This is a genomic window from Nocardia sp. NPDC059764 (genome assembly GCF_042732555.1).
GTDB lineage: Bacteria > Actinomycetota > Actinomycetes > Mycobacteriales > Mycobacteriaceae > Nocardia.
The window spans coordinates 1-91928 of the sequence record NZ_JBHWHH010000005.1 but is presented as its reverse complement, the minus strand read 5'-3'; the positions used below and the strand labels follow the sequence as shown (position 1 = coordinate 91928).

Here is a 91928-nt window from a genome sequence, read left to right as displayed (position 1 = left end):
GCTTGAGCTCACCCGGACGCCGAAACGGCCGGTTGTCCGTAATCCCGATCGGATTCCGGACAACCGGCCGTTTTCTCGTTCTCAGGCCGCCCGCTGCTTGAAAGTGGTTGCGTAGCAATCGACGTACGGGCGACCCGAGCGGCTGACGATGTCGGCCATGAGCTCGTCGGTGGCACGGCGCACCGCCTGCTGGTCCGCGGGCAGGAAATAGCGCGGGTGGCCGAAGGAGATGCTGACCTTGGCCGGGCGCAGGAAGCGACCCTCGCGCGGATTGACCCGATCGGTGCCCGACAGCACCACCGGGATCACCGGGGCGCCGGTCTGCATGGCCACCCGGATCACGCCGGTGCGGCCCCGGTAGACCCGGCCGTCGGGCGAACGCGTGCCCTCCGGGTGAATGCCCCAGATGCCGCCCGACTCCAGCACCCGCACCGCGGCGGCGAGCGAATCCGATCCCGCGCTGCCGCCGGTGCGGTCGACCGGGACCTGACCGGTGGCGTTCATGACGAATCGATTGAGGCGACCGCGGAACCCGCCCTCGGTGAAGTACTCCTGCTTGGCGATGAAGGTGACCCGGCGGCGCAGCACCAGGCACAGGTAGAGCGAATCCACCACGGCCAGATGGTTGGCCGCGATGATCAGCGGCCCGTTCTTCGGAACATGGTGCAGCCCTTCGATCTTCGGGCGCCCTAGCAGGCGCAGCACCGGCCCCACCAGGATGTGCTTGAGGAGCCAGTACCACATGGTGTCCACCCAACTCTCGCTGTTTCGACGACTGCGTAGACAGTGTCTACTCGTACCTTTGTACCGGACGGGCGTAGACACTGTCTACGAATGCTGGAGAATGTCACATATGACTGACGCCGAGCCCCTGCGCGAACGACTCGTCACCGCCGGCGTCGCCATGCTCGAAGAAGTAGGCGCGGCCGAGCTCGGACTCCGGGCGATCGCGCGCGAGGCCGGGGTGTCGCACGGCGCGCCCCGGCGGCACTTCCCCACCCACAACGCGCTGCTGGCGGCGGTCGCCGCCCGCGGCTACGCGGACCTGCGCACGGAAATCGATGCGGTGGGCGGGGATACGCCCGAGGAACGGGTGCGCCGGACCTGCCTGGCCTACATCCGCTTCGCCACCGCGCGGCCGGAGATGTTCACCCTGATGTTCCGCCACGATCTGCTCGAGGGCGCGGGCGGGAACCTGCGGGTCACCTGGTCACTGCCCCTGTTCGCGCACTGGCGGCAGCTGGTCGCCGACTGCGCGGGCCCCGGCGCGGACGAGCGGACCGGCGAACAGGCCCTCGGCCTGTGGACCCAGCTGCACGGCATCGCGGTGGTGGTCGCCAACCGCAGTATCGAGGCGATCGCGCCGGGCACCGATATCGAGGCGCTGGTCGGACGGGCCGTGGCCCGGCATCTCGCCCCGGACCCGGACTGACCTCCGGTTCGAGGGCCACATCGGGCCGGACCGGCCGGTCGGGGCGGGGGGCCGGTCGCGTACCCTGGTTCGGTTGCCTCGTCCGCACATAAGGAGTCCCCCCGTGAGTTCCCCGACTGCCAGCGCGACCTCAGCTACCGCCGGTCGGCTGGCCGGTGAGGCGGCGCGGCGGCGCACCTTCGCGGTGATCTCCCATCCGGACGCGGGTAAGTCCACGCTGACCGAGGCGCTGGCCCTGCACGCCAAGGTGATCTCCGAGGCGGGCGCCATCCACGGCAAGGCGGGCCGCAAGTCCACCGTCTCCGACTGGATGGAGATGGAGAAGGCGCGCGGTATCTCCGTCAGCTCCACGGCCCTGCAGTTCGAGTACGGCGAGTGCGTCATCAATCTGGTGGACACCCCCGGCCACTCCGACTTCTCGGAGGACACCTACCGCGTGCTCACCGCGGTCGACGCCGCGGTCATGCTCATCGACGCCGCCAAGGGCCTGGAACCGCAGACGCTCAAGCTCTTCCAGGTGGCGCGCGACCGCGGCATCCCGGTCATCACCGTCATCAACAAGTGGGACCGCCCGGGCCAGGCGCCGCTGGAGCTGCTCGACGAGATCGTCGACCGCATCGGCCTGACCCCCACCCCGCTGTTCCTCCCGGTCGGCATCGCCGGCGACTTCCGCGGCCTGCTGCGCCGCGGCGAGGAGGGCGCGGCCACCGAGTACATCCACTTCACCCGCACCGCCGGTGGCGCGACCATCGCCCCGGAGGAGAGCTACACCCCCGAGCAGGCCGCCGAGCGCGAGGGCGAGGCCTGGACCACCGCCGCAGAGGAGAGCGAACTGCTTTCGGCGGCCGGGCAGGATCACGATCAGGAACTGTTCCTGGCCGGGCACACCTCGCCGGTCATCTACGCCTCCGCCATGCTGAATTTCGGTGTGCGCCAAATCCTCGAGACCCTCGTCGAGCTCGCGCCGCCGCCGCGCGGACGCACCGACATCAAGGGCGAGCCGCGCGAGACCACCGCGCCGTTCAGCGCCGTCATCTTCAAGGTGCAGGCGGGCATGGACACCGCGCACCGCGACCGGCTGGCGTTCATGCGCATCGTCTCCGGTGAGTTCGAGCGCGGCATGGTGGTGACCCACGCCCAGACCGGGCGGCCCTTCGCCACCAAGTACGCGCTGACCGTGTTCGGCCGCGAGCGCACCACCGTCGACACCGCCTACCCGGGCGACGTGGTCGGTCTGGTGAACGCGACCGCACTGGCCCCGGGGCACACGCTCTTCGTGGACAAGAAGGTCGAGTTCCCGCCGATCCCGTCCTTCGCGCCCGAGCATTTCGCCTCGCTGCGCGCCAAGACCGCGGACAAGTACAAGCAGTTCCGCAAGGCGATGGATCAGCTCGACTCCGAGGGCGTGGTGCAGGTACTGCGCAACGACGCCCGCGGTGAGCAGTCGCCGGTGCTGGCCGCGGTCGGTCCCATGCAGTTCGAAGTCGTCACGGCGCGAATGCAATCCGAGTTCAATGTCGAGACCCAGCTCGACCATCTGCCGTTCCAGCTGGCGCGGCGCACCGATGCCGAATCGGCCGCGGAGCTCAGCCGGCAGCGCGGCGTCGAGGTCTTCACCCGGACAGACGGCGCGATCCTGGCCCTCTTCAGCGACAAGTGGCGGTTGCAGTACATCGCCAAGGAGATGCCGAAGCTGACCCTCGAACTGCTGGTCGCCGGAACGGAATAGGACTCCGGTCGGCTTCGGGCGGAGCGGGCGGTCAGCCCAGCGTGCCGGAGCCGTCCGAGCTGGGTTCGACGCGGGGCGTGTCGGCGGGATCGCGGGCGATCAGGCCCCAGCGGCTGGAGGTCAGGCGCAGGCTCGGCAGGTCCGAGAGCGAGAGCACGACCTCGTAGGTGCGTTCGTAGCCGGTGTGCGCGATGCGCCACTGCCCGTCCTCGCAGCGCACGTATCTGTCGGTGTAGAACGCCGCGCCGCGTAGGAGCATGTTGTGGCCGGGGATGAGCACGGTGTCGGCCAGGTACCAGGTTCCGGTCGCCTCGTCGCCGTCGACATCGATTTCCGGGTGGTCGCAGCGGTGTTCGGTGATGACGTGCGGGCCCAGCGTATTGCGCATGAAGGCGAGGAAGGCGTCGCGCGATTCGAACTGGAGGTACTCGCTGTAGGTGGCGGTGGCCTCCGGAATCATGGTGTCGGCGAACTCCTCCCACGCCTTCGTGTCGAGCGCGCGCAGGTAACGGAACTTCAGCCTGCTGATCGCCGCGACGGCATCGGAATCCATACCTTCCACAATCCCATCAGGTGCGGGAAACCTGAGGAAATCGGCACGGATTTGTACCGGATCGCTATCAGCCGGATACCGAGTCAGTTGTTGATGGTGAAGCAGGTGCTGCAGAAGTCCTCGCCGAATTCGGTCAGGCGCAGGCTCTTTCGAACGATCTTGGGGACTCGACCGGCCTTTTTCAGCGCCTGCTCGACGACGGGCTGCACTTCCAGCACCATGTATCGCGACAAAACGACCGGATCATCCGAGGTCATAGTGAGACCAAGGCGGCTCAGATTGATCAGGTAGTGCCGCGCGCGGTCCGGGTAGCGGACGCCGGACTGCTCCGGAACCGAGGTCAGATCCCCCACGACCAGCTCCGACCCGATGCCCAGCGGCCGGTTGGTGCGCACGTCCACCGACGGCTGCGGGCCCTGCAACGCCATGAAGCGCAGGATCCGGGCCTCGTCGGGGGCGAGCTGATCGAGGATTCGGTCGTAGGCCGGGTGCACGTCCTCGGTGAAGTAGACGTCGGCCGAGCGGGCCAGCAGCGCGTCGCCGCGGCGGCGCAGATCCTCGGCGGTGCCCGACCGGACCAGACCGCCGCCATTGGTGATGGCCTGCTGTGGCGCGCCCATGGGAGTCGGTACGTAGCTGACGATCTCGCGGACCGAACCCTCGGTGACACCGAGCGCGCTGCGCGCGATCGACCGCAGCGCCGCCCCCGTGCGCTCGGCGATGTCGGCCGAGGACTCGCCGTCCAGCGCGGCCTGGGTCAACTGCCTGGTGATCTCGAAGCTGGTGCCGACCGCCCACTCGGTCCCCCGCACCGCGGTGCCGGCGGCCAGCCCGGCGGCCCGGAAGACCCCGCGGATCAGGCGGGCCTCATTGCTGATCTGCCGCTGCTCCACATCGGAACTGCGTTCCACGGCACGAGGTCCCGGACGGGTCACGTCCTGCCCCGGGATCCTGTCTTCCGCCACGTCCATCTCCGAATACGCCAGGTGAACCGAATCGTCCACAGATTATTGCCCCCGACGGACCTGCGGGCACGTCGAACCCGCGAGCCTGACGAGGTTACCCCAGTCCATGTCCGCCGAGTAACGACGCACATGACCCCCAACACGAACGATCTGAGAACGATATGGATGTGGTCTCCGCCATTCTCGTGGTCCCATCAAGAGAGAGGAACATCGAGCCCGCGCAGTGTGACCGAGATCTCCGACCCAGACACTCTGCGGCTGGACTCACTTCCTGAATAGCCAGTAAGGTCCGAACCGCCGATGGGGTAGTCAACGCCGACGGCGGTGCGTTGCGGGTCGGCAGGAGGGTGTCGCGTGCTAGAGAGTGTCTTCGGGGTGCGTCCGACCCTCCTATTGGAATTGATCACGATTCCACTGTTCACGGGCGTGATCGGCTATATCACCAACTGGACCGGCGTGCTCATGCTGTTCAAGCCGATCCGGTTCCACGGATTCCGGCTGCCCGGATTGGCCACGGTGTTTCCTTTGCTGCCCAAGCGGATTCAGGTGCTGCCGCTGCTGCAGTACGACGGGCGGATCGGCTGGCAGGGGATCGTGCCGTCGCGCGCCGACAAGATGGCCAGCATCGCCGTCGACAAAGGCTTGGCGAAACTCGGGAGTGTCGCGGATTTCTATCGCGAACTGGAACCGGACAAGCTCGCTGAACATTTTGTTGAAATTGCCGATCTTCAGATCCGCAGCATTGTCGAGGACATCCTCAAACGCGAACATCCACAGCTCTGGTACAACCTGCCGACAGGTGTGCGGGAGGTGGTCCACAACCGCGTGCGGGAACAGTTGCCGGATATTCTCCGGGAACTCACCGATGAACTCGGCAAGAACATCGATCAGCTGCTGGACGTCAAGTCCATGACCATCCGCTACTTCCAGGCGCGGCCGCAGATGCTGAATTCCGTGTTCCAGGTGCTCGGCGCCAAGGAACTGCGATTCATGCAGAACTTCGGCTTCTACTTCGGCGCGCCCATGGGTCTGGTGCTGGTCGGCGTCCTGCACTGGACGCACTGGTCGTCGCTGGTCGTGCTGCCGGTCGGCGGGGTGATCATCGGCTGGGTGGTCAACTGGATCGGCATCAACCTGATCTTCGAGCCCGCCTATCCCAAGTGGTGGTGCCCGTGGCGGCAAGGCCTGCTGATCAAGCGGCAGGACGAGATCACCGAGGGCTACGCGGCGCTGGTGGCCAGCGAGATCATGACCGTCGCCAATATCGGCGACGAGCTGCTCAACGGCCCGCGCGCCGACCGCACCATGCAGATGCTCACCGACACCCTGCGCCCGGCCGCCGACCGGGCGCTCGGCCCGGCCCGCTCGGTGGTCAAGTTCGCCCTGGGCAGCCGGGAGTACGACACCCTGCAGGACACCCTCACCAACGAGGCGATGACCATCGCGCCCATCGCCTTCGCCGACCCCGCGTTCAACGCGCGGCAGGGCGTGCAGGTGCAGGAGTACATCGCCAAACAAATGTCGGCGCTGCCCCCGCCGGAGTTCGTGGACATGCTGCGTTCGGCCATCAAACAGGACGAATGGCTTTTGTTCGTCCATGGCGGCGCGCTGGGGCTCTTCGCCGGTTACGCTCACCTCCTGATCTTCGGAACAGGAGTCGCCACCACATGGATATGACCGAATCCTCCTCTGGTGAGGACGATCCCGCCGATCCCTCCACCGTCATCGCTGTTCGCGAGTCCGCGCCGCTGCCGGTGCCGGTGTCGGTGGATTCGAGCGAGCGGCGGGGTTCGGCCGGACCGGTGCGCGCCGCCACGGGAGTCGTTCGGGTGGCCGTGTCGGCGGCGGTCGAGGCCAGTTTCTGGAGTCTGCACACCGCGCTCGGAGTGACCTCGGTGGTGCTGCGCGGCAGCATGGCCGGGCAGCCGCCGCGCGAGATCCTCTCCGACGCCGGCGCGCAGGTGCGGCAATCGGTCCGGCAGGCGCTCGGCGTGCCCGTGCCCGAGGACCTCGACGCCGCACCCGATTCCGGGCACACCGCGCTGCTGCGCGCCCGCGGCGCGGAACTGCTGCGCCGCTCAGCGGACTTCCACGCCGAGGACGACACCCACCACCACACCGCCTACTCGCGCATCCTGGGCGAACTCGCGCCCGACGAGGCGCGCATCGTGCGGCACCTGTACCTGGACGGGCCACAGCCCGCGGTCGAGGTGAAGACCGGACGCAGCTCCTACCGCGGCGTGTTCAACCTGCTGGGCGAGGACGCGGCCCTGCGCTACCCCAACCGGATCGACGAGTACCTGGCCAATCTGGATCGGCTCGGACTGCTGGACGTGACCCGCGAAGCGCTGGGCAACCCCAACCGGTACCAGCTGCTCGAGGCCATGCCGGAAGTGCGGCGGCTGCTCAAGCGGGCGAGCTTCGGCACCAAGGTGCTCTACCGCACCGTCGAATTGACCTCGTTCGGCGCGGGTTTCGTCCGCATCTGCTTGCCGGTCCCCTCGCTCGACTCCCCCGCCTCCCCGGGACTTCAGCGGGCGGCCGGGGAGCCGTAATACGCCTCGTATCCGTACCTGCGTCGGGTGACGAACCAATGGTGGACGTACCCGGCGAGTTACCCCGACCGTTGCGAAACCAGTTGTCGCCCTGGCATACGCCACCACCGCGAGAGACGATGAGGACGGTCGCAGCTCAGGCGTCTTCGGCCAGTTCCAGCCAGCGCTCCTCGGTGGTTTCCTTCTCGGCCTGCACCTGCTTCAGCTCGGCGCCCAGCTTGACCAGCTTGTCGGGCTCGGTGGCCGCTTCGGCGAGCGCCGCGTGCAGCTTCTCCTCGCGATCGGTGAGCTTCTCCAGCGCGCGTTCCAGCTTGGCGAGTTCCTTGCGGGCGGCGCGGTAGGCGGCCGAATCCGTGGGCGGGGCAGCGGAATTCGCGGCGGCGGCCGGGGCGGCGGAGCGGGCCGGGGTGGCCGGGCCGCCGCTCAGCGCGGCGCGTTTGCGCAGGTATTCCTCGATGCCGCCGGGCAGGTTGGTGAGTTTGCCGTCGCCGAACAGCGCCCAGGTGGTGTCGCAGATGCGCTCGATCAGGTAGCGGTCGTGGGAGATGACCACCATGGTTCCGGCCCAGCCGTCGAGCATGTCCTCGAGCTGTTGCAGGGTGTCGATGTCGAGGTCGTTGGTGGGCTCGTCGAGCAGCAGCACGTTCGGTTCGGCCATCAGGATGCGGGTGAGCTGCAGGCGGCGGCGCTCGCCACCGGACAGGTCGCGGACCGGGGTGCGCTGCTTGGCCGGGGTGAAGCCGAGCCGTTCGGCCAGCTGACCGGCGCTGATCTCCTTGTCGCCCAGCATCATTCGCTGCGCAACATCCTGCACGGCCTCCAGGACGCGCATATCCAGCGGCAGGTCGTCGAGTTCCTGGCGCAGCCAGCCGATCTTGACGGTCTGGCCCTGGATCCGCTTGCCGGACTGCAGGTCCCGCTCCCCCGCGAGCGCGCGCAGCAGGCTGGTCTTGCCGGAGCCGTTCACGCCGACCAGGCCGACGCGTTCGCCGGGCGCGAGCCGCCAGGTCAGGTCCTTCACCAGTTCCCGGCCGTCCGGGAGGGCGAGGGTGGCGTGCTCGAGCTCGATCACCACGCGGCCCAGGCGCTTTCGCGCGAAGGAGGCCAGTTCCACGGTGTCGCGCGGGGCGGGGACGTTGGCGATCAGGGCCTCGGCGGCCTCGATCCGGTAGCGCGGCTTGGAGGTGCGGGCGGGCGCGCCGCGCCGCAGCCAGGCCAGTTCCTTGCGGGCCAGGTTCTGGCGGCGGGCCTCGCTGGCGTCGGCTTGGCGGACGCGTTCGGCGCGGGCGAAGATCCAGTCGTTGTAGCCGCCGTCGTAGGTCTCCACCTTGCCGCCCTGCACCTCCCAGGTGCGGGTGGCGACGGTGTCGAGGAACCAGCGGTCGTGGGTGACGACCACCAGCGCGCTGCGGCGGGCGAGCAGATGCTCGGCCAGCCACTGCACGCCCTCGACGTCGAGGTGGTTGGTGGGCTCGTCGAGCACCAGGAGGTCCAGATCGCGGACCAGGGCGGCGGCCAGCGCGGTGCGGCGGCGCTCACCGCCGGAGAGGTTGGCGACAGGGGTGTCCATGCCGAGGTCGGCGATGCCGATGCCCTCGACCACGGACCGGATGCGGGGGTTGGACGCCCATTCGTGCTCGGCGACGCCATCGGTGCGCTGATCCTCGGCCAGGCCCGCGAGCACGACATCGCCGACCGTCGCGTCCTCGGGGAGGACGCCGCGCTGGGTGACGACCGCCATGCGCAGGAATCCGGCCCGGCTCACCCGGCCCGAATCCGGCTCCTCGAGTCCGGTCAGCACCTCGAGCAGCGTGGTCTTACCGCCACCGTTCAGACCGACGACACCGATCCGCTCCCCCTCCTGAACCCCGAGGGACACCTTGTCGAGCAGCGGCTTGACGCCGAAGCTCTTGGAGACGGTTTCCAGGTTGATCAGGTTGGCCACGGGACTGTGCCGCCTCTCCGGGTCTCTATACGAACCGCAAGAGCCTACTCACCCGCCGTTGCGGACCGGCGGTCGCATACGGGGAAACCCGCCCGTACCCGGCGAGTTACCCCGAAGCTCACGAAATCAGTTGTCGCCCATGATGCGGCGCGCGCCCGGGACCGGGCCGTGGGCGGTGCGGACGCTGCGGGCGACGCCGGCGCCCGCGAGCTCGGCGGCGACGGCGACCGCGGCCTCCTCGCTCTCGCACAGGAAGGCGCAGGTCGGGCCGGAACCCGAGACGATGCCCGCCAGGGCTCCCGAGGTGACGCCGGCCCGCAGGGTGCGGCGCAGGTCGGGCTCGAGCGAGAGCGCGGCAGCCTGGAGATCGTTGCCGAGCAGCGGGGCGAGCTGAGTCGCGTCGCCGGAGGCCAGGGCCTGGAGCAGGTCCTCGGGGCTGCCGAGACGCGGCGGATCGCCGGCCTCGCGCAGGCGGTCGAGTTCCCTGAAGACGGCCGGAGTGGACAGGCCACCCTTGGCGAGGGCCAGCACCCAGTGAAAGGTGTTGCGGGACAAGACCGGGAGCAGCTTCTCGCCGCGCCCCCGGCCGAGTGCGGTGCCGCCGTGCAGGGAGAACGGGACGTCGCTGCCGAGTTCGGCTGCGATATCGGACAATTCGGCCCGGCTGAGGCCGAGCTCCCACAGGTCGTTCAACCCGACCAGGGCCGCGGCGCAGTCCGCGCTGCCGCCCGCCATCCCGCCGGCCACCGGAATCCCCTTGGTGATCCCGATTTCCACCAGCGGGGCCCGGCCCGCCTGATCGGCGAGCCGGACCGCCGCCTGCCAGACCAGGTTGGTGCGGTCGGTGGGGACCTCGTCGGCGCCCTCGCCGACCACCTTGACCCGCATGGCGGCGGCCGGCGCGATCTTCAGATCGTCACTGAGTGAAAGGGCTTGGAAGACGGTGGTGAGGTCGTGGTACCCGTCTTCACGCAGGTCACCCACCCCGAGGTGCAGATTCACCTTCGACGGGGCACGCACGATCACCGGGCTCGGCACAACTGACAGCACGCGCCAAGCCTAATGGTGCTCAGAGCAGCGCACCGCCCGTGGCGTCGATCCACTGGCCGGTGACCCAGCGGCTGTCGTCGGAGGCCAGGAACGCGACGATATCCGCGATCTCGGCGGGCTCGGCCACGCGATTCAGTGGCGACTTCGCCGAGATCGCCGCCATGGTCGCGTCATTGCGCAGCCAGTCGGCGTTCATGTCGGTGTCCACCACGCCCGGCGCCACCGCGTTGACGGTGATGCCGCGCGCGCCGACCTCCTTGGCCAGCACCGAGGTGAAGGCGTCGATCGCGCCCTTGGTCATGGTGTAGGCGAGCAGTTCCGGCATGCCCGCGCCGCGGGTGAGCCCGGTGGAGACGTTGACGATGCGCCCACCGTCGCGCAGCCGGTCCAGGCCCAGCTTGGTGACGAAGAACGGGGATTTCGTATTGACGGCGAAGACCCGGTCGAAGGCCTCCTCCGAGGTACCCCCGATGGGTTCCCGGACGCCGTCGATGCCCGCGTTGTTGACCAGGATGTCGAGGCCGTCGGCGTGGGCGTCGAAGGCGGTCCACAGCGCGTCGGCATCGCCGGGCACGCCGAGGGTGGCGGCGAACGCGAAGGCCTGGCCGCCCGCGGCCTCGATGCTCGCGACGGTCTCCTTGGCGGCGGCCGCGTTGCCGTTGTAGTGGACGCCGACCCGCGCGCCGTCGCGGCCGAGGCGCTGCGCGATGGCGCGCCCGATTCCGCGTCCGCTGCCGGTGACCAGTGCCGTCTTACCGGAAAATGCGCCCATGACCTCGCCCTTCGTTCGTCGGCCATATTCTCTAATGACCGTTACAGAAAGCGACGATAGCACATGTGTAGCGGTCGTTATAAAATCGCTGACATGGCCACAACCACCCGGGGTCGCCCCCGCTCGTTCGACCGCGACGCCGCCCTCGACCAGGCGCTGCGGCTGTTCTGGGAACGCGGCTACGAGGCCACCTCGGTCAGCGACCTGACCAAGGCGCTCGGCATCGGAGCCCCCAGCCTGTACGCGGCGTTCGGCGACAAGCGAAAACTGTTCGACGAGGCCCTCACCGCCTACGGCACGAGCTACGGCGGCTTCGCGGCGCGCGCCTTCGCGGAAGAACCGACCGCCCGCACCGCCGCGGAGCGCACCCTGCGGGAGGCCGCGGCCGAATACGCCCGCCCCGGACAGCCACCCGGCTGCCTGGTCATCCACGCGGGCACCAACACCACCAATCATGAAGTGCTGCAACTACTTCAGAAGCTACGCAACGGCAATATCGACGTCTTCGAGCGGCGGATCCGCGAGGACATGGCCGCCGGACGCCTGCCCGCCGACACCGACGCCCGAGCCCTGGCCCGCTACACCGGGGCCGTCATGCAGGGCATGTCGCAGGCCGCGCGGGACGGCGCGGACGAGGACGAGCTGCGGCGAGTGGCCGCGCTGGCCATGCTGGCCTGGCCCGAATGAATTTCTCGGACCAACCGCTTGCGCCAGGTACCCATGGGGGGTATGTTTCTCGATGTTGGGGATACCCCCTCACCGTATGAGAAGCGAGCGAAGGAGACCACCATGGCCACCAGCACCTACACCGTCACCGGGATGACCTGCGGCCACTGCGTCGGTTCGGTACAGAAGGAGATCGGCAAGATCGACGGTGTCACCAGCGTGGATGTGGATCTCGCCAGCGGTCTGGTCAAGATCGAGTCGGCCACCGAGCTCGCCGACGCCGATGTGATCGCCGCCGTCGACGAAGCGGGTTACGAGGTGGCCAGGTGAACGATCGACTGAAGTTCGCCGCCTTCGGTGGCGGACTGGTCGTCTTGTTCGGAGCCGCGCTCGGCATCGGCGCCCTGGTGGGCGACCGGTCCGGCGCGGCCCCGGCCGAGGCCGCCGACCACTCCCAGCACGAGACCGCCGCGCCGACCGGCCTGCAGGACAGCCTCTCCGGCTACACCCTCGGTGAGATCAGCGCCCCGGCCACCCCCGATCAGCCAGGCGCACTGCGCTTCCGGATCACCGGACCGCAGGGCACCGTCACGCAATACAACAACCTCCATGACAAGGACCTGCACCTGATCGTGGTCCGATCGGACGCGAGCCAGTTCCGGCACGTGCATCCCACCCGGGCCGCCGACGGCACCTGGTCGCTGGACTGGAAGTGGGCCGCGCCCGGCAGCTACCGGGTGTTCGCAGACTTCTCCCCCGCCGGCGGGCCCGGCGAACTGGTCCTGAGCCGCACCATCGCGGTCGCGGGCAATGTGACCGACAAGCCGCTGCCGCCGGTCTCCAGGACCGCCGACGTGGACGGGTACCGGGTCACCCTCACCGGCGATCTGACCACCGCGGGCAGCGAACTGACCTTCGGCGTCACCCGCGACGGCAAGCCGGTGACCGACTTGCAGCCCTACCTCGGCGCCTACGCGCACCTGGTAGCCCTGCGGGCCACGGACCTGGCCTACCTGCACGTCCACCCCGAGGGCGAGGTCGGCAAGACCGCGCCCGGCCCCGACGTCGCCTTCCACGCGGAAGCGCCCAGCGACGGCAAATACCGCCTGTACCTGGACTTCCAGCACGGCGGCGCGGTCCACACCGCGGAATTCACCGGCGAAGCATCCACCGCCGCACCCGCTTCGGGTGCGCCCGCATCACACGGAGGAGGTCACTCATGAGCGCCCCGGCTCCCGAGCGTTCGATCGAACTCGATATCGGTGGAATGACCTGCGCCTCCTGCGCTTCCCGGATCGAGAAGAAGCTCAACCGGATGGACGGCGTCACGGCGTCGGTCAACTACGCGACCGAGAAGGCGAAGGTCAGCTTCCCCGACTCGGTGACCGCCGACGACCTGATCGCCAAGGTCGTCGACACCGGCTACACCGCGGCCGTGCACCACACCGAACCGGTGAAAACCGAGGCGGCCGAGACCGATTCGGCCCCGTCGGCGGCGGATCTGTTGCGGCACAAGCTGCTGGTGACGCTCGCGCTGGCGGTGCCCGTGGTCGCCATGGGCATGTTCCCGGTGTTCCAGTTCACCAACTGGCAGTGGCTCTCGCTCACCCTGACCGCGCCCATCGTGGTGTGGAGCGCGTCCCAGTTCCACCGGGCCGCGTGGGTGAACGCCAAGCACGGCGCGGCCACCATGGACACGCTGATCTCGCTGGGCACGCTGGCGGCGTTCAGCTGGTCGGTGTACGCCCTGTTCTGGGGCAATGCCGGAATGCCCGGTATGAAGCACCCGTTCAGTTTCGTCATCGAGCGCGGTGATTCGTCCTCGGCGCTGTACTTCGAGGTGGCGGCCACCCTGGTCACGGCCATTCTCGCGGGCCGCTATTTCGAGGTGCGGTCCAAGGAGAAGGCCGGGTCCGCGCTGCGGGCGCTGCTGGAGCTGGGCGCGAAGGACGTGTCGGTGCTGCGCGGCGGCGTCGAGACCCGGATTCCCATCGGCGATCTGCGGGTCGGCGAGGAGTTCCTGGTCCGTCCCGGCGAGAAGGTCGCCACCGACGGTGTTGTGGTGAGCGGCAATTCGGCGCTCGACATGAGCATGCTGACCGGTGAATCGGTGCCGGTCGAGGCGGGTCCTGGTGATCAGGTGGTGGGCGCGACCGTGAACGCGGGCGGTCTGCTGACAGTGCGCGCCACCCGGGTCGGCGCGGATACCCAACTGGCGCAGATGGCTTCGCTGGTCGAGGAGGCGCAGAACGGCAAGGCGCCGGTGCAGCGGCTGGCCGATCGAGTGGCCGGTGTGTTCGTTCCGGTCGTCATCGCGATCGCGGTGGCGGCGCTGGGCTTCTGGCTCGGCACCGGCGCGGCGGTGGCCACCGCGTTCGGCGCGGCCGTGGCGGTGCTGATCATCGCCTGCCCGTGCGCCCTCGGCCTGGCCACGCCCACCGCGCTGCTGGTGGGCACCGGGCGCGGCGCGCAGCTGGGCATCCTGATCAAGGGCCCGCAGGTGCTGGAGTCGACCCGTCGGATCGACACCGTGGTGCTGGACAAGACCGGCACCGTCACCACCGGCAAGATGACGCTGGCGGAAGCGATTCCGGGATCCGGTGTCGACGCCGACGAGCTGCTGTCGGTGGCCGCGGCCGTCGAGCACGGCTCCGAGCACCCGGTCGCCAAGGCCGTAGTCGCCGGTGCGGCCGAGCGCGGACTCGACACCGAGACGGTGGAACAGTTCGTCAGCCACGGCGGCAAGGGCGTGCAGGGGCTGGTCGGTGAGCGGGCCGTAGTCATCGGTCGCAACGAGCTGATGGCGGATTGGTCGGTCACGGTGCCGGAAGTCCTGGCGGACGCCAAGACTCGCGCCGAGCAGGCCGGGCAGACCGCCATCGTGGTGGCCTGGGACGGGCAGGCGCGCGGCGTGCTGGTCATCGCCGACGCCGTGAAACCGACCAGTGCGCAGGCGATCTCGGAGATGAAGGCGCTCGGCCTCACCCCCGTGCTGCTGACCGGCGATAATGCCGCCACCGCCCGCACCGTGGCGGATCAGGTCGGCATCTCCGAGGTCATCGCCGAGGTGCTGCCCAGCGACAAGCTGGACGTGGTGAAGAAGCTGCAGGACGAGGGCAAGGTGGTCGCCATGGTCGGCGACGGCGTCAATGACGCGGCCGCCCTGGCCCAGGCCGATCTGGGTCTGGCCATGGGCACCGGCACCGACGTCGCCATCCAGGCCGCCGACCTCACCCTGGTCCGCGACGACCTGCGGGCGGTGCCGACCTCGATCAAGTTGTCCCGCGCCACCTTGCGCACCATCAAGGGCAACCTGTTCTGGGCGTTCGGCTACAACGTTGCGGCCATCCCGCTGGCCGCCGCCGGCCTGCTGAACCCGATGCTCGCGGGCGCCGCCATGGCGTTGTCCAGCGTGTTCGTGGTCAGCAACAGCCTGCGGCTGCGCCGCTTCCAAGGGTGAGGCCGGGCCGCAACCGCGAACGCGTCACGGCGAAGGGCCGCTCGGATCACCCGATCCGGGCGGCCCTTCGCGGTCGTCGTCCTGCCCCGCACCGTCATCGTGTTGAATGTCGGGTGTCCACCGCCGCCCCCTCTCGAGGAGCTTCGTTGACCACCATCGCCGAATACCTGGCCTCCGCCCAGATCCAGGCCGCCCCGGTCGACCCCGCGGCCCCCGGCGCGCCGAAGGTCACCGTCGGCGTTCCCGAAGGCTGGCAGCAGGTCCCGCCGCAGATGTTCCCCGGCTCCTTCGGCGTCTGGACCCAGCCGCCGGTGGACGGCTGGGCCGACAACGCGGTCCTCCTAGTGGCGACCTTCACCCCCGCCGTCGACGCCGCCGAACTCCTCAGCCACGCCTTCGCCGATGCCCGCCAGCTCCCCGCCTGGAAGGACATCGACACCGACACCGCGGACTACGACGGCCTCCCCTCCGCCGCCATCACCGGCACCTACGAGGTCCAGAACCTCACCCTGTGGGCCTACAACCGCTACATCATCGCCGACTCCGACAAGGGCCAGTACCTGGTCCAGCTCACCATCACCACCCGCAACGACAGCGACGGCAGCGCCCCCACCGCCATCCTCGAGGGCCTGTCCATCTCGGCGTAGCTACCGCTCCCACACCCCACCGGCGAGAAAGCGATCCCACTGCTCGCCGGTGAACACCAATGCGGGCCCACCGGGGTCCTTGGAATCACGGACCCCGACCCCGCCCCGGCGCAGGAATGCGACCTCGACGCAGTCCTGACCGCCGCCGGATCGACTGGACTTGAACCATTCCGCCTGGGACAGTTCATCGTTCACTTTCGAATCTCCTCGCCATTTCCCGCAGCAGCGACCGGCTGATATCGGCCTCGAGCGCGGCATCCGTCAACGTCCGGTGTGCCGCACGGCACCTGTCGATGTCGCCCCGCTCTTCGAAATACATTCCGCCGGTGTAATTCTCGGCGAAGACGACGGTAGGTTCCAACCCTGGCCACCGCGAGACACATCCAGGCCGTGATATCGGGCTCGTATCCGGATGACGAAGTCCTGAAGCGCCGCCCGACACAACCGGATCGGGGATCTAGTCGAAGACGCGGGCCAACAAGGCGGCGAGCTGATCTCGCTCGGTGGCCGACAGGGTGGCGAGCAGGTCATCTTGAACGGCGGTCAGGGCGGAGTCCAGTTTCTGGAGTCGGCGACGACCCGAGGGAGTCAAGGTGATGAGGTTGCGGCGGCGGTCGCCGGGGTCCGGGGTCCGGGCGACATAGCCGTGTTCGGCGAGTTCTCTGAGCATGGTGTGCATATCGCTCTGGTCGATGCCGCACCGTTGGCCGATGCGCACCTGACTGTCCGGACCGAACTCGTCGACCGCGGCGAGGATCGCGAAATGATAGGCACGCCCGTCGACTTCGGCCATTGCCTCACTGATGAGCCGCTGCGCCCGAGCGGCGGCCTTACTGATCAACCAGGTTGACTTTCCGCGCAAGCGGGCGGGTGTGTCCTCCAGTCCCATGGCGGGAATTCTACGCAAACCCTTGGTTCGACCCAGTAATTCGATTACCCTTGGGTCAACCAAGCTTGGTTGACCCAAGAGATTTTGAGGTGGAACGATGGCACTCACTTCGACAGCAGCCCGGATCATCAGCGCTCGGGCGCGCGAGCACGCCGCGGGCCTCGGCGCCCGAGTCACCGTCGCGATCGTCGACGCCGGAGGGCATGTCCTGGTAGTCGATCGGATGGACGATGCGCCACCACTCTCGGCGCGCATCGCACCGGCCAAAGCGTCCAGCGTGGCGCTGTTTCAGCGCGACGGCAGCGAGCTGATGCGTATGCAGCAGGCCTGGCCCACCCTCTTCGCCCAGATCGACCAGGTAGCGGGCACTCCCATCATGGCCGGCGCCGGCTCACGCCTGATCCGCCGCGACGACACCGTCATCGGCGCGATCGCGGTCAGCGGAGGCCTGCCCGAACACGACGACGCCTGCGCGGAAGCAGGACTTCTTTCCCTCTCGGCCGCGGCACCCGGCCAGTAGATTTCCAGGCACGCCCTTCGGATACCTCGGCGTCGACCTCACCGTGCACCAAAAGGGGTCACGCAGATCGACGTCGAGAGCATGATGTACGTCCGGCTCGCAGAGCGAGCCGGACGGCCGGAATTACTGGACGCGATCGCGCACAACACGAGAAGTCGCTGGCATGGTGAGAACCCACCACCATCCTCGAAGGCCTGACCATCTCGGCGTAGCTACCGCTCCCACACCCCACCGGCGAGAAAGCGATCCCACTGCTCGCCGGTGAACACCAACGCCGGACCACCGGGGTCCTTCGAATCACGGACCCCGACCCCACCCCGGCGCAGGAGGCGACCTCGACGCAGTCCTTCCCACCGGCACTGCGGGTGCTCTTGAACCACTTGGCCTGGGACAGATCATTTTTCACGGTGCATACTTCTTGGCGAGTCGTCGCAGCATGTTCTTGGTGTTGGCCGTGTCGAGCGCGGCGGCACGAATAGTCGTGTGCGCCTTCCGATACAGCTCCACGCTTGCCGTTCCTTCAAGGTACAAGTCACCGGCGTAGCTCTCGACGTAAATTACGGTCGGCTCCGCTGGCTCTCCGTCCGCATCCGTCTCGAAGTCCAGAACCGTGAACGGCCCCGGCGAGATGCCCAGAGGAAAGCCCGCTGCGGCAGGCAAGATCTGGACGCTGACATTCGGGGGCAAGGCCGCCAGATGTCGCATCTGTCCAGCCATGGTCTTGGGCCCGCCTACGATGCGCCGCAGCGCTGCCTCATCGAGGACCAACCGCGCTGTCGCGGGCTTCCGCTTTCGCATGATCAAGGATTGACGCCGAATACGCAGCTGCACGCGGCGATCCACCTCCGCAGGCGACTCGTGGGTGAAATAGGTGTGGTCCAACGCTCGCGCGGACTCCGGAGTCTGGAACAGACCGGACACCATGTCGGGCCGGTAGATCGTGAGCCGTTCGGCTGCCGACTCCAACCCGACGTACACGTTGAACCCGGCCGGAATCAGGTCGCCGTATTCGTGCCACCACGATTTCACATTTGCTTGCTGCGCAAGACCTTTCAACGGCTCCACATACTCGGGCGCATCGTAGATCCGGCACAGCTCTTCGACGTCGCTCAGGTGGATCCGTTCGGTCGCTCCGGTTTCCAGCCTTTGCAGGCTGCCGGTACCTCGCTCGGCCAGGTTGGCCGCCTGCACGATCGACAGACCGCACTGCTGCCGCAGTTCTCTCGAGTACCTCCCAAGTTGGCGGCGAGGCAGATTGCTGGAGCGCTTCGACATGACCATCTCTTGGCGTCGGCTCCGAAACCCGGATCAAGTGTGCGCCGAAATCGGATGGCGTGCTGGGGAAACGCGCAGAAATCCTGCGCACGCAGAAATCCCGGTCCTTCGATCACGGTTTCTGCTGTCCGATGTACGCATCCCCGGTTCCCAACCACTCCGAAACCCCACCGGGAACCCGGGAGCGACCGAGATCCGCGCTCGAGAGGAGACCGTAATGCAGTGGGACACCTGGGCACTTCTGACGATCGCAGTCCTCTGCGGCAGCGTGATCCTCTGGTCCTGGTGGGGATTCCACAACGACGCCCCCGCACCGGACCCCACCGTCCTACGACTCTCCATCATCGGCGGCGGCCACCTCGACGTCCCCCGCTCCGAAACAGATCCCGGTCGCCATCGCCGAGCACCGCGTGCAATGCGCACCCACCCAAAGCATCTCCACCGGTCGCCTCGAAGGTCCGCGGCATACCCCCGCCGAGGTGGCCGTTCTCATCGCACTCAGCCCCGACCGCACGCTCTCCGCTGCCCAAGTTCAGGTCGCCGCAACGCTTACCGCCTGGCGTACGCGCAACGCCTTGGCTCACCTGGAATCCCGTGGCCTGATCGTTCCCAGTCACCCGCGCGGGCGCTGGCGGATCACCCCGCGCGGCCGCGCGGCTCTCACCTCGAAAGCGAGCCGCTTCGGTTGATCAGCCACGGCTCGGCGGCGGCGGTGCGGACGGCGGGATGGAGATGCGGCCGTTGGTATTCATCGAAATCCGGGACGGCTCAGCGCATTACCGCCCGCTCCCGGCGCGGTGGACCGGCGTGGCCGTGCCGCTGGCCGGGATCGCCGCCGGTCTCCTCGCACCGTCCGTCTTACGCGCCGGACTGCGCCTCTACCGGGCGCGGCGCGGCTGAACCGGCCACCTCACCCGCGACGAGCGCGCGGTGGCGCTGCTGCTCGAGTTCGATGAATCCGTCGATCAGGGTGTTGTAGACCCGCTCGACCAATGTCGGCTCGACGCCGTGGCGCACCGCCAGCTCACGCAAGCGGACCATCATCCGCACGCGGCGGTCGGGGGCGCGGACCTCGTGTTCGTTGCGTTTGAACGTGGCAGCCCGCATCACCAATTGCTGCCGGGCGCCGAGCAATTCGATGATCCGCGCATCGATCGCGTCGATCTCGCCGCGCACTTCTTCCAGGGACATGAATCCGGACCTCTCATTTCGAGGCCACCGACGCGCCAGCCGAGTGACGCGAGACGCGTCGACCACCGCACCGGCAGCCGACACACACGCAAGTCAGAGCCGCCGAAACCTCGGCTGCCACCACGACCGCGTCATCAACATCACTCGGCCATCAAACCACAGGTCCGCGGCGGCCGCCGATCAGTCGAGGTCGTCGAAGGTTTCGATATCGGTGCGGAACGATCCCCCGTCGGCGGGTGCGATCAGGACCACGAAGTCGGGGAGGGCGGTGGGGGTGGCGTCGCCCTTGTCGTCCGTCGCGCCGGGTTCCGCTTCCCAGTCGAGGAGGTGGACGGTCACAGCGTACGAGCCTGCCGGAAGGTCGATTTCGGTCGGCGTCATGTCGGCCACCGTGGACTCTTCCTCATCGAACGAGCCGACCTCCTCGATGCCGCTGATCTTGGCGACGCCGGTGGACACGAACAGATACGGCTCCGAGGAGTTCTGCGCGTACTGCCGCTCGCGCTCGGTGAGCTCGCCCGCCGCACCCTGCCGCACCAGCACCCCGAATCGCCCGTCGGACAGGATGTTCAGCGGCACCAGCCGACCGGCGCGAATGTGCTCGACGACCGGTTCGTCATCCAGCAACTCCACTTCCCAGCTGTCGTAATCGACGACATGGGTGAACGCGGCCGGATCCCACAGCGCGAGCATCCCCGAACCGGTGACCGCGGTGAACACGCGCTCGCTCGACACATCGACCGACAATCTCGAACTCATGCCCGCCAGCATGGCAGGCCCCACCGACAGAACGCGATATCACCTACTACCGCAAGGGAATTGGCCAACGACGACCTCCGCCGACCGCCCCTTCGATGGCATAGTATCGACCCGCTACCGACGCCGAGGATCGATTGCGCAGATCGCGTGGAGAACATCGCGTAGATTCCGACCATGCCCCTGGGACACCTCGGCGTCAATGTCACCGATCTCGTTGCGGCACGACAGTATTATGACCAGCTGATGCCGCTGATCGACTACGACAAGCTGCTGGCCGACGATACGCAGTTCGCCTACTGGCCCGCGGGCGGCAAGGTCGGCACCTATCTGTTCTTCTACCCGGCCCCGGAGCCGGGCTACTCCCCCGAGCGGGCGGGTCTGCAACATCTCGCGTTCATCGTCCCCACCCGAGCCGATGTCGATCGGGTGCACGACTGGGCCTCGGGGCGCGGCGACGAGATCATCCACACGCCACAGTCCTTCCCGCAGTATCCGCCGCCGTACTACGCCACGTTCTGGCGCGGGTACGACGGCGTCATGCTGGAAGCGGTGTGCCACAAGGACCGGTGAGCCGGGCTTTCACCGGGCCGTATCGGCTGCCGACTCGTAGTCGGGGAGCCGGTCGGCAGCCTTCGGGGACATGATGCGCTCCATGCCGGACATCGACTCGAGCAGCGGCAGGCGAGTGACGGTGTTGCGCACGGCCATCCCCAGCCGGGTCTTCGGCACCATCAGCCGGAGGTTGGGTCCGACCTGTTGGGTATCTCGCCACGCCCGCGGGCGACGGCCCCGAGACGGCATCGTGAGACATTTTTGAGACACACTCGCGGTTGCGGGTGGCGAGATCGCTCCGGCCGCCGGCGCACCCGAATGGCACATGTGCGACTTGTCGCATTTGAGACAAATCCACACGAGATGAGCGCGGTCACTTTCACGCGATCAGTGGGTGCGCATCGGTGGCGAGAATCCGCGAGAGCCCCGGATCGGCAATGGCGTTTACGGTGTTCAGCGGCCGTTCACAGGGGTAGCTGGAGGGGTGCTGAGGACTGTCCGGCAGGGCGGTCCGAGACCCCGCGATGAGGGGGCGAATCCTGGCGCCGGGAGGCGGGTTGCTGCGGAGGGGGCGGCAAGCCCCTGAAAGTTCGGGGCGACTGCACGGGGGGTTTGCGGATATTCTGCTGCGTGATCGACGCCCGGCCTTGCCGACTTTCGGTTTCGCCGGGCGTTTTTGTGTTCCCTGGGAGGGCATAGTGTCAACCACCGATGTGGCGCCGGAGCTGGTCGCCGTCGAGCCGGTCGCCGATCGGCGGGTGCATCCGTTCGCGTGGAAGGGCGTCCTGGCGGTCTCGCTGGGGTTCGCCGCCGTGCTCGGCCTCCCCGCGGCTCGGATCAATTACTTCGGCGACGAGCTGTACTTCGTGGCGGCCGGGCGACGGCTCGCCTGGGCCTACCCGGATCAGGGTCCGCTGGCGCCGTTCGTGGCGCACGTGATGGATCTGATCGCCCCGGGTTCGGTGCTGGCGCTGCGCATTCCGGCGCTGCTGCTGATGGCCGCCGCGGCGGTCGTCGCGGCCGCCACCGCCCGGGAGCTGGGTGCGAGCGCGCGGTATCAGGTGCTGGCCGCGACGGCGTACGCGGTGTCACCGCTGGCCTTCAACCAGATGCAGCTGATCACGCTGACCTTCGACATTCCCTTGCAGGCGGCCATCATCTGGCTGCTCATCCGCTGGGTGCGCACGCGGCAGGACTACCTGCTGATCGTCGCGGGCGTGGCGGCGGCGCTGGCGTTCCAGGCGAAGTGGATGATGCCCGGCGTGTGGGCGCTGCTCGGCCTGGGCGTGCTGATCGCGGGCCCGCGCGAATTGCTGCGCCGCCCGGCGCTGTACGCCGGCACCGCGATCCTGACGCTGTCGATGGTTCCCGGCATCGTGTGGCAGGTGCAGCACGGCTGGGTGGAATCGCAGATGACCGAGATCATCGCCCAGGAGCAGTACGCCGCCAATACCGGTCCGCTGATCTGCGCGATCGAGATCGCCGTCCAGTGCGGTCTGCTCGGCGGCCTGCTGAGCATCTTCGGCCTGTCGGGCCTCACCCGGCTGGAGGCATTGCGCCCCTACCGTTTCGCGCTGATCGCGGGCCTGGGCCTGCTGATCATCGTCCTGGTCGAGAACGGTCGCTCCTACTACGTGGCGGGCTTCTGGCCCGCTCTGGTCGGCGCGGGCGCGTTCGCATTGAGCACGGTCGAGGCGCGCAAGCAGATCGGCAAGTGGGTCAATGCCGTGGCGGTGCTGTCGGCGGTCATGTTCACGGCGTGGATGGCTTCGATCCCGGTCCCCTACAGCTGGGAGTGGGCGCGCGACTTCACCGGCATCGACAAGCCGATCACCGACCAGGCCCAGTACTGGCAGCGTGAATCGCTCACCGGCCCGGCCGGATACGAGACCTTCACCAAGGCGGTCGCCGACGCGGTGGCCGGACTGCCGGAGGCCGAGCGCAGCAACACCGCCGTGGTCGCCGCCGCCTACGTGCAGGCCAGCGCGCTGGAGGAATTCGGCCGCGACTACAACATGCCGCCGGTGTTCAGCCCGAACCGCGGCTTCGGCTACTTCGGCCCGCCGTCGGACTCCTACCGCACCATCGTCTACCTGTCGGTGGACGGCGTGGGCGACAAGGACTTCCTGGCCCAGTTCAACTCCACCACCGAGGTCACCAAGATCAACGACCCGAACGGGCTGCCCGGCCTGGAGCGCCTGATGACCGTCTACGTGTGCCGCGAACCCAAGCATCCGTGGGCCGACGTGTGGCCGGGCCTGCAGACCCTCACCTTCCCCAGCGGAATCTGAGAGTCCCCGGACTCGGCCGGCTGCGGGGAGTCAGCCTTGTTGAGCCAGACGAACGAAAGCGGCGGTATCGAGCGTCTCACCGCGCGCGGTGGGCGCGATACCGGCCGCGGTGAGACGGTTCTCGGCCTCCGCGGCCGAGCCCGCCCAGCCCGCGAGGGCCGCGCGCAGGGTCTTGCGGCGCTGCGCGAAGGCCGCGTCGACCACGGCGAACACCTTCGCCCGGAAGGCGTCGTCCTGCGGCCAGGGCGCGTCGCCGAACCGGTCGATGCGGACCAGCCCGGATTCCACCTGCGGCACCGGCCAGAAGATCTGGCGGCCAACGGTTCCGGCACGCCGCACGGTGCCGTAGAAGCCCGCCTTCACGCTGGGCACGCCGTAGATGCGCCCGCCCGGCGTGGCCGCCAGCCGATCCGCGACCTCGAGCTGCACCATGACCAGCGTGGTCCGGATGCTCGGGAATTCGGCCAGCAGGTGCAGCAGCACCGGCACCGCGACGTTGTAGGGCAGGTTGGCGACCAGCGCGGTCGGCTCGGCGGGCAGGTCGGCGTGAGTCACCTTCATGGCGTCCATGGGCACGACGGTGAGCCGGTCCGCGAGTTCGGGAGCGCGCGCCCCGACGGTCTGCGGCAGATGCGTGGCCAGAGTCGGATCGATCTCGACGGCGATGACGCGATCCACCACGTCGAGCAGGGCAAGGGTCAGCGATCCGAGACCGGGCCCGACTTCGAGCACGGTGTCCCCGCGTGTCACTCCCGCGGTGGCGACGATGCGGCGCATCGTATTGGCATCGTGGACGAAATTCTGCCCCAACTGCTTGGTCGGGCGGACCCCGAATCGCTCGGCGAGCTCACGCACTTCGGCGGGGCCCAGCAGGGCGGCTTTTCCACGACCGGCGACTTCGGGTTCGGACATTCTGGAAAACCTATCAAGCTGGGCCGATCACTCGCGCCGACACCCCGGTCAGGGCGGGGGACGGCGAGCCGGCTCGCCGCGGTCCCGCCATCGGGCGCATCGAAGACCGACCGCTGCGCCCGTCCGGCGTGGCGGACACGCGAGTCGGATGAAAAACACCATCTCTCAGGGCTTTTCACCCTGCCGCCGGGTAGCGTCGCCACCCGGCCACCACGACCTTGGAGGAGAGTGCATGCCCGCTCGGCGGATTCGACGGTTCGTTCTGGGCGCGACGCTGGTGACGGCGGCCGCCACCCTGCCCGCGGGCCCGGTGCACGCGGAAGCGCCCGTCGCGCCGGATCGCTTCACGCATCAGACGCTGAACTGGCAGGCCTGCAATGACAAGATCCTGGACAAGGCGGGCGCGCAGTGCGCGGGTGTGGTCGTCCCGCTCGACTACGCCGACCCCGGCGGCCGCACCCTGACCCTGGGCATCTCCCGGGTCCAGGCCACCGATCCGGAGCGCCGCCGCGGCATCCTGCTGACCAATCCGGGTGGTCCGGGCGGCCAGGGCCTGCGCATGCCCGCCAACTATCTGACGAACCTGTCCGACGACGTGCGCGCCCAGTACGACATCATCGGCATGGACCCGCGCGGCGTCGGCCGTTCCGACAAGGTCAACTGCACGATTCCGATTCCCACCATCCTGTTCTCGGCGGGCTTCGACGTCCTCGGCTTCGCCCGCGACGCCACGGTGGCCGCGGGCATGGCGAGCGCCTGCGTGGCCACCGACCCGGGCAAGATCCGCCACATCACCACCCGCAACACCGCCCGCGACATGGATGTCATCCGGAGCGTGCTGGGCGAGCAGAAGATCAACTTCTTCGGCGCCTCCTACGGCACCTACCTGGGCGCGGTCTACACCCAACTGTTCGGCGACCGCGTCGACCGCATGGTCCTCGACTCCCCCATCGACCCGGACCGCTACTACATCGGCCTCTACCAGGACATGGGCGCGATCAACGAGTGGGCGCTCGACGACTGGGCCACCTGGGCGGCCCGCCACGACGACCTCTACCACTTCGGCACCACCCCCGAGGCGGTGCGCGGCTGGGTCGAGGACCTGATCCGCCGGTCCGCGGGCCACGAGATCTACGGCAGCGGCTTCCTCGTCGACGAGCACACCATCCCGATGATTCTGGTTGCGCTGCTGCCCAATCCGCAGTTCAACCCGAATCTCGCCGAAATCCTCACCATGGTGGCCAGCGGTGTCGCGGGCGGCCCGATCGACATGGACGCCCTGCAGGCCAAGATCTTCTCGGTGGTGCCGCTGGACGCCGCCGCCATGGCCGCCATCATGTGCGGCGACAAGGCCGCGCCCCGCGATCCCGCCTGGTACTACAACAATGTCGAGGCCGCCCGGGCGTCGCAGCCGGTGTTCGGCGCGTTCGCCAACAACATCACCGCGTGCGCCTTCTGGCCGGACCCGGTGGAGCAGCCCACCGAGATCGGCAACGACACCCCGGTGCTGATGCTGGCCAATATCCACGACACCCGCACCGCGTACGCCGAGGGCCTCGCGCTGCACGCGAAGCTCCCGAAGTCACGGCTGATCACCTTGGCGGACACCAGAATTCACGCGTCGTTCCGCGACGATCTGAGCCCGTGCGTGAACGACGCCGTGAACACCTACCTGGCCACCGGCGTCCGCCCGGACGCCGACATCACCTGCGCGCCCGACTACAACTGGTTCCCGAAGTAGCCGGTCCGAGCCGGGCCTCCCGGCTCAGGGCAGGGTGGGCGTGGACAGGATGCGATCGGTGAAGGCGCCGATCGCATCCCACATGGCCGGGTTCAGCTGGGTGTGGGTGCCGGTGCCGACCACGGTGGAGAAGTCGACGCCGTTGGCGGCGAACTGGGCGGCCAGTGCGGCGTGCAGCGGGGAGGGCACGGTGGTGTCGGTCGCGTTGACCAGCAACAGGATCGGCGCGTCGTAGCCGTTGACCGGCACGGTCAGGTACTGGTTCATGGCGGTCTGGAACGCGGGATCGTTGAGCGGCCGCGACAGCATGTCGCCGATGCCCATGCCCTCGACCTTCTTCATGATGTCGAGGAAGCACAGGCTCTGCGACTCGTCGAGCGCCTGACGGCCGCGCTCGGTGAGGAAGCTGTCGACGTTCGCCTCCGGGTGCGTGGCGCGCAGACCGGCCAGCATGCTGACCACGAAACCGTTGACCGCGGTTCCGGCCTGCCCCGGGATCTCCGGCACCCACGGGCCGACGAACGGGGTGATCTTCTCCAGATCCGATTCCGGGTCGACGGTGATGGTGCCGCGGAAGTCGAGATCCGGTGCGGTGGCGGCCTGCAGGTGCGCGGTGCCCAGCGCCGCCTGTCCGCCCTGCGAGAAGCCGGTGACAGCCCAGCTGCGCGACAGCGAGGGGTTCAGTGCGCGAGCGGCTTTCAGCAGGTCGATGGTCGAGCCGGCCTCGGTGCCGATCTCGAGGTACGGGTGCGGGCCGGTGTCGAAGCGGCCCAGGCCGAGGTAGTCGGGGGCGACCACGGCGAAGCCCTTGTTCACCAGGTACTGCAGGAACTTTTCCTCGGCGGGCCGGGTGATGTGAGTGGTGTCGGTCTGACCGCCGCAGCCCGGTCCCATGCCGGAGGTGCCGTGGTCGTAGGCCATGATCGGCCAGCCGCCCTCGGGCGCGGGGCCGGGCGGAACGAACAGCGCGCCACTGGCTTTCACCGGTTCACCGTTGGAGCGGGTGGTCCAGTAGTCGATGAAGGTGCCGTCGGACAGGCCGCGGAAGTTGTCCGGCGCGGGCGTGGTGGCGAAGGCGGTGCCGGGATCGGCCTGTGCCGGAGCACCCGGGATCACCAGCAGGGCGCCGGCCGCCGCGAGAGCCGCCGTGCACGCACGAGTACGCCAACCAACCGAACGCATGAATCCTCCATCAGGTCCCGACCCCAATTGCCCAACACATACGGCGAAGGAGTTTATCTACTGGACTGTCGTTCAAATATGTGAACACTCTGGCAAATAGCGGGAGAGTATCCGATGCACACCCCATTGACGCGCTTTGAAACTTGTTCTAATTTCTCGCCATGTCGAGCAGATACGAAGGTCGTCGAGTCATTGTCACCGGAGCGGGATCGGGCATCGGTCAGGGCGTGGCCCTGCGCCTGCTCGCCGAGGGAGCCCAGCTGGTCGCCGCGGATGTGAACGAGGCCGGACTGGCCGCCACCGTCGACGCCGCCCCCGCCGCGCAGCGCGAACGCCTGCGCACCCTCACCATCGACATCGCGGACCAGGAGTCGGTCCGCGCGGTCACCGCCGAGGCCCTCGAATTCCTCGGCGGCCTGGACGTTCTGGTCAATGCCGCGGGCATCCTGCGCGCCGCGCACACCCACGAGATGCCGCTCGAGGACTGGAACAAGGTCATCTCGGTCAACCTGACCGGCACCTTCCTGATGATCCGGTCCGCGCTGCCCGCGCTCATCGAATCCGGCCGCGGCGTGATCGTGAACTTCTCCTCCACCTCGGCGTTCGGATCCAACCCGTACATGGCGGCGTACTCCGCGTCGAAGGCGGGCGTGAACGCGCTGACCCACTCCATCGCGCTCGAATACGTGAAGAAGGGCCTGCGCGCGGTCAATATCGTGCCCGGCGGCATCAGCACCGGCATCACCTCCGGTCTGGCGCTGCCCGCCGACGCGGACTGGTCGCTCATGGCGCGGCTGCCCGGCTGGATCGAGGGCGGCGCGCTGGGCAAGCCGGAGGACATCGCGGGCGTGGTCGCCATGGCGGCCTCCGACGACGGCCGCTACATGACCGGCACCGAGCTGCGGGTCGACGGCGGCGCGCTGATGTAGCGGACCCGATTTCAATCGGGACCAGTCGGTACGGAGTTAGGCTGGCAGGCACTTCCTAGCCACGAACATCGGACCCGGACGGAGCGTCATGGGAAACCGGCGGAGTTTCGGAGTGCTTGTCGCCACCATCGGGTTGACCGCGGCGGTGGGATGCGAGTCCTCGAAGGACTCGGGTGGATCGAAGGAATCCACCACCGCGTCCCCGGACTCGAACGGATCCAAGGAACCGGCGTACGCCGCGACGCTGCGCCCCCTCATCACGAAATTGATGAAGGACAACGCCATTCCGGGCGCGGTCGTCATGATCACCTCGCCCAAGGAAGGGAACTGGAAGGCCGCCTTCGGGACCGGGACCATCGGCGAGGACGACCCCATCCGGGTGGACGACCATTTCCGGATCGGCAGCAATACCAAGACCATGACCGTCACGGTCCTCATGCAGCTCGCCCAGGAGGGCAAGCTCTCCCTCGACGATCCGGTCGACAAGCACTGGCCGGGCGTGCCCAACGGCGACAAGATCACCCTCGCTCAGCTCGCCGAAATGCGCAGCGGCCTCTACAACTACACCTTCGACCGCGACCTGAGCGTCGAGGTCGACAAGGACCCGCAGAAGGTGTGGGCCCCCGAGGAGCTGCTGGCCATCGCCTTCGCGCACCCGGTCCGATTCCCGCCGGGCGAGAAGTTCGAATACTCCAACACCAACACCATCCTGCTCGGGCTGATCATCGAGAAGGTCGCGAAGACGCCGCTGGCGGATGCCCTGCGCCAGCGCATCTTCGAGCCGCTCGGGCTGAAGAACACCTCGTTCCCGGCGGTGAGCGACTCCTCGATCCCGGATCCGCACCCGCAGGGCTACACCTTCGGCACCATGGTCTCCACCATCGACACCTACGCCCTGCCCCCGGACCAGCGGGCGGCGGCGCTGGCGGGCACCCTGCAACCGAACGATTCGACCACCTCGAGCCCCTCCTGGGCCTGGGCCGCCGGGGCCGCGATCTCGACGGTGGAGGACATGACCACCTTCACCAAGGCCCTCGTCGAGGGCAAGCTGCTCGACGCCAAGTTCCAGAAGATGCGGATGGACAGCATCCGGCCGATCAACCCGGACATTCCCACACTGGCGGGATACGGCCTGGGCCTGGTGCGATTCGGTGAACACCAGTTCGGGCACGACGGCCAGCTGCCGGGCTTCATGAGTTACATGGCGTCGGACCCGGAGTCCGGGCTCACCATCGTGGTCGCCACCAACCTGGCGGCGGTGCCCGGTGGCGATGGATCCGCCCTGGTGCTGGTGAAGGCCATGCTGCCGACCTTCTACGGCCCCAACGCCCTGTCCGGACCCGATCCGGCACAACGCGACAGCGCTACGAACACCACCGCACCCGCCTCGCCGACCGAGTCGACGCCGTGGACGACGACACCGCGGTAATCATCGCCGGCGCCGGACCCGTCGGCCTGACCGCGGCCATCGAACTGCGCCGCCGGGGCGTACCGTGCCGGATCGTCGACCCGCTGCTCGAACCACCGCAGTACGCGAAGGCCGTCGGCATCCAGCCGCGCGCACTGGAGGTGTTCGAACAGATGGGCGTGGTGCGGGAAATCCTCGACGCCGCAATACCGTTGCGCGGGCAACTCGCCTACGTCAACGGCGAACCGGACGGGCGGATGGAGCTGACGCTGCCGCCGGACGTGCCGTACGGCTTCGTCGGGCTGCCGCAGTACGAGACCGAACGGATCCTGCGGGACCGGCTGACCGGACTCGGCGGCGTCATCGAACGCGGCACGCGGGTAACGGCTTTCGAGCAGGACGCCGACGGGGTCACGGTCACGATGGAGAACGGGACCGGCGCCACGACCACGCGGGCGGGGTATCTCGTCGGCTGCGACGGCGCGCACAGCACGGTCCGCAAGGCGCTGGGGTTGTCGTTCGAAGGGGCCGCGTTCGCCGAGCAGTACATGCTCGGCGATGTGGAACTCGACTGGAACATGCCGCGCGGCTACAACATTCGCGCCGGCCACCGCACCGACGGCGTCATCGACGACGTGCTGGTCTGCATCCCGCTGCCCGGCCTGCACCGGTACCGCATCTCCATGCTGCTGCCCGACGGCCACTCGGGCGAGCAGACCGGCGACGGCGTCGAGCACGGCTTCACCACCGGGTGGACGCCCGAGATCGACGACCTGCAAGCGGTCGTCGACCGACTCGCCCCCGAACCGGCGCGCGTCTCGCATCTGCGCTGGTCCTCGGTCTTCCGGATCAGTCACCGGATCGTCGACTCCTACGGCCACGGCCGGGTTCTCGTGGCCGGCGACGCCGCCCACATCCACCCGCCCACCGGGGCGCAGGGCATGAACACCGGCATCCAGGACGCCCACAACCTGGCCTGGAAACTGGCGCTGGCGGTCCACGGCGTCGCCTCCCCCGCGCTGCTCGGGTCCTACGACGCCGAACGCCGACCGGTCGGTGAGGAGGTAGTCGGCCGCACGGTCCGCAGCGCCCGCGAAGGCATCGGCGCGGACTCCACCGACCCCGACTACGTGCTGCGCCGCGAAGCCCAGCTGCTCATCGACTACGCGGGCAGCCCGATCGTGGCGGCCTCCCCCGCCGACGAGCCAGCCCCGCGCGCCGGGGCCCGCGCCCCCGACGCCCGCGGCCTCACCCGCGCCGCCGTCGCCTGCGACCTGCGGCTGCTCCCCCTGCTCGACGGCACCCGGCACACCCTGCTGCTGTACGCGGACGACACCACCACCGAATCCGACCTGCGCGCACTGGAAGAGCTGGCCACCGCCGCGATCGCGGCCGCCCGCTGCCACGTGAACGTGTACCTGATCGCCACCCCCGACGCCGTGGCGGACGCGACCACCCTCCCGCTGATCCGCGACACCGCAGGCGAATTCGCGCGCGCCTACCGGGCGGCGCGGCGCTCGGCCTTCGTCATCCGGCCCGACGGGTACCTCTGCTACGCCCGGCGCCCGGCCGACACCGCGGACCTGATGAGCTGTCTCGAATCCACTTTCCGCTGACCACACGGAAGAAATCTTCGGTAACACCCTGATTCGCGGGACCGACATCCCCGGTGAGAGTCCACTGTCCGCACGCGCGGGACAGCTGTTCGACCCGATCGATGTGGCTGTCCGGACCGATGAGGGGTCCGGACTAGCTGATTCCCAGCCGCGAGGTACACGCGGGCCACGCACCCCAGCCCTGACGGGCGCGGGTCACCTCGGCGATGGCGATCTGCTCCTCACGCGTCGCCATATCGGCGCGGGGCGCGTAGCGGGTGCCACCCTGCCGTTCCCAGGTGCTCTGGTCGAACTGGATGCCGCCGAAATAACCATTGCCCGTATTGATCGCCCAGTTGCCGCCGGACTCACAGCTGGCCAGGGCATCCCAGGTGCGGCCGTCCTTGACCTCCGGGACCTCGGTGCCGGGCTTGGCGCCGCGGCGCACGGTCTTGGGCTGCGCGGGGACGATCACGGTGGACTTGATCGGATCCTTGCCCGCCTCTTGGCCGTTCACGATGGAGACCGCGAAAGTCACGTCCTGCGTGCCCGGTACGCCCGCGTTCTCGACGATCGTGCGGCTCATATTGAGCGACTGATCCTCGATGGTGTTCTCCGGCGGATCCAGCGGCACCCGCTCGGTGCGGTTCTGCACGATCTTGCGGGTGACGGTGATCTTCATGCCGTCGGTCAGCTTGGTGTCGGCGGCCGGGACCACGAAATCCTGGTTCACCAGCGGGCGACCCTGCACCTGGAGCAGTTCCCCGACTGTCGGCGCGGCCAGCCGGACCAGGGCGGGGGCGAAACCGTTGTCGCTCAACTCGACCGTGCGCGGATTGGTGATCAGCAGCTGCGCGCCCACCAGCGGCAGCGGCGTCGGGCGCGCGGGCGAGGTGAAGACGTCGCCGGGCAGATTCAGCTTCACCACGGCCTCGGCCACGGTGAGCGCGGTGGTCCACGCCTTGGACGGGGTGCCGTCCACGATCAGCGAGACCTCGCGGGCGCGGTTGAGCGTGATGGTGGAACCGTCACTGATGCGCGCACCCGCCGACGGGGACACGTCGTCGCGGCCGGAGATGCCGTAGCCGGCGTCCGCCAGCGCGCCGCGCACATCGCCGCGCATGGTGGACACGACGAAATCCTTGCCGTCGACGACGAAGGTCACCTGCTTCTTGCTCATGATGGCGACACCCGCGCCGACGATGAGCGTGACGAGCATCGCCGCGATCGCCCCGTACAACATTGGGGAACGCGACGAGTTGATCTTCGCCAAAGCGTGCATCGGAAATCCCGGCATGGTCACAATACGATAACGAGGGGGTCGGTGAATCACAACCACTCGCGGTGGTACTGCGGGAACGCGGGTCACGACCCGATATCGAACCGCAGGTGAATCACGATCGCGGCAGATCATAGTGAGCCGAGCCACACCGATTCAACTCGTACCGATGGCAACGCGGGAGCCGTGCGAAGACGAAAAAAGGTGCGGGGGCCGCGTTTCCGCGGCCCCCTCAGATCCCGTAGACGCGGCGCGCGTTCGCCGTGGTGATCTTGGCCAGCCGCACCGGATCCTGTTCCCGCAGCTCCGCCAGCGCGCGCAGCGTGTACGGCAGCATGTAGGACTCGTTCGGCGCGCCCCGGAACGGGTGCGGCGTCAGGAACGGCGCGTCGGTTTCCACCAGAATCAGTTCGTCCGGAACCAGTTTCGCGGCCTCACGCAATTCGTGCGCGTTCTTGAAACTGACCGTGCCCGAGAAACTCAGCACGAAGCCCTCTTCCACGCACGCCATCGCCATGTTCGCGTCCGAGGAGAAGCAGTGGAAGATCACCTCGTCGGGCGCGCCCTCGTCGATCAGCACGGCCAGCAGGTCGTGATCGGCCTCGCGGTTGTGGATCATGAGCGGCTTGCCCAGCCGTTTGGCCAGGTCGATGTGCCAGCGGAAGCCCTCGACCTGCTCCTCGATATCGGCGCAGCCCTCCAGCTTGCCCGGCCAGTAGTAGTCCAGGCCGGTCTCGCCGACCGCGACCACGCGCGGATCGGCGGCCAGCTGCTCCAGCTCGGCCTTGGCGGCGTCATCGAGGTGGTTGGCCCGGGTCGGGTGCAGCGCGACGGCGGCGTACACGCGGTCGTCCCAGTTGGCGGCGCGCACCGCGAAGCGAGCGGCCTCCAGATCGTCGGCGACCGTCACCAGCTCTCGCACGCCCACCGCACGGGCCCGGTCCACCAGCGCCGCAACCGATTCCGGATCGGTGGCCCCGCAGGCGTCGATGTGGGTGTGCGCGTCGATCAGCGGCGACAGCGGCTCCGGCGGCTCGGGCGCAGGTCGGCGGCTACTCATGGACGGGGATATTCACGCGAGCGACGTAGGACACGCAGATAGAGTAGACACACCATGAGCGCATCCGATCGCCCCGCCTTTTACGTCACCACGGCCATCGCGTACCCGAACGGCGCCCCGCACATCGGGCACGCCTACGAGTACATCTCCTCCGATGCCCTGGCCCGCTTCAAACGGCTGGACGGCTTCGATGTGTTCTACATGACCGGCACCGACGAGCACGGCCAGAAGGTGCAGCAGGCCGCCAAGGCCGCGGGCCTCTCGGAGCAGGAGTACGCCTCGCGCAACTCCGACGTCTTCGAGAACATGGACAAGGCGCTCGACATCTCCTTCGACCGCTTCATCCGCACCACCGACGAGGACCACCTCGCCGCGTCGGTCGCGATCTGGGAGCAGATGGTCGCCGCGGGCGACATCTACCTCGACACCTACGCCGGCTGGTACTCGGTGCGCGACGAGGCGTTCTACACCGAGGAGGAGACCACCGTCCTCGAGGACGGCACCCGCATCTCCACCGACACCAAGACCCCGGTGGAGTGGACCGAGGAGTCGAACTACTTCTTCCGCCTGTCCAAGTACCAGGACAAGCTGCTCGAACTGTACGAGACGCGGCCGGAGTTCATCGCGCCCGCGACGCGGCGCAACGAGATCGTCTCGTATGTGAAGGCCGGTCTGAAGGATCTGTCGATCTCGCGGACCACCTTCGACTGGGGCGTTCCGGTGCCCGGGCATCCCGATCACGTCATGTACGTGTGGGTGGACGCGCTCACCAACTACCTCACCGGCGCGGGCTACCCCGACACCTCCTCGGCCTCGTTCCAGAAGTACTGGCCCGCGGATCTGCACATCATCGGCAAGGACATCTCGCGGTTCCACACCGTGTACTGGCCCGCGTTCCTGATGAGCGCCGGAATCGCGCTGCCGAAGCGGGTTTTCGTGCACGGCTTCGTCAACTACAAGGGCGAGAAGATGTCCAAGTCGGTCGGCAATGTGGTCGACCCGATGGAGCTGGTCGACACCTTCGGCCTGGACGCCGTCCGTTTCTTCCTGCTGCGGGAGATCTCCTACGGCCAGGACGGCTCCTACAGCGAAGAGGCGATCATCGGCCGGATCAACTCCGACCTGGCCAACGAGTACGGCAACCTGGCCCAACGCTGCCTGAAGATGGTCGGCCGCGACTTCGCCGGTGTGGTCCCCACCCCCGGTGAGTTCACCGAGGACGACAAGGCCCTGCTGGACCGCGCCAACGGCCTGCTCGAGAAGGTCCGCGCCGAATTCGACCAGCAGCAGATCCATCTCGGCCTGGAACAGCTGTGGCTCACCCTCGGCGAGACCAACCGCTATTTCTCCGCCCAGGCCCCCTGGACCCTGGCCAAGGCCGGCACCCCCGAGGACACCGCCCGCGAAGGCACCATCCTCTACGTGACCATGGAAGTCCTGCGCATCGTCTCGATCCTGGTCCAGCCGGTGATCCCCGCGTCCGCGGGCAAGATCCTCGACCTGCTGGCCGCACCCGAGCGCACCTTCGCCGACGTCTCCACCCCGCTGGTCCCGGGCACGGCTCTCCCCGAGCCGGAAGTCGTCTTCCCGAAGTACGTGACCCCCAAGTAATACGAGATCCGGTGCCGCCCGCCCCCCTTCGGCGGGCGGTCACCGAGTCGTCAGACCCGTATCCACCACGGGTGGAGATTCCCCTCCGAACTCCACCAGCACCGGAACGGGAATGCCGCGCGCAAACGCGAAACTGCCCGATCCGGAGCACGGGCTCGGACCGGGCAGCAGCAGTTTGATCTCGCCGAACAAGCATCCAACCCGTGGCTTGCAGGGTCAACCCGGGGAGGTCGCACGAATTGGGGCACTCACGCTCGGCGTCGGGTCGGCCCGCGGCGTGAGCACGAACAACTGATACGGGCAGTTGTCGGGATGCCAGGCGTTGTAGGAGCGCATGGTCAGCGCCATCTGCCCGCCGGTCTCCGGGTCCCGGACCAGAACCAGTGAATCGTTGAACTGCTCCTCACTGAGGTCGGTGGTCCAGAATCGCTCGAATTCCGGATTCACCCGGCAGGTTTCCAGAATCTGCGCCAGCCGCTCCGGAGCGACGGTCCCCGGCGCGTTCACCCGCAGGATGAACAGCAGCCGATGCACGATCAGCTCCCAGTTGATCAGCACCTCCCGCGCGATCGGCTCGGTCATCATCTGCTCAATGACGTTCGCGGGTCGCTCCGCATCCGCGTGTGTGGGAAGCAGCCACGGAAACGCCTCCCGCGCGGCCTGATTCGCCGCCAGGATCTCGTACTCGGGCGTCCGGTGATAGAACGCCGGAAACGGCAGCGCCTCCAAATGCTCGATGTCCTCGTCCCGCAACACCGGCGGCCACACCCCCGCCTCCACCGCGGACGCCATCGGCAGCGCCAGCGACGCCATCTTGCGCAACAGCCACGCGGGCGCGTTCATCGCCTTCGACCAGTCCCCCAACCGCTCCGGAGACATGGGGCGTTCGCCGTTCTCCAGCTTGCGATAGAGGGACAGGCTCACGAACATACGTCGCGCCACCTCGTCCTGGGTCAATCCCAGATGCTCACGCCGATACCGCATGAACATCCCGAGCATGGGCTGCTCCGGCGCGGTCCGACTCCCACCGATCACGGTTGGCCCATCGCAGTCAGGACGAAGGGGTCGACTGTGGGGGTGCCGGGGAGACGGGGGGTGAGCATGAAGAGCTGGTAGGAGCAGCCTTGAGGGTGGTAGGCGTTGTAGACGCGCATGGTCAGGGACATGAGGTCGCCGGATTCGGGGTTGCGGACCAGGATGGCCGAGTCGTTGTAGAGCTCCTCGGAGACCGGGGTAGCCCACATGCGGGCGAATTCGGGATTTGTGCTGCAGGTTTCGATGATCTGGGACATGCGTTCGGGGGCTACGACGCCGGGGCCGAGGATGCGCAGGCTGAAAAGGAGGCGGTGGACGATGGTGTCCCAGTTGACCAGCACCTCGGGGGCCTCGGGGACGGTCATCATCTGTTCGATGACGTTCACGGGGCGCTCTGCGTTCAGGGGCGCCGGGGCCAGCCAGGGCAGGGCGCCGAGAGCCGCCGGATTGGCCGCGAGCACTTCGTATTCGGGGAAGCGGTGGAAGAACGCTGGGTAGGGCAGGGCGTTCAGGTGGTCGAGGTCCTCCTGGCGCAGCTGCGGCGGCCAGACGCCGCGCGCGAGGGTGGAGATCTTCGGCATCGCGAGGGAGACCATCTTCTCGAGCATCCACACCGGGGCGTCGATGGCCTTGCACCAGTCCTCGAGCCGATCGCCCGACAGCGCGCGCTCCCCGTTCTCGAGTTTGCGGTAGAGCGAGAGGCTGACGTACATGCGCCGGGCGGCCTCTTCCTGGGTGATGCCCAACGTCTCCCGGCGGTACCGCATGTACATCCCGAGGATGGGCTGTTCGGGGGTCGGGTTGAAGACTTCGAGCACGTCGCAAGCCTACGGTCCGGCGCAGGTCACAGTGGCACCGGACCCCGTTGAGAGGTCAACCGAACAAAACTGATGGCATGCGATGTCAATACCGGGGTGGGGCGGGTTCCGCGGGGGCTCGATAATGGGGATCTGAAGTGTCGACGGTTCAGTCAGGGAGGTTCGGATGCCGGGTTGGGGTGGGTCGGCCGCGGGGTTGCAACGTACGCAATTCGATCAGCGGCATCGGGCCGCCCGGGAGGCGGTGCTCACCTCGCAGCGGGGGCGGTTGCTGGAGGCGATGGTGGAATGCGTTGAGGGGAAAGGGTATTACGCGGTCACCTTGAGCGATATCGTGGCGCGGGCCCGGGTGTCGCGGAGTACGTTCTACGAGCATTTCAGCAATAAGGAAGAGTGCTTCATAGAGGCGGTGCGGACCGCTTCGGACATCATCGCCACCCGGATCGTGGACGAACTGGGGCAGTTGCCGACCGATGCGGGGGCGCACGATCGGATCGAGTCCATCGTGGTGACGTTCTGCGAAACCGTGGCGTCCGAACCGGATTTCGCGCGACTGATGCTGGTCGAGGCGTTCAAGGTGGATCAGCAATCGGTGGCGCTGCGGGATCTGTCGGTGGATCGGTTCGCGGATCTGTATCGCGCGTTCTACGCCGAGGCGCGGGTGACCGATCCGAGCCTGCCGGTGATCGCGGACGAACTGTTCGCCCTGATCCCGGACGCGATCGGGGAGCGCACGCGGCGGGTCATCGTCGCCGAGGGGGCGCATCGGGTGCCCGAATTGGCGCCGCTGTTCGTGGAATTCGTGAACGCGGTGCTGGGGCTGCCCGCACGCGCCTGACGCGTGAACTCACTCACAACGGGGGCTTCGTCCCGCCATATCCGGACCATGCCGAAGGCACATGACCGAGGATAGCCGCGTGTTCACTTGCATTGCCGGAGAAGGCCAAACCCCCATTTCAGCGCGACCTCGGCGAGGCTGGCTGCGCGAAGGACTTTTCTGTCACCGTTAGTAACAGTAAGCGACTGTTCGCCTTTCGTCTCAGACGGTTACACGGAACGCGACAGTTCCCCATGCTGGTTACCCTCGGGTAGCCTCAGCGCATCCGAGCTTGACGATCACAGTCGATCACCTTTCCCCCCAATGCTTTTCAGCCTTCCCAGCTTCAGGAGTCCCCTGTGCCGCAATCTCGATTCGAATCGATCGGCGCCTATCTGCCCGAGAACCGGGTCACCACAGCAGAACTCGTCGCGCGATTGAAGGAGGCTCCCGAATTCGATCTCGAACGAATTACGGGAGTCAAGGAACGCCGCTTCCGCGACACCCGCCCGGAGAGCCGCGAGGATTCCTTCGCGCTCGCCATGAAGGCGGTCGAGGACTGCCTGGCCAGGTCGTCGTACGCCGCGGGCGATCTCGACATCATCATCTCCACCTCCATCACCCGCAGCAAGCACGGCACCAAGATGTACATGGAGCCGTCCTTCGCCGGGACCATCGCCCGCGCCATCGGCGCCCGCGAGGATGTCATCGCATTCGATCTCTCGAATGCCTGCGCCGGCATGATGAGTGGCGTCTACATTCTCGACCGCATGATTCGCAGCGGCGCCGTGAAACGCGGCATCGTGGTCAGCGGTGAGGCCATCACGCCGATCGCGGAAACCGCGGTCGACGAAATCTCCAGCAAATACGATCTGCAGTTCGCCTCGCTCACCGTCGGCGATTCCGGCGCGTGCGTGGTGCTGGACGAGGCCGTCGACGACAACGACGTGATCCACTACATCGAACTCACCACCGCGTCGGAGTTCTCCCACCTCTGTCTGGGAATGCCGAGCGACAAGTCCAACGGCGTCGCGCTGTACACCGACAACCGGAAGATGCACAACGAGGCCCGGTTCCTGCTGTGGACCGACACCCAGCGCAATTTCATGGAGACCGAGGGCATCACGTTCGCCGACGAGGGCTTCGACTACATCATCCACCACCAGTTCGGCGCGGCCGCCATCCCGTTCATGAACGCCATCGCCGAACGCGAATTCGGCCATCCCATGCCGCCGGACCTGAATGTCATCGAGAAGTACGGAAACACTTCCAGCACTTCTCATTTCATCGTGCTGCACGATCAGCTGAGCCAGCAGAACCTGGCCGCCGGATCGAAGATCCTGATGATCCCCGCGGCGTCGGGCGTCGTCGGCGGATTCCTGTCCACCACCATCTCGTCGCTGAAGGTCTGAGGTACCGCCATGGGTGTGCGCATCAAATCCACCGGAATCGCCCGGGACACTGACACTTTCAGCATCGTGGAGCTCAGCGGCCGGGCCGCGCGCCGGGCCATGGAGAGCGCCGGGGTGGAGCCCGGACAGGTCGGAGTCATGATCAACGCGGGCATCTTCCGCGACAGCAATACCGTCGAACCCGCCGTCTCGGCGCTGATCCAGAAGGCCGCGGGCATCGGCCTGGACTACGTGAAGGAGGACCCGCGCTCGTTTTCCTTCGACCTGATGAACGCGGGCACCAGCGTCCTCAATGCCGTGCAGGTGGCGCAGGCGGTGCTGGCGACCGGCAGCGCCGAGCACGTGCTGATCGTCTCCGGTGACACCCACCCGTCGATGACCCGCGCGGCCGCCGACGACGAATTCCCCTACGCCACCGCCGGCGCCGCGCTCCTGCTGGAGCAGAGCGACCAGCCTGAGGGCTTCGGGCGGGTGCACACCCGGGCCGCCGCCGGCGCCCCCGGCCTGGAGTCGTACGTGGACACCGAGACCATGGGCGACCGCGGCCGCGGCCTGATGACCGTGGAGCGTGAGCCGGACTACCTGGACCGGCTGCTCATGGTCGCCGCCGACGCCGCCCGCGCCGCCCTCGCGGGCGGCGACGCGGAGGAGACCACCACCGCCCTGATCGCCGCCACCCCGAGCGACGACTTCCCGGCCCGCCTGGCCGAGGAGCTGGGCATCGCCCCGGACGCGGTGCTCCTCCCGGACCTGTCCCAGGGCGACCCGCACACCGCGTCGCTGTCGCTGGCGTATCACGCTGCCGCCCAGGCGGAATCGCTGACCGGGTACCGCGATGTGCTGTTCGTGGCGGCGGGCGCGGGCCCGTCGGCGGCCGCCGTCGTCTACCGTCTGCCCGCCGTGGTCGGGGCCGCGGCGTGACGACCGCGACCTATTGGCAGGCCATCGACCGCTTCCGCGCGGTGGTGGCCGCCGATCCGGACCGTGAGGCGGTGATCTACCCCGCGGGGAAGACCGCCTCCGGCCTGCCGGACTACCGCCATCTCACCTACCGCGAGCTCGACGAGTGGTCCGACACCATCGGCCTGCACCTGGCCGCCGCCGGGGTGGGCCGCGGCACCCGCACCATCGTGCTGGTGCTGCCCAGCCCGGAGCTGTACGCGATCATGCTGGGGCTGTTGAAGATCGGCGCCATCCCGGTCGTGATCGATCCGGGCATGGGTGTGCGCAAGATGCTCAACTGCCTGCGCGCGGCGAACGCGGAGGCGTTCATCGGCATACCACAGGCGCACGCGGCGCGGGTGCTGTTCGCCAAGTACTTCCGCAAGGTGCGGGTGACGCTGACCGTGGGCCCGCGCTGGTTCTGGGGCGGCCCGACCCTGCGCAGCTGGGACGCCCCGGCGACGGCGAGCCGCTTCGGCACTCGGTTCCGCACCGACGCCGCCGGTCCGGTCGGCGCGAAAATGGCGGCGCGACTGGAGGAACTGCTCGCCTCCGTCGCCGACTCCCGGCGGCCGTCCGGCGAGCACCGGGCCCCGTTCGACGCCTTCACCCTGCGCGAGCGGGTCCCCGCACCCGCCGACGAGGTGCTGCTCATCGCCTACACGACCGGCTCGACCGGCCCCGCCAAGGCCGTGGAGATGACGCACGGCAATCTCAGCGCCATGGTCGAGCAGGTGCACGCCGCCCGTGGCCGGGTGGAGCCGGGCACCTCACTGATCACGCTGCCGCTGGTCGGCATTCTCGACATGCTCCTCGGATCCCGCTGTGTCCTGCCGCCCTTGGTGCCCAGCAAGGTCGGTTCCACCGATCCCGCGCACGTGGTGGACGCGATCAACCGGTTCGGGGTGAAGACCATGTTCGCCTCCCCCGCCGTGCTGATCCCGCTGCTGCGGCATCTGGAGACGCACCGCACGCCGGTGCCGACGCTGCACAGCATCTTCTCCGGCGGCGCGCCCGTCCCGGACACCTGCATCGCCGGGTTGCGCCGGGTGCTGGCCCCGGACGCGGAGGTGTACGCCGGGTACGGCTCCACCGAGGCGCTGCCCATGTCCACCATCGAATCCCGGGAGCTGCTGGCCGGTCTGGCCGATCGCGCCCGTCTCGGCGAGGGCACCTGTGTGGGCCGTCCCGCCGAAGGGGTGCGCGCGCGGCTGGTCGCCATCACCGACGACCCGATCCCGACCTGGGCGCACGCGCAGGCCCGCGAGACCGAGCTGGCCGCCACCCGCGGCATCGGCGAACTGGTGGTGGCCGGGCCGAACGTGAGCACCCGCTACTACTGGCCGAAGTCGGCGAACGCGGCGGGCAAGATCCAGGACGGCGAGACGGTGTGGCATCGCACCGGCGACCTGGCCCGCATCGACGGCGAGGGCCGGATCTGGTTCTGCGGACGCAAGAGCCAGCGGCTGCGGACCGCCGCCGGACCCATGTTCTCGGTGCAGGTGGAGCAGGTCTTCAACGCCGTCCCCGGCGTGGCCCGGACCGCGCTGGTCGGCGTGGGCGAGCGGGGCGCGCAGCGGCCGGTGCTGTGCGTCGAGACCGCACCGGGCGCGGATCCCGCGGCCGTCATGGCCGGGCTGCAGGCTCGGGCGGCCGAATTCACGGTCACCGCAGCCGTTTCCACGTTCCTGTTCCACCCGAAGTTCCCGGTCGACATCCGACACAATGCCAAGATCGGCCGCGAGCAGCTCGCGGTCTGGGCGGCGGAGCGGCTCGGAAAGGACGAACGACGATGAAGGTGCTGGTACTACGCGCGATTCCGGTGCTCGGCTGGCTGTATCTCGCGGTGGGCGTGCTGCTCGCGGTGGGAGATCGCGCCCCGGAGAACCGGCTGCTGCGCGCGGTGTTCTGGATCGACGCGTTCCTGAGCGTCGTGGTGCACGCGGCCCAGATCCCGGCCGCCCTGCGCGCCACCGCGGACAGCGGGCACTCGCCGGTCAAGACGGCGGCCATGACCCAGATCTTCGGGATCACCTGGTGGAAGACGCAGGAGGCCGCATGACCGGGTCAGGCGCGGCGGAGCCGCTCCACCACCCTGCGCTTGCTTGCGTAACCACGCAGCGCTCCCGGGCATGCGGAAAGGACGGAGCGTGAAGGCACTGGTGACAGGCGCTTCCGGATTCCTGGGCGGGGCGCTGGTGCGCCGCCTGGTCCGCGACGGCGACTACGAGGTGGCCATTCTGGCCCGGCCGACCAGCAACCTGCGCGATCTGTCGGAGGTGCTGGATCGGGTGGAGGTCGTCACCGGCGACCTGACCGATCAGGGCTCCCTGGATCGTGCCACCAAGGGCGTGGACGTGGTCTTCCACAGCGCCGCGCGGGTAGACGATCGCGGCACCCGCGACCAGTTCGTCGCCGAGAACGTCACGGCCACCGAGAATCTGCTGCGGGCGGCGAAGCGCAATGGCGCTTCCCGGTTCGTGTTCGTGTCCAGCCCGAGCGCGCTCATGGACCGCGACGGCGGCGATCAGGTCGACATCGACGAATCGGTGCCGTACCCGAGCCGCTACCTGAACCACTACTCCGAGACCAAGGCCGCGGCCGAACGCCTGGTCCTGGCGTCGAATACGGACGGGTTCAGCACGTGCGCGCTGCGGCCGCGCGCCATCTGGGGCGCGGGCGACCGGTCCGGGCCGATCGTGCGGCTGCTGGGCCGGGCGGGCGAAGGCTCGCTGCCGGACCTGTCCTACGGCAGGCAGGTGTACGCCTCGCTGTGCCACGTGGACAATATCGCCGAAGCCTGCGTGCTGGCCGCGCGCAGCGAGAACGCTGGCGGCAAGGCGTATTTCATCGCCGACGCCGAACGCACCGACGTGTGGGGCTTCCTCGGTGAGGTGGCCACCGGTCTCGGCTACCCGAAGCCGACCCGGCAGCCGAATCCGAAGGTCCTCGCCGCGATCGTGGCCGCCATCGAAACCGTCTGGCGCATCCCGTTCGTCGCCACCCGGTGGTCGCCGCCGCTGTCCCGGTACGTGGTCGCGCTGATGACCCGCACCGCGACCTACGACACCTCCGCCGCCGCCCGCGATCTCGGTTACCGGCCGATCGTGGACCGCGAGACCGGCCTGGCCGGTTTCCTGACCTGGCTCGAAAGCCAGGGCGGCGCGGTGGCATTGAACGCGCAGATCTAACGCATCGAGACGATCCAGGCAGGTAGGCCCATGTTCCGCCGTCCCATCTCTCCCACCGAACTCATCTACTTCCCGATGCGGGATCTGGCTCCGCCGTTCCTGATGCAGCTGGTGGTGGAGGGCACGGGCAGTATCGACCCGGAGACGCTGCGGCGCGCGGTCGCCACCGCGGCGGCCGCGAACCCGGGCGCGCGCCTGGTGCGCGACGGACGCCACTGGGTGGACAGCGGACGCGCGCCCGGCGTGCGCGTCGTCGAGCACGAGCTGCAATACCCGGCGCTGGAAGCGGATCCGGTGCTGACCAGCCCGATCGGGCCCACCCCGGACGCCACCGTGGAGGTGCTGCTGCTCACCGGCACCACCACCGCCCTGGTCTTCCGGGTGTTCCACGGCGTCATGGACGGCATGGGCATGGTCATGTGGACCACCGACGTGCTGCGGGCGCTGCGCGGCGAGGAGCCGGTGGGCGCGGCCGACCCGATCGCCGACGCCGAACTGGTGAAGCGGATCGGCGCGCCGGGGCGGCCCACCCTCATGCTGCCCCGCTTCCGGTCGGCGACCGGGCACGGCCGCCAGGAGCGGGGCGAGCACCGGCATCTGTTGCGCACCAGGACTATTCACGCGACCGGGCCGGGCACGCTGATGCGGGTGGCGGCCATGCTGGCCGATGCGGGCGGGCCTGTCTCGCGCATCATGATCCCCGTCGACATCCGACGCCACGACCCGGAGCTGCGGTCCACCGCGAATCTCGCGCTGCCGCTGTTCCTGGACGTGCGGCCGGGCATGGACTGGCGGCAGCTCAACGACATCAAGCGGGCGGGGCTCGCGGAGAACCGCGAACTGAACCAGATGGACAACGGCGGACTGAAGTACCTGCCGCAGGCCGCCGGACGCGGACTGCTGCGCGCCCTCAACGCCCTGGGCTCGCGGACGGGCCTGAACCTGGCCTCCGCCACCGTCTCCCACATGGGCCGCTACGACCTGGACGCGCTCGCCGTCCCCGGTTTCGCGCCCACCGCCATCAAGGTGATGCCGCAGCACAGCGTCGCCATGCCGCTGCTCGTCGGCATGACCGAATGCGGCGGCCGCACCGAGCTCACCGTCTCCGCGCGCAACGGCCGCGGCGTGCCCGAGCGCCTGGACGCGCTGCTGGACCGCATCGTCCGGACGCTGGAAACCGAACTCGCCCAGCAACCTTCGACCGCTCACAACTAGGGACCGAGCCCACCGGGGGGTAGCGGCGGTGCCGCCGCCGAGCGCGTCCGGCCAGGCCACGGTGCCCCGCCCGCCGCGCTCACCCGCTCGCGCACAACAGGATCGGAGTGCCCATGACCACCGCTGGCAATTCCACCGAGGCCACCGGAGCCGGGGTCGAGGGCGACTCGCCCGGCACCACCGGCGATCCCGCCGAGGCGACCGACCACTCGGCCGCAGCCGAATCCCGGGCGGTCAGCGGACAATCGCACGGTGGCGCGGCATCCGGTGATCACGCGGCGGTCGGCGGTCTCGTGGCCGCGTGGGCGCGGATGGTGGTCGCCCGGCCGAAGACCGTGCTGGTGGTGGCGGTGTTGTTCGCGCTGGCCTGCGGGGTGTTCGCGACCGGACTGCAGCAGCGGGTGAGTTCGGCGGGATTCGTGGTGCCGCACAGTGAATCCACGGAGGTGGACGCCTGGGTGACCGAGCGGCTGGGGCCGCAGAATCCGGATGTCATCGCCGTGTACACCGCGCCCGACGGGCAGTCGCTGGCGGATATCGGGCCGCGGGTGACAGCGGCCATCGCGTCCATCGACCCGGCTCTGTTGCGGCGGCCCGTCGAAAGCTATTGGAGCAGTTCGCGATCGCAGTATCTGCGGTCCGCGGACGGGCGGCAGGCGGTCGCCGTGGTGTTCTCGGCGGGCGACGACAACCAGCGGGTGGCGGAGTATCCGAAAGTCGCCGCCGCGCTGCGGGTCGACGGGCTCGACACGAAGCTGACCGGGTACAGCGCGCTCGCCGACACGATCAGCACGCAATCACGGGACGATCTGGTGCTGGCCGAATCCATTTCGATCCCCTTGACCGCCGTGGTGCTGGTCCTGGTGTTCGGCGGCGTGGTGGCCGCTTCGCTGCCGGTGGCGATCGGCACCCTGGCGGTGATCGGCGCGCTGGGCGCGGTCGGGCTGATCGCACGGCTCACCGAGGTCAGCGTGTTCGCCATGAACGTGGTGTCGCTGCTGGGGCTCGGATTGGCCATCGACTACGGGCTTTTCATCGTCGGACGGTTCCGGGAGGAACTCGCGCGCGGAGCCACCGTGGAGGCGGCGGTGACGCGCACCCTGGGCACGGCCGGGCGCACGGTGCTGTTCTCGGCGCTGCTGCTCATGTGCGCGTTCGCGGGGACGTTCGTCTTCCCGCTGGCGGTGCTGCGTTCGCTCGGGATCGGGGCCATCGCGGCGGTGGGGCTGGCCGCCGCGCTGTCGGTGACCGCACTGCCCGCCATGCTGGCGCTGCTGGGCCCGCGGATCGGCAAGTGGAGCTGGCGCGCGGACGCCTTCGATCGCTCCGAGGCTCGGGCGCAACGGTTCTGGGGTGGCGTCGTCACGGCGGTCATGAAGCGGCCGGGCGTGATCGCCCTCGCGGTCGGCGCGATCCTGCTGGTGCTGGCCGCGCCGCTGACCGCTGTCCGGCTGGGCGACATCGACCACACCGCCCTGCCCGCGGGCAATGAAACCCGGGTCGCCGTCGAGGAATTGACGGCGCACTTCCCCGCCGCCAACAGCGGGGCCACCATCCTGGTCCGCGAAACCGGCGGCGGCACACCGACACAGGGCGCGGTCAGCCGGGCGCTGCGGGAGATCGGCGGCGTGCCCGGGGTCCGGCAGGCGCTGGCCCTCGACACCCGCGACGACACCGTCATCGTGCACGCCGCGCTCGCCGCCCCGGACCGCTCACCGCGCGCCCAGGACATCGTGCGCGACCTGCGGGCCCTGCATCCGGACGGACTCGAGCTGCGCGTCGGCGGGGAGAGCGCCACCACGGTCGACAGCATCGCGGCGGTGCTCGACCGGCTGCCGCTCATGATCGCGGTCATGGTGGCGGTCACGCTGCTCATGCTGGCGCTGGCATTCCGCTCGATCGTCTTGCCGCTCAAGGCCGTCCTCATGGCCTTCCTCAGCCTGGCGGCGACCTTCGGCGTGCTCACCTGGATCTTCGATCAGGGGCATCTGGCGAGTGCGCTGCACGTCAGCGTCGGCCCGCTCTCGGCGGGGATGATGGTCCTCATCATCGCGGTCGTGTTCGGGCTCTCCACCGACTACGAGGTGTTCCTGCTGTCGCGCATGGTGGAAGCGCACGACGCGGGCGCGGACACCGACACCTCGGTGCGCGTCGGGACCGTGCGGACCGCGCGTGTGATCACCGCCGCCGCGACGCTGCTCGTGCTCATCACCGGCGCGTTCACGCTGTCGCCGCTCACGCCCATGCGGTTCCTCGGCCTCGGCATGGTGATCGCGCTGATCATCGACGCCACCCTGGTCCGCATGCTGCTGGTCCCGGCGCTGGTGAAACTGATGGGTCCCGCCAACTGGTGGACCCCGGGTCAGGGGCGGAGGCGGACCGGCAGCGCGGTGAGTCCCCGCACGATCAGCGACTTGCGCCAGGACAATTCGGCGTCGGTGGCGAGCACCAAGTCCGGATAGGCGGCGAGCAGGCGGGTCAGCGCGACCCCGCCCTCCATACGCGCCAGCGGAGCGCCGACGCACCGGTGGATGCCGTAACCGAAGGCGAGATGGCTTTTGTCGGCGCGGTCCAGGTCCACCCGGTGCGGGTCGTCGAAGCGCGACGGGTCGCGGTCGGCGGCGGCCATCGACACCAGAACCCGTCGGCCCGCAGGGATTTCGACGCCGCCGACGGCGACCGGGGCGGTCGTATAGCGGAAGGTGCCCTCACTGGCCGGGGACTCGAAGCGCAGGACTTCCTCCACGAAGTCCGCCATCCGGCCCGGGTCCGCGGCGAGGGCGGCGCGGACTCCGTTGTCGGTCAACAGGATCGCGACGGCGTTGGAGATCAGGTTCACGGTGGTCTCGAAACCCGCGATCAGCAGCAGGAACACCATGCTGATCAGCTCGCGATGGGAGAGCCGGTCGCCGTCCTCACTGGCCGAGATCAGTTCGGAGAGCAGGTCATCGGCTGGCGCTTCCTGCTTGGCGCGGATCAATCCGTCGATGTAGCCCAGGAACTGGCCGACGGCGGCGCCACGGGCCTCGGGAGTCTCGTCGTTGGACACGAGGGTGGTGGACCAGCCGCGGAAGCTGTCGCGGTCCTCATTGGGCACGCCCAGCAGCTCGCAGATCACCAGCATGGGCAACGGGAACGCGTAGCGGTCCAGGAGATCCTGCTCGGACGCGGCGTCCTCGGCCAGTCCGGCCAGCAGGCCGTCGGCCAATTCGGTGATACGCGGGGCCAGTTCGCGCACCGCGCGGCCACTGAACGCGCGATTCACCAGCGCCCGCAGCCGGGTGTGCTCCGGCGGGTCGTAGAACAGCATCATGTCGCCGAATATGGCCGCGCCCCCGGCATCACCGCCCAGCGCGGCCTGCGCGCCCGGCGATTTGAGGGCCTTGCTGACGGCGGGATCCAGGAACACGGCCTTCGCCGCCTCGTAATCGGTGACCAGCCAACCGGTTCCACCGTCCGGAAAGCGCACGAAATGCGCCGCGCCGCGCGCCCGCAACAGGTCGTACGCGTCGTGCGGCCGCTGATAGAAATCGTCGCTCAGCTCGAACGGTTCCAGCACCAATTCACTTGCCGGAGCGGCCGTCTCATGCACCATGATCGGGGACTGTAACAGCGGCCGCGAGACCGGGTGCGGCATCGGCGCACCCCTTCCAGTGGGCACACTGGCCAGACAACCCGGCCCGGACACCACCCGGGCTACTCGGCCGAACGCGCCGCCAGCACCGCGTCGTACAACTCGCGGCGGGACGCCCCGGTGGCGGCCGACACCTCCGCGCACGCGTCCTTCAACCGCAGCCCCGACTCGATCAAGGCTTCGACCTGGCCGACCAGATCGGCGGGCTCGGCCGAAACCGGCTGCGCGCCTTCGAGAACCACGGTGATCTCACCGCGCGCGCCCTCGACGGCCCAGGCGGCCAGCTCCGCCAGCGTGCCGCGCACGACCTCCTCGTAGGTCTTGGTGAGCTCCCGGCAGACCGCGGCGCGCCGCGTCGGGCCGAGCACCTCGACCGCGTCGGCCAGGCAGTCGGCGAGCCGGTGCGGGGCCTCGAAGAACACCACCGCACGGGCTTCCGAGGTCAAGGTGCGCAGCCACTCCTTGCGCTGCCCGGACTTGCGGGGCGGGAACCCGTCGAAACAGAAGCGTTCGACGGGCAGGCCGGACAGGGCCAGCGCGGTCGTCACCGCCGACGGGCCCGGCAGACAGGTGATCGGCAGACCGTGCTCCACGCACGCCGCCACCATCCGATACCCGGGATCGCTCACCGACGGCATGCCCGCGTCGGTGACCAGCAGCACCGTCTTCCCGGACTCGATCTCCTCGAGCAGCATCGGGATGCGCGCGGTCTCCACATGGTCGTAGAAGCTCACCACCCGGCCGGAGATCTCCAGCTCGAGCGCCTTCGCCAGCGACCGCGTCCGCCGCGTGTCCTCGGCCGCCACGATGTCGGCGGTGGCGAGCGCGTCCCGCAATCGCTGCGAGGCATCACCGATATCGCCCATCGGCGTCGCCGCCAGGACCAGCCGGCCCGGCGCACCGGACCCGGCGCTCATCTGTTCCGCTGTTCCACTCCGAGACACCCGCCGAACCTACCGGCGCGGGCGCGCGAACCCCGGCCGGGGGCCGTCACCGGAGTGGTGGCGGCTCACCGGAAGGCGACTCGAGGGGCGCGACCGCTTACGATCGACGGCGTGACCCAGGTAACCGACGTGCGACCGTCAGCGGTTCAGGCGGAGACGGCGGCGCTGTCGAGTCCCGCCCCGCTGGTGCCCTCACCCGACTTCGGGCCCACGGACTGGGCGCGAGGCTGGGTGGTCACGCTGTTCCTCACCGCGATCGCCGGCATCACCCGGTTCCTGCTGCTGAACTATCCGACCGACCTGCACACGCCGGTCTTCGACGAGAAGCACTACGCGCCGCAGGGCTGGCAGGTGCTCACCAACGGCGGCGTCGAGGACAACCCCGGCTACGGGCTGGTGGTGCACCCGCCGGTCGGCAAGCAGATGATCGCGCTCGGCGAGGCCATCTTCGGATACGGGCCGTGGGGCTGGCGGTTCATGGCCGCCGTCTCCGGAACCCTGCTGGTCCTGCTGGTGATCCGCATCGTGCGGCGGATGACGCGATCCACCCTGATCGGCGCGTTCGCCGGCATCCTGCTGATCTGCGACGGACTCACCTTCGTGTCCTCCCGCATCGGCATGCTCGACATCTTCCAGGCGCTGTTCGTCACCGCGGCCTTCGGCTGCCTGGTGGTGGACCGCGACGACATCCGCACCCGCATCGCCCTGGTCTCCGCCCAAGGCCGCATCGACGACACCGAATTCGGGCCGCGCTTCGGCGTGCGCTGGTGGCGGTTCGGCGCGGGCCTCATGCTCGGACTGGCCTGCGGCACCAAATGGTCCGGCGCGTACTGGATCGTCGGATTCGCGGCGCTGTCACTGGCGTTCGACCTGTCCGCGCGGCGTGGGTATCGCGTGAAGAAGCCGTGGGAAGGCGTCGCCCGGCGCGACCTCGGGCCCACGATCTACGCGCTGATGGTCGTGCCGGTGTTCGTCTACCTCATGTCCTTCTGGGGCTGGTTCGCCAGCGAGACCAGCTACGACCGGTACGCGGTCGGCTCGAAGGTCGGTCGCGGCGGGGACTTCTCGTGGGTGCCGAGCGCGCTGCGCGGACTCTGGTACTACGGCGGCGAGGTCCTGAACTTCCACAAGGAGCTCACCAACTCCGCGGGCAATCACCATCCCTGGGAATCCAAGCCGTGGACCTGGCCCATGGGCCTGCGGCCGATGCTCTACTACTACGCCGACACCAATGTGAGCGGCTGCGGACAGGCCGCCTGCGTCAAGGCCGTCATGGCGATCGGCACGCCCGCGCTGTGGTGGCTGGCCTTCCCCATGCTGGGGTGGGCCTTGTGGCGCAGCATCGTGCGGCGCGACTGGCGCTACGCCGCCGTCCTGGTCGGGTACGGGGCCGGAATCCTGCCCTGGTTCCTGGACCTGGACCGGCAGATGTACTTCTTCTACGCGGTGCCGCTGGCCCCGTTCCTGGCTATGGGCGTGGCGCTGGCGCTCGGCGACATCCTCGGGCACGCGCCGCCCATCGGACGGCGGCTCTCGGGCGCGCCGGGCTGGCAGCTGTTCACCCCGCCCAGCGAACGGCAAGGGCTGGGGCTGCTGCTGGTGTGCCTGTATCTGGCGCTGGTCATCGCCAACTTCATCTGGCTGTGGCCGATCCTGACCGGTATGCCGATCACACCCGGCAACTGGCACGACCACCTGTGGCTGCCCAGCTGGAGGTAGGACCGACGTCAGGGCGGTTCACCGGGCCGGAGATCAAGGCGTGGTGTCGGTTTCGCCCAGAGCCGCGTGCAGATAGCGTTCGGCGGCTTCGTCGTCAAGGCCCAGTCGCCGGATCACCGCCACGTACTCGGTGGCCGCGCGGCCGGCCAGGTCGCGGGTCGGGTCGCCCGAGGACGCGATGAAAGAGCCCAGCCGCCCGCGGGTTTCGAGCATGCCGTCCTGCTCCAGCTCGCGGTAGGCGCGCGCCACCGTATTGGGGGCCAGCCTCAGCGTCGCCGCCAGCGCCCGGACCGTGGGGATCTTGGTGCCCGCGGCGAGCTCACCGGAGCGCACCCGGGCGATGATGCCCTGGCGCAGTTGCTCATACGGCGGGACCGTCGAGTGGTGGTCGACCGGGATGTCCAGCATGGCTTCATCACACCTCGTCACGCGACAACGGGCAGGACAGGCAGCGCGGACCGCCACGGCCGGAACCCAGCTCGGAGCCGGGGATGCGCAGCACCTCGATTCCGGCGTCTTCGAGCCGCGCATTGGTGTTCTCGTTGCGTTCGTAGGCCACCACCACGCCGGGGGCCAGGGCGAGGGTGTTGTTGCCGTCGTCCCACTGCTCCCGTTCGGCGGTGACGCCGTCCAGGCCGGTGTCGACCACCCGCAGCTTGCCGATGCCCATGGCCTCGGCCGCCACCCGCAGGAAAGGGTCGGGGCCGGAGATGCTCACGCCACCCTCCTCCTTACGAATGGTGAAGGCGCACAACTCGTCCTGGACCGCCGGATACATGACCACCGCGTCGACGTCGACCATGGTGCAGACCGTGTCGAGATGCATGGTCGCGCGGGTCTGGGCGATCGGCACGACGAGCACGGTGTGGGCCAGATCATCCTCGAAGAGACTGCGCGCCAACGCTTCCGCACCCGCGGCGGAGGTCCGTTCCCCCACCCCGACCGCCACCACGCCCGGGGACAGCAGCAGCACGTCGCCGCCCTCGATGGGGGCGGTATGCGATTCGTAGGCCCGGCGCACACCCAGGAAACGAGGGTGGAAGGCGTAAATCAGGTCGGTGAGCGAGGTTTCGCGGGCCCGGGCGGGCAGCGCCAGCGAGGTGATCGCCACACGCGGGCCGATCCAGAACGACGAGTCCCGGGTGAACAGCAGGTTCGGCAGCGGATCGATGACGAAATCGTGGCCGTGATGCATGCGGCGCACCAGCGAGGTGGCGTCCTGACCGAACGGCAGCTCGTCGAATGTCATGCCGGACATGAGAATCTGCGCCAGCTCCGGGGCGGGCACCCGGCGCAGGTGGGCGGCCAGCTCGTCGGCCAGCACATGACCGAGCCGGCGGGCGTCCACGGCCCCGGAAATACCCTGGATCCGGGCGGCGCCGCTGCCCTGGATGGTCTCGGTGAGCACATCGGCCAGCAGCAGCACCTCGACCCCGCGGCCGCGCAGCACGTCGGCGAAGATGTCGTGCTCCTGCTGGGCGCGCTCCACCCAGGGGATGGCGTCGAACAACAGCTGATCGTTGTTGCGCGGGGTGAGCCTGCGCAGCTCGTCGCCCGGGCGGTGCAACAGCACCGTGCGCAGTGCGCCGACCTCCGAGGTCACGGAAAACGGTCGCGCCGTGGGTGCGGCCTTTGTTCCCATGACACGACGGTAGTTGCCCGCGGCACGGATGGCATGCAATTCGCACCCGGGAAAACCTCGAGTCGCCCTGGTGAATCCTCCGGTCGCCGGGTCGCCACGGCCGGAAACCTGGAGTAATGTTCAGGAATGCAGACCGCGTCGTGGCAGGCGAAGGAGCTGACCCCCGGTCAGCTCGCCCAGCGAGCCGGAGTTTCGGTGTCCGCCTTGCACTTCTACGAACGAGAAGGGCTGATCAGCGCCCGCCGGACCAGCGGCAACCAGCGCCGCTACTCCCGCGAAACCCTGCGCCGGGTCGCCTTCATCCGCATCTCCCAGCGGGTCGGCATTCCGCTCGCCGAGATCCGCCGCGCCCTCGACAACCTCCCCGACGGGCGCAACCCCAGCCGCCGCGACTGGGAGACCCTGTCCACCGCCTGGCGCGCCGACCTCGACGACCGGATCGAACAGCTGGTGCGGCTGCGCGACAATCTCACCGGATGCATCGGCTGCGGATGCCTGTCGCTGGGCGTGTGCAAGATCTTCAACGCCCACGACCGCCTGGGCGACGAGGGGCCGGGCGCGCGGGTGCTGGACACGCACGCGGCCGAGAACTGTGTCTAATTTGCCCTCCGCTTCGCTACGGGCGGGTTCGCGGCCCCTGGTCCCGATTCTTCCCTCCTCCGCTCCTCCGCTTCGCTCCCCCGCTCCAAGGCGGAGGTCTATCAAGCCGCAGTCCAGAATCGGGACGGCCGCGAACCTGACAGCGGGGGCACGGCGACCAAGTGTGCCCCTACCCCTTGGGCAAGAAGGTCGTGAACAGGTCGTTGGCGCGGCGCATGGCGAACTCGTACGGCCAGGCGAACTTGCGGGCCCACCAGTAGCCGAAGCGAATGTCGAACTGGGTGTGGATCAGGTAGGTGCCCTTCTCCACGCCGCGCAGGATCGTCTGAGCCACCTCGTCCGGGGACTTGGCGTGGCGGCGGAAGCGCTTGATCCAGGCCTGGATTCGCGGGTCGTCACGGTCGACCCCGACGATGTCCACGGTCTGCACCAGCGGGGTGTCGACCGCGCCCGGCACCACCAGGTGGACATTGATGTCATGGCGGGCCAGATCGAAGCGCAGCACCTCCGAGACGCCGCGCAGACCGAACTTGCTGGCGCTGTACGCCGCGTGCCACGGCAGCGCGAGCAGACCGGCCGCGGAGGACACATTGACCAGCGCCCCGCCCCGCCCGGCCTCGACCATGGGCGGCACGAAGTTCTCGATCACGTGGATGGGACCCATGAGGTTCACATCCACCATGCGCTTCCAGTGCTTGTGCTCCAGGTTCTCGACGGTGCCCCAGGTCGAGACGCCCGCGATGTTCATCACCACGTCGAGCGAGCCGAGCTGCTCGTGCACGTTCTCCGCGAAGGCGGTCACGGCCTCGTAGTCGCTGATGTCGAGGGCGGCGGCCACCTCCACGGTGCCGCCGCCGGAACGGATCGATTCGACGGTGGCGTCCAGCCCCTCGGCGTTCACGTCGGTGAGCACCAACCGGGCGCCCTTGCGGGCCGCCGCCAGTGCCGTGGCCCGGCCGATGCCGCTCGCCGCGCCGGTAATCAAAGTCTTCTTGCCGCTCAGGCCACGATCACGCACGCCGATCCATCCCTTACTTCGACAGCCCTGTCAGAACCGCACGCTACATCACGAACAATAGTGTTCGCGAGTCGGACGAGTACCGTTTTCGCCCCGATTTTCCGGAGGGTTCGGATTATTTCCGGGCAGGTCAGGACGGTCCGGGCAGGACCGACCGGCTGGTACCGGGCAGATCCAGATCCAGCGCGATCCGGCCCGACGCCAGATGCTCCTCGACCTCCTCGGCCGGCATCGGCCGCGCGATCAGGAAGCCCTGCGCCCGGTAACAGCCCAGCGCCACCAGCGTGCGCGCCGCCACCGTGGTCTCCACACCCTCGCCGACCACGCCGAGACCGAACGAACCCGCCAGCCCCACAATCGATTTCACGATCGCCAGATCATCCGCGCTGGCGCCCAGCCGCTGCACGAACCCGCGGTCGATCTTCACCGCGTCCACCGGCAGCGCCTTCAGATGCGACAGCGACGAATACCCCGTCCCGAAGTCGTCGATCGCGATCTGCACGCCCATCCGCTTGAGCCCGCGCAACGTCACCTGCGTGCGCGCGAGATCCTGCACCACAACATGTTCGGTGATCTCCAGGCACACCGACGACCCGTCGATACCGTACCGCCGCAGAATCCCCTCCATGGTCTCCACGAAGTCCAGCGAAACCAGCTGCACCGGAGACACATTGATCCGGATCACCACATTCGACGCCAGCCCCCGCCGCCGCCACAACGCGAACTGCTCACTGGCCGTGCGGATCACCCACCGGCCCAGCTCGCCCGCCAGATTCGTGGCCTCCGCCACCCCCACGAACGCCCCCGGCGGCAACAACCCCCGCGTCGGATGCTGCCACCGCACCAACGCCTCCAAGGCGACGACCCGCCCCGTCCGCAAATCCACCTCGGGCTGATAGTGCAACACCAGTGACCCGTCCGACACCGCACTGCGCAGATTCAGCTCGACATCGTCCTGCAACTCGAACTGCGCCCGCATGGCATCGGTGAAGACAGCCACCCCATTGCCACCACTGGACTTCGCCGACAACAGGGCATGATCGGCCCGCCGCAGCACGTCGGAGACCGTCGTCTCCCCGGGAATGCCCAGCGCGACACCGACACTGGCCCCACGACTGACGGTCTCCTCCCCGACCGTCACCCGCCGCCCGATCAACTGCTGAATCCGGGTGGCCTCCATCCCGGCCGACTCCGCGTCCATCGGCTTCGCGGGCACGATCACGAACTCGTCGCCACCCAGACGGGCGATCATGTCCGCAGGGTCGAGGTTCTCGCGCAATCGGGTCGACAGCGAGCGGATGAAATTATCGCCCGCGGTGTGTCCCAGGAAGTCGTTGAGCGCCTTCAGCCGATCCAGATCGAGGAAGAAGGTCGCCACCGGGCCGGCATTACCGGCCCGTAGCCGCTCCTCCATGTGCTCGAGCAGCGCGCGCCGGTTCACCAGACCGGTCAGGTCGTCGTGCATGGCGATATATCTGAGTCGTTCCTCGGCCACCACGCGCGCTTGTAGCTGGGCGAACAGGGCGGCGATCGCCTTCAGCACATTGAGTTCCCGCGTGCTCCATTCGCGGTCGCCCTCCTTGACGAAGCCCAGAACACCGGTCGGCTCGCCGCGTGAGACCAGCGGCACCGCCGCCACCGACACCGCGGCCACACCGGTCGACTGGCGAATCGTCTGCTGATAGTCGTCGTATTGCGGGCCCGGCCGCACCACCATCGGCTCGATGGCGTGCTCCAACGCCGAGAAGACGGAATCCGAGCTGTCGAAGTAGGTGACCTGGAGTGGATCAGGGTCCGGCACCACGGGGCGCGGCGGCCACTCCGCGATCAGGATCGAGGCCCGCCGATCCCGGTCGGTATGCCGCAGAAAGCTGGTGTCGACATCGAAATGCTCGATCAGCCAGGACAGCACGCGCTCGCTGGCCGCCACCATGGTGGTGGCATCGACCCCCATCAACTCCGAGGCGACCTGGGTCACCAGTGAGTCGAGTGTCCGCCGAGGCACCTTGTCTCCGATCGCGTTCAGCTGTGGGCGTGCGCGCCCGGTATCGGCAGCCGCCTGCTACGAACCGAAGCCTTCGGCGCGTGACTCAGGCGAAGCACCAATGCCACCGTTTCTTGTTCAGGCACTCCCAACAGGTCCAGGAAGCTGCCCTGGAGTGAGGTCAGTGTATCGGCGAACCCCGGGGAAACCGCGTACAGTTCTGCGGACTGTCGGGCGAACAGGAACACCGGAGACACCGGCTGCACAGCCAGCCCTCTCCGTTCCGCCTCGATCCACACCCGTTGCAGCACCTCACCGGCGCGGGCGTAGGCGATCAGATCGGAGGTGTCGGCAGCCGGAGTCGGGAAGGTCACCGCCGCGATCGCGACGCTCGCGAGCACGCGGTCCGAGGTGTACGCCCCCAGCCCGGCCCCCGCCGACCAGTCACGCAGCAGCCCGACCACGTCCGGCCGCCCGCCGACCTCGAACGCGATGTTCTCGTCGGGTCCCAGCTCCATGCTCCGCACGTCCAGACCGGTCCGCAGGTCGTCCGCTGGTCCGCGCAGCTCCGCCAGCATCTCCTCGTGGATCCGCGGCGTCAGGAATCTTGCCCGGTCCGAACTCCCGAGGAGGCCGGCGGCCGACTCGATACCAGCCCGGGTCGCGAGGTAACGCAGCCCACCACCGGCGGCGACCGCCACCTCGGCCAGCGCGGCCATCATCGCGGGATCGGCGGACCCCACCACTCCGACATTCCTATTCGTATGCCGGGCGGCCAGGGCAGCGTAGTCGCGGGCCAGGACCGAATCGGTCGAATCCCCCAGACGCAGCGTCGCGGTCAGGACGCCGGGCCCATCCGCGCGGAGTTCGCTATCACCGAGCACACCATGGTGTGCCGCGGCCACGCGCGCGTTGTACAACGCCGCACCGACCGCCAGCGCGCTACCGCGGAATCCGATGTCGATGGCCGAACTCCGGCTCGGGTCCAGGGCGATCGTCACGGTCCCGGCATCGGTGCCGAGCGTCCAGGGCTGGGCATTGCCGCCCGAAGGGGCGAGTTGCGCGTAATGGAGCACCGCTGCGGTCGCGTCGGCCGGCACGGAATCGGGAGCCGGATCCGGTGGCCACACCAAGTCTCCGGTCGGAGCGGGTTCGGCGATCGCGTCGAGCTGCCGGTCCACATCGACCCGGGTGCGGCCCGAGGGCAGCTTCACGCCGAGTCCGATACGCCGGACCGCCGCCGCGACGGTGGCACCGCCCAGCTGCACGTCACCCGCCAACTGCGGCCAGCTGGCCAGGGTTTCGCCGATCTCCACCATGCTGGCGGCGGTACGGTCGGACAGCCTCGCGGCGTCCAGGATTCGAATGACGAACGGCGCCTTCTCCTTCGGTGTGAGGCCGCGAAGTTGCGCCGCACCGAAGTCGCCGAGCACCCCGTGGAAGGGGCGGCGGTCCGGTTCCAGGTCGAAGCGCTCCACGTCGAGCAAGCCGCGGTCGCTGGTCTCCATCAGCAGCGGCAGCCGGTGCCGACGCGCGGCCTCACGGACCGCGAGTTTCACGTCCAGGGAATCGCACTCCTCGACGACGATGGACAAGCCGTCGAGGAACGCGTCCATATTGTCGTCGTGGACCCCGTCCGCGAATACCTCGACAGGAAGGTAGGGGTCGAGTTCGGCGATACGCCGGGCCGCGACCACCGCCTTGTTGACGCCGAGGTCGAACAGGCCGCCCGGCAGGCGATTCAGGTTGGTGAGTTCGACGGTGTCGAAGTCCGCGAGTCGCAGCCGCCCGCAGATCCCCTCCATGGCCAGGGTGAAGGCGATGGTGTGCCCGACGCTCTGCCCGACAATTCCAATTGTCTGTTGCGCCAGAATTTCCTGTTCGGCGCGAGTGATCTTGTTTCGATTGCGGTCCAATCGAACCGCGCGCATGATTTCCGCGCCCGGCAGCGCAATCACTGCGCTACGCCACGGATAATAGACCCACCGATCGGCTTCCGTGCCTTCCGGCAATTCCGGCGCGGACGGCAAATCGGCTAATTCACCACGCAGCAAGTCACGCAAATCAGTGAATTCGATACGACTATCGGCTCGGAGTTCTGAAATCCGCACGGCATCAGCCGGATCGGATTCATCCAACAGCAGCGGCCGGTACGTCCCGGTCGCGGATTCCTCGATGCGCATTTGTCAGGCCGACCCCTCGGCCGGGCCCCGCTGGGCCTGGAAGATCGGCCGGAACCGGGCCAATTCCTCGTGCTCGACGTCCATCAGGTGACGCTGATTCACGTCGGCGAGCGAGCGATACCCCTTCATGTCCCACCAGAGCGACACCGTCCGGTACCGCTCGTCGGGGTACGGCGCCGAGGGTATCCACCAGGCCGGTTTACCACCGCTGACCGCCCATTGCGGCGCCACATCTCGGTCCGCGGTCAAGAATCCGTAGCGCACGCCCATGAGGTTCGTAGCGTGCACGATGCAGCGGGCGACGGCTTCGCGCACCGCTCTCCGATGCTCGGCATCGTGGGCCACCCAACCGGCCTTCAGCTCCACCACACCGCCGCCGGATCGGTCGGCGATCATCCGCCGCAGTGCGTGCTCACCGCGATGACCTCGCCATTCGGTAGCCACAGCGTGCGCCTCGTCGGCGTGGGAGTACGGACCTTGGACCCGTAGACCACCGACCACACGCCCGGCCTGGTCGACCCCGGCGATGAACATGGCGGTCGACCTGCCATTGATCACCCGGTCGTACTCGAGGGCCACTTCCACGTCGTAACGGCGGTAGGCCGCCAGTGCGCCGTCCATGAATCCCTGCCACAGAGCACCGTGAGTCTGAGGGGTGCCCACGACGAAGACGTGGCCGGACCGCGAGTCCCGAAAACGCATCTGGCCCGCATCGGAGCCTTCCGCCGGGACGGCCGCGAGTGCTTCGACAGCCATACTGTTCCTACTCCGTTGCTTACTCCCGAGTGCCATCGGACACGGTTGTGTTTCCACCGCGCTCGGCGTTGGCACCTAGGGGAGTATCCGCCAGGGCGCTGAAATTGTCCAGGCGTCCGGCAAATCCTCCGAAACCCCAATGGGTGTTAAGAAATCCAGCCAGGTCAAACCATTGCTGTCAGTCATGAAAACTGCCAACAAGACCGGTTGGTTCTCAATCAGTTAACGGTTGGCTATCAGACCAGGATGGAGATGAAGAGCTCCAGTTCGGCCGGGCCGTGCCAGATCTCGATCTCCTCGCGGTAGGCGCGGGTGATCTCCGCGGAGGCGGTGGCGTCGTCCACCTGTGCCCAGACATCCTCGACAGGGTCGTGGTAGTCGCCGTTGGGGCTGAACCGGGCGTAGACGCCCTTGGGGACGCGGATGAGGATGTCGCCGATGGGGGCTTCGTCGGGGCCGGGGTATTCGTAGGAGACCAGGACGTTGTAGTTGCCGGCGGGGTCGGGGACGTAGACCGTGGCCAGGGGGCGCTGGGTGGCGTCGCGATCGCGGAGGCGGTCGCGCAGGAACTCGATGAGCTCGCTGTTGGAGACCTTGAAGCTGGGGCGCACCCGGGGAACCACCAGGCCGCTGTAGACGCCGCCGGGGCGAACCACGATCGAATAGGTCATGACGGCTCGACCGCCAGATACAGATCGATCTTGTAGGCGTGCGGGTAGGTCTCGAAATCACCGGTGTGAATGCGCTTGATCTGGTTGTGCTCCTCGGCGTAGGCGATCTGCGTCCACAGGTCGGTCATCACCTGCGGGAAATTGCCGATCGAGGAGAAGCGGGCGTAGGTGCCGCGCGGCAGGCGGGCCACCAGATGGCCGCGGGTCACCTCGTCGAGCGAGGAGCACTGGTAGCCGACGATCTGGGTGTTGTAGGTGCCCAGTTCGGCCCCGTAATCGGTGTAGGCGGAGGCCAGCGGGCCGCCGAGATCCTGGTGCAGGACCGCGGCCCAGGCCACCTCGAGGTCGTGATCGCGCAGTTCACCGAGGGCGCGTTTGGGACTGCGCACCGGCAAACCGGCCACCCAGGTCTCGTCCCGCTCGACGATCTCGAACTGCATTGGAAGGAACTCTCTCGAGGTGTGATTCACAGCCGGTCGGCCAGGCCTTCGCCATGCTATCAATCGCCGGGGACCGTGCCGGGCGACACGACAGAGGCGCTCGTCTCACCGAGCGGCGGGGTCGTCCTCACGACGGCGGTGCGGGCGGGCCATGGGTGCGTGCCAGTGCCGGTACAGCGCGAGCAGGCGCAGGGAGACCGCGCCCGCGCCGGCCAAAGCGCCTGTCCAGTAGGTGTATTGGCCGTAGTGCAGCAGGGTCGCCGTCACCGCGGATCCGAGCAGCGCGGGGACCGCGTAGAGCTCTCCGTCACTCAGCACGCTCGGTGTGACACCGGCCAGCACGTCACGGATCACACCGCCGCCGACCGCGGTCACCAAACCGAGCGCGGCGGCCGAGGTCGCCGACATGCCGTGCTGGAACGCGGTGACCGTGCCGGTCACACAGAAGATGCCGAGGCCGATCGCGTCGGCCACGTTCAGCGGGGTGCGGACCAGGCGGACCGGCGGGTGCCAGAAGAAGATGAGCGCCGCCGCCAGCAGCGCGGTCCCGGCGTAGGAGACCTGCACGAAGGCGAGCGGCGGGGTGCGGCCGATCACCAGATCGCGGATGACGCCGCCACCGGTCGCGGTGGCCACCGCCAGCACCGCGATGCCGACCACGTCGAAGCGGCGGCGCACCGCGAGCAGCGCGCCCGACACTCCGAATGCGAACACTCCCATCAGGTTTCCCGCGCTCTGCGCCGCGTCGGCGGCGGTGCCGAGTTCGACGAGATCACTCATTGCACGCCCGGTTCCCTTCCTAGGATCGCTAACTCTCGGCTAACGGCGCTCAGTATGCCCGGTCCGCCATGCCGACACGCAGCCGCACGGTACGGGCCGGAATGTGATTGAGTCGGCTGGTGTGCCGCACAATTGCCCAGCTCGATGCGGAACTGACCGCCTGCCGCGCGTGCCCACGACTGGTGGCGTGGCGCGAACAGGTCGCACGCGAGAAGAAGGCCGCTTACAGTGACGAGAATTACTGGGGCAAGCCGGTTCCCGGGTTCGGTCCAGCCGACGCCCGACTACTGGTGGTGGGGCTGGCGCCCGCCGCGCACGGCGGCAATCGCACCGGCCGCATGTTCACCGGCGACCGCAGCGGCGACGTACTCATCGCCGCCATGCACGCGGCCGGCCTGACCAATCAGCCGACCAGTGTCTCCGCCGACGACGGCCTGCGTTTGCTGGGAACTCGCGTCACCGCGCCGGTGCACTGCGCGCCGCCCGGCAACAAGCCCACGCCGCTCGAACGCGACACCTGCCGCCACTGGCTCACCACCGAATTGACGCTGCTCGCGCCGACCTTGCGCTCGATCGTGGTGCTCGGCGGCTGGGGCTGGCAGGCGCTGCTGCCCGCGCTGTCCGAATCCGGCTGGGCGGTGCCCAAACCCAAGCCGCGGTTCGGGCACGGCGCGCACGTCGAACTGGGCGGCGCGGCACCCGGCCGGTCCCCGATCCACCTGTTCGGCACCTATCACCCGTCCCAGCAGAACACCTTCACCGGCCGGCTCACCCCCGCGATGCTGGAGCAGGTGCTGCGGGACGCCGCCCGCGCCGCGGGTCTGCGCTGAGCCGCCGACGGCGTCACGGTCGCCGGTCCAGTACGGCGCACCGGCTAGGATACGGTCGTGAGCAGGGCCGATGACGAATCCGGGCAGAGCGGCGCGACCGTCCGGGGTGGCGGGAACGGCGTCCGGCCGCGGCGGGCCGAGACCCGGCAGCGACTGCTGGACGCGGCGTTCGAGGCGTTCGCCGAGGAGGGGTTCGGCCGGTGCTCGGTCGAGCAGGTGTGCGAGCGGGCCGGGTTCACCCGAGGCGCGTTCTACTCGAACTTCACCTCACTGGAGGAGCTGTTCCTCGCCATGTGGGAACAGCGGTCGGCGCTGATGCTGGCCGAGGCCGCGGCGGTGCTGGACGCGCCCGGCTCGGTGGCGAACGATCCCCGGCGCGCGGTGGAACAGGTCCTCACCGCGGTTCCGGTGGACGACAAGTGGTTTCGGATCACCTCGGAGTTCACCGCGCACGCGCTCCGCAATCCCGATCTGCGGCAGGTGATGGTGGCGCGCGAGGAGGCGATCGCGTCGGCACTCACCCCGGTGGTGGTGGCGCTCATGCGACGCAATGGCCGGCGAGTACCCGATCCGGCCGCGCTGGGCCGCGCGTTGGTGGCCGTCCACGACGGCACCCTGACCCAATGCCTGCTGGAGCCGGACAACCCCGCGGTCCGCGAGTACCGGATCGACCTGTTCCTGCGAGTCCTCGACTCCTACAGCGAACCGGCCTGACCCTTCAGCCCGGGCCGGTGCGGCCCGCAGCGGGTGCCCGCTTCTCGTCCCGAAATTCCGGCAATCCAGTGCGATGGCACGCACTATGTCGAACGCCCGATCGGACTTCTCCCGGAACCGAAGTTCGGCGCCAACCCGATCATCGAGCACCCGCCCGCGGTATTCCGTTACGCGTCGAACGAATTCCGCTCCGACACCCACCCCGAGCACAAGATCAATGCTCATATCAACATGAATCAACACCGACCCATCCCCGAAATTCCGTTCACCGGACAGGAACTCATCCCACAATTCCAGCAACCACCACCCGCCCACCCCCCAACAACAACGAAATCACCTGCGCCCGAACCACCCCCACCCCCGCCGCGAATTCCCCCAAAAATCCACTCCCTCCCCCAGCCCTCGAGCACTTCCACCTCGACCGCGAGCGCGCTCGCATCGGTGGTGACCTCCCGCCCCCGCGACGAACCCGACCACCGCCCGACCGGCCCCACCCGCCCTGCCAACCCCTCCACTCGCCCGGCCCAGCCTCCCCGCACAGCCCTTCCCACCCCTCCCCCAGCCCGGACTCCCCTCCCATCCCCACACCACCACCCCAAGAAACCCCTCCCAACCAGCCGATTCGCCGACTCCCCACTCCACCTGCTAATGTTCTCCGAGCGCGGATCGGAAGATCCGACGCGGGGCTATAGCGCAGTTGGTAGCGCGTCTCGTTCGCATCGAGAAGGTCAGGGGTTCGATTCCCCTTAGCTCCACCAATCGTGTCATTGCACGAACCGACTCCATTGGGGCTGGTATCGCAGAAGCGGTACCAGCCCCAATGTCGTTTCCGGGTTGGGGGATGCGGAAGGTGGGGACGAGGCGGTCGGGTCCGGTGATGGCGACCTGGGCGACGAGGGTCTCGATGAGCGCCTTGGCCTGGGTGCGGGTGCCATTGGTGATGATGTCGGCGATATGGTCGGCGATGCCGTCGAGCGTTGCGGGTTTCGGCGCGGTGGGTTCGTTCGCCAGCGTGGCGGTGAGTTCGTCGCGGCGGGTGATGAGTTGGCCTGTCTTGGCGCGCAATTCGCTGAGCCTTCCGGCGAGGAGCTCGGGGTCGAGGGTGCCGTTTTCGAAGGCGTTCAGGTACCGGTCGATCGCCTGTTGAGCTTCGGTGAGCTCGGCGGTGACGGCGTCCAGTTCGATGCGGGTGTCACTACTGGAATCGTGGTGGCGTCGCTGTTGGGCGGTGATGGCTTGGCTGATCAGATCGTGGCGGGTGCGGTAGAACTTGCCCAGGGCTTCCAGAACGGCCGCGTCGACTGAGTCGGCGTCGAGGCGGGTGAAGTCGCATTTGTCGCTGTCGTAGCGGGCACGGTTGAAGCAGGTGTAGTAGCGGTAGGTGCGGGAGCGGCCGGTGGCGCGGGTGCCGATCATGGCGCGCCCGCAGCGTGGGCAGCGCAGGCGTCCGGTGAGCAGGTAGTCCGAGGAGTTAGCGGCGCGGTGGGCGTGGGATTCTCCGCGTGCTTCGAGGAACGCCTGGGCGCGGTCGAAGGTGGCTGTGTCGATGAGGGCGGGGTGAGTGTCGGTGACGGTGGTGTCGCGGAAGGTCAACTCACCGAGATAGATCCGGCTGTTGAGGATCCGCAGTACATGGTGGCCGGACCATTCACGGCCGGTGCTGGCGCGATGCCCACGCGTGTTCAACTCGGCGGCGACGGCGCGGGCACCGAGGGGGCGGCAGGCGTAGAGGTCGAAGATCATGCGTACGACCACGGCTTCGGCTTCGTCCACGAGGAGGGTTTGGGTGGTCTTGTCGACTCGGTATCCGTAGGGCCGTTTGCCGCCCTTCCATTTGCCTTTGGCGGCTTTGCGTTCCATGCCTGCGATGACGCGGTCGATGATGGTGTCGCGTTCGAATTGGGCGAACATGCCCAGCATCTGCACCAGCATGCGACCCATGGGGGTGGAGGTGTCGAATGGTTCTGTGGCGGATCGGAACACGACCTTGGCCTGGTCGAGTTCGTCGAGCAGGGTGACCAGGTCGCGCAGGTTGCGGGAGAACCGGTCGACTCGGTAGACCACGAGCACGTCGATGACTCCAGCTCGCGCGGCTTGCAGCGCGCGTTGCAGACCTGGCCGCTCGGTGCTGGCACCGGAGGCGTCGTCGGTGAAGGACGTCGTGTGTCGCCAGCCGGGTTGGGAATTGATGTAGGAGCCCAGGCGGGCGTCTTGGGCTTCGATGGAGTAGGGCTGGTTGTCTTCGGTGGTGGAGCGGCGGGTGTAGGTGCCTACTCGCACGTCCTGTTCCCATGCGGCCGTGTCGTTAGAGATACGCGGAGTTGAGGATTTCTTGCTGCCTGCCATGCTGCCGGTCCTTCCCATCGATATACGCTTCTCGCAACCTCTGATGTCCGAAACAACCTGTGGCGAAACGGAATTCGGGCCCGGGGTTCTGTCGGGGATATCGCCGGTTCTATTGTCCCTCGATCGTTTTTCGAATGTATTGGTGTGGCTGGTATTTCGGTCGGGGTGTTTCACGCGGCGTTCCGTTCGCCGTTATCGGTGTGGTGGCGGTGGGTCCATGCGGTGATGAGGTCGGCGAGGAGGGTGACGGCGTGGTCGTGTTGGGTGGTGGTGAGGGGTTCGGTGTCGATTCGGTCGATGTGCCAGCGTTGGTGGGCGCGGTCGCGGGCATGCCGCTTGGCGGCCTCGATGCCGGTCGGGGCATGGTTTCCGGGTTCGGGGTGTTCCATCGGGGCTCCTGTGGGGTGTTCGGCGTTTGGAGTGGCGTCACCCTGTACTGGCAGGAGAACCCGCGTTTATCCGTGTATGAGACCGGAATTGATGCAATTCCGTGTTCCGCGGTCAAAGTTCGGCATCAATCACGGGGTCCGCTGGGTTCCGGCATATGGCGGTGTCGCGCCTGTTAACTGCCAAGAAGGGGCCCGATTTCGACATTTGCGTGCGAAAAGGTTCGATAACGATCGGTGTCGCCACAGCCGAGCGCCCCAGGGGCGATTGCCTTACCTGGGGCGCTCAGAACGGGTTCGTGGGAGCAGTGACGCCTACCGCCGGTTGATCAGGCCGGTCTGGTCTTGACCGTCGTCATCGGCGTTTACGGGCACATTCCACATGTCGTGGCTGTTGCCGTTCGGGCCGGGTTCCAAGGACTTCATCGGTTCACCTCCCCCCAGCCGCTGCGGGTTTCGGGGGGCTTTGGGGAGCGTCGTTTGTTGGGATGGTGTACCTGGTTCCGGTGTCCGCGCAGATCACGTCGGCAATCTTGACCAGGGCAGGGAGGTCGTCGGGTTCGAAATGGTCGGCGCTTGGGGCGATCACCTCGTTGACACATTCGGCGTAGGCGAGATTCATCAGGCGATTGATCACCGCACCGGGGCGCTTCGGGTCGCCGAAGTAGACCAGGACCACCGACCATCCGCGCTTCTCCGCGAGCGTGTGAATGCGTGCCTCGTCCTGCTGCCACTGTTCGCCAGAGACGTCGGGGCGGAGGAATCCGATCACGTAGTTGGTCATGGTCAGGTCCCGGCGTATTCGCGATATACGGGGCGGGTGATCGCGAGGCGACCCCGATTGGTGCAGCGCCAGCGCGCTGGTCCTTGTAGGGTGCCCATTGCGAGCCCGGTGCGGGACAGTCGCAGCAGTGCCCGGTGGATCGACGTTTCGGGCAGCCTGGTCGCGCGGCAGAGTTGTCGCACGGTCAGCGCTTCGGTCGGCTCCAGGTTCGACAGTGCGCCAAGCACTTTCGCCTCGGGTTCCGTGAACGCCATCGTTCACCGCCCTCGACTGATCGGGACGTAACTGCGTGGCGGTTCGGCGGCCAGTCGTGCCTGGATGTCAGCGACGGTCAGCCGCGGCGCGGGACCGTCACTGCCAGCAAGAAGGCGGCCGGTTGCGGCGGCGACGAAGACCACTAGCGAGACGAGCGTGATGGCAAGAAGGATGTCCATGTCCGGCAGCTCCCGGTACTCGGCGGTCGTTGCAACGCACCCGATGCCGGGGGTATCGCGTGTTAACAGGCCACCCGGCATTGGTGGGGCTGACTGCCAGTCCACTGCACAGGGGGCGGTCATCGGTAGGCGCGCGGGATGGGCGGGTGTGTGCACAGGGGGTGTGCGCAATCGCCGATTGATAGCGGTTCGGTGTTACCGGTGCCACACTGCGATTCATGGGACGCCGTGCGAAACAACCGAATCGGCAGTTCGAGGAGCTGGTCGAAGAGGCCGGCGGGGTACGCAAGGCCCTCGCCCGCCGCGTCGTCGACCGGGGCCGCGGTCTCGGACTCAAGCTCAGCTATGACCACACTTCGATCGGGCGCTGGCTCTCGGGGGAGCAGCCACAGCCGCCGGTGCCGCAGCTGATCGCAGACACGCTGACCGAATTACTCGGGCGCACAATCACACCGGCCATGTGCGGCATGTCCAATCCCCGGGATGCGGCTGCGGATCTCGGCCTGGAGTTCTCACTCAGTCTCTCCGGCGCTGTCGACGCCTCGACCGCGTTGTGGCGCAGCGACATCGAGCACCGACGATTTCTGCAGGACACCTCTTACGCGGTTGCCGTGTACCCGGCCGCCTCTATGCGGTGGCTGACGCTGCCCGGCCCTGAACACCCCGTATCGATCGGCTCGTCGCGACGTGTCGGGCAGATCGACGTCGACGCGGTCCAATCCATGGCGGCGGCGTTCCGGGATCTCGACAACAAGGTCGGCGGCGGCAAGGTCCGCTCGACGATCGTGCAGTACCTGCACAGCTCGGTCGCGCCGCTGCTGCGCGGCAGCTTCAACGGACACATCGGCCGCCAATTGTTCGGCTCCACAGCCGAACTCGTCCGCCTGGCCGGATGGGCTGCCTACGACCAGGAAGACCACGGCCTCGCTCAGCGGTACCTGATCCAGGCCCTGCGACTCGCCCGCGCCGCCAGCGACGGCGCACTCAGCGCCGAAATCATGGCCGCCATGAGCCACCAGGCCACCTACGTCGGCCGCCCCGGCGATGCCATCGACCTGGCCCGCGCCGCCCAGATCGCCGCGCGCACCGCTGGTCTGGCCGCCCTCGAATCCGAATGCCACATGGTCGAAGCCCACGGCCACGCCGCCCGCCAAGACGAAACATCCTGCACCACAGCGCTCAACGCCGCCGAACGCGCCTTCGACCGCGCCCGACCCGGTGAACAACCGGTGTGGCTGGCTTACTTCGACCAGTCCTACATGTCCGCGAAAACCGCTCATTGCTTCCGTGAGCTCGGCGACAACACGCGTACAGTGCAATTCGCGCAGCGATCCTTGACGATGTCGGCAGGCTACCAACGCGGACGCGCATTCAACCTGAGCCTGCTCGCCTCCGCCCTGACGGTCACAGACCCGCGTGAGGCCGTGCGTGTGGGACTCGGCGCGCTCGATATCGCCGTCGAACTGGCATCTCGCCGAAGCCTGTCCTACCTGCGGGACCTGCGCTATCGGTTACGGCCCTTCAACGACTTGACCGAGGTCGCCGAATTCCGCCAGCAAATCCTCGAGCTCACTCGGCGAGGCTGAGCGCCCGATAGATCGCCACCACCGTCGCCGCACCCACGATCTCGCCACGGTCGATCATGGCCGCCGACTCGGCCAGCGGGATCCATCGCACATCCTCGGCCTCATTGATGTCGGGCGCGGTATCGGTCAGATCAGCGCCCCGGGCGAGGTAGATCTCCTGCGGCTGATCCAGGGTGCCGATCGAGGGCTGATAGGTCACCAGATGCTCCATCGTGCGCGGCCGCCACCCGGTTTCCTCTTCCACCTCCCGCGCCGCCGCTACCGCGACATCTTCGGCGTGGTCGACGTAGCCGCCCGGCAATTCCCACACCCATTGATCGATGATGAACCGATGCCGGTACATCAACAACACTTCGCGATTCTCGTTGAGTACCAACGTCATCGCGCACCGCGGCATCCTCGCCACGTACTGAGTGAACCGGACACCGTCCGGTAGTTCGACGTCCACGGTCGAGAGCCGAATGTGCCGATTCTCATCGACCAGCCGCTCCCCGAGGATGTTCCACTGCGTCGCACGCTTCACGCCCCAGACCCTACGCGGTCAACGGTTTGGCTGGGCTCTGCCCTCGACCGCTTTCGCGCCTTGCTGCCCCGTCCGACGACTCACGATCGCACCCTCTGCGAAGTGTCGCGACATGGGGGACGCTATCGATCGTTCATCGTCGACGATTTCGATCACCGACTTGACCGGTCGGCGATTCGACTTAGGCTCGGCGAGCAGATCGGTACACGGATGCGCGGGCCTTCGCTTGCGAGGCGCTCTCGGACGCCAGCGGCGGTCAGCTATTTCACCCCCCTTGGCTGCACCTACGAAATTCTCCATTCCCAGCCCACAAGTTCTTCCAACCTGTGACGACGATCGGCGCTCAGCTTTCCCTTCGCATAGTTGTTGCGCTGGAGGCTCACCCAGTTGCCGAGCTTCGCGCCCTTGTAGGTGCGGTCGTAAGGCAGTCGAGTGGTTCCGTGCTCCTCAAGGTACTGACGAAGGAGCTCATACATGCTGTCCCACTTTGCATCGTGTGGGCTCCACACCCAGCCCGGAAGCTTCTCCAACTGCGCCCGCTGCTCCGGTGTCAGCGCATGCTGTTTCTGCCGCTGCACCGCGACCCAGCTACCAAGTGCCACCCCATCTTCGAAATGCCCCTGTGGCACGCGCGAGTGTCCCTCCCGAGCAGCGAACTTCCCTACCATTTCGTATCTTTCGCCCCAGACATCCTGGAAGAGATTCCAGGTCCAACCTGGCAACACTTCGAGTTTGGATCGCCGCTCGGCGGAGAGCTTCGACCTCTCTGCTCGTTGTTCTCGTACCCACCCTCCGAGCTTCACACCGTCGTGGACGTAGCCGTCGGGAACGCGCGAATGACCTTCTCGGGCGACGAACTGCTTGAGTAGTCCGAGCTTCTGACTCCAGATGTAGTCCTGCTTGGTACCCCAGAACCAGCCTGGAATCGCTTCCAACAGCGCCTTCCTCTGTGGTGTGAGCTTGAGATGCTCACTGCGTCGCAGCCGTGTCCACTGTCCGAGCTTCAGACCGTTCTCGCTGTGGTCGACAGGAACATTGGTGTGTCCCTCTCTCGCGGCGAAAACCCGCAACTGCTCAAGGTTTTCCGTCCAGGAATCTTCGACAGAGTTCCAACTCCAGCCGGAGATGGCTTCGAGCCTCACCCTGCGGTCCTGGCTCATTGTTTCCCGGTTTGCGCGCTGCTCGCCCACCCACACACCGAGCTTCACCTTGCCCTCAATATGTCCGGCGGGGACGCGTGCATGTCCCTTTCGATCGACAAATTCGACCAACTCGCAGTATCCGCGTTCCCACGCCGCTGTGTGCGGATCCCAAGCCCAACCAGGCGTGGACTCCAGCAGTTCGCGCCGCTCGGCACTGATCTCTTCTCTTCTACTGCGTTGCTCATTAACCCATGAGCCGAGATTGATGTGGTCTTCGACATGTCCCTGTGGAACGAGCGCATGCCCTTCTCGTCGCTGAAACTGTTGCAGCAGAGCAAATTTGCGGTGCCACGTGTCCGACCGTGCGTCCCAGTTCCAGCCCGGCAGCGCTTCCAATCGTGTTCGCTGTTCGACGGTTAGTTTGTCCCGCCTGCTGCGTTGATGCGTAACCCATTTCCCCAAAGGAAGGTCGTTCTCACGATGCGATATGGGGACACGGGCATGTCCCTCACGTTCGGTGAACGTCACCAACTCCGCGTAAGAGGTCTCCCAGCGATCAGCAAAGGGGTCCCACGACCATCCGGGGAGAGCCTCCAGGAGTGCCCGACGCTCTGGGGACATCTCCGCACGGGTCCTCCGTTGGACAACCACCCACGTCCCGAGATTGAGCCCATTCTCCCTATGCCTCTGCGGGGCTCTGGAGTGACCAATACGTCGGGCGAACTGTTCGAGTGCACTGTAGTTCTGCTGCCAGAGATCCTCGAGCACGTCCCACAGCCACCCCGGCAGAGCTTCAAGTTCACTGATACGTTCCTCGGACAGTCGTCCTCGTCGAAATAGCCCACGTTGGGTAGCAACCCAGCTCCGGAGGTTGAACTCGCCGACCGCGTAGGGGAATGGCACATTGGCATGACCGTGTTCGGCGACGAACCTGTTCATCAACCCGATCCACACATCCCACTGGTCCGAGAGGACATCCCACGACCAGCCGGGCAGCGTTTCCAGCTTGCTACGCCGGTCGTCGCTCAGTCGACCCTTCGAGTACTCGCCGCGCTGCACACTGGCCCACTGGCCGAGGGGAAATTCCTCCACGACGAGATCAACAGGAATTCGTGCTGTACCGTTCTCGGCGGAGTACTTCGCCAGCAGCCCGCACCAGAACTCCCATCTCGCGCTGGTCTTCTCGACCAGCCGAACGTCAAAGGCCTGGGCGAACTTCGCACTCACCCTGGGTGATACATCAAAGTGAATCTTCTCGGGAATCCTTGCGAGACCACCCGTCTTCCCGAGCTCGCGGCGCATGGAGTCGATCTGCTCAGCGAGATCCTCATCGTGTGCCCGCAACGCATTGATGACATCCCACACCGGCTTGAAGGAGGAATCATCAAGTGCCGATTCGGGATCGGTCTGGGTGTCGATGAACACCGGCAAGACGATCGTTCCCACGGTCTTGTCTGACGCGAGCCGGATGGCCCTGCCGACCGCCTGCACGATATCTACTTCGCTGCGGCGGGGGTCAATGAACGCGACGCCGTCGAGGGTAGGGACATCGATCCCCTCGGACAGGCACCGGGCGTTCGCCAAGAGTCCGCGCTCACCCTCTTCGCGCTGACGCAGCTGGCGAAGCTTGAGGTGGCGTTCACCAGCGGTCATTTCTCCCGAAACGTATCCAGTCCACAACATGCCAGTCGGGCGCTGATCAGGCGGCATCCAGTCAATGACCTCCGGCATCTCAGCGGCGAACTCACGCGCCCCGGCGACGCGGGAGTGAAAGCTGATGATCCGGCGCAAGTCATACTTACGCATCGCCTTGGCCAGACCGATTTGACCCGCGAGGGTACGGGCGTTAGTGAACTTGCCCCCACGCACAATCAGCTGGCCCCGCTCGACCCACTCCTGGTACGTCGCGTCGTCTACGCCCACGACGGCGACCTGATAGTCCGTCAGCAGTTTCCGACTGATCGCCTCACCGAAACTCAATCGATGCAGCACCTCACCGAACCTGGTCGGATCGTCCATCGACGCGACTTCCATTTCCGCCTCGCGTGCGGCCTTCCGGACGCGGCCGATGTGATATCGCGGGGTGGCGGTCATGAACAGGCGGCGACGAGCCTTGATGGCATCAGCATCGAGAACTGTCGCGAAAACACTGGATTCGTCACCGGCGATCCTGTGCGCCTCATCGGCAACCACCAGATCGAACGCGGGCAGTTGCTCCGATGCAAAGGCAGCGGCGATCCGCGGAGACGACTGATACGTCGAGAAGACCACGCACGGCCCCGACTGCCGACGCAGAAAAGCAGCGATCTGAGCAGGCTCTGTTGTCACCGGCACACCCAGCTCACTCGTGTGCATAACCGCTTCGTCGGCGTTCTGGGCGACGGTCGCGTCAGAACAGACCGGCAAAGGCACGAAGGCCTTCGTCTTGTGTGCTTGCCAGACCTGCATTGTCTGCTTGAGCAGCGACAGCGACGGCAGCAGCACGAGAGTGCGTTCCGCGTCCAGCGCCTCCTTGATGAACAGGGACGTGAGGGTCTTGCCGGTGCCGCACGCCATGAGAAGCTGTCCCCGGTCTGCCGTTTCAAATCCCCGCATGACGTTGTCTATCGCTTCTTGTTGATAGTCGCGCGGCGTGGTCGGACTCCGAGTCGGCGACGGCCGCAGGTCACCAGGATCACTCGGCCAGTCCACCTCCGAGGTCAGAAGATCACTCAAACCTACAAAGCTGACATGCTTTTCCTGGTCGTTGATCGTTCGACGAGCGATGTGATGCAGTTTGTCGGTGGTGGCGATCAGGAGACGAAACGAGAAGATCGCACGCGACGATTCGGCGAGGAACTTGTTGACATCATCCTTGGTGACCGCACGATCCGACGCGTACGCCTTGGCCTGGATGGCCCAGAGTTTTCCGTCGTAATCCTCAGCGACCAAGTCGATTCCAGCGTCAGCGGCCCACCAGCCCGGCCAGTCATCCCACAACCACACCCGTCGCAGCACGGCCTTGTACGTCGGATCATTGGTCAAGTACCACCGACACAGATGCTCGAACTGCTTGCCCCGCACCGCAGCCTGAGTGTCCAACACTTCAAAGAGTTCGACGAAGGTCCCCATGCCCACGCAGAGTAGATCAGGCATCTGACACTCGGACTCGAAGCGGCGTACCTGCGCCCGATCGCTTGGGGCTTAGGGAGTCAGCCTGAACAGATTCCCCAAGTCTCCCCCCTGGGTGAGATTTTCGGCCCGTTGAAGGAATTCGTTCCGCTGCCCTGATGCGTAGCGGCCGACCGGTTCTCCGACGACCAGTGCGCGGATGGCGGTGTTGAGCGCCCCTGCGCCCCATGATCAATGCGAAATCGGCAACGGTTTCGCACGCCACAACCGACAGTGGTACCTCCGTGGATCGCGGCGTTGCGTGATCGCGTCAGCCGTTTCACTCGCGCGTCCTGGCGGAGCGGATGGTCACGGCCCGTCCCGGGATTGGTCATCCAATTCGATGAAGCCCTCTTCGTCGGCCTTGTCGACCGGGTGTGCGGTCGCGAGCGAATTCGGCGTGGCAGGCCGTGACTGAGCGGGGATGAATAGGTCGTGGACCTGTGGGTCGTAGTGGTCGAAGGCGGCCTCGTTGTAGGGCTGGACGCCGCTGGAGTGGTGCGGGATTTGAGGTCCACGTTCGGGTAGTTCGGTCAACCGGAGGCGCTCGGTCACCGTGTCGCCGCCCCCGTTCGTCCACAGGACCCAGACGGGTCCGACCGGGCCGTCGGGGTGGGTGAGGTCACGGGCGGTGGTGGCGATCACCAGCCCCGGGCTGCTGCCGAGTGTGCGGCGCAAGACGGCGTGTAGCCCGGTTTCACGGCGTGCCGAGTGCAGTGAGAACAGCAGGATTCCGAAGCTGTCGGTGGGGAAGCCTTGGTAGTCGGTGAGTTTGGCGGCGAGGGTGGACAGGGTTTCGGTGCCGGTGTCGTATTCGAGGAAGAACCGCACCGCGTGTCCGTCCTGTTCCCAGCAGCCGTAGCCGTCGGGACGAATCTGAGGATCGCGCTCGAACGCCGTCCAGAACTGCTCGGCGCATTGGCGTTCCGACCACCACTGCGTCAACCCCTCCAGCACCGTCGCGTCGGGGTGGCGGGTCGGGTTGCGGTGCGCGGCCAGCGTGGCGAAGAAGCCGTTGGCACCGAGGCGATGCTCGAGGGTCGGAGAACAGGCCAGTCGTTCGAGGGACATCGCGTAGGCAGCTGGGGTCGGTGGCTTCTCGGCGCGTTGGGCCGCGATCAGGCGCGCGCCGGGATAGCCGAGGGCGTGGCGGGTTTGGCTGGTGCCGCCGCCGTAGAGCGATTCGCGGAAGGCGAACAGCATTCCCATCTCGCGCAGCTTGGCCAGCCGGTCCTGCGCGCGGCGGATCGAGGTGAATTCCAGGCTGGCGATCTGGTCCGTGGTCAGCACCTTATGCTCGGCCAGAAGACCGAGAAGACGACGGTCACGGTCGAGTAGACGGAACCACGGACCAGCGTCCGGATGCCCACCGTGGTGTACGGCTCGGCCGCCGCGCCGCCCCCTACGCGATGAACCCTCAGTATTGATACTGAGTCGGGATTTCGAGCCTGCCCTCGGATTGTGGGCTTGAGCGGCGCGGATGCTGACATCGTGTTCGGCGTTTGGGGTGGCGGTTATAGGACGCCGAGCAGCCGCCGACCCACCCGCGCCGCCATCCGCTGACCCAAATGCAGCTGGGTGGTCGTCGTGGCTGGTCATCAAGCACCACCGCCCGCGACCGGTCGGACACCCACGGCCCGGATGATCATGTCCGGCCCGTCGACCAGCACCGCCTGGTTCGTATGCTGGTCCGTCAGGTCCACAGAACAGCAGAGCCGCAGGTTAATAGCCTGCGGCTCTGTTGCTTTCGTGGCAGTGTGCGAACCGGAGCGGTCATGGTCGTGTGTTCCACAGGGCGCTGACCGGCAGGGCGCGGAATTTCGGTCCGAACGGGAGGGTTTCGGTGCCGGTGTAGAGCACGTAACCGGCGAGGAGGTCGTCGCCCAGGCGTTCTGCGAGGTGTCGGAGACCGCGGAAGTCCGCCTTGACGGTGGCGGCGGCTTTCACCTCGATGGCGATCACCTCTCGGCGGTTGTTCTCGAGAACGATGTCGACTTCGACGTTGTCGCGGGTGCGGTAGTGGAACATGCGGGCCTCTTGATCAGACCAGGTGAGCTGACGAGCGAGTTCGGCGGCTACGAAACCCTCCAACAGTGGTCCGAGCGGGCCGTTCACCGCCCGCAGTGCGCGCGGATCAGCGCCGCACAAATATGTCGCGATACCGGAATCGACCATGAACACCTTGGAGGTTGCGACGGCACGGGTGGTCAGGTTTCGCGACCAAGCACGGATGCGCTTGATCAGGAAGACTTCTTCCAGAAGGCGGAGGTAGCGGGCGACGGTGTCCTTGGACAGGCCGAGTTCATTGCCGAGAGCGCCAGGAACCAGGAGTTGACCGGAGCGGGCGGCGACGAGGTTGGCCAGGGTGAACATCTCCGCGGTGCGTTCGATCTCGGACAGCTGCATCACGTCTCGGTCGACCAGATCGGCGACGTAGGAGGAGAAGAATCGGGAACGTCGTTTGCCGCAAAGTACGTGCGCGTCCTGCCGACATAGATATGCGCGTCCTGCCGACACTGGAACAGCTGCTTTGTAGGAGCGCTGTCAATGAGTCGGTCGTTTGATCCGCAGTTGATTCGTTGCCACCCGATAGGTGGAGCGGCCGCGATCATCGGACACCGCCAGCCGAGCCCAGCCGGGCCCCTACCGCCCGGATCAGGATGCCCGGCCCGGCGACCAGCACCGCCCGGGTCGCGTGCTGGTCGGTCGGTTCTACAAAAGCGAACTGTGTCAGGACTCGACGTTGTCGGTTGGCCCGGCATCGGTTTCCGGCCGCGGGTGCGCGGCCAGGAACTCATCGACGATGCGAACGTGGTCGCTGTGGGTGGTGCGAGCGGCCCCGACCAGCCGGCCGTAGGCGATCGGACCGACCAGTTGCGCGACCACCGCGGGCACGTTGTCCACACCGAGCACGGCACGGCCCTCCTCGGTCGCGAACAACTCCTCGAACGGCTGTCGGTAGTGGTAGTTCAACGCCAGCCGGAACATGTCAGCCTTACTCAGCTGCGCACTCAGATCGACCGGGGTGCCGGCGGCGAGCCAGGTCAGGGCTACCTTGCGCACCGGCGCGGCGTGGATGACCTCGGACTGACGGTCGAGCAGCTCGATCAGCCGGTCGCGGACGGGCCCCGCGCCGGGCGCGGTCGCCACAGGCACCAGAGCGCGATGCAGCGCGGCTGTTCCCGCCATGACTCCCTTACCGAGGTACTTGTACATGGAGTTCTTGGCGGCCTTCTTCCGCTCGCCGTACAGGTAGATCGCCAGCGGCTTCAATCCGCCCGATTTGACGAGCGTCACCACCGCGCGCAACTGATCGGCTCGCGTCATCGGCGCCTGCGGGGTCTCCGCCTGACGGGTGTCTTCGGTGGTCTCGGTGGTCATCGGGGTCCTTTCATCCACAACCCGCCGCCACTGCTCCGGCAGGAAATCCACCACCGATCTTACGTATGATCGTTTCACACACCCGAGTGCGCCGGAGTAGGCCATTCGTGGTGAAACCGATTGGCGGCCTTTCGATCTGTTCACCATTCGAAGCCTGGAACTTCCCACCGGGAGCTGACCGACATTGCGAGCATCTTGAAGGCCGAAGGCAGCGTCGGAGTCCGAGTGCACGCGCGGAGCCACGCCCTGGTCCGCATGCTGGTCCGTCAGGTCCACTCCACCACAGAGCCGCAGGTCATTGACCTGTGGCTCTGTTGCATTTCGGCAATGCGCGAACCCGACGGGTGCCCTACGCGGTACCCTACGTTCATGAAGGCCAAAACGAGCGTGTACCTGGATCCCGAGCAGGCTGCCCGTCTCAAGGAGGCTGCCGAAGCTTCGGGGCGATCGGAAGCCGAGTTGATCCGCGAGGGGATCGACCTGGTTCTTATGCGTGCGCACCGGGTGCGTCGCACCCGGCCGTGGCCGTCGTTCGATTCCGGCGATCCTGGGTTTGCCGCCAACAGTGAGGATTTGCTCGGCGAGGCATACGGCGAGTGAGTTTCTTCATCGCCGATACCTCGGCCATCATCGCCGCCTACGATCGCGCCGCGGAACTGCATGAGCGGGCGCGTGAATTCCTCGCCACTTCTGTTGCCGTCGTCTCGCCGCTCGTGCTCGACGAGGTCGATCATCTGCTCGTCGCGCGGTTTGGAAAAGACCGCCGCACAGCCGATCTCGTCCTCGACGACCTGCTCACCTCCGCTGAGGAAGGTGCGGTGCTCGTGCCGCCGGTGGACCGCGATGACCTGCGGGTCGCGCAAAAGATCATCGAACAATATCGCGGCCTTCGGCTCGATCTGGCCGACGCGGTCACCGTTGTGCTCGCCGAGCGCTACCTCACCAACGACATACTGACTCTGGACGAGAAGGGCTTTCGCGCCGTCCGGCCTTTGACGCCCGCTCATGCGTCGTTCCGGCTCGTGCTCCAGGGGGACTGAACCTCCCGCAGCCGCGACCGGGTGTCCACGACACGGATCGCGATGGGGCCAGTCCACCAGCACGGCGCGGTTCGTATGCTGGTCCGTCAGCTCCACAGTGACCTTTTTCGTACCCGAGATCGTCGACCACTGGCGAGGGTGGCCGGTGTTCGCCGATCCGCGGCGAAACAAGATGGGGCATCTGTCCGATAGCTTTCGGAACGCTCGATTCCTAGTGTTTGTCTGCCGGATCGAGAGATCGGCTCGCAACTCCGCATGTAACTCGAACCGAAGGGGTGTCATGAAAAGGTCTTTGGGTGTTGTCGCGCGGGTTGCCGCCGTGGGTGTTTCGGGACTGGGTTTGGCGGCTGTCGTCGGGACGGGTAGCGCGCAGGCCGCGCCGCAGGACTGCAGTGTGACGAAGGGCGTGTTCGACGCCTCGGCGGTGTGCGCACCCGACGGGGGTTCGAACTATGTGCTGCACCTCGATTGCGTCGGCCTGTACGCCAGCGGGCCGTTCCCGATGTACGCCGTCGGGTCCTACAAGGTGCTCAGCTACCCCTTCACGCCGTCGGGCGAGCGGGTATCGGCGGGATGCACCGGGATGGGACCTGGGGTCTTCGCCGTGGCGACGAACGCCTACGTCGAGATCTACAACCCTTAGCCGACCACCGCGCCGACTCGAGGTCGCCGCGAGACTCGGGGACACGGAATCAGCTCCGGCACGGCTGTAGCCCACCAGCACGGCTCTCGTGACGGATCGTCGGATCCACTGGAATGCCCGGTCTTTCGAGGCCGGGCGTTCTCTGTGGCCCGAACGTTCCGCAGGGGTAGGGGCAAGATCGCCGAATTCTCTGACAACCCGGGAAGATCGGAGCGGTGATCCGCGCTTGTACCGTCCATGACGACAATCGACGCGGAGGACAGTGTGAACCAACAGAACCCGAACGGCTCGACCGTATTGTCGATCGGATTGCACCCCAGCGCTGTGGATTACAGCAACTATCCGCAGCTGACCGAGGAGATTCTGACCGCCCGCATCGCGGCCGGCGAAGCCGCGCTGCGAGAGGCCGGATTCGATCTGGTGGCGTGCCATCTGCCCGCGGATCCCGAAGCGGCGGAAGCGGCGCTACGGGACCGCATCTCGGGGCGCAGCTTCCGGGCCGCCATGATCGGCGCCGGCGTCCGCATGGCGGCCGAGCACACGCTGCTGTTCGAGCGGCTTGTCAACACGCTTTCCGAGGAGGTGCCCGGAATTCGGTTCTGCTTCAACACGTCACCGGAGACCACCATCGACGCGCTGCGGCGCTGGGTGGAGCCGAGCGCACGCTGATACGGCAACACACGGATAGGTCAGGCATCGGTGCCGCTGCGACCGGTGGCGGATCTGGGCGGGGCCGGTTCGGCCGCCACGGGTCGGGGCATCTGGAGGCGGTGTCCTGCCAGGGCGAGGGCGGCGGCGAGGGCGAGGGCGGCGGCACCGGAGATGAGCAGTGGCAGACGGCCGTCGGCGTGCCAGGAGAGTCCGGCCCATAGACCGGCGGCGAGGATGGCAGCGCCGGTGAGTCCTTGGTAGATGCCTTGGGCGGCGGATTGTCTCGTGGCGGGCGCGAGGTCGGCGATCCAGGCTTTGCCGACGCCGTCGGTGGCGGCGGCGAAGCCGCCGTAGATCGGCAGCACGAGGAACACCCAGCCGGGCGAGTCCGCAATCCCCAGGCCGAGGTAGCCGACCGCGAAACACACCAGCCCCGCTGCGAACACGTAGTGGCGTGGCAGCCGGTCCGACACCGCGCCCGCCGGATAGGACAACAGCGCGTAGGCGGCGTTGTAGGCGATATAGCCGCCGATCACCCCGGACACCGACAGCCCGAGCTGGTGAGCGCGCAGCAACAGCAGCGAATCGGGAAAGTTGACCAGCGAGAACACCGTCAGCACGCCGATGAGGGTTCGCAGTCGCGCCGAGAATCGTTGTGTCGGTGCATCAGACAGGTCGTTGGCCGCGGGTGTGGTTGTCGGGGTGTTGTTTTCGCGAACCGCCGCGACCAGGGCGACCGCGGCCAGCGCCGGAACGACGGCGATGATGAGCAGAGGCCGGATGCGGTGGTCGAGCAGTTCGTAGAGCACGAGTCCGAGGGCGGGCCCCGCGACGGCGCCGAGAGTGTCCATGGTGCGGTGGATCCCGAAGATGCGGCCCTTGGCGGCGGGGTCGGCGCCGACCATCAGCAGGGCGTCGCGGGGCGCGCCGCGGACACCCTTGCCGAGCCGGTCCACGCAACGCCCGGCAAGCACGAGCGGCCAGACGAACGCCGCCGCGATGACGATCTTGCCGAGCGCGGCGAGGGCGTAGCCGAGGGCGATCAGCGGTCGTTTACGGCGGCGGTCCCCGATCCGGCCCGCGACGACCTTCGTCAGTGCCGCGGCGGCCTCCGCGCCGCCTTCGACCGCGCCCACGACGACGGCGGGCGCTCCGAGGACGGCGGTGAGGAAAATCGGCAGGATCGGATACAACAACTCGCCGGCGGTGTCGGCGAGGAAGCTGACCCCGCACAGCACCCGCAGGTTCGGTGTCAGCCACGTCGGCAGGCGGCCGGCGGCGGGCGGGGTCCGCATCAGCGCACGCTACCGCACCGCCACCCGCCCGGCGCGGCTGATAGCCCCGTGCCCCGGGTTGCGCCTCAGTCGGCGGCGATCGCCTCGAAGGCGCCCGCCTGGTAGGAGCCGCCCTTGGTCTTCGTGATGACGGCCAGGCGGTTGGCCGCGTTGATCAACGCGATGACGTAGACGAGCGCCGCGGCCTGGTCCTCGTCGTAGTGTTTGCGAACCAGCGCCCACGTCTCGTCGGAGACGCCGTGACTCAAGTCGGCGAGGCGGGTGCCCTCCTCGGTGAGGGCCAGGGCGGCCTGCTCGGGTTCGCTGAAAACGGTCGATTCGCGCCAGGCGGCGACCAGGTTGACGCGGGTCGCGGATTCGCCCGCGGCCGCCCGCTCCTTGGTGTGGGCGTCGACGCAGAAGCCGCAGCCGTTGATCTGGCTGGCCCGCAACTCCACCAGCTCCATCAACGATTTCGGCAGGCTCGACTGGGTGATCGCCAGGCCGACACCGGCGAACCGCTTGCCGAGCTTGGCGCCGACCGCGTTGGTGTTCAGGTCGATTCGGGGTTCCACCATGTGATCCTCACGTGCGGTGGTGAATTGGACGACCACAAGACGCCGGAGACCGCGTGCGCGTGACAATGTCGAGCCTGTGAGGTGGGCCACGGGTGCAGAACAGAAACGCCCGCGCCATCCGGGGATGACGCGGGCGGCGGGACGCGCGGTTACTTCGGTTCCGGGTGGGTGGTGGGGGTGTGGATGATGTCGAAGTACACCGTCTTGTCGTTGGCGTCCGGGTAGACGCGGTAGGTGAATTCCTTGTCGTTCAAGGTGATGATGTCGGTGACGCGGCGGAACTTCTCCTGTCCCGCATCGTCTTTCGCGACGATGGTGCGGGTCTTGCCGTCGGCGGGGACGGACCAGTCGCCGTGCATCTTCGGGGTGTCGTCGAGGTTGTACATGGTGAAGGTGCCGTCGGGCTTGAAGTAGGCGAAGCCGACGTAGTTCTTCGCATTGTCGTCGGTCAGCGGCACCTGGGCGCCGTGGGCGTCGGTCGCGGAGGTGGTCTCCCAGGCGGTGGCGGCCAGCAGGGCAGCCGGGGAACCGGGCGGGACGGCCACGGGTTACCCGCGGCCAGACCACGCTGAAGGAATCACTGGCAGGAGCGGATGGCCGCGGGCAGGTCGACATCACGAAGAAGGCGCGGCTGGTCCGGAGGCGCTTGGCGGGCATGCCCACCCGGATCTCCCAGCCACCGGGGCGGATAGGCCGAATCCGCCCAATCCCCGATTCCGCCGCTCACGCATATTGCGAGCCCGGTCACAGCTGTGGCAGAGTGATCCGCGCAATATTGAGACTAGTCAGTCTCACAAATTGGGGATTCAGGGTGAGGAAGTGGGTCGATGAAGACCAGACGACTGACCGGGCGGCTCGTACGCCTCGGGACGGTGTCCATCACGACGCTGGTGGCGGCGGCATTCACGGTGGGACCGGCGCACGCCGATCCGGCCGCGCCGACGCTGCCCTCGAGCACGCCGGCGCAGGTGCTGCCACTGCCGCCGGAACTCGATCCCGGCTTCTACAACCCGCCCGCCGACGTGATCGCCGCCGCCGCGCCCGGCGAGATCATCGCGGCCCGGCAGGTCAACCTCGGCAACTTCGGGCTGATCCCGCTGAACGTGGACGCCTGGCAGGTCTCCTACCGCTCCAACAACAGTCGCGATGAGGCCATCCCGGCGGTCGCCACCCTGATCAAGCCGCGCGGCACCGCGCCCGCGCCGCGCAAGCTGCTCTCGGTGCAGATCGCCGAGGACTCGACGCAGGGCTATTGCAGTCCCTCCTATGCACTGCAACACCTTTCGGCCGCGCCGTTCCTCGGGCAGATCGTCGCGCCCGCCGAATTCCTCTTCGCGCAGGCCGCGCTGCAGAAGGGGTTCGCGGTGGTGATCCCCGATCACGAGGGCCCGAATTCGGCGTACGCCGCCGGTCCGCTGGCCGGACGCATCACCCTCGACGGCATTCGCGCCGCCACCTCGTTCGCACCGCTCGGCGTCGGCGCGGGCGCGCCGACCGCGCTGTACGGCTACTCGGGCGGATCGATGCCCACCATGCACGCCGCCGAGATGCGCAAAACCTATGCGCCGGAACTGAATATCGTGGGCGCGGCCTCCGGCGGCACCGGCGCGGATCTGGGCGCGGCACTGCTCATGGCCAACAATCAGGCCACCGCGGGCCTGGTGCTGGGAGCGGTCCTCGGGCTCTCACGGGAGTACCCGGAATTCAGCGCGCTGCTGGACCAGAAGCTCAACCCGCTCGGCCAGCTGCTGCGCACGGTGAAGGCGCCGTTCTGCGTGCAGTATCAGACCGCGCTGCTGCCGTTCCTCAATATCACCGGCATGATCAACTCCCCCGACCCGCTCGGCGAACCCGCTGTTCAGGCCATGCTCGAGGACACCCGCCTGGGCAAGAGCCTGCCCGACATGCCGCTGTTCGTGTGGCACTCGCGCTGGGACGAGATCCTGCCGTTGCCCGCGGCGGACAAGCTGGTCGACACCTACTGCGCGCAGCCCGGAGCGCAGGTCACCTACACCCGGGACTGGGCCAGCGAGCACGTCATCGGCGAGGTCTCCGGCGGACCGGCCGCGCTGCTGTGGCTGTTCGATCGCTTGAACGGTATTGGCGCGCAACCGGGCTGCTCCACCACCGACATGCCGTCCATGCTCGGCACCCCCGGTGAGCTGCAGACCCTGGGCGAGACACTGGGTGAGACCTTCGCCTCATTCTTCGGCAAACCGATCGGGGGCTGATCAGCGGGTTCGGGTCATGGTGCGGTAACGACTCATTCGCGTAAGTAACACTCGGATCTCCGGTTACGACGTCTCCCTGTGTAGACGGCCCGCTCAGTCGCTGGGCCTGACGTTCACTTGTCGGGGTGAAATGGGGATTCGGGCATGGATATTCGCGGGTTCGCGAAACGACATAAGATCGCATCGGCGGTCGCCGCTCCCGCGGTACTGGGTGTGGCGGCCGCGATAGCGGCCACCTACGCGCTGACGGGGCCGGATTCGAAGCAGGCCGATCCGGCGTTGACTTCGTCGGTCACCGAATGCCATGACATGGTGACCATCTCGGTGGCCGGTCGCAATGACTCTCCGCAGTCCGGAACCACCAAGATGCTGGTCGACGCGAACGGCAACGAACTGCCCGCCGCCCTTTCCGACGATTACCAGAGCCACTGGGTGGACCCGGTGGTGAACGCCCCGGGCGGCTCGGTCGACTCCAATTCGTATTCCGCCGTCTACATCTCCTACCCCGCGAACCTGAACAGCTACGAGGACGCCGTCAATACCGGTGTCGCCAATACCGAGCAGGTCATGCGGGATATCTCCGCGGCCTGCCCGAACACCAAGTACGCGATCGTCGGCTATTCCGAGGGCGCGGACGTGGTGCGGCGGGTGGCCATGCAGATCGGCCACCAGAGCGCGGGCGCGGACGGCAAGTACGGGATCGTGGATCCCGGCAATGTCGCGGGCGTGGTGATCCTCGCCGACGCCGGGCGCACCGCCGGGGAAGGTCCGTTCCCGGGCGCGAAGGACCCGAGCCGTCCGGACAACTTCAATCAGAGCTACCAGACCGGCAAGCAGGTCGCGGGCGGGCAGGGCGCGCTGCCCGACCAGGCCGGTGACTTCGGCGCGCTGAACGGCCGCATCGCGTCCTTCTGCTCCGACGGCGACCTCACCTGCGCGGCGCCGAAGAACATCTCGCTGCTGCAGCTCGCCATCAATGTCGGCCGCCAGATCAATGCCGACCAGATGCAGAACGAGGGCCTCAACCCGACCACCGGCATCGACGTCGCCGTCGTGCTGGGCAAGATCGCGGGCGACGCCTTCGCCGACATCGCGCACAACCCGGGCTGGTGGACCAGCAAGGAAACGTTCCTCGACGTGCTGCTGAAGGTGTCGCAGCCCGGTTACCAGGCGAACCAGCAGAACGCGACCCCGGTGGCCGCGGACAATATCGCCGCCGAGAACATGTCGCCGCTGGCCTACCTGCCGCAGAAGGTCTTCAACGAGGTCATCGGGCTGATCACCACCAACCAGAACACCATCCCGGTGATCATGAACGATCCGTACAACCTGACTCTGGGCCCGAACGGCACCGGTCACCACTTCGACTACTGGCACGACTCCAACCCGGACAACGGCAAGCCCGTCAGCTCCGCCGAGTACGCCGCCGCCTGGCTCACCGAACTGGCGAAGCAGGCCCAGGCCCACCAGCTCGACCCGAAGACGCTGACCACCACGCCGAGCCCGACCACCACGTCGAAGGCTCCGGCCGTGCTGGCCGCCGCCCCGAAGTCCGGCGAGGCCGCCACCACCACTCCGGCGACCGGAACCACGACGACCACCACCACCCCGGCCCCGGCCGTCACCACCACGACGCCGCCGGCCACCACGACGGTCGCCCCGGACACCACGACCGCGCCGGTCACCACCACTCCCCCGGTGACCACCACCGCCCCGACGACGACCCCCGTCGTCACCACCACCACCGCGGCGCCCACCACCACGCCCACGAACTGACAGCAACAGTGCGCGCCCTGGCCTCTACCTATGCCCGGGCGCGCACTGATTTCGTAACGGTCGGGGTAACTCGTCGGGCACGCCCGAAATCGGTTCGGCACCCAACGCCGACACGCGTGCACGGCCGGCAACGGCTCTCCAGCCGCCCGCTGAAGGCCCGGAGAGGCGGGCTAGCTGAACCAGACCAGGCTGCCCAGCCCGGCGATCAGGCAGTAGACGGCGAAGGGGGTCAGGGTCTTGGTCTCGAAGTACGCGGTCAGGAACTTGACCGAGATATAGGAGAGCACGCCCGCGACCACGCTGCCCGCGACGGCGGGACCCAGGATGGCATGGTTCTCGGGCTTGAACAGCTCCGGCGTCTTCAGCACCCCGGCCGCCAGGATGACCGGGGTGGCCAGCAGGAACGCGAAGCGGGCGGCGTCCTCGTGGCGCATGCCCTTGAACAGGCCCGCCACGATGGTGCTGCCGGAACGGCTGATGCCCGGGAAGAGCGCGGCGATCTGCGCCGATCCGATCAGGGTGGCGTCGCGCATGGTCAGGCGGGACAGGCGCACGTCCGAGGCGCGGTCCGGGTCGGTCATCGGCAGCACGATCGTGTCCACCATGGACACGTCCCGGCGGCCCGTCGGACTGGAGAGCACGAAATCGCCTTCGGGCTCACGCTTGCGCATGATCTCCGCGGACAACAGCACGAAACCGTTGATCGCCAGGAAGATCGACGTGGGCACGGGAGTGCCGAGGTAGTTCCGGACGATCTTCTCCAACAGCAGTCCGGCGAGGCCGACCGGAATCGTCGCCACCACCAGCAGTACGCCCAATCGTGCTTCGGGAGTGCGGATCTCGCGGGTCAGCGCCACCTCCCACAGGCCGCGCAGGATGCGCACCCACTCCCACCGGAAGAAGATCACCAGGGCCAGCGCGGTGGCGACGTGCATGGCCACCAGCAACGCCAGGTACGGGGAATCCTTGGCGGACATGCTCAGATCGTCGGCCCACTGCCCGCCCACCCAGGCCGGGAGCAGGATGCTATGGCCCAGACTGGAGACCGGGAAGAGCTCGCTCACCCCTTGTAGCGCGCCGACGACGATCGACTCCAGGTAACTGATGGCCATTCGAATTCCTGTCGGGCGGCGGTGCGGGGGATCCGAACACCCCGATGGCGCCGGGGCAGCTCGCCTGGCGAGGCTACCGGAAGCGATCCAATTGCGCGGCGCGGCGTCCGACGGCGTGGAATACTTCGGCGATATGCAGTACAGGGGATTCGGTAATCCCGATGTCGGCGAGGATCCCGAGTTAGCTCAGGCCCGCATCTTCCTGGACGAATTGGAAAGGCATGTAGTCAAACTGACGCGGCGATTACAAACCGCGCCCACGGCGGAAGCCCGGCAAACGATCTCGGCCGAACTTTCCACGGTGCGCAAGTATGTCGATCGCATTCACCGCAGATTTCCCGGCATCGCCGTCGCTCATTGATCGAGCCGCGGCCGCCAGCGTTCGGCGGAGCGGACCATGTCCAGGCCCACCCGCTCGAGATAGTCCCCCATGCCCAGCAGCCGCAGCCCGGCGGGCGTGGCCACACCGAGCGCGTCCGCGCCGTGCCGGGCCTGGGCCGCCAGCCGCTCGTTGACCTGCGCCCCGGCGAGAATGGCTCGGTACCAAGCGGATTCGTCGATCACGTAGCGGTCGCGGCGGGTGCCCGGGTCCCGGTCGCGGCGGATCAGCGCCCGCTCCTCGAGCCGCCCCACCGCCGCGGAGACCGTCGCCGGGCTCACCCGCAACTGGGCCACCAGCTCGGCGGCGGTGAGACTGCCCGAGTCCGCGGCGTAGAGCCGGGCCAGCACCGCGGCGGCCATGCGCGGCATCCCGAACTGCGCGAACAGCAGCGCGAAGCGGTCGCTGACCTCGGTCAGCAGCATCGGATCGCGGCCGTATTCGTCGACGCCGGAAGGCTTCTCGATGGGTTTGGGGCGCGGCGTGCGGCGGCGCGAACGCACCGCGGTGGCGGCCTGCGCCAGCTCCGCGCGGTAGCGGCCCGGACCGCCGTTGCGGGTCACCTCGCGGCTCACTGTGGAGGTCGGCCGGGACAGGCGGCGGGCGATCTCGGCGTAGCCGAGGCCCCGGGCCAGACCGGCGGCGATGAGGCGGCGATCATCGGGGCTGAGTCTTCCTCCGGGCACGGAGCGGCTCCTTCATCAGATGCCGCCGAGGCGGCGCGGCACCACCCTATTGCAACACGAAAACCGCACGGCGGGCGCCGCAAACGATCAGCGTGACAATCGAACACCCTTGGCACACTTGCATTATCCGGTTCGTGATGGCATTCGGTCGTCACCCCGGTTGGGAACGCAACGTAGCGTTCGCCATCAGTCGAACAGCCCGCGCTTCATAATCCGGTCAGATCGGCCAGCACCGTGAAGTCCATGATGTCCGCGCCCGCCAGGAACACCGGCTGCGTGGTGTGCGCCCCGCGCACCCGCACCTCACCGCGCGGGCCGCCGTAGCTCACCTTCGCCGCGCCGCGCTCGATGAGCCGCACGTCCAGGCTGTGCGCCGCCTCCGCCAGCGAGGCGAACAACAGCAGGCCCTCGTAGCAGGATTCGCCGATATTGTTCAGCGCCGGGGCCAGCTGACCGTAGCGGGCGGTGTAGCGGCTGCCGAAGGCCATCGCCTCCCGCGACACCAGGCTCTCGAAATAGCCGCTGGCGGTGAACAATCCGCGCGCGCTGTCCGGGCCGCCCGCGTAGAGCACGTCCTCGCCGATCATCATGCTCAGCCGCAGGCGGCTCTCGTCCAGCCCGGCCGCCGCGAAGGCCTGATTGAAGGCCGCGCAATCCGCGCCGACCATGAACAGCAGCACCCCCTCGGCGGGCGAACTGCGGATGAGGTCCAACGCCGCGGTGAAATCCCGGCTGCCCAACGGCACGAAGACCTCACCGACCACGTCGATATCGCTTGTGTCAGCGAATTCCCAAGTGACCCTTGCCGTTTCACGCGGCCAGACATAGTCGTTGCCGACGATGCACCAGCGGCGCACGCCCCGCTCGGCGCGGAACCAGCGCAACGCGGGGAACAACTGCTGATCCGGGGTCTCCCCCACCATGTAGACGCCGTCGGAGTCCTCGCCGCCCTCGTAGAAGGTGGTGTAGATGTAGGGCACCCGGCCCGCGGTGTACGGGGTGATGGCCTTGCGCGCGTTCGACAGGTGCCAGCCGACCACGCCGTCGATCACGCCGCGGCTCACCATCCGATCGATCCGCGCGGCCAGCATCGGCAGCGGCGCGCCCGCGTCCACCGGATGCAGCCGGACCGGGCGGCCCAGGATCCCGCCCATCGCATTGATGTCCTCGACGGCCAGCGCGGCGCACGCCTCGCAGGAGGGCCCGAAGATGCCGGCCGAACCACTCATCGGGACGACCAGGGCCAGGTCCACCGTCGCCCGGCGCGACCCTGCCTCACGTGGCGTCATCGATCATCACCGCCGTTCGAATGCCCACGTTCCGCCCGCGCGTCCACCCGGGACCGCGCGGTGCGAGACGAAGGGGCACGATAGCACCGTGAACAGTCCTGACGCGCGCGAGCTCATGTTGCTCGCCGGTGAGCGCACCATCGCCGAACGCGGGCCGGACGTGGCCCTGCGCGATATCGCGGTGGCGGCGGGACAGCGCAACAACTCCGCGGTCCACTATCACTTCGGTTCCCGGGACGGACTCATCGCCGCCATTATCGAACGCCACCAGCCCGCATTGGAATCCCGCCGAACCGAACTGCTCGCCGAACACGAGTCCTCGGGCGCCCCGGACAGCGTCGCCGCGCTGGTCGCCATTCTGGTGCGACCCATGTTCGACGTGCCCTACGCCGAGGGCTCGACGCACTACGCGCGGTTCCTGGAGCAGGCTCGCGCCCATCCGGCGGTCACCGGACCAAATCTCAACGAAAAGCGTTGGCAGACAACAAGAGTGCTCGTCGCCAGGCTGTATCACGCACTGGCGGAACTGACTCCGGTGCAACGCCGGTACCGGCTGCAGGCCATGACCACGGTCATGTTCGCCCTGCTCGCCGACTACGAGCGCTCCGTGCTGCCCACCGAGGTCGAACGCGACGACGTCCGCGACAGCATCATCGCCATGATCGTCGGACTACTCAGTGAACCGGTGGACCACCCCGGTCAGGGGGCCGCCGTCCGGGCATTCGGATCGAAACCGCCCGGCATCTCGTAGACCACGCCGCCGAACGTGATGCCGAAGAGCCGGCCCGCCGAGAAGCCTTGCGCGCCACGGCCGTACCGCACCTCACTGGTCAACAGCGGGCCGGTCGATCCGGAACGCCTGCTCGCTCACCGGATCGGTGACGAACGCGCGCCCGGCCGGGTCGACGGTGATGCCCTCCAGCGCGGTCCCCGGCAGAGTCGCCATGGTGACCGGCGGCTGACCCGCGCCCGCGCACCGGTCCAGCCTTCGCGGGAGCCGCGGCGACTGTCGACATGCCGCGGTCGTGAGCGTGGCGAGAGCCAGTGGCGCCGTTTGCCTTGCCCTCATGCCCTACCTCGCATTGTCGATGGATCACGAATTCGTGGTGATCACGTCGAATGGTCCCGAGCGGTTCACTGGAAGCGACGCGCTCCGGTCACCGGCATATTCGACAGCGGCGAGACCTTCACACCAGAACCGTAGTCACTGGCGTGGATCACCTTCCCGTCGCCGAGATACATCGCCGAGTGGCCACCACCGTAGTAGGAGACCAGATCGCCCGGCTCCAATTCGTCGATCGTGACCGGGGTTCCGGCGGCGAGCTGTGAATAACTCGTGCGCGGCACTTCCACGCCCGCCTCCCGATACGACCACTGCACGAAACCGGAGCAGTCGAAGGAGTCCGGCCCGGTGCCGCCGGCGCTGTAGTTCGCGCCGAGTTTGGTGCGGGCCGCCTCCACCGCGCGCTCGCCCGCCGTCTTCGGCATTGCCGCGGGCACCGTGGTGCGAGTGACCGCGGAATCGGTGACGCCGGGGATTCCGGTCAGCGGGGGCAGGGCGGCGGGCACCACGAAGGTGCCGAGACCGGCGACCGACACCGTGCGCGATTCCGGCGCGGGGGCCTGGATCACGGCGGTCGGGGCGGCGACCGCCGGGGCGGCGACCGCCGGGGTGCCGATCGCCGGGATCACGATGGCCGAGCGCAGCGACTCCGGGAACAGTGACTGCACCGGCGCCGGGTCGGGCATCGTGTCGGCCGGGGCGATGATGATGCGCTGCGGCGCCACCGTCATACGGGGGGCGTCCGGCTCGCCGATCGCCGATTCCGACGTGGGGGAGGTGGTTCCGGCCGCGGGGGGCAGGATGCCGATCGCGGGGGTCACCCGGCCGAGCGGGGCGGCGATCTCGTCCGGGATGTCGATCGCCCCGATACCGGGGATCGTCACCGGCGCCGCCTGCGCCTGGCCCGCCGCGAAGAACAGGGCGGCTCCGATGGCTGCAGCTCCGAGGACTCCTGTCACCAGGGTCCGCAGGCTCAGCCGCGGAAGTAATCGAACCTTCTGTCTATCACCGTTGGTTTCCATGAGCGGTCGTCCTCCGATCAAGCCGTGAAAGCTATCCGGTATCCGTCCATCACGCGAAATTTCGGTACTGCCAGCAGATCCGAGAATGCATATTTCGCCGGAACGTCAGAGGTGGCAACGAATGACATGCGTGTTATCCATTACGAAACGGTAACCATTGACGGCTGTGTCCAATTGGACACACGCGGTTTTCAACCAATTCGACACCTCCGAGCGAGCCTTCGCGGGCGCGTCCCGCGCGCGTGTGAGACTGATCAAGGAAGCTGCCCTCCCCATCAACAGGAGGTTGATCGATGACCAAATCCCCTGCGCTAGGCAACCTTCCCGAGCCACTGGTGATCACGCTCGGGAATCTCAAAGGAGGCGTGGGCAAGACGACATCCGCCTTCTTCATCGCCTCGTATTTCGCTACCGCGCACGAACTTCGAGTACTGGTGATCGACGCCGACCCGCTGAGCCAGACCGGGTACTCCTGGTATCGGCGACTACAGAAGGCCGAGGTCGACATTCCCTTCGAATTGCTCGCCTTCCCCTCACGGCACGTGAACGACTGCATCACCGACAATTCCGCGAACTACGACGTGATCATCGTCGACGCCGGCGGTGAATCGGCCGACATCTTCAAGGCCGCCGTCCCCGTCAGCGACGAACTCATCCTCGTCACCAGCGTCAGCCCCTCGGAAGTCAAACGCGTCCCCAGTACCTACCGCGCCGCCGAGGAAGCGGCCGCCGAACACGAGAAGGCCATTCGCGTGCGTGTGCTCATGACCAAGGTTCCGGTCACCATGAAGAACGGCGTCAACGTGTCCACCGAATACCGCACGCAGCGCGGGAATCTGGAGGACGCGGGCTACGAGGTCTTCGACTCCTACGTCAGCGCCTGGAAGTGGTATCGGGAGGCCGCCGACGGCGAAGTCGGCGACGGCGCCGAGAACCCGATCGAGGATCTCGGCGAATACCGGGCCGTCGGCGACGAACTGGTGCGCGACTACATCGAGTCCCGCGTCCCGGCGGAGGTGTCGGCCTGATGCCACCCCAGCGCAGAAAGACCTCCATCGGCGGCGGCCTGGGCCGCAACCCGCTGTCCGACGAGGCCGAGCACACTCCCCCGGTGTCCCCGCTGCGCGACGCCAAATGGCCGCGCACACCGAAACTCTCACCGGCCGCCACCACCGTCCTCATGGCCCCGGCCGCGCCCGCGGCGGCCCCGGCGGACGCGGCGGCATCCGCCGCTACCGCGACCGCCACCCTGGCGCCCGAGACGGTGGCGGCCGACAGGGTGGCGACCGAACCCGTGGCCGCGCAACCGGTCACGCCCGCGCCGAAGATCCCGGCAGCACCGAAGATCCCGGTCGCACCGAAGGCTTCGGCGCCGAAGCCGGTGGCGCACGAGGCCGCCCCGGCGGCCGAGAGCGCGCCCAGCGTGCTGGACCTTCCGCTGCCCACCGCGGGCGGCAACGGGCCGCTCAGCCGCAGCGAGTCCGATCAGCTCGAAGTGTGCGAGTCCTCCATCGACGCGCTGCGGGTGGCCTTCTGGACCGCAGGGCGCGCGCTGCAGATCGTGCGCGACGGCCGGCTCTACCGCGCCGACCACGCCAGCTTCGACGAGTACGTGGAGAAGCGCTGGGACATGCAGCGGTCCTACGCGCACAAGCTGATCCGGGCCTGGCCGCTCGCCGCGCGCCTGCACCCGGTCGCGCCGGCCCTCAACGAGGGCCAGATCCGCGAGCTGCTGCCGGTGGCCGCGGCCTACGGCGAGGACGCGGCGGTCACCGTGTACACCACGCTGGCCGCCGACGTGAAGGTCACCGCGGGCAAACTCCGCGAAGCCGTCGCGGTGCTGCCCGACGACTACGAGGAGGGCGCGGTGGTGCAGCGGCTGCGCGCCTGGCTGCGCGGTGACCTCTCCGAGGAGCAGCCCGCCACCGCCGACGTGTTCAGCGCGGTCGAGTCCCGGCTCACCGCACTCACCCAGAAAGTGGTGAAGGGGTCCGGCGAGCATCCGGTGGCGGCACGCGAATTCGCGGCCAAACTCCGGACGCTGGCCGAACTCATCGAGCGGCAGATTCCGGTAACCGGGCGAATGCCGGACATCGAATAGCTCGTGACAGCACCCGCCGAAAGGGCCCGGCCGAAAGC

Annotated in this window: 88 protein-coding genes, 1 tRNA gene and 2 pseudogenes; 42 read left to right on the top strand and 49 right to left on the bottom strand. The window is 67.7% G+C overall.

Annotation, left to right across the window (positions count from 1 at the left end; all coding sequences use genetic code 11):
• Positions 1-81: 81 nt before the first annotated feature.
• On the bottom strand, positions 82-744 hold the full coding sequence (locus tag ACFV4K_RS02025) for a lysophospholipid acyltransferase family protein (RefSeq protein WP_379271307.1): 663 nt from the start codon (positions 742-744) through the stop codon (positions 82-84).
• A 109-nt stretch (positions 745-853) separates the two neighbouring features.
• Here ACFV4K_RS02025 and ACFV4K_RS02020 point away from each other — a divergent pair, with 109 nt between their 5' ends.
• The gene (locus tag ACFV4K_RS02020; RefSeq protein ID WP_379271294.1) at positions 854-1432 is read left to right on the top strand and encodes a TetR/AcrR family transcriptional regulator; all 579 of its coding nucleotides are present in this window, start codon (positions 854-856) and stop codon (positions 1430-1432) included.
• A gap of 103 nt (positions 1433-1535) precedes the next feature.
• Entirely contained in the window at positions 1536-3161 is a 1626-nt protein-coding gene (locus ACFV4K_RS02015; RefSeq protein WP_379271292.1) for a peptide chain release factor 3, read from the top strand.
• Positions 3162-3192: 31 nt separating this feature from the next.
• On the opposite strand, the gene ACFV4K_RS02010 is transcribed toward ACFV4K_RS02015, so the two are convergent.
• Positions 3193-3714, bottom strand: a complete 522-nt coding sequence (locus ACFV4K_RS02010; RefSeq protein WP_379271290.1) for a nuclear transport factor 2 family protein — start codon at positions 3712-3714, stop codon at positions 3193-3195.
• Between the two features lie 83 nt (positions 3715-3797).
• Positions 3798-4685, bottom strand: a complete 888-nt coding sequence (locus ACFV4K_RS02005; protein ID WP_379271305.1) for an Abi-alpha family protein — start codon at positions 4683-4685, stop codon at positions 3798-3800.
• A gap of 348 nt (positions 4686-5033) precedes the next feature.
• Between ACFV4K_RS02005 and ACFV4K_RS02000 the strand changes: the two genes are divergently transcribed.
• Both ACFV4K_RS02000 and ACFV4K_RS01995 read left to right on the top strand, forming a co-directional pair.
• The gene (locus tag ACFV4K_RS02000; RefSeq protein ID WP_379271289.1) at positions 5034-6356 is read left to right on the top strand and encodes a hypothetical protein; all 1323 of its coding nucleotides are present in this window, start codon (positions 5034-5036) and stop codon (positions 6354-6356) included.
• A complete protein-coding gene (locus ACFV4K_RS01995) occupies positions 6347-7234 on the top strand; it encodes an Abi-alpha family protein (protein ID WP_379271287.1) in 888 nt (295 codons plus the stop codon). The genes ACFV4K_RS02000 and ACFV4K_RS01995 overlap by 10 nt, the downstream gene beginning before the upstream one ends.
• Positions 7235-7370: 136 nt before the next feature.
• Here the strand turns inward: ACFV4K_RS01995 and ACFV4K_RS01990 are convergent, their stop codons facing one another.
• The 3 genes from ACFV4K_RS01990 to ACFV4K_RS01980 all read right to left on the bottom strand — a co-directional run bounded on the left by ACFV4K_RS01990 (position 7371) and on the right by ACFV4K_RS01980 (position 11001).
• Positions 7371-9179 carry an ABC-F family ATP-binding cassette domain-containing protein gene (locus ACFV4K_RS01990; RefSeq protein ID WP_379271285.1) on the bottom strand — a complete coding sequence of 603 codons (1809 nt, stop codon included), beginning with the start codon at positions 9177-9179 and terminating at the stop codon, positions 7371-7373.
• A 126-nt stretch (positions 9180-9305) separates the two neighbouring features.
• Positions 9306-10229: a 4-(cytidine 5'-diphospho)-2-C-methyl-D-erythritol kinase gene (locus tag ACFV4K_RS01985; RefSeq protein ID WP_379271283.1), complete on the bottom strand. Its 924-nt coding sequence runs from the start codon at positions 10227-10229 to the stop codon at positions 9306-9308.
• 19 nt (positions 10230-10248) lie between these two features.
• On the bottom strand, positions 10249-11001 hold the full coding sequence (locus ACFV4K_RS01980; RefSeq protein WP_379271281.1) for an SDR family oxidoreductase: 753 nt from the start codon (positions 10999-11001) through the stop codon (positions 10249-10251).
• A gap of 93 nt (positions 11002-11094) precedes the next feature.
• Between ACFV4K_RS01980 and ACFV4K_RS01975 the strand changes: the two genes are divergently transcribed.
• From ACFV4K_RS01975 to ACFV4K_RS01955, 5 genes are all read left to right on the top strand, one after another.
• Positions 11095-11688, top strand: coding sequence for a TetR/AcrR family transcriptional regulator (locus ACFV4K_RS01975; protein ID WP_379271279.1), 594 nt, complete (start codon positions 11095-11097; stop codon positions 11686-11688).
• Positions 11689-11790: 102 nt separating this feature from the next.
• On the top strand, positions 11791-11997 hold the full coding sequence (locus ACFV4K_RS01970) for a heavy-metal-associated domain-containing protein (protein ID WP_379271277.1): 207 nt from the start codon (positions 11791-11793) through the stop codon (positions 11995-11997).
• Positions 11994-12890, top strand: coding sequence for a hypothetical protein (locus ACFV4K_RS01965; RefSeq protein ID WP_379271275.1), 897 nt, complete (start codon positions 11994-11996; stop codon positions 12888-12890). Before ACFV4K_RS01970 ends, ACFV4K_RS01965 begins: the two co-directional genes overlap by 4 nt.
• Positions 12887-15127, top strand: a complete 2241-nt coding sequence (locus ACFV4K_RS01960; RefSeq protein ID WP_379271273.1) for a heavy metal translocating P-type ATPase — start codon at positions 12887-12889, stop codon at positions 15125-15127. The genes ACFV4K_RS01965 and ACFV4K_RS01960 overlap by 4 nt, the downstream gene beginning before the upstream one ends.
• 146 nt (positions 15128-15273) lie before the next feature.
• A complete protein-coding gene (locus tag ACFV4K_RS01955; protein ID WP_379271272.1) occupies positions 15274-15774 on the top strand; it encodes an LpqN/LpqT family lipoprotein in 501 nt (166 codons plus the stop codon).
• On the opposite strand, the gene ACFV4K_RS01950 is transcribed toward ACFV4K_RS01955, so the two are convergent.
• Genes ACFV4K_RS01950 through ACFV4K_RS01940 form a run of 3 tightly spaced genes read right to left on the bottom strand, consistent with a single transcriptional unit; the run spans position 15775 to position 16663 of the window.
• Positions 15775-15969 (bottom strand): DUF397 domain-containing protein, encoded by a 195-nt coding sequence (locus ACFV4K_RS01950; RefSeq protein WP_379271270.1) that lies wholly within the window; start codon positions 15967-15969, stop codon positions 15775-15777.
• Positions 15959-16216 (bottom strand): Scr1 family TA system antitoxin-like transcriptional regulator, encoded by a 258-nt coding sequence (locus tag ACFV4K_RS01945; RefSeq protein ID WP_379271268.1) that lies wholly within the window; start codon positions 16214-16216, stop codon positions 15959-15961. Before ACFV4K_RS01945 ends, ACFV4K_RS01950 begins: the two co-directional genes overlap by 11 nt.
• Positions 16217-16231: 15 nt before the next feature.
• Complete coding sequence (locus tag ACFV4K_RS01940) at positions 16232-16663, bottom strand: MarR family winged helix-turn-helix transcriptional regulator (protein ID WP_379271267.1); 432 nt, start codon at positions 16661-16663, stop codon at positions 16232-16234.
• 97 nt (positions 16664-16760) lie between these two features.
• On the opposite strand from ACFV4K_RS01940, the gene ACFV4K_RS01935 reads away from it, so the two are divergent.
• Positions 16761-17183: a heme-binding protein gene (locus tag ACFV4K_RS01935; RefSeq protein ID WP_379271265.1), complete on the top strand. Its 423-nt coding sequence runs from the start codon at positions 16761-16763 to the stop codon at positions 17181-17183.
• Between the two features lie 212 nt (positions 17184-17395).
• On the opposite strand, the pseudogene ACFV4K_RS01930 reads toward ACFV4K_RS01935, so the two are convergent.
• The 4 genes and pseudogenes from ACFV4K_RS01930 to ACFV4K_RS01915 all read right to left on the bottom strand — a co-directional run bounded on the left by ACFV4K_RS01930 (position 17396) and on the right by ACFV4K_RS01915 (position 20408).
• Positions 17396-17589: pseudogene (locus ACFV4K_RS01930) on the bottom strand (DUF397 domain-containing protein).
• Positions 17586-18458 (bottom strand): helix-turn-helix domain-containing protein, encoded by an 873-nt coding sequence (locus tag ACFV4K_RS01925; RefSeq protein ID WP_379271263.1) that lies wholly within the window; start codon positions 18456-18458, stop codon positions 17586-17588. The pseudogene ACFV4K_RS01930 and the gene ACFV4K_RS01925 overlap by 4 nt, the downstream one beginning before the upstream one ends.
• A gap of 858 nt (positions 18459-19316) precedes the next feature.
• Positions 19317-19634, bottom strand: coding sequence for a chorismate mutase (locus tag ACFV4K_RS01920; protein ID WP_379271262.1), 318 nt, complete (start codon positions 19632-19634; stop codon positions 19317-19319).
• A 195-nt stretch (positions 19635-19829) separates the two neighbouring features.
• A complete protein-coding gene (locus tag ACFV4K_RS01915; protein ID WP_379271260.1) occupies positions 19830-20408 on the bottom strand; it encodes a hypothetical protein in 579 nt (192 codons plus the stop codon).
• Between the two features lie 174 nt (positions 20409-20582).
• On the opposite strand from ACFV4K_RS01915, the gene ACFV4K_RS01910 reads away from it, so the two are divergent.
• Positions 20583-20978, top strand: a complete 396-nt coding sequence (locus tag ACFV4K_RS01910; protein ID WP_379271258.1) for a VOC family protein — start codon at positions 20583-20585, stop codon at positions 20976-20978.
• 9 nt (positions 20979-20987) lie between these two features.
• On the opposite strand, the gene ACFV4K_RS01905 is transcribed toward ACFV4K_RS01910, so the two are convergent.
• Positions 20988-21140: a hypothetical protein gene (locus ACFV4K_RS01905; protein WP_379271256.1), complete on the bottom strand. Its 153-nt coding sequence runs from the start codon at positions 21138-21140 to the stop codon at positions 20988-20990.
• A gap of 518 nt (positions 21141-21658) precedes the next feature.
• On the opposite strand from ACFV4K_RS01905, the gene ACFV4K_RS01900 reads away from it, so the two are divergent.
• Positions 21659-23251 (top strand): ArnT family glycosyltransferase, encoded by a 1593-nt coding sequence (locus tag ACFV4K_RS01900; RefSeq protein WP_379271254.1) that lies wholly within the window; start codon positions 21659-21661, stop codon positions 23249-23251.
• Positions 23252-23281: 30 nt separating this feature from the next.
• On the opposite strand, the gene rsmA is transcribed toward ACFV4K_RS01900, so the two are convergent.
• On the bottom strand, positions 23282-24163 hold the full coding sequence (gene rsmA, locus ACFV4K_RS01895) for a 16S rRNA (adenine(1518)-N(6)/adenine(1519)-N(6))-dimethyltransferase RsmA (protein WP_379271252.1): 882 nt from the start codon (positions 24161-24163) through the stop codon (positions 23282-23284).
• Positions 24164-24395: 232 nt separating this feature from the next.
• Here rsmA and ACFV4K_RS01890 point away from each other — a divergent pair, with 232 nt between their 5' ends.
• On the top strand, positions 24396-25904 hold the full coding sequence (locus tag ACFV4K_RS01890; protein ID WP_379271251.1) for an alpha/beta fold hydrolase: 1509 nt from the start codon (positions 24396-24398) through the stop codon (positions 25902-25904).
• Positions 25905-25928: 24 nt separating this feature from the next.
• Here ACFV4K_RS01890 and ACFV4K_RS01885 read toward each other — a convergent pair whose 3' ends face one another.
• Positions 25929-27086 carry an alpha/beta fold hydrolase gene (locus ACFV4K_RS01885; protein WP_379271249.1) on the bottom strand — a complete coding sequence of 386 codons (1158 nt, stop codon included), beginning with the start codon at positions 27084-27086 and terminating at the stop codon, positions 25929-25931.
• Between the two features lie 161 nt (positions 27087-27247).
• Here ACFV4K_RS01885 and ACFV4K_RS01880 point away from each other — a divergent pair, with 161 nt between their 5' ends.
• From ACFV4K_RS01880 to ACFV4K_RS01870, 3 genes are all read left to right on the top strand, one after another.
• Positions 27248-28015, top strand: coding sequence for an SDR family NAD(P)-dependent oxidoreductase (locus ACFV4K_RS01880; protein ID WP_379271247.1), 768 nt, complete (start codon positions 27248-27250; stop codon positions 28013-28015).
• A gap of 88 nt (positions 28016-28103) precedes the next feature.
• Positions 28104-29444, top strand: a complete 1341-nt coding sequence (locus tag ACFV4K_RS01875; RefSeq protein ID WP_379271245.1) for a serine hydrolase domain-containing protein — start codon at positions 28104-28106, stop codon at positions 29442-29444.
• Positions 29423-31039 carry an FAD-dependent monooxygenase gene (locus tag ACFV4K_RS01870; RefSeq protein ID WP_379271243.1) on the top strand — a complete coding sequence of 539 codons (1617 nt, stop codon included), beginning with the start codon at positions 29423-29425 and terminating at the stop codon, positions 31037-31039. Before ACFV4K_RS01875 ends, ACFV4K_RS01870 begins: the two co-directional genes overlap by 22 nt.
• Before the next feature lie 133 nt (positions 31040-31172).
• Here ACFV4K_RS01870 and ACFV4K_RS01865 read toward each other — a convergent pair whose 3' ends face one another.
• The gene (locus tag ACFV4K_RS01865; protein WP_379271241.1) at positions 31173-32300 is read right to left on the bottom strand and encodes a transglycosylase family protein; all 1128 of its coding nucleotides are present in this window, start codon (positions 32298-32300) and stop codon (positions 31173-31175) included.
• 229 nt (positions 32301-32529) lie between these two features.
• Complete coding sequence (locus ACFV4K_RS01860; protein ID WP_379271240.1) at positions 32530-33357, bottom strand: TatD family hydrolase; 828 nt, start codon at positions 33355-33357, stop codon at positions 32530-32532.
• 54 nt (positions 33358-33411) lie between these two features.
• Here ACFV4K_RS01860 and metG point away from each other — a divergent pair, with 54 nt between their 5' ends.
• Positions 33412-34968: a methionine--tRNA ligase gene (gene metG, locus ACFV4K_RS01855; RefSeq protein ID WP_379271238.1), complete on the top strand. Its 1557-nt coding sequence runs from the start codon at positions 33412-33414 to the stop codon at positions 34966-34968.
• A 216-nt stretch (positions 34969-35184) separates the two neighbouring features.
• Here the strand turns inward: metG and ACFV4K_RS01850 are convergent, their stop codons facing one another.
• On the bottom strand, positions 35185-35967 hold the full coding sequence (locus ACFV4K_RS01850) for a helix-turn-helix domain-containing protein (protein WP_379271236.1): 783 nt from the start codon (positions 35965-35967) through the stop codon (positions 35185-35187).
• A 32-nt stretch (positions 35968-35999) separates the two neighbouring features.
• On the bottom strand, positions 36000-36821 hold the full coding sequence (locus tag ACFV4K_RS01845) for a helix-turn-helix domain-containing protein (protein ID WP_379271235.1): 822 nt from the start codon (positions 36819-36821) through the stop codon (positions 36000-36002).
• A 166-nt stretch (positions 36822-36987) separates the two neighbouring features.
• Here ACFV4K_RS01845 and ACFV4K_RS01840 point away from each other — a divergent pair, with 166 nt between their 5' ends.
• From ACFV4K_RS01840 to ACFV4K_RS01805, 8 genes are all read left to right on the top strand, one after another.
• Positions 36988-37659 (top strand): TetR/AcrR family transcriptional regulator, encoded by a 672-nt coding sequence (locus tag ACFV4K_RS01840; RefSeq protein ID WP_379271233.1) that lies wholly within the window; start codon positions 36988-36990, stop codon positions 37657-37659.
• 338 nt (positions 37660-37997) lie between these two features.
• Entirely contained in the window at positions 37998-39050 is a 1053-nt protein-coding gene (locus ACFV4K_RS01835; RefSeq protein ID WP_379271231.1) for a 3-oxoacyl-ACP synthase III family protein, read from the top strand.
• A 9-nt stretch (positions 39051-39059) separates the two neighbouring features.
• On the top strand, positions 39060-39971 hold the full coding sequence (locus ACFV4K_RS01830; protein ID WP_379271230.1) for a hypothetical protein: 912 nt from the start codon (positions 39060-39062) through the stop codon (positions 39969-39971).
• Positions 39968-41788 carry a fatty acid CoA ligase family protein gene (locus ACFV4K_RS01825; protein WP_379271228.1) on the top strand — a complete coding sequence of 607 codons (1821 nt, stop codon included), beginning with the start codon at positions 39968-39970 and terminating at the stop codon, positions 41786-41788. Before ACFV4K_RS01830 ends, ACFV4K_RS01825 begins: the two co-directional genes overlap by 4 nt.
• Positions 41785-42054 carry a hypothetical protein gene (locus ACFV4K_RS01820; RefSeq protein ID WP_379271226.1) on the top strand — a complete coding sequence of 90 codons (270 nt, stop codon included), beginning with the start codon at positions 41785-41787 and terminating at the stop codon, positions 42052-42054. The genes ACFV4K_RS01825 and ACFV4K_RS01820 overlap by 4 nt, the downstream gene beginning before the upstream one ends.
• Positions 42055-42142: 88 nt before the next feature.
• Positions 42143-43183 carry an NAD-dependent epimerase/dehydratase family protein gene (locus ACFV4K_RS01815; RefSeq protein ID WP_379271225.1) on the top strand — a complete coding sequence of 347 codons (1041 nt, stop codon included), beginning with the start codon at positions 42143-42145 and terminating at the stop codon, positions 43181-43183.
• Between the two features lie 30 nt (positions 43184-43213).
• Positions 43214-44398 (top strand): peptide synthetase, encoded by a 1185-nt coding sequence (locus tag ACFV4K_RS01810; RefSeq protein ID WP_379271223.1) that lies wholly within the window; start codon positions 43214-43216, stop codon positions 44396-44398.
• 293 nt (positions 44399-44691) lie between these two features.
• Positions 44692-46860 carry an MMPL family transporter gene (locus ACFV4K_RS01805; RefSeq protein WP_379271303.1) on the top strand — a complete coding sequence of 723 codons (2169 nt, stop codon included), beginning with the start codon at positions 44692-44694 and terminating at the stop codon, positions 46858-46860.
• Here the strand turns inward: ACFV4K_RS01805 and ACFV4K_RS01800 are convergent.
• A complete protein-coding gene (locus tag ACFV4K_RS01800) occupies positions 46761-47993 on the bottom strand; it encodes a cytochrome P450 (RefSeq protein ID WP_379271221.1) in 1233 nt (410 codons plus the stop codon). The genes ACFV4K_RS01805 and ACFV4K_RS01800 overlap by 100 nt on opposite strands.
• 101 nt (positions 47994-48094) lie before the next feature.
• A complete protein-coding gene (gene rsmI, locus ACFV4K_RS01795; protein WP_357280536.1) occupies positions 48095-48949 on the bottom strand; it encodes a 16S rRNA (cytidine(1402)-2'-O)-methyltransferase in 855 nt (284 codons plus the stop codon).
• A 138-nt stretch (positions 48950-49087) separates the two neighbouring features.
• Between rsmI and ACFV4K_RS01790 the strand changes: the two genes are divergently transcribed.
• Positions 49088-50695 carry a dolichyl-phosphate-mannose--protein mannosyltransferase gene (locus tag ACFV4K_RS01790; protein WP_379271219.1) on the top strand — a complete coding sequence of 536 codons (1608 nt, stop codon included), beginning with the start codon at positions 49088-49090 and terminating at the stop codon, positions 50693-50695.
• 33 nt (positions 50696-50728) lie between these two features.
• Here the strand turns inward: ACFV4K_RS01790 and ACFV4K_RS01785 are convergent, their stop codons facing one another.
• A complete protein-coding gene (locus ACFV4K_RS01785; protein ID WP_379271218.1) occupies positions 50729-51103 on the bottom strand; it encodes a GntR family transcriptional regulator in 375 nt (124 codons plus the stop codon).
• Between the two features lie 7 nt (positions 51104-51110).
• On the bottom strand, positions 51111-52337 hold the full coding sequence (gene arcA, locus ACFV4K_RS01780; RefSeq protein WP_379271216.1) for an arginine deiminase: 1227 nt from the start codon (positions 52335-52337) through the stop codon (positions 51111-51113).
• 126 nt (positions 52338-52463) lie between these two features.
• On the opposite strand from arcA, the gene soxR reads away from it, so the two are divergent.
• A complete protein-coding gene (gene soxR / locus ACFV4K_RS01775; RefSeq protein ID WP_379271215.1) occupies positions 52464-52937 on the top strand; it encodes a redox-sensitive transcriptional activator SoxR in 474 nt (157 codons plus the stop codon).
• 169 nt (positions 52938-53106) lie between these two features.
• Here soxR and ACFV4K_RS01770 read toward each other — a convergent pair whose 3' ends face one another.
• The 7 genes from ACFV4K_RS01770 to ACFV4K_RS01740 form a co-directional block, all read right to left on the bottom strand.
• Positions 53107-53955 (bottom strand): SDR family oxidoreductase, encoded by an 849-nt coding sequence (locus ACFV4K_RS01770; protein ID WP_379271213.1) that lies wholly within the window; start codon positions 53953-53955, stop codon positions 53107-53109.
• 130 nt (positions 53956-54085) lie between these two features.
• Positions 54086-55960, bottom strand: coding sequence for a putative bifunctional diguanylate cyclase/phosphodiesterase (locus tag ACFV4K_RS01765; protein ID WP_379271211.1), 1875 nt, complete (start codon positions 55958-55960; stop codon positions 54086-54088).
• Between the two features lie 17 nt (positions 55961-55977).
• The gene (locus ACFV4K_RS01760; protein WP_379271209.1) at positions 55978-58122 is read right to left on the bottom strand and encodes an Rv1355c family protein; all 2145 of its coding nucleotides are present in this window, start codon (positions 58120-58122) and stop codon (positions 55978-55980) included.
• 3 nt (positions 58123-58125) lie between these two features.
• Entirely contained in the window at positions 58126-58878 is a 753-nt protein-coding gene (locus ACFV4K_RS01755) for a hypothetical protein (RefSeq protein ID WP_379271207.1), read from the bottom strand.
• Between the two features lie 236 nt (positions 58879-59114).
• Positions 59115-59549 (bottom strand): effector binding domain-containing protein, encoded by a 435-nt coding sequence (locus ACFV4K_RS01750; RefSeq protein WP_379271206.1) that lies wholly within the window; start codon positions 59547-59549, stop codon positions 59115-59117.
• Positions 59546-59989, bottom strand: coding sequence for a GyrI-like domain-containing protein (locus ACFV4K_RS01745; protein WP_379271204.1), 444 nt, complete (start codon positions 59987-59989; stop codon positions 59546-59548). Before ACFV4K_RS01745 ends, ACFV4K_RS01750 begins: the two co-directional genes overlap by 4 nt.
• Positions 59990-60094: 105 nt before the next feature.
• Complete coding sequence (locus tag ACFV4K_RS01740) at positions 60095-60769, bottom strand: trimeric intracellular cation channel family protein (protein WP_379271202.1); 675 nt, start codon at positions 60767-60769, stop codon at positions 60095-60097.
• 119 nt (positions 60770-60888) lie between these two features.
• Between ACFV4K_RS01740 and ACFV4K_RS01735 the strand changes: the two genes are divergently transcribed.
• The 4 genes from ACFV4K_RS01735 to ACFV4K_RS01720 all read left to right on the top strand — a co-directional run bounded on the left by ACFV4K_RS01735 (position 60889) and on the right by ACFV4K_RS01720 (position 63618).
• Positions 60889-61599, top strand: coding sequence for a uracil-DNA glycosylase (locus ACFV4K_RS01735; RefSeq protein WP_379271200.1), 711 nt, complete (start codon positions 60889-60891; stop codon positions 61597-61599).
• A 153-nt stretch (positions 61600-61752) separates the two neighbouring features.
• A complete protein-coding gene (locus ACFV4K_RS01730; RefSeq protein WP_379271302.1) occupies positions 61753-62313 on the top strand; it encodes a TetR/AcrR family transcriptional regulator in 561 nt (186 codons plus the stop codon).
• Positions 62314-62995: 682 nt separating this feature from the next.
• Positions 62996-63071, top strand: a tRNA-Ala gene (locus tag ACFV4K_RS01725).
• A 76-nt stretch (positions 63072-63147) separates the two neighbouring features.
• Positions 63148-63618, top strand: coding sequence for a hypothetical protein (locus ACFV4K_RS01720; RefSeq protein WP_379271198.1), 471 nt, complete (start codon positions 63148-63150; stop codon positions 63616-63618).
• 30 nt (positions 63619-63648) lie between these two features.
• Here ACFV4K_RS01720 and ACFV4K_RS01715 read toward each other — a convergent pair.
• The 5 genes and pseudogenes from ACFV4K_RS01715 to ACFV4K_RS01695 form a co-directional block, all read right to left on the bottom strand.
• Positions 63649-64659 (bottom strand): annotated as a pseudogene (locus ACFV4K_RS01715) (recombinase family protein); the annotation flags it as partial.
• 170 nt (positions 64660-64829) lie between these two features.
• Entirely contained in the window at positions 64830-65048 is a 219-nt protein-coding gene (locus tag ACFV4K_RS01710; RefSeq protein WP_379271196.1) for a hypothetical protein, read from the bottom strand.
• Between the two features lie 427 nt (positions 65049-65475).
• Complete coding sequence (locus tag ACFV4K_RS01705) at positions 65476-65829, bottom strand: hypothetical protein (protein ID WP_379271194.1); 354 nt, start codon at positions 65827-65829, stop codon at positions 65476-65478.
• 2 nt (positions 65830-65831) lie between these two features.
• Positions 65832-66083, bottom strand: a complete 252-nt coding sequence (locus ACFV4K_RS01700) for a hypothetical protein (protein ID WP_379271193.1) — start codon at positions 66081-66083, stop codon at positions 65832-65834.
• 3 nt (positions 66084-66086) lie between these two features.
• A complete protein-coding gene (locus ACFV4K_RS01695) occupies positions 66087-66263 on the bottom strand; it encodes a hypothetical protein (protein ID WP_379271191.1) in 177 nt (58 codons plus the stop codon).
• Positions 66264-66481: 218 nt separating this feature from the next.
• Between ACFV4K_RS01695 and ACFV4K_RS01690 the strand changes: the two genes are divergently transcribed.
• Positions 66482-67849, top strand: a complete 1368-nt coding sequence (locus ACFV4K_RS01690) for a hypothetical protein (protein WP_379271189.1) — start codon at positions 66482-66484, stop codon at positions 67847-67849.
• Here ACFV4K_RS01690 and ACFV4K_RS01685 read toward each other — a convergent pair.
• The 5 genes from ACFV4K_RS01685 to ACFV4K_RS01665 all read right to left on the bottom strand — a co-directional run bounded on the left by ACFV4K_RS01685 (position 67833) and on the right by ACFV4K_RS01665 (position 76123).
• Complete coding sequence (locus ACFV4K_RS01685) at positions 67833-68372, bottom strand: NUDIX hydrolase (protein ID WP_379271188.1); 540 nt, start codon at positions 68370-68372, stop codon at positions 67833-67835. The two genes, ACFV4K_RS01690 and ACFV4K_RS01685, sit on opposite strands and share 17 nt — an antisense overlap.
• A 284-nt stretch (positions 68373-68656) precedes the next feature.
• Positions 68657-72625, bottom strand: a complete 3969-nt coding sequence (locus tag ACFV4K_RS01680; RefSeq protein ID WP_379271186.1) for a Helicase associated domain protein — start codon at positions 72623-72625, stop codon at positions 68657-68659.
• Positions 72626-72973: 348 nt separating this feature from the next.
• Positions 72974-74092 carry a replication-relaxation family protein gene (locus ACFV4K_RS01675; RefSeq protein ID WP_379271300.1) on the bottom strand — a complete coding sequence of 373 codons (1119 nt, stop codon included), beginning with the start codon at positions 74090-74092 and terminating at the stop codon, positions 72974-72976.
• Positions 74093-74437: 345 nt separating this feature from the next.
• On the bottom strand, positions 74438-75070 hold the full coding sequence (locus ACFV4K_RS01670; RefSeq protein ID WP_379271185.1) for an ATP-binding protein: 633 nt from the start codon (positions 75068-75070) through the stop codon (positions 74438-74440).
• Between the two features lie 324 nt (positions 75071-75394).
• A complete protein-coding gene (locus ACFV4K_RS01665; protein ID WP_379271183.1) occupies positions 75395-76123 on the bottom strand; it encodes a hypothetical protein in 729 nt (242 codons plus the stop codon).
• Positions 76124-76414: 291 nt separating this feature from the next.
• Between ACFV4K_RS01665 and ACFV4K_RS01660 the strand changes: the two genes are divergently transcribed.
• The 4 genes from ACFV4K_RS01660 (at position 76415) to ACFV4K_RS01645 (ending at position 78397) form a co-directional block, all read left to right on the top strand.
• Positions 76415-76645, top strand: a complete 231-nt coding sequence (locus tag ACFV4K_RS01660; RefSeq protein ID WP_379271182.1) for a CopG family transcriptional regulator — start codon at positions 76415-76417, stop codon at positions 76643-76645.
• Positions 76642-77085: a type II toxin-antitoxin system VapC family toxin gene (locus ACFV4K_RS01655; protein WP_379271180.1), complete on the top strand. Its 444-nt coding sequence runs from the start codon at positions 76642-76644 to the stop codon at positions 77083-77085. The genes ACFV4K_RS01660 and ACFV4K_RS01655 overlap by 4 nt, the downstream gene beginning before the upstream one ends.
• 280 nt (positions 77086-77365) lie before the next feature.
• A complete protein-coding gene (locus tag ACFV4K_RS01650) occupies positions 77366-77728 on the top strand; it encodes a hypothetical protein (RefSeq protein WP_379271179.1) in 363 nt (120 codons plus the stop codon).
• A gap of 237 nt (positions 77729-77965) precedes the next feature.
• Positions 77966-78397: a hypothetical protein gene (locus tag ACFV4K_RS01645; protein ID WP_379271177.1), complete on the top strand. Its 432-nt coding sequence runs from the start codon at positions 77966-77968 to the stop codon at positions 78395-78397.
• Between the two features lie 20 nt (positions 78398-78417).
• On the opposite strand, the gene ACFV4K_RS01640 is transcribed toward ACFV4K_RS01645, so the two are convergent.
• From ACFV4K_RS01640 to ACFV4K_RS01630, 3 genes are all read right to left on the bottom strand, one after another.
• A complete protein-coding gene (locus tag ACFV4K_RS01640; protein WP_379271175.1) occupies positions 78418-79674 on the bottom strand; it encodes an MFS transporter in 1257 nt (418 codons plus the stop codon).
• A gap of 65 nt (positions 79675-79739) precedes the next feature.
• Positions 79740-80228 (bottom strand): carboxymuconolactone decarboxylase family protein, encoded by a 489-nt coding sequence (locus ACFV4K_RS01635; RefSeq protein ID WP_379271298.1) that lies wholly within the window; start codon positions 80226-80228, stop codon positions 79740-79742.
• Positions 80229-80380: 152 nt separating this feature from the next.
• On the bottom strand, positions 80381-80776 hold the full coding sequence (locus ACFV4K_RS01630; protein ID WP_379271173.1) for a DUF4822 domain-containing protein: 396 nt from the start codon (positions 80774-80776) through the stop codon (positions 80381-80383).
• A 282-nt stretch (positions 80777-81058) separates the two neighbouring features.
• Between ACFV4K_RS01630 and ACFV4K_RS01625 the strand changes: the two genes are divergently transcribed.
• Together ACFV4K_RS01625 and ACFV4K_RS01620 are read left to right on the top strand one after the other, a co-directional pair.
• Positions 81059-82462, top strand: coding sequence for a lipase family protein (locus tag ACFV4K_RS01625; RefSeq protein WP_379271171.1), 1404 nt, complete (start codon positions 81059-81061; stop codon positions 82460-82462).
• 144 nt (positions 82463-82606) lie between these two features.
• Positions 82607-84238, top strand: a complete 1632-nt coding sequence (locus ACFV4K_RS01620) for a cutinase family protein (RefSeq protein WP_379271169.1) — start codon at positions 82607-82609, stop codon at positions 84236-84238.
• A gap of 170 nt (positions 84239-84408) precedes the next feature.
• On the opposite strand, the gene ACFV4K_RS01615 is transcribed toward ACFV4K_RS01620, so the two are convergent.
• Positions 84409-85356: an undecaprenyl-diphosphate phosphatase gene (locus ACFV4K_RS01615; protein ID WP_379271296.1), complete on the bottom strand. Its 948-nt coding sequence runs from the start codon at positions 85354-85356 to the stop codon at positions 84409-84411.
• On the opposite strand from ACFV4K_RS01615, the gene ACFV4K_RS01610 reads away from it, so the two are divergent.
• Positions 85343-85711 carry a hypothetical protein gene (locus tag ACFV4K_RS01610; protein WP_379271167.1) on the top strand — a complete coding sequence of 123 codons (369 nt, stop codon included), beginning with the start codon at positions 85343-85345 and terminating at the stop codon, positions 85709-85711. The genes ACFV4K_RS01615 and ACFV4K_RS01610 overlap by 14 nt on opposite strands.
• On the opposite strand, the gene ACFV4K_RS01605 is transcribed toward ACFV4K_RS01610, so the two are convergent.
• Complete coding sequence (locus tag ACFV4K_RS01605) at positions 85705-86415, bottom strand: MarR family transcriptional regulator (protein ID WP_379271165.1); 711 nt, start codon at positions 86413-86415, stop codon at positions 85705-85707. The two genes, ACFV4K_RS01610 and ACFV4K_RS01605, sit on opposite strands and share 7 nt — an antisense overlap.
• Before the next feature lie 206 nt (positions 86416-86621).
• Entirely contained in the window at positions 86622-87704 is a 1083-nt protein-coding gene (locus ACFV4K_RS01600) for a substrate-binding domain-containing protein (protein ID WP_379271163.1), read from the bottom strand.
• 88 nt (positions 87705-87792) lie between these two features.
• Between ACFV4K_RS01600 and ACFV4K_RS01595 the strand changes: the two genes are divergently transcribed.
• Positions 87793-88455, top strand: coding sequence for a TetR family transcriptional regulator (locus ACFV4K_RS01595; protein ID WP_379271162.1), 663 nt, complete (start codon positions 87793-87795; stop codon positions 88453-88455).
• Positions 88456-88527: 72 nt separating this feature from the next.
• Here the strand turns inward: ACFV4K_RS01595 and ACFV4K_RS01590 are convergent, their stop codons facing one another.
• On the bottom strand, positions 88528-88650 hold the full coding sequence (locus ACFV4K_RS01590) for a hypothetical protein (RefSeq protein ID WP_379271160.1): 123 nt from the start codon (positions 88648-88650) through the stop codon (positions 88528-88530).
• A 188-nt stretch (positions 88651-88838) separates the two neighbouring features.
• Positions 88839-89789, bottom strand: a complete 951-nt coding sequence (locus ACFV4K_RS01585) for a C40 family peptidase (protein ID WP_379271158.1) — start codon at positions 89787-89789, stop codon at positions 88839-88841.
• A gap of 293 nt (positions 89790-90082) precedes the next feature.
• Between ACFV4K_RS01585 and ACFV4K_RS01580 the strand changes: the two genes are divergently transcribed.
• Entirely contained in the window at positions 90083-90817 is a 735-nt protein-coding gene (locus ACFV4K_RS01580; protein WP_379271157.1) for a ParA family protein, read from the top strand.
• Positions 90817-91890, top strand: a complete 1074-nt coding sequence (locus ACFV4K_RS01575; RefSeq protein WP_379271155.1) for a hypothetical protein — start codon at positions 90817-90819, stop codon at positions 91888-91890. Before ACFV4K_RS01580 ends, ACFV4K_RS01575 begins: the two co-directional genes overlap by 1 nt.
• Positions 91891-91928 lie beyond the last annotated feature (38 nt).

What these genes read in the sequence shown, in the direction of transcription:
- ACFV4K_RS01610 (WP_379271167.1), top strand. Translation starts at nt 85,343, where the DNA reads ATGGCCATTCGAATTCCTGTCGGGCGGCGGTGCGGGGGATCCGAACAC.
- ACFV4K_RS02005 (WP_379271305.1), bottom strand. Translation starts at nt 4,685, where the DNA reads ATGGACGTGGCGGAAGACAGGATCCCGGGGCAGGACGTGACCCGTCCG.
- rsmI (WP_357280536.1), bottom strand. Translation starts at nt 48,949, where the DNA reads ATGAGCGCCGGGTCCGGTGCGCCGGGCCGGCTGGTCCTGGCGGCGACG.
- metG (WP_379271238.1), top strand. Translation starts at nt 33,412, where the DNA reads ATGAGCGCATCCGATCGCCCCGCCTTTTACGTCACCACGGCCATCGCG.
- ACFV4K_RS01650 (WP_379271179.1), top strand. Translation starts at nt 77,366, where the DNA reads ATGAAAAGGTCTTTGGGTGTTGTCGCGCGGGTTGCCGCCGTGGGTGTT.
- soxR (WP_379271215.1), top strand. Translation starts at nt 52,464, where the DNA reads ATGCAGACCGCGTCGTGGCAGGCGAAGGAGCTGACCCCCGGTCAGCTC.
- ACFV4K_RS01865 (WP_379271241.1), bottom strand. Translation starts at nt 32,300, where the DNA reads ATGCACGCTTTGGCGAAGATCAACTCGTCGCGTTCCCCAATGTTGTAC.
- ACFV4K_RS01925 (WP_379271263.1), bottom strand. Translation starts at nt 18,458, where the DNA reads ATGTCGAAGCGCTCCAGCAATCTGCCTCGCCGCCAACTTGGGAGGTAC.
- ACFV4K_RS01750 (WP_379271206.1), bottom strand. Translation starts at nt 59,549, where the DNA reads ATGACCTATTCGATCGTGGTTCGCCCCGGCGGCGTCTACAGCGGCCTG.
- ACFV4K_RS01800 (WP_379271221.1), bottom strand. Translation starts at nt 47,993, where the DNA reads ATGGTGCATGAGACGGCCGCTCCGGCAAGTGAATTGGTGCTGGAACCG.
- ACFV4K_RS01875 (WP_379271245.1), top strand. Translation starts at nt 28,104, where the DNA reads ATGGGAAACCGGCGGAGTTTCGGAGTGCTTGTCGCCACCATCGGGTTG.
- ACFV4K_RS01905 (WP_379271256.1), bottom strand. Translation starts at nt 21,140, where the DNA reads ATGGTGCCGAAGACCCGGCTGGGGATGGCCGTGCGCAACACCGTCACT.
- ACFV4K_RS01830 (WP_379271230.1), top strand. Translation starts at nt 39,060, where the DNA reads ATGGGTGTGCGCATCAAATCCACCGGAATCGCCCGGGACACTGACACT.
- ACFV4K_RS01850 (WP_379271236.1), bottom strand. Translation starts at nt 35,967, where the DNA reads ATGCTCGGGATGTTCATGCGGTATCGGCGTGAGCATCTGGGATTGACC.
- ACFV4K_RS01585 (WP_379271158.1), bottom strand. Translation starts at nt 89,789, where the DNA reads ATGGAAACCAACGGTGATAGACAGAAGGTTCGATTACTTCCGCGGCTG.
- ACFV4K_RS01785 (WP_379271218.1), bottom strand. Translation starts at nt 51,103, where the DNA reads ATGCTGGACATCCCGGTCGACCACCACTCGACGGTCCCGCCGTATGAG.
- rsmA (WP_379271252.1), bottom strand. Translation starts at nt 24,163, where the DNA reads ATGTCCGAACCCGAAGTCGCCGGTCGTGGAAAAGCCGCCCTGCTGGGC.
- ACFV4K_RS01660 (WP_379271182.1), top strand. Translation starts at nt 76,415, where the DNA reads ATGAAGGCCAAAACGAGCGTGTACCTGGATCCCGAGCAGGCTGCCCGT.
- ACFV4K_RS01680 (WP_379271186.1), bottom strand. Translation starts at nt 72,625, where the DNA reads ATGGGGACCTTCGTCGAACTCTTTGAAGTGTTGGACACTCAGGCTGCG.
- ACFV4K_RS01880 (WP_379271247.1), top strand. Translation starts at nt 27,248, where the DNA reads ATGTCGAGCAGATACGAAGGTCGTCGAGTCATTGTCACCGGAGCGGGA.
- ACFV4K_RS01580 (WP_379271157.1), top strand. Translation starts at nt 90,083, where the DNA reads ATGACCAAATCCCCTGCGCTAGGCAACCTTCCCGAGCCACTGGTGATC.
- ACFV4K_RS01745 (WP_379271204.1), bottom strand. Translation starts at nt 59,989, where the DNA reads ATGCAGTTCGAGATCGTCGAGCGGGACGAGACCTGGGTGGCCGGTTTG.
- ACFV4K_RS01810 (WP_379271223.1), top strand. Translation starts at nt 43,214, where the DNA reads ATGTTCCGCCGTCCCATCTCTCCCACCGAACTCATCTACTTCCCGATG.
- ACFV4K_RS01645 (WP_379271177.1), top strand. Translation starts at nt 77,966, where the DNA reads ATGACGACAATCGACGCGGAGGACAGTGTGAACCAACAGAACCCGAAC.
- ACFV4K_RS01690 (WP_379271189.1), top strand. Translation starts at nt 66,482, where the DNA reads ATGGGACGCCGTGCGAAACAACCGAATCGGCAGTTCGAGGAGCTGGTC.
- ACFV4K_RS01760 (WP_379271209.1), bottom strand. Translation starts at nt 58,122, where the DNA reads ATGCGCATCGAGGAATCCGCGACCGGGACGTACCGGCCGCTGCTGTTG.
- ACFV4K_RS01860 (WP_379271240.1), bottom strand. Translation starts at nt 33,357, where the DNA reads ATGAGTAGCCGCCGACCTGCGCCCGAGCCGCCGGAGCCGCTGTCGCCG.
- ACFV4K_RS01590 (WP_379271160.1), bottom strand. Translation starts at nt 88,650, where the DNA reads ATGGCGACTCTGCCGGGGACCGCGCTGGAGGGCATCACCGTCGACCCG.
- ACFV4K_RS01575 (WP_379271155.1), top strand. Translation starts at nt 90,817, where the DNA reads ATGCCACCCCAGCGCAGAAAGACCTCCATCGGCGGCGGCCTGGGCCGC.
- ACFV4K_RS01670 (WP_379271185.1), bottom strand. Translation starts at nt 75,070, where the DNA reads ATGCAGCTGTCCGAGATCGAACGCACCGCGGAGATGTTCACCCTGGCC.
- ACFV4K_RS01740 (WP_379271202.1), bottom strand. Translation starts at nt 60,769, where the DNA reads ATGAGTGATCTCGTCGAACTCGGCACCGCCGCCGACGCGGCGCAGAGC.
- ACFV4K_RS01915 (WP_379271260.1), bottom strand. Translation starts at nt 20,408, where the DNA reads ATGAGTTCGAGATTGTCGGTCGATGTGTCGAGCGAGCGCGTGTTCACC.
- ACFV4K_RS01910 (WP_379271258.1), top strand. Translation starts at nt 20,583, where the DNA reads ATGCCCCTGGGACACCTCGGCGTCAATGTCACCGATCTCGTTGCGGCA.
- ACFV4K_RS01960 (WP_379271273.1), top strand. Translation starts at nt 12,887, where the DNA reads ATGAGCGCCCCGGCTCCCGAGCGTTCGATCGAACTCGATATCGGTGGA.
- ACFV4K_RS01640 (WP_379271175.1), bottom strand. Translation starts at nt 79,674, where the DNA reads ATGCGGACCCCGCCCGCCGCCGGCCGCCTGCCGACGTGGCTGACACCG.
- ACFV4K_RS01975 (WP_379271279.1), top strand. Translation starts at nt 11,095, where the DNA reads ATGGCCACAACCACCCGGGGTCGCCCCCGCTCGTTCGACCGCGACGCC.
- ACFV4K_RS02010 (WP_379271290.1), bottom strand. Translation starts at nt 3,714, where the DNA reads ATGGATTCCGATGCCGTCGCGGCGATCAGCAGGCTGAAGTTCCGTTAC.
- ACFV4K_RS01995 (WP_379271287.1), top strand. Translation starts at nt 6,347, where the DNA reads ATGGATATGACCGAATCCTCCTCTGGTGAGGACGATCCCGCCGATCCC.
- ACFV4K_RS01935 (WP_379271265.1), top strand. Translation starts at nt 16,761, where the DNA reads ATGGCACTCACTTCGACAGCAGCCCGGATCATCAGCGCTCGGGCGCGC.
- ACFV4K_RS01710 (WP_379271196.1), bottom strand. Translation starts at nt 65,048, where the DNA reads ATGGAACACCCCGAACCCGGAAACCATGCCCCGACCGGCATCGAGGCC.
- ACFV4K_RS01980 (WP_379271281.1), bottom strand. Translation starts at nt 11,001, where the DNA reads ATGGGCGCATTTTCCGGTAAGACGGCACTGGTCACCGGCAGCGGACGC.
- ACFV4K_RS01840 (WP_379271233.1), top strand. Translation starts at nt 36,988, where the DNA reads ATGCCGGGTTGGGGTGGGTCGGCCGCGGGGTTGCAACGTACGCAATTC.
- ACFV4K_RS01820 (WP_379271226.1), top strand. Translation starts at nt 41,785, where the DNA reads ATGAAGGTGCTGGTACTACGCGCGATTCCGGTGCTCGGCTGGCTGTAT.
- ACFV4K_RS01600 (WP_379271163.1), bottom strand. Translation starts at nt 87,704, where the DNA reads ATGACGCCACGTGAGGCAGGGTCGCGCCGGGCGACGGTGGACCTGGCC.
- ACFV4K_RS01705 (WP_379271194.1), bottom strand. Translation starts at nt 65,829, where the DNA reads ATGACCAACTACGTGATCGGATTCCTCCGCCCCGACGTCTCTGGCGAA.
- ACFV4K_RS01885 (WP_379271249.1), bottom strand. Translation starts at nt 27,086, where the DNA reads ATGCGTTCGGTTGGTTGGCGTACTCGTGCGTGCACGGCGGCTCTCGCG.
- ACFV4K_RS02025 (WP_379271307.1), bottom strand. Translation starts at nt 744, where the DNA reads ATGTGGTACTGGCTCCTCAAGCACATCCTGGTGGGGCCGGTGCTGCGC.
- ACFV4K_RS01625 (WP_379271171.1), top strand. Translation starts at nt 81,059, where the DNA reads ATGAAGACCAGACGACTGACCGGGCGGCTCGTACGCCTCGGGACGGTG.
- ACFV4K_RS01695 (WP_379271191.1), bottom strand. Translation starts at nt 66,263, where the DNA reads ATGGACATCCTTCTTGCCATCACGCTCGTCTCGCTAGTGGTCTTCGTC.
- ACFV4K_RS01970 (WP_379271277.1), top strand. Translation starts at nt 11,791, where the DNA reads ATGGCCACCAGCACCTACACCGTCACCGGGATGACCTGCGGCCACTGC.
- ACFV4K_RS01620 (WP_379271169.1), top strand. Translation starts at nt 82,607, where the DNA reads ATGGATATTCGCGGGTTCGCGAAACGACATAAGATCGCATCGGCGGTC.
- ACFV4K_RS02020 (WP_379271294.1), top strand. Translation starts at nt 854, where the DNA reads ATGACTGACGCCGAGCCCCTGCGCGAACGACTCGTCACCGCCGGCGTC.
- arcA (WP_379271216.1), bottom strand. Translation starts at nt 52,337, where the DNA reads ATGGGAACAAAGGCCGCACCCACGGCGCGACCGTTTTCCGTGACCTCG.
- ACFV4K_RS01890 (WP_379271251.1), top strand. Translation starts at nt 24,396, where the DNA reads ATGCCCGCTCGGCGGATTCGACGGTTCGTTCTGGGCGCGACGCTGGTG.
- ACFV4K_RS01755 (WP_379271207.1), bottom strand. Translation starts at nt 58,878, where the DNA reads ATGGCTGTCGAAGCACTCGCGGCCGTCCCGGCGGAAGGCTCCGATGCG.
- ACFV4K_RS01700 (WP_379271193.1), bottom strand. Translation starts at nt 66,083, where the DNA reads ATGGCGTTCACGGAACCCGAGGCGAAAGTGCTTGGCGCACTGTCGAAC.
- ACFV4K_RS01940 (WP_379271267.1), bottom strand. Translation starts at nt 16,663, where the DNA reads ATGGGACTGGAGGACACACCCGCCCGCTTGCGCGGAAAGTCAACCTGG.